116 protein-coding genes and 6 tRNA genes (2 of these 122 cut by a window edge) are annotated in these 115,343 nt (G+C 28.7%); 31 read left to right on the forward strand and 91 right to left on the reverse strand.

Annotated elements, in window-relative coordinates; genetic code table 11:
• From ACTT9U_RS04955 to ACTT9U_RS04980, 6 genes are all read right to left on the reverse strand, one after another.
• Window positions 1-219, reverse strand: the 5' portion of a protein-coding gene (locus ACTT9U_RS04955) for a substrate-binding domain-containing protein (RefSeq protein ID WP_440932071.1). Its footprint begins 801 nt before the window's first position; the window shows 219 of its 1,020 coding nt (coding positions 1-219); its start codon is at window positions 217-219; its stop codon lies beyond the left edge, outside the window.
• Between the two features lie 106 nt (window positions 220-325).
• Window positions 326-1,483 (reverse strand): ATP-binding protein, encoded by a 1,158-nt coding sequence (locus tag ACTT9U_RS04960; RefSeq protein WP_440932072.1) that lies wholly within the window; start codon window positions 1,481-1,483, stop codon window positions 326-328.
• Window positions 1,484-1,513: 30 nt separating this feature from the next.
• Window positions 1,514-1,846, reverse strand: a complete 333-nt coding sequence (locus ACTT9U_RS04965; RefSeq protein ID WP_440932073.1) for a diacylglycerol kinase — start codon at window positions 1,844-1,846, stop codon at window positions 1,514-1,516.
• Window positions 1,843-3,048 (reverse strand): sugar phosphate nucleotidyltransferase, encoded by a 1,206-nt coding sequence (locus ACTT9U_RS04970; RefSeq protein WP_440932074.1) that lies wholly within the window; start codon window positions 3,046-3,048, stop codon window positions 1,843-1,845. The genes ACTT9U_RS04965 and ACTT9U_RS04970 overlap by 4 nt, the downstream gene beginning before the upstream one ends.
• Window positions 3,048-4,766: a dihydroxy-acid dehydratase gene (gene ilvD / locus ACTT9U_RS04975; protein ID WP_440909481.1), complete on the reverse strand. Its 1,719-nt coding sequence runs from the start codon at window positions 4,764-4,766 to the stop codon at window positions 3,048-3,050. The genes ACTT9U_RS04970 and ilvD overlap by 1 nt, the downstream gene beginning before the upstream one ends.
• On the reverse strand, window positions 4,766-7,393 hold the full coding sequence (locus ACTT9U_RS04980) for a valine--tRNA ligase (RefSeq protein ID WP_440932075.1): 2,628 nt from the start codon (window positions 7,391-7,393) through the stop codon (window positions 4,766-4,768). The genes ilvD and ACTT9U_RS04980 overlap by 1 nt, the downstream gene beginning before the upstream one ends.
• Before the next feature lie 120 nt (window positions 7,394-7,513).
• Here ACTT9U_RS04980 and ACTT9U_RS04985 point away from each other — a divergent pair.
• Window positions 7,514-7,587, forward strand: a tRNA-Cys gene (locus ACTT9U_RS04985).
• A 53-nt stretch (window positions 7,588-7,640) separates the two neighbouring features.
• Window positions 7,641-7,716 (forward strand) — tRNA-Asn (locus tag ACTT9U_RS04990).
• Window positions 7,717-7,720: 4 nt separating this feature from the next.
• Here the strand turns inward: ACTT9U_RS04990 and ACTT9U_RS04995 are convergent.
• From ACTT9U_RS04995 to ACTT9U_RS05040, 10 genes are all read right to left on the reverse strand, one after another.
• Entirely contained in the window at window positions 7,721-8,092 is a 372-nt protein-coding gene (locus tag ACTT9U_RS04995) for a helix-turn-helix domain-containing protein (protein WP_440932076.1), read from the reverse strand.
• A gap of 165 nt (window positions 8,093-8,257) precedes the next feature.
• Complete coding sequence (locus ACTT9U_RS05000; RefSeq protein WP_440932077.1) at window positions 8,258-8,992, reverse strand: amino acid ABC transporter ATP-binding protein; 735 nt, start codon at window positions 8,990-8,992, stop codon at window positions 8,258-8,260.
• A gap of 3 nt (window positions 8,993-8,995) precedes the next feature.
• Window positions 8,996-10,438, reverse strand: a complete 1,443-nt coding sequence (locus ACTT9U_RS05005; protein ID WP_440932078.1) for an amino acid ABC transporter permease — start codon at window positions 10,436-10,438, stop codon at window positions 8,996-8,998.
• Window positions 10,439-10,441: 3 nt separating this feature from the next.
• Window positions 10,442-11,593: an amino acid ABC transporter permease gene (locus ACTT9U_RS05010; RefSeq protein WP_440932079.1), complete on the reverse strand. Its 1,152-nt coding sequence runs from the start codon at window positions 11,591-11,593 to the stop codon at window positions 10,442-10,444.
• Between the two features lie 64 nt (window positions 11,594-11,657).
• On the reverse strand, window positions 11,658-12,698 hold the full coding sequence (locus tag ACTT9U_RS05015) for an amino acid ABC transporter substrate-binding protein (protein ID WP_440909475.1): 1,041 nt from the start codon (window positions 12,696-12,698) through the stop codon (window positions 11,658-11,660).
• Between the two features lie 123 nt (window positions 12,699-12,821).
• A tRNA-Arg gene (locus ACTT9U_RS05020) sits at window positions 12,822-12,898 on the reverse strand.
• A 28-nt stretch (window positions 12,899-12,926) separates the two neighbouring features.
• Window positions 12,927-14,087: a TrkH family potassium uptake protein gene (locus ACTT9U_RS05025; RefSeq protein ID WP_440932080.1), complete on the reverse strand. Its 1,161-nt coding sequence runs from the start codon at window positions 14,085-14,087 to the stop codon at window positions 12,927-12,929.
• 249 nt (window positions 14,088-14,336) lie between these two features.
• The gene (trkA, locus tag ACTT9U_RS05030; protein WP_440932081.1) at window positions 14,337-15,728 is read right to left on the reverse strand and encodes a Trk system potassium transporter TrkA; all 1,392 of its coding nucleotides are present in this window, start codon (window positions 15,726-15,728) and stop codon (window positions 14,337-14,339) included.
• A gap of 1 nt (window position 15,729) precedes the next feature.
• Window positions 15,730-17,085: a sigma-54-dependent transcriptional regulator gene (locus tag ACTT9U_RS05035; protein ID WP_440932082.1), complete on the reverse strand. Its 1,356-nt coding sequence runs from the start codon at window positions 17,083-17,085 to the stop codon at window positions 15,730-15,732.
• A gap of 12 nt (window positions 17,086-17,097) precedes the next feature.
• Window positions 17,098-18,879, reverse strand: coding sequence for an ATP-binding protein (locus ACTT9U_RS05040; RefSeq protein WP_440932083.1), 1,782 nt, complete (start codon window positions 18,877-18,879; stop codon window positions 17,098-17,100).
• Between the two features lie 14 nt (window positions 18,880-18,893).
• On the opposite strand from ACTT9U_RS05040, the gene ispF reads away from it, so the two are divergent.
• The 3 genes from ispF to ACTT9U_RS05055 are packed head-to-tail and all read left to right on the forward strand — an operon-like array spanning window position 18,894 to window position 20,950.
• Window positions 18,894-19,997 (forward strand): 2-C-methyl-D-erythritol 2,4-cyclodiphosphate synthase, encoded by a 1,104-nt coding sequence (gene ispF, locus ACTT9U_RS05045; protein WP_440932084.1) that lies wholly within the window; start codon window positions 18,894-18,896, stop codon window positions 19,995-19,997.
• A complete protein-coding gene (locus ACTT9U_RS05050; protein ID WP_440932085.1) occupies window positions 19,990-20,490 on the forward strand; it encodes a phosphatidylglycerophosphatase A family protein in 501 nt (166 codons plus the stop codon). The genes ispF and ACTT9U_RS05050 overlap by 8 nt, the downstream gene beginning before the upstream one ends.
• 1 nt (window position 20,491) lies before the next feature.
• On the forward strand, window positions 20,492-20,950 hold the full coding sequence (locus ACTT9U_RS05055; protein ID WP_440932086.1) for a CinA family protein: 459 nt from the start codon (window positions 20,492-20,494) through the stop codon (window positions 20,948-20,950).
• Here ACTT9U_RS05055 and ACTT9U_RS05060 read toward each other — a convergent pair.
• From ACTT9U_RS05060 to tpiA, 8 genes are read right to left on the reverse strand one after another with little or no spacing between them, the layout of a single operon-like run.
• Complete coding sequence (locus ACTT9U_RS05060) at window positions 20,947-21,384, reverse strand: type II toxin-antitoxin system RatA family toxin (RefSeq protein WP_440932087.1); 438 nt, start codon at window positions 21,382-21,384, stop codon at window positions 20,947-20,949. The genes ACTT9U_RS05055 and ACTT9U_RS05060 overlap by 4 nt on opposite strands.
• Window positions 21,384-22,304, reverse strand: coding sequence for a lipoyl synthase (gene lipA / locus ACTT9U_RS05065; protein WP_440932088.1), 921 nt, complete (start codon window positions 22,302-22,304; stop codon window positions 21,384-21,386). The genes ACTT9U_RS05060 and lipA overlap by 1 nt, the downstream gene beginning before the upstream one ends.
• Window positions 22,294-22,593: an FtsB family cell division protein gene (locus tag ACTT9U_RS05070; protein WP_440932089.1), complete on the reverse strand. Its 300-nt coding sequence runs from the start codon at window positions 22,591-22,593 to the stop codon at window positions 22,294-22,296. The genes lipA and ACTT9U_RS05070 overlap by 11 nt, the downstream gene beginning before the upstream one ends.
• Window positions 22,593-23,849, reverse strand: coding sequence for a phosphopyruvate hydratase (gene eno / locus ACTT9U_RS05075; RefSeq protein ID WP_440932090.1), 1,257 nt, complete (start codon window positions 23,847-23,849; stop codon window positions 22,593-22,595). The genes ACTT9U_RS05070 and eno overlap by 1 nt, the downstream gene beginning before the upstream one ends.
• A complete protein-coding gene (gene kdsA, locus ACTT9U_RS05080; RefSeq protein ID WP_440932091.1) occupies window positions 23,850-24,674 on the reverse strand; it encodes a 3-deoxy-8-phosphooctulonate synthase in 825 nt (274 codons plus the stop codon). It abuts the gene before it with no gap.
• Window positions 24,671-26,287, reverse strand: a complete 1,617-nt coding sequence (locus tag ACTT9U_RS05085) for a CTP synthase (protein WP_440932092.1) — start codon at window positions 26,285-26,287, stop codon at window positions 24,671-24,673. Before ACTT9U_RS05085 ends, kdsA begins: the two co-directional genes overlap by 4 nt.
• A gap of 40 nt (window positions 26,288-26,327) precedes the next feature.
• A complete protein-coding gene (gene secG, locus ACTT9U_RS05090) occupies window positions 26,328-26,627 on the reverse strand; it encodes a preprotein translocase subunit SecG (RefSeq protein ID WP_014953182.1) in 300 nt (99 codons plus the stop codon).
• Window positions 26,628-26,633: 6 nt separating this feature from the next.
• The gene (gene tpiA, locus ACTT9U_RS05095; RefSeq protein ID WP_440932093.1) at window positions 26,634-27,371 is read right to left on the reverse strand and encodes a triose-phosphate isomerase; all 738 of its coding nucleotides are present in this window, start codon (window positions 27,369-27,371) and stop codon (window positions 26,634-26,636) included.
• Between the two features lie 56 nt (window positions 27,372-27,427).
• Between tpiA and ACTT9U_RS05100 the strand changes: the two genes are divergently transcribed.
• The 7 genes from ACTT9U_RS05100 (at window position 27,428) to gltX (ending at window position 34,838) form a co-directional block, all read left to right on the forward strand.
• Entirely contained in the window at window positions 27,428-28,846 is a 1,419-nt protein-coding gene (locus tag ACTT9U_RS05100) for a SurA N-terminal domain-containing protein (protein ID WP_440932094.1), read from the forward strand.
• Window positions 28,843-30,303, forward strand: a complete 1,461-nt coding sequence (trpE, locus tag ACTT9U_RS05105) for an anthranilate synthase component I (protein WP_440932095.1) — start codon at window positions 28,843-28,845, stop codon at window positions 30,301-30,303. The genes ACTT9U_RS05100 and trpE overlap by 4 nt, the downstream gene beginning before the upstream one ends.
• Entirely contained in the window at window positions 30,303-30,875 is a 573-nt protein-coding gene (locus ACTT9U_RS05110; protein ID WP_440932096.1) for an anthranilate synthase component II, read from the forward strand. The genes trpE and ACTT9U_RS05110 overlap by 1 nt, the downstream gene beginning before the upstream one ends.
• Window positions 30,875-31,867 (forward strand): anthranilate phosphoribosyltransferase, encoded by a 993-nt coding sequence (gene trpD, locus ACTT9U_RS05115; protein WP_440932097.1) that lies wholly within the window; start codon window positions 30,875-30,877, stop codon window positions 31,865-31,867. The genes ACTT9U_RS05110 and trpD overlap by 1 nt, the downstream gene beginning before the upstream one ends.
• On the forward strand, window positions 31,860-32,651 hold the full coding sequence (locus ACTT9U_RS05120; RefSeq protein ID WP_440932098.1) for an indole-3-glycerol phosphate synthase TrpC: 792 nt from the start codon (window positions 31,860-31,862) through the stop codon (window positions 32,649-32,651). The genes trpD and ACTT9U_RS05120 overlap by 8 nt, the downstream gene beginning before the upstream one ends.
• A gap of 89 nt (window positions 32,652-32,740) precedes the next feature.
• The gene (gene lexA, locus ACTT9U_RS05125; protein WP_440932099.1) at window positions 32,741-33,418 is read left to right on the forward strand and encodes a transcriptional repressor LexA; all 678 of its coding nucleotides are present in this window, start codon (window positions 32,741-32,743) and stop codon (window positions 33,416-33,418) included.
• A 22-nt stretch (window positions 33,419-33,440) separates the two neighbouring features.
• Window positions 33,441-34,838: a glutamate--tRNA ligase gene (gltX, locus tag ACTT9U_RS05130; RefSeq protein WP_440932100.1), complete on the forward strand. Its 1,398-nt coding sequence runs from the start codon at window positions 33,441-33,443 to the stop codon at window positions 34,836-34,838.
• Here gltX and lpxB read toward each other — a convergent pair.
• The 42 genes from lpxB to ACTT9U_RS05340 all read right to left on the reverse strand — a co-directional run bounded on the left by lpxB (window position 34,821) and on the right by ACTT9U_RS05340 (window position 76,594).
• The gene (gene lpxB / locus ACTT9U_RS05135) at window positions 34,821-35,954 is read right to left on the reverse strand and encodes a lipid-A-disaccharide synthase (protein ID WP_440932101.1); all 1,134 of its coding nucleotides are present in this window, start codon (window positions 35,952-35,954) and stop codon (window positions 34,821-34,823) included. The genes gltX and lpxB overlap by 18 nt on opposite strands.
• Window positions 35,951-36,742: a UDP-2,3-diacylglucosamine diphosphatase LpxI domain-containing protein gene (gene lpxI, locus ACTT9U_RS05140; RefSeq protein ID WP_440932102.1), complete on the reverse strand. Its 792-nt coding sequence runs from the start codon at window positions 36,740-36,742 to the stop codon at window positions 35,951-35,953. The genes lpxB and lpxI overlap by 4 nt, the downstream gene beginning before the upstream one ends.
• On the reverse strand, window positions 36,742-37,524 hold the full coding sequence (gene lpxA / locus ACTT9U_RS05145) for an acyl-ACP--UDP-N-acetylglucosamine O-acyltransferase (protein WP_440932103.1): 783 nt from the start codon (window positions 37,522-37,524) through the stop codon (window positions 36,742-36,744). Before lpxA ends, lpxI begins: the two co-directional genes overlap by 1 nt.
• Entirely contained in the window at window positions 37,521-38,498 is a 978-nt protein-coding gene (lpxD, locus tag ACTT9U_RS05150; RefSeq protein WP_440932104.1) for a UDP-3-O-(3-hydroxymyristoyl)glucosamine N-acyltransferase, read from the reverse strand. The genes lpxA and lpxD overlap by 4 nt, the downstream gene beginning before the upstream one ends.
• 53 nt (window positions 38,499-38,551) lie before the next feature.
• The gene (gene fabZ, locus ACTT9U_RS05155) at window positions 38,552-39,004 is read right to left on the reverse strand and encodes a 3-hydroxyacyl-ACP dehydratase FabZ (protein ID WP_440932105.1); all 453 of its coding nucleotides are present in this window, start codon (window positions 39,002-39,004) and stop codon (window positions 38,552-38,554) included.
• Window positions 39,005-39,008: 4 nt separating this feature from the next.
• The gene (locus ACTT9U_RS05160) at window positions 39,009-39,536 is read right to left on the reverse strand and encodes an OmpH family outer membrane protein (protein WP_440932106.1); all 528 of its coding nucleotides are present in this window, start codon (window positions 39,534-39,536) and stop codon (window positions 39,009-39,011) included.
• The gene (gene bamA / locus ACTT9U_RS05165) at window positions 39,536-41,728 is read right to left on the reverse strand and encodes an outer membrane protein assembly factor BamA (RefSeq protein ID WP_440932107.1); all 2,193 of its coding nucleotides are present in this window, start codon (window positions 41,726-41,728) and stop codon (window positions 39,536-39,538) included. Before bamA ends, ACTT9U_RS05160 begins: the two co-directional genes overlap by 1 nt.
• A 55-nt stretch (window positions 41,729-41,783) precedes the next feature.
• Entirely contained in the window at window positions 41,784-42,947 is a 1,164-nt protein-coding gene (locus ACTT9U_RS05170; protein ID WP_440932108.1) for a 1-deoxy-D-xylulose-5-phosphate reductoisomerase, read from the reverse strand.
• A complete protein-coding gene (locus ACTT9U_RS05175) occupies window positions 42,947-43,612 on the reverse strand; it encodes a phosphatidate cytidylyltransferase (RefSeq protein WP_440932109.1) in 666 nt (221 codons plus the stop codon). Before ACTT9U_RS05175 ends, ACTT9U_RS05170 begins: the two co-directional genes overlap by 1 nt.
• Complete coding sequence (uppS, locus tag ACTT9U_RS05180; RefSeq protein ID WP_440932110.1) at window positions 43,609-44,289, reverse strand: polyprenyl diphosphate synthase; 681 nt, start codon at window positions 44,287-44,289, stop codon at window positions 43,609-43,611. Before uppS ends, ACTT9U_RS05175 begins: the two co-directional genes overlap by 4 nt.
• The gene (gene frr / locus ACTT9U_RS05185; RefSeq protein WP_440932111.1) at window positions 44,286-44,837 is read right to left on the reverse strand and encodes a ribosome recycling factor; all 552 of its coding nucleotides are present in this window, start codon (window positions 44,835-44,837) and stop codon (window positions 44,286-44,288) included. Before frr ends, uppS begins: the two co-directional genes overlap by 4 nt.
• Window positions 44,837-45,688: a translation elongation factor Ts gene (gene tsf / locus ACTT9U_RS05190; RefSeq protein ID WP_440932112.1), complete on the reverse strand. Its 852-nt coding sequence runs from the start codon at window positions 45,686-45,688 to the stop codon at window positions 44,837-44,839. The genes frr and tsf overlap by 1 nt, the downstream gene beginning before the upstream one ends.
• Before the next feature lies 1 nt (window position 45,689).
• Window positions 45,690-46,493 (reverse strand): 30S ribosomal protein S2, encoded by an 804-nt coding sequence (gene rpsB / locus ACTT9U_RS05195; protein WP_440932113.1) that lies wholly within the window; start codon window positions 46,491-46,493, stop codon window positions 45,690-45,692.
• Window positions 46,494-46,618: 125 nt separating this feature from the next.
• Window positions 46,619-50,038, reverse strand: a complete 3,420-nt coding sequence (gene dnaE / locus ACTT9U_RS05200) for a DNA polymerase III subunit alpha (protein WP_440932114.1) — start codon at window positions 50,036-50,038, stop codon at window positions 46,619-46,621.
• A complete protein-coding gene (locus ACTT9U_RS05205) occupies window positions 50,025-50,708 on the reverse strand; it encodes an ABC transporter ATP-binding protein (protein ID WP_440932115.1) in 684 nt (227 codons plus the stop codon). The genes dnaE and ACTT9U_RS05205 overlap by 14 nt, the downstream gene beginning before the upstream one ends.
• The gene (locus tag ACTT9U_RS05210) at window positions 50,701-51,933 is read right to left on the reverse strand and encodes an FtsX-like permease family protein (RefSeq protein ID WP_440932116.1); all 1,233 of its coding nucleotides are present in this window, start codon (window positions 51,931-51,933) and stop codon (window positions 50,701-50,703) included. The genes ACTT9U_RS05205 and ACTT9U_RS05210 overlap by 8 nt, the downstream gene beginning before the upstream one ends.
• Window positions 51,930-53,264 carry a proline--tRNA ligase gene (proS, locus tag ACTT9U_RS05215; protein ID WP_440932117.1) on the reverse strand — a complete coding sequence of 445 codons (1,335 nt, stop codon included), beginning with the start codon at window positions 53,262-53,264 and terminating at the stop codon, window positions 51,930-51,932. The genes ACTT9U_RS05210 and proS overlap by 4 nt, the downstream gene beginning before the upstream one ends.
• Before the next feature lies 1 nt (window position 53,265).
• The gene (locus ACTT9U_RS05220; protein ID WP_440932118.1) at window positions 53,266-53,511 is read right to left on the reverse strand and encodes a DUF1467 family protein; all 246 of its coding nucleotides are present in this window, start codon (window positions 53,509-53,511) and stop codon (window positions 53,266-53,268) included.
• The gene (locus ACTT9U_RS05225; protein ID WP_440932119.1) at window positions 53,511-55,169 is read right to left on the reverse strand and encodes a ribonuclease J; all 1,659 of its coding nucleotides are present in this window, start codon (window positions 55,167-55,169) and stop codon (window positions 53,511-53,513) included. Before ACTT9U_RS05225 ends, ACTT9U_RS05220 begins: the two co-directional genes overlap by 1 nt.
• Window position 55,170: 1 nt before the next feature.
• A complete protein-coding gene (locus ACTT9U_RS05230) occupies window positions 55,171-55,911 on the reverse strand; it encodes a type III pantothenate kinase (RefSeq protein WP_440930191.1) in 741 nt (246 codons plus the stop codon).
• A gap of 1 nt (window position 55,912) precedes the next feature.
• Window positions 55,913-56,446 (reverse strand): biotin--[acetyl-CoA-carboxylase] ligase, encoded by a 534-nt coding sequence (locus ACTT9U_RS05235; RefSeq protein ID WP_440932120.1) that lies wholly within the window; start codon window positions 56,444-56,446, stop codon window positions 55,913-55,915.
• A complete protein-coding gene (gene nuoN, locus ACTT9U_RS05240) occupies window positions 56,446-57,864 on the reverse strand; it encodes an NADH-quinone oxidoreductase subunit NuoN (RefSeq protein WP_440932121.1) in 1,419 nt (472 codons plus the stop codon). The genes ACTT9U_RS05235 and nuoN overlap by 1 nt, the downstream gene beginning before the upstream one ends.
• Before the next feature lies 1 nt (window position 57,865).
• Window positions 57,866-59,341, reverse strand: a complete 1,476-nt coding sequence (locus ACTT9U_RS05245) for an NADH-quinone oxidoreductase subunit M (RefSeq protein WP_440932122.1) — start codon at window positions 59,339-59,341, stop codon at window positions 57,866-57,868.
• A gap of 3 nt (window positions 59,342-59,344) precedes the next feature.
• Window positions 59,345-61,255: an NADH-quinone oxidoreductase subunit L gene (nuoL, locus tag ACTT9U_RS05250; RefSeq protein WP_440932123.1), complete on the reverse strand. Its 1,911-nt coding sequence runs from the start codon at window positions 61,253-61,255 to the stop codon at window positions 59,345-59,347.
• Between the two features lie 4 nt (window positions 61,256-61,259).
• Window positions 61,260-61,571 carry an NADH-quinone oxidoreductase subunit NuoK gene (gene nuoK, locus ACTT9U_RS05255; protein WP_014953148.1) on the reverse strand — a complete coding sequence of 104 codons (312 nt, stop codon included), beginning with the start codon at window positions 61,569-61,571 and terminating at the stop codon, window positions 61,260-61,262.
• Window positions 61,564-62,196, reverse strand: a complete 633-nt coding sequence (locus ACTT9U_RS05260) for an NADH-quinone oxidoreductase subunit J (RefSeq protein WP_014953147.1) — start codon at window positions 62,194-62,196, stop codon at window positions 61,564-61,566. Before ACTT9U_RS05260 ends, nuoK begins: the two co-directional genes overlap by 8 nt.
• Window position 62,197: 1 nt before the next feature.
• On the reverse strand, window positions 62,198-62,683 hold the full coding sequence (nuoI, locus tag ACTT9U_RS05265) for an NADH-quinone oxidoreductase subunit NuoI (protein ID WP_440932124.1): 486 nt from the start codon (window positions 62,681-62,683) through the stop codon (window positions 62,198-62,200).
• A gap of 2 nt (window positions 62,684-62,685) precedes the next feature.
• Window positions 62,686-63,684: an NADH-quinone oxidoreductase subunit NuoH gene (gene nuoH, locus ACTT9U_RS05270; protein WP_440932125.1), complete on the reverse strand. Its 999-nt coding sequence runs from the start codon at window positions 63,682-63,684 to the stop codon at window positions 62,686-62,688.
• A 3-nt stretch (window positions 63,685-63,687) separates the two neighbouring features.
• Window positions 63,688-65,727, reverse strand: a complete 2,040-nt coding sequence (nuoG, locus tag ACTT9U_RS05275; protein WP_440932126.1) for an NADH-quinone oxidoreductase subunit NuoG — start codon at window positions 65,725-65,727, stop codon at window positions 63,688-63,690.
• Complete coding sequence (gene nuoF / locus ACTT9U_RS05280; RefSeq protein ID WP_440932127.1) at window positions 65,720-67,051, reverse strand: NADH-quinone oxidoreductase subunit NuoF; 1,332 nt, start codon at window positions 67,049-67,051, stop codon at window positions 65,720-65,722. Before nuoF ends, nuoG begins: the two co-directional genes overlap by 8 nt.
• The gene (nuoE, locus tag ACTT9U_RS05285) at window positions 67,044-67,652 is read right to left on the reverse strand and encodes an NADH-quinone oxidoreductase subunit NuoE (RefSeq protein WP_440932128.1); all 609 of its coding nucleotides are present in this window, start codon (window positions 67,650-67,652) and stop codon (window positions 67,044-67,046) included. Before nuoE ends, nuoF begins: the two co-directional genes overlap by 8 nt.
• On the reverse strand, window positions 67,649-68,824 hold the full coding sequence (locus tag ACTT9U_RS05290; protein ID WP_440932129.1) for an NADH-quinone oxidoreductase subunit D: 1,176 nt from the start codon (window positions 68,822-68,824) through the stop codon (window positions 67,649-67,651). The genes nuoE and ACTT9U_RS05290 overlap by 4 nt, the downstream gene beginning before the upstream one ends.
• A complete protein-coding gene (locus ACTT9U_RS05295) occupies window positions 68,808-69,413 on the reverse strand; it encodes an NADH-quinone oxidoreductase subunit C (RefSeq protein WP_440932130.1) in 606 nt (201 codons plus the stop codon). The genes ACTT9U_RS05290 and ACTT9U_RS05295 overlap by 17 nt, the downstream gene beginning before the upstream one ends.
• A complete protein-coding gene (locus ACTT9U_RS05300) occupies window positions 69,413-69,928 on the reverse strand; it encodes a NuoB/complex I 20 kDa subunit family protein (protein ID WP_440932131.1) in 516 nt (171 codons plus the stop codon). Before ACTT9U_RS05300 ends, ACTT9U_RS05295 begins: the two co-directional genes overlap by 1 nt.
• A 3-nt stretch (window positions 69,929-69,931) precedes the next feature.
• Window positions 69,932-70,300: an NADH-quinone oxidoreductase subunit A gene (locus ACTT9U_RS05305; protein WP_014953138.1), complete on the reverse strand. Its 369-nt coding sequence runs from the start codon at window positions 70,298-70,300 to the stop codon at window positions 69,932-69,934.
• Window positions 70,301-70,410: 110 nt separating this feature from the next.
• Window positions 70,411-70,487: transfer RNA gene (locus ACTT9U_RS05310), tRNA-Asp, on the reverse strand.
• A gap of 14 nt (window positions 70,488-70,501) precedes the next feature.
• Window positions 70,502-70,577, reverse strand: a tRNA-Val gene (locus tag ACTT9U_RS05315).
• A 48-nt stretch (window positions 70,578-70,625) separates the two neighbouring features.
• Window positions 70,626-73,004, reverse strand: a complete 2,379-nt coding sequence (gene lon / locus ACTT9U_RS05320) for an endopeptidase La (protein ID WP_440932132.1) — start codon at window positions 73,002-73,004, stop codon at window positions 70,626-70,628.
• A 57-nt stretch (window positions 73,005-73,061) separates the two neighbouring features.
• Window positions 73,062-74,330 (reverse strand): ATP-dependent Clp protease ATP-binding subunit ClpX, encoded by a 1,269-nt coding sequence (clpX, locus tag ACTT9U_RS05325; RefSeq protein ID WP_440932133.1) that lies wholly within the window; start codon window positions 74,328-74,330, stop codon window positions 73,062-73,064.
• 92 nt (window positions 74,331-74,422) lie between these two features.
• Window positions 74,423-75,034 carry an ATP-dependent Clp endopeptidase proteolytic subunit ClpP gene (gene clpP, locus ACTT9U_RS05330; protein WP_440932134.1) on the reverse strand — a complete coding sequence of 204 codons (612 nt, stop codon included), beginning with the start codon at window positions 75,032-75,034 and terminating at the stop codon, window positions 74,423-74,425.
• Window positions 75,035-75,066: 32 nt separating this feature from the next.
• A complete protein-coding gene (gene tig, locus ACTT9U_RS05335) occupies window positions 75,067-76,500 on the reverse strand; it encodes a trigger factor (RefSeq protein ID WP_440932135.1) in 1,434 nt (477 codons plus the stop codon).
• A 9-nt stretch (window positions 76,501-76,509) separates the two neighbouring features.
• Window positions 76,510-76,594 (reverse strand) — tRNA-Leu (locus ACTT9U_RS05340).
• A 103-nt stretch (window positions 76,595-76,697) separates the two neighbouring features.
• On the opposite strand from ACTT9U_RS05340, the gene ACTT9U_RS05345 reads away from it, so the two are divergent.
• From ACTT9U_RS05345 to ACTT9U_RS05355, 3 genes are read left to right on the forward strand one after another with little or no spacing between them, the layout of a single operon-like run.
• Window positions 76,698-76,949, forward strand: coding sequence for a DUF1289 domain-containing protein (locus tag ACTT9U_RS05345; RefSeq protein ID WP_440932136.1), 252 nt, complete (start codon window positions 76,698-76,700; stop codon window positions 76,947-76,949).
• On the forward strand, window positions 76,942-77,112 hold the full coding sequence (locus ACTT9U_RS05350; RefSeq protein WP_440932137.1) for a hypothetical protein: 171 nt from the start codon (window positions 76,942-76,944) through the stop codon (window positions 77,110-77,112). Before ACTT9U_RS05345 ends, ACTT9U_RS05350 begins: the two co-directional genes overlap by 8 nt.
• Window positions 77,099-77,530 (forward strand): hypothetical protein, encoded by a 432-nt coding sequence (locus ACTT9U_RS05355; RefSeq protein ID WP_440932138.1) that lies wholly within the window; start codon window positions 77,099-77,101, stop codon window positions 77,528-77,530. The genes ACTT9U_RS05350 and ACTT9U_RS05355 overlap by 14 nt, the downstream gene beginning before the upstream one ends.
• On the opposite strand, the gene ACTT9U_RS05360 is transcribed toward ACTT9U_RS05355, so the two are convergent.
• Window positions 77,527-77,652 carry a hypothetical protein gene (locus tag ACTT9U_RS05360; RefSeq protein ID WP_440932139.1) on the reverse strand — a complete coding sequence of 42 codons (126 nt, stop codon included), beginning with the start codon at window positions 77,650-77,652 and terminating at the stop codon, window positions 77,527-77,529. The two genes, ACTT9U_RS05355 and ACTT9U_RS05360, sit on opposite strands and share 4 nt — an antisense overlap.
• A 5-nt stretch (window positions 77,653-77,657) precedes the next feature.
• Window positions 77,658-78,215, reverse strand: a complete 558-nt coding sequence (locus ACTT9U_RS05365) for a histidine phosphatase family protein (RefSeq protein WP_440932140.1) — start codon at window positions 78,213-78,215, stop codon at window positions 77,658-77,660.
• Between the two features lie 2 nt (window positions 78,216-78,217).
• Between ACTT9U_RS05365 and ACTT9U_RS05370 the strand changes: the two genes are divergently transcribed.
• A complete protein-coding gene (locus tag ACTT9U_RS05370) occupies window positions 78,218-78,898 on the forward strand; it encodes a uracil-DNA glycosylase (protein ID WP_440932141.1) in 681 nt (226 codons plus the stop codon).
• Here ACTT9U_RS05370 and ACTT9U_RS05375 read toward each other — a convergent pair.
• Window positions 78,888-79,310 carry a YbgC/FadM family acyl-CoA thioesterase gene (locus tag ACTT9U_RS05375; RefSeq protein ID WP_440932142.1) on the reverse strand — a complete coding sequence of 141 codons (423 nt, stop codon included), beginning with the start codon at window positions 79,308-79,310 and terminating at the stop codon, window positions 78,888-78,890. The two genes, ACTT9U_RS05370 and ACTT9U_RS05375, sit on opposite strands and share 11 nt — an antisense overlap.
• A gap of 56 nt (window positions 79,311-79,366) precedes the next feature.
• Between ACTT9U_RS05375 and ACTT9U_RS05380 the strand changes: the two genes are divergently transcribed.
• On the forward strand, window positions 79,367-79,507 hold the full coding sequence (locus ACTT9U_RS05380) for a hypothetical protein (protein WP_440932143.1): 141 nt from the start codon (window positions 79,367-79,369) through the stop codon (window positions 79,505-79,507).
• Window position 79,508: 1 nt separating this feature from the next.
• Here ACTT9U_RS05380 and ACTT9U_RS05385 read toward each other — a convergent pair whose 3' ends face one another.
• The 6 genes from ACTT9U_RS05385 to ACTT9U_RS05410 form a co-directional block, all read right to left on the reverse strand.
• The gene (locus ACTT9U_RS05385) at window positions 79,509-80,159 is read right to left on the reverse strand and encodes a DUF3047 domain-containing protein (RefSeq protein ID WP_440932144.1); all 651 of its coding nucleotides are present in this window, start codon (window positions 80,157-80,159) and stop codon (window positions 79,509-79,511) included.
• 210 nt (window positions 80,160-80,369) lie between these two features.
• Window positions 80,370-81,374 (reverse strand): alcohol dehydrogenase catalytic domain-containing protein, encoded by a 1,005-nt coding sequence (locus ACTT9U_RS05390; protein ID WP_440932145.1) that lies wholly within the window; start codon window positions 81,372-81,374, stop codon window positions 80,370-80,372.
• 1 nt (window position 81,375) lies between these two features.
• The gene (locus ACTT9U_RS05395) at window positions 81,376-82,830 is read right to left on the reverse strand and encodes a cytosine permease (RefSeq protein WP_440932146.1); all 1,455 of its coding nucleotides are present in this window, start codon (window positions 82,828-82,830) and stop codon (window positions 81,376-81,378) included.
• Window positions 82,831-82,851: 21 nt separating this feature from the next.
• A complete protein-coding gene (locus tag ACTT9U_RS05400) occupies window positions 82,852-84,186 on the reverse strand; it encodes a TRAP transporter large permease (protein WP_440932147.1) in 1,335 nt (444 codons plus the stop codon).
• Window positions 84,187-84,801: a TRAP transporter small permease subunit gene (locus tag ACTT9U_RS05405; protein ID WP_440932148.1), complete on the reverse strand. Its 615-nt coding sequence runs from the start codon at window positions 84,799-84,801 to the stop codon at window positions 84,187-84,189. It abuts the gene before it with no gap.
• A gap of 69 nt (window positions 84,802-84,870) precedes the next feature.
• Window positions 84,871-85,968 (reverse strand): TRAP transporter substrate-binding protein, encoded by a 1,098-nt coding sequence (locus ACTT9U_RS05410; protein ID WP_440932149.1) that lies wholly within the window; start codon window positions 85,966-85,968, stop codon window positions 84,871-84,873.
• Window positions 85,969-86,118: 150 nt separating this feature from the next.
• Between ACTT9U_RS05410 and ACTT9U_RS05415 the strand changes: the two genes are divergently transcribed.
• The 7 genes from ACTT9U_RS05415 to grxD are packed head-to-tail and all read left to right on the forward strand — an operon-like array spanning window position 86,119 to window position 92,591.
• A complete protein-coding gene (locus ACTT9U_RS05415; RefSeq protein WP_440932150.1) occupies window positions 86,119-87,714 on the forward strand; it encodes a GMC family oxidoreductase in 1,596 nt (531 codons plus the stop codon).
• Complete coding sequence (locus ACTT9U_RS05420) at window positions 87,714-88,310, forward strand: TerC family protein (RefSeq protein ID WP_440930162.1); 597 nt, start codon at window positions 87,714-87,716, stop codon at window positions 88,308-88,310. Before ACTT9U_RS05415 ends, ACTT9U_RS05420 begins: the two co-directional genes overlap by 1 nt.
• The gene (locus ACTT9U_RS05425; RefSeq protein ID WP_440932151.1) at window positions 88,303-89,067 is read left to right on the forward strand and encodes an SDR family NAD(P)-dependent oxidoreductase; all 765 of its coding nucleotides are present in this window, start codon (window positions 88,303-88,305) and stop codon (window positions 89,065-89,067) included. Before ACTT9U_RS05420 ends, ACTT9U_RS05425 begins: the two co-directional genes overlap by 8 nt.
• Window positions 89,067-89,831, forward strand: coding sequence for an SDR family NAD(P)-dependent oxidoreductase (locus tag ACTT9U_RS05430; protein ID WP_440932152.1), 765 nt, complete (start codon window positions 89,067-89,069; stop codon window positions 89,829-89,831). The genes ACTT9U_RS05425 and ACTT9U_RS05430 overlap by 1 nt, the downstream gene beginning before the upstream one ends.
• Entirely contained in the window at window positions 89,831-92,023 is a 2,193-nt protein-coding gene (gene purL, locus ACTT9U_RS05435) for a phosphoribosylformylglycinamidine synthase subunit PurL (protein ID WP_440932153.1), read from the forward strand. Before ACTT9U_RS05430 ends, purL begins: the two co-directional genes overlap by 1 nt.
• A 1-nt stretch (window position 92,024) precedes the next feature.
• A complete protein-coding gene (locus tag ACTT9U_RS05440) occupies window positions 92,025-92,255 on the forward strand; it encodes a BolA/IbaG family iron-sulfur metabolism protein (RefSeq protein WP_440909656.1) in 231 nt (76 codons plus the stop codon).
• A gap of 3 nt (window positions 92,256-92,258) precedes the next feature.
• The gene (gene grxD, locus ACTT9U_RS05445; protein WP_440932154.1) at window positions 92,259-92,591 is read left to right on the forward strand and encodes a Grx4 family monothiol glutaredoxin; all 333 of its coding nucleotides are present in this window, start codon (window positions 92,259-92,261) and stop codon (window positions 92,589-92,591) included.
• Here the strand turns inward: grxD and rpsD are convergent, their stop codons facing one another.
• The 8 genes from rpsD to ACTT9U_RS05485 are packed head-to-tail and all read right to left on the reverse strand — an operon-like array spanning window position 92,592 to window position 101,608.
• Window positions 92,592-93,209 carry a 30S ribosomal protein S4 gene (gene rpsD, locus ACTT9U_RS05450; protein WP_440932155.1) on the reverse strand — a complete coding sequence of 206 codons (618 nt, stop codon included), beginning with the start codon at window positions 93,207-93,209 and terminating at the stop codon, window positions 92,592-92,594.
• A 39-nt stretch (window positions 93,210-93,248) separates the two neighbouring features.
• Entirely contained in the window at window positions 93,249-93,962 is a 714-nt protein-coding gene (locus ACTT9U_RS05455; protein ID WP_440932156.1) for an RNA methyltransferase, read from the reverse strand.
• A gap of 2 nt (window positions 93,963-93,964) precedes the next feature.
• Complete coding sequence (cimA, locus tag ACTT9U_RS05460) at window positions 93,965-95,566, reverse strand: citramalate synthase (protein ID WP_440932157.1); 1,602 nt, start codon at window positions 95,564-95,566, stop codon at window positions 93,965-93,967.
• Window positions 95,563-96,921 carry a cysteine--tRNA ligase gene (gene cysS / locus ACTT9U_RS05465; RefSeq protein ID WP_440932158.1) on the reverse strand — a complete coding sequence of 453 codons (1,359 nt, stop codon included), beginning with the start codon at window positions 96,919-96,921 and terminating at the stop codon, window positions 95,563-95,565. Before cysS ends, cimA begins: the two co-directional genes overlap by 4 nt.
• A gap of 45 nt (window positions 96,922-96,966) precedes the next feature.
• Entirely contained in the window at window positions 96,967-97,704 is a 738-nt protein-coding gene (gene nadE / locus ACTT9U_RS05470) for an NAD(+) synthase (RefSeq protein WP_440932159.1), read from the reverse strand.
• Between the two features lie 39 nt (window positions 97,705-97,743).
• Window positions 97,744-99,123, reverse strand: a complete 1,380-nt coding sequence (locus ACTT9U_RS05475; protein WP_440932160.1) for a class II 3-deoxy-7-phosphoheptulonate synthase — start codon at window positions 99,121-99,123, stop codon at window positions 97,744-97,746.
• Window positions 99,124-99,163: 40 nt separating this feature from the next.
• Window positions 99,164-100,984 (reverse strand): glutamine--fructose-6-phosphate transaminase (isomerizing), encoded by a 1,821-nt coding sequence (gene glmS, locus ACTT9U_RS05480; protein WP_440932161.1) that lies wholly within the window; start codon window positions 100,982-100,984, stop codon window positions 99,164-99,166.
• Window positions 100,985-101,608: a DapH/DapD/GlmU-related protein gene (locus tag ACTT9U_RS05485; RefSeq protein WP_440932162.1), complete on the reverse strand. Its 624-nt coding sequence runs from the start codon at window positions 101,606-101,608 to the stop codon at window positions 100,985-100,987. It abuts the gene before it with no gap.
• Between the two features lie 70 nt (window positions 101,609-101,678).
• Here ACTT9U_RS05485 and ACTT9U_RS05490 point away from each other — a divergent pair, with 70 nt between their 5' ends.
• The 3 genes from ACTT9U_RS05490 to ACTT9U_RS05500 are packed head-to-tail and all read left to right on the forward strand — an operon-like array spanning window position 101,679 to window position 104,419.
• The gene (locus ACTT9U_RS05490) at window positions 101,679-102,362 is read left to right on the forward strand and encodes an HAD-IA family hydrolase (protein WP_440932163.1); all 684 of its coding nucleotides are present in this window, start codon (window positions 101,679-101,681) and stop codon (window positions 102,360-102,362) included.
• Between the two features lie 36 nt (window positions 102,363-102,398).
• Window positions 102,399-103,295: a methylisocitrate lyase gene (gene prpB, locus ACTT9U_RS05495; protein ID WP_440932164.1), complete on the forward strand. Its 897-nt coding sequence runs from the start codon at window positions 102,399-102,401 to the stop codon at window positions 103,293-103,295.
• Window positions 103,295-104,419, forward strand: coding sequence for a bifunctional 2-methylcitrate synthase/citrate synthase (locus ACTT9U_RS05500; protein WP_440932165.1), 1,125 nt, complete (start codon window positions 103,295-103,297; stop codon window positions 104,417-104,419). The genes prpB and ACTT9U_RS05500 overlap by 1 nt, the downstream gene beginning before the upstream one ends.
• A gap of 1 nt (window position 104,420) precedes the next feature.
• Here ACTT9U_RS05500 and ACTT9U_RS05505 read toward each other — a convergent pair whose 3' ends face one another.
• The 3 genes from ACTT9U_RS05505 to ACTT9U_RS05515 are packed head-to-tail and all read right to left on the reverse strand — an operon-like array spanning window position 104,421 to window position 107,988.
• Window positions 104,421-105,050 (reverse strand): class I SAM-dependent methyltransferase, encoded by a 630-nt coding sequence (locus ACTT9U_RS05505; protein ID WP_440932166.1) that lies wholly within the window; start codon window positions 105,048-105,050, stop codon window positions 104,421-104,423.
• 5 nt (window positions 105,051-105,055) lie between these two features.
• Complete coding sequence (locus ACTT9U_RS05510; protein WP_440932167.1) at window positions 105,056-106,063, reverse strand: ribonucleotide-diphosphate reductase subunit beta; 1,008 nt, start codon at window positions 106,061-106,063, stop codon at window positions 105,056-105,058.
• Complete coding sequence (locus ACTT9U_RS05515; protein ID WP_440932168.1) at window positions 106,054-107,988, reverse strand: ribonucleoside-diphosphate reductase subunit alpha; 1,935 nt, start codon at window positions 107,986-107,988, stop codon at window positions 106,054-106,056. The genes ACTT9U_RS05510 and ACTT9U_RS05515 overlap by 10 nt, the downstream gene beginning before the upstream one ends.
• Window positions 107,989-108,144: 156 nt before the next feature.
• On the opposite strand from ACTT9U_RS05515, the gene ACTT9U_RS05520 reads away from it, so the two are divergent.
• Entirely contained in the window at window positions 108,145-109,599 is a 1,455-nt protein-coding gene (locus tag ACTT9U_RS05520; RefSeq protein WP_440932169.1) for a phosphomannomutase/phosphoglucomutase, read from the forward strand.
• Between the two features lie 106 nt (window positions 109,600-109,705).
• Here the strand turns inward: ACTT9U_RS05520 and ACTT9U_RS05525 are convergent, their stop codons facing one another.
• The 5 genes from ACTT9U_RS05525 to ACTT9U_RS05545 are packed head-to-tail and all read right to left on the reverse strand — an operon-like array spanning window position 109,706 to window position 113,749.
• The gene (locus ACTT9U_RS05525) at window positions 109,706-110,119 is read right to left on the reverse strand and encodes an HIT domain-containing protein (protein WP_440932170.1); all 414 of its coding nucleotides are present in this window, start codon (window positions 110,117-110,119) and stop codon (window positions 109,706-109,708) included.
• 1 nt (window position 110,120) lies between these two features.
• The gene (locus ACTT9U_RS05530; protein ID WP_440932171.1) at window positions 110,121-110,906 is read right to left on the reverse strand and encodes a sulfite exporter TauE/SafE family protein; all 786 of its coding nucleotides are present in this window, start codon (window positions 110,904-110,906) and stop codon (window positions 110,121-110,123) included.
• A 40-nt stretch (window positions 110,907-110,946) separates the two neighbouring features.
• The gene (dusA, locus tag ACTT9U_RS05535; protein WP_440932172.1) at window positions 110,947-111,939 is read right to left on the reverse strand and encodes a tRNA dihydrouridine(20/20a) synthase DusA; all 993 of its coding nucleotides are present in this window, start codon (window positions 111,937-111,939) and stop codon (window positions 110,947-110,949) included.
• Between the two features lie 23 nt (window positions 111,940-111,962).
• Window positions 111,963-112,496, reverse strand: a complete 534-nt coding sequence (rpoZ, locus tag ACTT9U_RS05540; RefSeq protein ID WP_440932173.1) for a DNA-directed RNA polymerase subunit omega — start codon at window positions 112,494-112,496, stop codon at window positions 111,963-111,965.
• A gap of 44 nt (window positions 112,497-112,540) precedes the next feature.
• On the reverse strand, window positions 112,541-113,749 hold the full coding sequence (locus ACTT9U_RS05545) for an MFS transporter (protein WP_440932174.1): 1,209 nt from the start codon (window positions 113,747-113,749) through the stop codon (window positions 112,541-112,543).
• A gap of 12 nt (window positions 113,750-113,761) precedes the next feature.
• Between ACTT9U_RS05545 and ACTT9U_RS05550 the strand changes: the two genes are divergently transcribed.
• The 3 genes in view from ACTT9U_RS05550 to ACTT9U_RS05560 are tightly spaced (at most 6 nt apart) and all read left to right on the forward strand, a layout consistent with a single transcriptional unit that may run on beyond the window.
• Window positions 113,762-114,631 (forward strand): NAD(P)-dependent oxidoreductase, encoded by an 870-nt coding sequence (locus ACTT9U_RS05550; RefSeq protein WP_440932175.1) that lies wholly within the window; start codon window positions 113,762-113,764, stop codon window positions 114,629-114,631.
• 6 nt (window positions 114,632-114,637) lie between these two features.
• Complete coding sequence (locus tag ACTT9U_RS05555) at window positions 114,638-115,261, forward strand: flavin-binding protein (protein ID WP_440932176.1); 624 nt, start codon at window positions 114,638-114,640, stop codon at window positions 115,259-115,261.
• Window positions 115,262-115,267: 6 nt separating this feature from the next.
• Window positions 115,268-115,343, forward strand: partial view of an ROK family protein gene (locus ACTT9U_RS05560; RefSeq protein ID WP_440932177.1) — the 5' portion only. 839 nt of this gene lie beyond the right edge of the window; only the first 76 of its 915 coding nucleotides appear in the window; its start codon is at window positions 115,268-115,270; its stop codon lies beyond the right edge, outside the window.

Genomic DNA, 115,343 nt, shown 5'->3' on the forward strand with positions numbered 1-115,343 from the left:
GACACCAGCGCAGAATAATTTCATTCCACCGCCAGTTCCTGTACTTTCAATAACAGGAGTTTTAAACTTTCCGCCTTTACCAAATTTTTCAGCTACAACTGTTGCATAAGGATATACAGTTGAAGAGCCAACAATTTTAATTTGGTCTCTTGAGTGACTAATTGATGTAAAACTTAGCACTAAAAGACAACTTAATATTATACTTGTTGATTTATTCATAATTCTCCTTTTAAGATTCATATACGAAGCTATTTAAATTCTAATTTTAAATAATTTATTAAAGGAAGGTTAAAGTTTTGTTACAATGACTAACTTTTTAGTTGAATTATAAAGCGTTAAATTTAATACTTATTGATGTACCTTCATTTTTCACACTATTTATATCCATTTCAGCTCTATGTTGAGAAACTAGATGTTTAACAATAGCCAAACCTAGTCCTGTACCTCCTACACTTCTACTTTTGCTAGGATCAACAGTAAAAAATCTTTCAGTGACTCTATGTATTAGTTCTTTAGGTATTCCTATGCCTTGATCTTCTACAGATACTATATTTGTTTCACCTTCTTTTTTAGTAGAAATTGTAATAGTTTTATTTTTATCGCTATATTTAATTGAATTATCAATAAGGTTCGTAAATATTTCAATTAGTTTATCTCTATCACCTATAATCTTAAAATTATCTGTTTTATTTAAAACAATACTAATATTATCTTTTTTGATAATCTTTTCGTAAGTCTTAATAACAAATTCTAATAATTCTATTAGATCAATTTCATGAGTGGGTCTTATATGTTCTTGTAATTCAATTTTGGATAAAGAAAGTAAATCTCTTATTAAATTTTCCATTCTTTCAGATTGAGATATCATTACAGGAAGGAAATTTTTTACCTCAGAATTATTTTTTAATTCTGAATTGTTTTCAAATGTTTCAAGTCCCATTTTGATTGATTGCAAAGGTGTTCTTAGTTCGTGAGAAACATTAGCAACAAAGTCAGATTTTAATTGTTGAAACTTATAAAACTCAGTTAGATCTCTGATAAATAAAACACATGTAGTTTCATCAAAGAAAAGGTCTCTTTTATCTAAATATATAGTGATATTAAGTCTTGATACTGATTGTGTTCGAATTTCTATCTCAAAATCTGATAAATTTTCGCCATTGAAGGCTTTATCTATAAAATTGAGCAAATCTGGGTTTCTTAAAAAACCACTTAAATTTTCGTTTAATTTTATCTGAAACCAATTTGTAGCTGAATTATTGCTAAACAAAATTTTTTTACTCTTGTCTACAACAATTACTCCTTCTGGAATATAATTTAATAAATCATAGATACTTCCTCTATATTCTTTGTTCTCAATTATCTTAATTTTTTCATTATTATTTTTTTCTTCTGTATTAATACCTAATACTTTCTCTTTTTTTAAAAGAAAAAAAATCAATAAAGCTATAATGATTAGTAAAATAAAATTTAGTAATTCCATCTGTCTAACTTAATAAGTAATAACAAAAAACTATAATGTAATAAAAAAAGTTACAACTAAAATTAATAAAGTCAGAAAAACAGCTGCACTTGATAAATCTTTAATATTTTTAATATCTAAATCATGTTCTTTAGTTATTTTATCACATAATTTTTCAATTGAAGTGTTCAAAATTTCAAAGGCTAATAATAAAAAATATAAAACAAATAAAATAATCTTATGTGTAAAATCTATGTTTGATAAAAAGATATAAGGTATTAAAAAAATACCTAGAATTAATTCTAAAATAAATGAATATTCTTTAAAAACTATTTTTAAACCATTTAATGAATTTAAAAAGTTGTTAAATAATTTCTTAATCATTTAACTCTGCCATAGACATCTTGATATCTGACAATATCTGTTTCCTTTAGAATAGATCCTACTTGGGCTTCAACTATCTTAACTGGTTTTTTTCCAGGATTTTGAATTCTATGTATCGCCTCTAATGGAATAAAAATATGTTCAAATGGTTTTTTAATAAAACTATCTTTATTTAAAGTTATCTTTGGATTTCCTTGGGTAACTAGCCAGTGTTCAGCTCTATGGTGATGTTTTTGAAGACTTAATATTCCTTTTGGTTTTACAAATAACTCTTTGATCAAGAATTCTTTGCCCTCAAATAAATTAGTATATCTGCCCCAAGGTCTATAAAATACATTTTTCTTCTTAATGTATTTATTTTTATTTTTGTCATACATCTTTAATATTTCTTTCCAACTTCCAAGATCTGACCATGGAATATCCAATTTTATCGCATTGATTTGTTTTGTTTTTTCTAAGATTGCATAATCAAATGATTTTGCAGTAGCTTTTATAAATGAAGCTTTATTGAGATAATAAGTATTAGATTTATATTTAGCTTTTTCTACAGCCTTAATACAATTTCTATAAATGGTAGGTTGATATTTCTTAAAGTTATTTATTATCGAGTCTTTTCTTAAAAAGAACATTCCTGAATTCCAATAACCTTTCTTTTTAATTACTTGTTTTGCTTTTGCTTCTTTTGGTTTTTCAATAAATTTTGTTACTTTATTGATATTTCCTTTAATTTTTTTTGTTAAAAAATAACCATATTCACTTGATGGTGAGGTTGGTTTAATTCCAAATATAAATATATTTTGATCGTTTAAATTAGATTTGTTCTTGTAAATTGATCTATTAAAAATACTTACTTTTTCAATTAAGTGATCTGCTGAAAAAAACATTAAAGCTTGTTCGTTTGGAATATCTTTTATTAAGGCAGTGCTTAAAATTGCTGGAGCTGTATTTCTTTTAGCTGGCTCTAAAACAATCCTATATTCTTTAATTTTATGTCTTTTTAAGTGTTGTTTAACTTGTTTAAGGTATTTTGCATTAGTGCTAATAATGGGAGCATCAAAAATTGATCCTTTAACTCTCTCTAAGGTTTTACCTAATAAAGTCCAATTACCAAAATCAATGAATTGTTTTGCCTGATGATTTTTAGAATTAGGCCAAAGTCTAGTTCCAGCTCCACCACACAAAATTACTGGACGAATTTTCATTAAATTTTTGAGTATTCTTTAACCTCTTTTTTCTTACCAGGATGTGTTGGAGCTCCTAAATAAGCAGGTCCAACAGTTTGTGCGTATTTCCATAAAGTTCCTGATCCAAAATCTGATTTTTTAGCTTTCCATTTTTTTCTTCTTGAAGCTAATTGTGCTTTAGTTAATCGAACATTAATCGTTCCTTTTTTAGCATCTATATCGATGATATCTCCATTTCTAAGCAATGCTATTGGTCCACCTAATGCTGCCTCTGGTCCAACGTGACCTACACAAAATCCTCTTGTTGCACCTGAAAATCGTCCATCAGTAATAAGAGCAACCTTTTCTCCTTTACCTTGACCATAAATTGCACCCGTTGTTGATAGCATCTCTCTCATACCAGGTCCACCAACTGGTCCTTCGTATCTAATAATAATTACATCACCATCTTTATATTTTCTTGTTTGAACTGCTTTCATTGCGCTTTCTTCATTATCAAAACATCTTGCTCTTCCAGTAAATTGTAATTTTTTCAATCCAGCGATTTTAACTATTCCACCTTCAGGAGCTAAATTACCTTTTAATCCAACTACACCTCCATCTGGTGATAATGGATTATTGTAAGCTCTTAAAACTTTTTGTTTTGGATTAAATTTAATATTTCTTAAATTCTCTTTCATAGTTTTGCCTGTAACTGTCATACAGTCACCATGAATATATCCGCCATCATAAAGAGTTTTTAATAACATTGGAACACCACCTGCTAACCACATATCTTTTGCAACATATTTTCCGCCTGGTTTTAAATCTGCAAGATAAGGAGTTCTTTTAAAAATTTTAGCAACATCCATTAAATCAAATTTAATTCCAGCTTCATTTGCAATTGCAGGTAAATGTAAAGCTGCATTAGTTGAACCACCAGTTGCAGCCACAATTGTTGCTGCATTTTCTAAAGCTTTTCTTGTTACAATATCTCTTGGCTTAATTCCTTTAGCCAACAAGTTCATTACTTGTTTTCCACTTTCTTTTGCGTATTTATCTCTTTCTTCGTAAGGAGCTGGAGTTCCTGCTGAATAAGGAAGAGCTAAACCAATGGCTTCTGAAACACATGCCATAGTGTTAGCAGTAAATTGCCCACCACAAGCACCAGCGCTTGGACAAGCAACAAGTTCTAATTTTCTAAGCTCTGCTGCTGACATTTGTCCTGAAGAATGTTTTCCAACAGCTTCAAATACATCAACTACAGTCACATCTTTTCCTTTGTATCTTCCTGGGAGAATTGATCCACCATAAATAAATACACTTGGCACATTAAGTCTAACCATCGACATCATTAAGCCTGGTAAAGATTTATCACAACCAGCAATTCCAACTAAAGCATCATAACAATGCCCTCTTACAGTTAATTCAGCAGAGTCAGCTATAACTTCTCTTGAGATTAATGAAGATTTCATTCCTTCATGTCCCATTGCAATACCATCTGTAACAGTAATTGTACAAAATTCTCTTGGAGTACCACCAGAAGCTCTAACACCTTTTTTAACAGATTGAGCTTGTCTCATTAAAGCAATATTGCAAGGTGCAGCCTCATTCCAAGTAGATACAACACCTACAAATGGTTTTGATACATCCTTTTCAGTTTCACCCATAGCATAATAGAATGATCTATGAGGGGCTCTATCTGGACCTATTGATGTATGTCTACTTGGTAGTTTCTTTTTATTAAATTTTTTCATTATAAGCTTTCAATGGTTAGTGATAATTTTTTTATATCATTTTCTAAATTATTATAATTAGATTTTTCTTGTTCAACAATATCTTTTGGGGCTCTATCAACGAAACCTTTATTGGACAATCTTTTTGATATTTTATCAGCTTCTTCTTTTAATTTGCTTTGTTTTTTTACTAAATTTTCTTTTATCAAAGTTAAGTTTACATTTTCATCGAAATAAACCTTATAAATTTCACCAGATATTACCATTGATCCAGATGACTTATTTTGATCATCTTCTAAAAATTCATTAACTCTTCCAAGTTTTTTCAAAACAGTACCATTATCATTTACAAATTTCTTAGTTTCTTTAGATAAATTACTAATTGATATTGTTGTAAAAGATCCAGGGCTTACATTTAATTCATTTTTAAATGATCTAAGTTCAGAAATTATATCAATAATTTTTTCTACATCTTTTTGAGATTTATCAATTTTTATCTCACCAGATGGCCAGTTATGATGCATTAAAAAATCTTTACCTGAATTATCAAATTTATTTTTTAACCATATTTCTTCTGTTACAAATGGAATAAATGGATGGAGTATCACTAAAATCTGTTTAAAAATATAAGAAGATACTTTCTTAACTTCATTAATATCTTCTGCTTTATCTGAAAATAGTATTGTTTTTGACAGTTCTAGGTACCAATCACAATATGAATTCCATGCAAATTTATATGCATTTTTTGCTGCCTCATCAAAACGATAATCTTTAAGGTTTTTTTCAATAGTATTTTTAGTTTGTATTAATTCTGAATAGATCCATTTATTAATATTTAAAGACAATTCAGGTACTTCATTTGTTGATGAAAAATCACACTTATTAGTTATTAAAAAGTTATTAGCATTCCATAATTTATTTAAAAAGTTTCTATAACCCTTAACTCTGTCTTCAGATAATTTTACATCTGTACCTGGTGATGCCATTGATAATAATGTAAATCTTAATGCATCAGCACTATATTGATTTATCAAATCTAAAGGATCAATAACATTTCCTTTTGACTTTGACATTTTTTGTCCTTTTTCATCTCTAACTAATGCATGAACATAAATATCTTTAAATGGTTCTTTATTTAAGAATTCCATTCCAAACATCATCATTCTAGCTACCCAGAAAAAGATAATATCAAAACCAGTTACAAGAACTGTTGTTGGATAAAATTTATTTAACTCTTCTGTTTTTTCAGGCCATCCTAAAGTTGCAAAAGGCCATAGACCTGATGAGAACCAAGTATCTAAAACATCAGGATCTCTATTCAATTCAACATCCTTTTTGTAAAATTCTTTGGCTTGTTTTTTTGCATCATCTTCATTTTCAGCAACAAAGATTTTTTCATCTGGACCATACCAAGCAGGTATTTGATGACCCCACCAAAGTTGTCTTGAAATACACCAAGGCTCAATATTATTCATCCATTGAAAATATGTCTTCGACCAATTTTCTGGAAAAAAATTTGTTTTTTTATTATTAACTATCTCTTTAGCTTTAATCGCTAATTTTTCTGCATCAACAAACCACTGATCAGTTAGATAAGGTTCAATAACAGAGTTAGATCTATCTCCGTATGGAACTTTATTTTTAATGTTTTCTTCTTTTACAAAAAAATCTTTTTCTTTTAATTCTTTTAAAATTTTCTTTCTTGCATCAAATCTATTCAGTCCAACATATTCTTGAGGGGCATTTTCATTAATTTTTCCCTCTTCAGTAAATACATTAATAATCTCTAAATTATTCCTAGAGCCTACATCATAGTCATTAAAGTCATGCGCAGGTGTAATTTTCAAAGCACCTGTTCCCTGTTCAGGATCAGCATAATCGTCTTCAATAATCTTAATTTTTCTTTCTACAATTGGAATTGTTACAGTTTTGCCAACAAATGATTTAAATCTTTTATCAGTTGGGTTTACTGCAATTGCGGTGTCTCCTAACATTGTTTCAGGTCTAGTTGTTGCAATAGTGATAAATTGATCAGAACTGTCTACTGGATATTTGATGTAATAAATCAAGGAATTCATTTCTCTTTGATCAACTTCTAAATCTGAAATTGCAGTTTTAAGGACTGTATCCCAATTTACCAATTTCTTGGCTTTATAAATTAATCCCTTTTTATGAAGATCAACAAAAACTTTGATTACTGATTTTGAGAGATTTTCATCCATTGTGAAAGCATTTCTACTCCAATCACATGAACAACCTAATTTTTTTAGTTGGTTTATTATAATGTCACCATATTGATTTTTCCATTCCCAAACTTTTTCAATAAATTTTTCTCTTCCAATATCATTTTTATTTATATTTTCTTTTTCTAATTTTCTCTCCACTAATGCTTGTGTGGCTATACCAGCATGGTCAGTACCTGGTTGCCATAAAGTTTCGTAGTTATTCATTCGGTAATATCTAACTAGTAAATCTTGAATAGAATTGTTTAAAGCGTGACCCATATGCAAACTTCCAGTTACATTGGGTGGTGGAATGACTATAGAATATTGTTGCGAATTCTGCTTAGGTTTAAATAAACCATTTTTTTCCCAATAAGAATAAATTCTATCTTCGACATCAGAATGTATATATTTATCACTACTCATGAGAGAATTAGTTTATAATTTAATAATTCAAATTAACAATAATCAAATTAAATCGTTATTTAATAGACTATTGATTTAATTTAATTATAAAGCCAATGTAACTTATTTTGAGTATCAAGTGGCAACGTGGCGGAATGGTTACGCAGAGGATTGCAAATCCTTGTACCCCGGTTCGATTCCGGGCGTTGCCTCCATTAAAAATGTTCTTGTTTTAATTAAAAAAAAAAGTAAGTTGGGGTTTTTACATTCCTCGGTAGCTCAGTTGGTAGAGCAGTTGACTGTTAATCAATTGGTCGCAGGTTCGAGTCCTGCCCGAGGAGCCAAAAACTAAACAGCCTTTAAAATTCCTGGATTATTAACCTGAAGAGTTTTATTAAACTTATTCTTTTGATCAGGCGTCAATTCTGAATATACTTTTGCTAAAAAATTGTAATTAACATTCATATGACCTTCTTGTGATTTTTCTAAATTCACAAGATATTCTGAAAAATCTTCAAAAAAATAATTTATTGGCACTTTTAAGTAGTTGGATAGCTGAAGTAGTCTTATAGAGCTAACTCCATTTGTACCTTTTTCATATTTTTGTATTTGTTGGAAAGTTACGTTTATAGCTTTTGCAACTTTTGTTTGAGTTAGACCTAGAGCTAATCTTCTAAGTTTTAATTTGTTACCTAAATGCTTGTTAAAATTATCTTCCATTAAGACCCCTCTTAATTTTTTTTATAATATTAATTCAATCTGTTTTTTCAATCTAGTGCAACAATTAAATTTTTTTTTTTATATAGAAAAAATGAATAGAAGGGTTTTTTGTCAAGTTTAAGTTGTATAAAATTTAAAAAAAAAGACTGTATATTTTGACGCTTATTAAAGTATCTGACTTAAGAAAAGCTTAGTTCTATCACTCTTAGGGTTAGCAAAAAATTCTTTTGTTTCCGCTTTTTCGACTACCATACCTTCATCCATAAATATCATTTGATCTGCAACTTCTTTAGCAAAACCCATTTCATGAGTAACTACTATCATAGTCATTCCTTCATTAGCTAAGTCAACCATTACATCCAAAACTTCCTTAATCATTTCTGGATCTAATGCAGATGTAGGTTCATCAAATAACATGATTTTAGGTTTCATGCATAATGCTCTTGCTATAGCTACCCTTTGTTGTTGACCTCCAGATAATTGGCCAGGATATTTCTGTGCTTGATCCAAAATTTGCACTCTTTCCAGGTGTTTTAAAGCTATTTCTTCTGCTTCTTTTTTTGGTAATTTTTTTACCCAAATTGGAGCTAATGTGCAGTTATCTAAAATTGATAAGTGTGGAAATAAATTAAATTGTTGAAATACCATTCCGACTTCAGCTCTTATTTGTTCAATATTTTTCGTATCTTCAGTTAAAGTTGTGCCATCAACTATAATATCGCCCTCTTGGTGTTCTTCTAATCTATTAATACATCTAATTAATGTTGATTTACCTGATCCAGATGGTCCACAAACTACAATCTTTTGTTTTGGTTTAACTTCTAAATTTATGTCTTTTAATACTTGAAAGTCTCCAAACCATTTATTTACATTTTTAATTTGAATTATACTATCTGACATAAATTATCTCTCTGTTTTATATTTTTTCTCTAAATTGTAACTATATTTACTCATTGCATAACAAATAATCCAGAAAATTATTGCAGCAAATACATAGCCTTCCATTGCAAAACCTAACCATTCTGGATTAGTTTTTGCTAAATTAAGCATTCCAACAATTTCTAAAAGACCAACTACAAAAATTAAAGGTGTGTCTTTGACTAATGCTAAGAAAGTGTTGGCTATTCCTGGAATAACTAATTTTAATGCTTGTGGCAAAATCACAAAAATATGCATTTTCCAATATCCCATACCCAATGATTTAGCAGCTTCGTATTGACCTCTTGGTAAAGCTTGCAAACCTCCTCTAATTACTTCTGCTACATAAGCAGCTTCAAATAAAGAGATAGCAATAATTGCTCTAACTAATTTATCAATAAAGAAATCCTCTGGTAAAAACATAGGAAACATTACTGCTGACATAAACAAAACAGTAATTAACGGAACACCTCTCCAGAATTCAATAAACCCCACAGAAATATATCTAATAATTGGAAAACTCGATCTTCTACCTAAAGCAAAAGCCATTCCAATTGGAAAACAGAAAATTAGACAGAAAAATGATATAATAAAAGTCAAAGACAAACCTCCCCACGCACCTGTCTCAACCCAATTTAAACCATCTAGTTTTCCAAGTTCAATTAATTCTTCGTAAAATATGAAATATTTTAAAAGTATATAAAGCGATATTGGAACTAATAAGAAATAATAGAATTTATATTTACTTGGAATAAAGAAACCAACTATTATTGAAATTATTGCAGCAATTATTCCATAAGAAAAATCAAAAAATACAGGCCCACCAGAAATAAAGAAAAAGATAAATAAAAAAGCAATAAATGGATAAATTACAACATAATATAACGTTAGATATTTCTTAAATTTTTCTGTTGCAAAATATCCAACAGAACCAAGTAAAGCTAAAGCTATAAATGATAAATTTATTCTCCATTGTTCAGCATTTGGATACATTCCATACAAAAATCTTCTAAACCAGACTTTAATATAAGTCCAACAAGCACCTGTTCCTGAGCAAACATCTTTACTATCTCCAGCAAAACTTGCATCTGCTATAAACCAACTAAAAATAGGTGGAGTTGATTTAATAATTATAAAAATAATTAATAAAGATAAAATTGCATTGAAATTTGAAGTGTTAATATTCTTATTTATTAAATCCAAATATTTAATTCCACTATTTTCAATTCTAATAAAATACAAACCAACAAAACCAATAACAAGTGGGAATAAAAAACTTAATGTTGTAGGTAAAAATCCAGTTATATTTGAAGCAAAAAATGCGTTTAAAAAAACATCTAAAACACTAATACAAAATAATGCCGACCCTAAATACAAAAATGTATTCAAGTTTTCTTTATCAGGTCTCATAAAGTTTATTTTTGACATTAATTATTTTTCCTTAATAGCAATTTTTTTATTGTACCAATTCATTAATATTGAGATTGAAATACTTAAACTTAAATAAGTTAACATTGTAATTGAAACTATCTCAATCGCTTTACCTGTTTGCATCAATGCAGTTCCTGCAAATACCAAAACTAAATCAGGATATGCTATTGCTGCTGCTAAAGATGAATTTTTAGTTAAATTTAAATATTGATTTGTTGTCGGTGGAATTATAATTCTTAATGCTTGTGGCATTACAACTAATTTTAAAACTTGATTAGGTGTTAAACCAATAGATGCTGCAGCTTCTTTTTGGCCTTTTCCTACACCTTGAATACCTGCTCTTACACATTCAGCGATAAATGTAGCTGTGTAAAGAGATAATGACAATGTTAGAGCAATTAATTCTGGAGGTAAACTTACACCACCTTCGTAAATAAATGAAGTTGTAGCTAGTTGTTTTAGTTTTGGAATTTCAAAAGAAAGACTTACTCCTCCAATTAAAAAACTTAATAATGGTAAGATTAAAATTAAACCAATTGATATCCACAATACTGGTAATTGTCTGCCTTGTGTTTCTTGAATTTTTTTAGCATGAGTTTTAATAACAATAATTGCAACTATTGCTGCAACTATTGAATAAAAAAATACATTAAAATTCTCCCATAAAAAAGCAGGTACATATAATCCTTTTATTGTAAGAAAGAAAACTCCAAATATTGCTTCTGCATCTTGAGGTAAAGGTAAGGCTCTTAATGCTGCAAAATACCAGAAAAATATTTGTAGTAATAAAGGGATGTTTCTGAAAAATTCTACATAGAAAGCTGCAAAGTTATTAATTAAATAATTTGGAGATAATCTTGCTACACCAACTATCACACCCAAAATAGTTGCAAAAATAATCCCTATAACTGAAACTAATATTGTATTTAGTAGTCCAACTAAATAAGCTCTAAAATATGAGTGAGATCCATCGTATTCAATTAATGAGAATTGAACATCAAAAGAAGATTCTTGAGACAAAAAACCATAACCAAAATCGATACCTCTATTCTCCATATTGACTTGAGCGTTGTAAGAAAAGAAGCCAAAAATTGCGATTACAAATAGAAGTGTAATTATCTGGGGGATTAAGTTTTTTATCTTAAAATTCATTACGTGATTTATAAAAAAAAGGGCTAGAAAAATCTAGCCCTTTTTAAACTAATTTAATGTGCAATTATCTTGCAGGTGGTACATAAAGAATTCCACCTTTAGTCCATAATTGGTTAGGACCTCTGTCAGGTAAAATTCCTGTGTCAGCTATATTTCTTTTGTAGCTTTCACCATAGTTACCAACTTGCTTAATAATTCTTAAGCTCCACTCGTTGTCTAGACCAAAAGCAGCACCTAATTCACCTTCAGCACCAACTAATCTTTTGATTGCTGGGTTTTCTGAAGTTTTCATAGAGTCTGCATTTGCTGAAGTAATTCCGTATTCCTCAGCTTCGATCATTGTGTTTAAAGACCATCTTACAATGTCTTCCCACACAGCGTCACCTTGTCTTACAACTGGACCTAATGGCTCTTTAGAAATTGTTTCTGGTAATACAATGTGTTCATCTGGGTTACTCATTTTAGTTCTTTGAGCAGCTAATCCAGATTTATCAGTAGTGTAAGTATCACATCTACCTGCATCATATGCAGCAACAACTTCATCAGCTTTTTCAAAAGCTACTGGCTCATAAGAAATTCCTTTTGAATTAAAGAAGTCTCTCATGTTTAGCTCTGTAGTAGTACCAATGTTTGTACAAGCAGAGATACCATTTTTGAATTGGCTTGTTGAAGTAATTCCTGAGCTTTTTCTAACCATGAAACCTTGACCGTCGTAGAAGTTTACACCTACGAAAGTAAGACCAATGTCAGCGTCTCTAGAAAGTGTCCAAGTAGTGTTTCTTGATAAGATATCAATCTCACCAGAAGTTAGAGCTGTAAATCTTTCTTTAGCACTTAATGGTGTGAATTTAACTTTATTCGCATCACCTAATACTGCTGCAGCTACTGCTCTACATACATCAACGTCAACACCAGTCCAATTTCCTGATGCATCAGCATTAGAAAATCCTGGAAGACCTTGAGATACTCCACATCTTACAAAACCTTTCTTTTGAGTGTTTTTAAGAGTTTTAGATTTTTTAGCAGCCATAGACTCTGTTGTAAAAGTAAACAACACAGCAACCATTGCTACTAAAGAAGTCAATTGTTTTAAGTATTTAAACATTATTCTTCCTTTTTAGTTATTTGTTAACAAATAATTCAAACCTAATTTGAATTGGCGCGAATTTAATCATGTTACAATAATTTGCGCAAGGTCAAAATAGACACAATATATGGTGTTTTTTGCTGGCGCGCCCTGAAGGATTCGAACCTACGACCCTCGGTTTAGAAAACCGATGCTCTATCCAGCTGAGCTAAGGGCGCAAAATATATAAGTATTTATATTACAAAATTAATTTTTAAAAAGATATTTTTTCAATATTAAGAAAATTGTTAATAATTCTATTCTGCCAATTACCATAAAGAAAATAAAGCTATATTTAATAAATACATGAAGTTCATTAAAATTAAACTCATCTAAACCAAAAGAAGTTGAATTAACCGTATTCATTAAAGTTAATATTGCTAATTTTAAGCTCTTTTCAAAATCAATATTAAAGAAACTAAGTAAAATAGTTAATGAAAAAAAAGATATAATAAAAATTAAAATTGATAAAAAATATTTATTTATTACTTCAAAATCAAAATTAATTTTAGAAAATGCCAACTTACTCATAAAAATATTTCTGGGTTTGCTAAATGAGAGCATTTGATTTAAAGAAAATTTTAACAACGTGTAAATTCTTATAAACCTCAAGCCAGAACTTGTAGAAAAAAATGAACCACCAACAACAACTAATATTAAAAAAATAAAACTTAAATGAGTTTGATATGAACTAGTTGAAATACCAATATTAGATATACTGCTAGATACAGAAAAGAAAATATCAACAAAATTATTATTAAAACTAAAAAATATGAAAAAAATCGAAAGGATTATTATTAAATAAAATCCTAAGTGATAATCTTCATAAAAAAAATCTTTATTTCTATTTTTAAAAAAAACCAAATTATAAATGAAAAAAATACTAAAATAGGAAATTAGCATTAATAAAGAAAATACAAATTTTTGAATATCTGAATTAACTATATTTGAAATATCATTTACAGGTAAAAAGCCTCCTGAAGAAATAATGGTCATTGAAAGATTAAAAGAATTAAATGTTCTTACATCTAATAAATTTAATACTATAAATATAAAGATAGTTAAAAAAGTATATAATATAAATATTTTACTTGTTTGTTTTATAATTTCAGAACTATTAAATGTAAAAAAATTTGTTAAAGATTTTTTTAAACTCTCGTCATAAATATCAATTAAAAATATAATAGAAAACAAAAAATATAATCCACCGATCCATTGAATAGAAGAGCGCCATAAAATTAAACTTTGGTCAATATGTTTAATGTTTTCGAATATGGAAAATCCAGTTGAGGTAAAACCTGATGTACTTTCGAATAATGAATTTATAAAAGTGATATTATAAATACTAAAATAAAATGGAATTGCCATTACTAGAGGAATTAAAAAATATCCTAATAAAATAGTTAAAATTTTTTCAAATATATTTGGTTTTAAATCCGATGATTTTATCTTAAAAAAAATGATTGAAATAAAGGCAGATAATAAAAGTGAATATATATATGTGTCGAGATTTAAATATAGATTAAAGTAGTAAGAATAAACGACATTAAAAAAAGACAAAATAGAAATTAAAGCGAAAAAAACACTTAAATATTTAAGTCTTAATTTTAACATTAATTAGATTGAGCTAATTCTAAACAAATTTTCCACTAAAGAAATAATTTCTTTTTGTGCAAGAAACACAACAGTATCATCTTTTTGAAAAATAAAATCTGATCTTGGAATTATAATTTTTTCACCTCTTAAAATTGCACCTATACGAATTTCTTCGGGCAAATCAGAATCTTTTAAAGATTTATTTATAAGTTCTGAAGTTTCAATAATATCAGCTTCTATAACTTCATATTCTCCGTTTAGTATTGTATATGCAGTTTCTATTGTACCTTTGTGCACGTGTTTTAAGATACTTGAGACCGTATTCATCCTTGGATCAATAAAATCATCGATCTTTAAAGATGACTGTAATAATGAATAGTTTGGTTTATTTATTAAAGCCATTGTTCTTTTATCATCAATACCATCATTATCTTTTGCAAATTTCTCAACTAGCACACTTACCATTAAATTATCTTCATCATCATTGGTTAAGGCTAAAACAGTTTCTGCTTCCTCTAAATTTGCCTCTGATAATACTTCTTCATCTAATCCATTTCCATTAATTACTATTGAGTCATTTAATTCATTAGCCAAATATTCAGATCTTTCTCTACTCTTTTCAATGATCTTAATTCTAGCTGCATCATAAGTTTCTTCTAAATTTTTAGCTAAATTAAAGCCAATGTTACCTCCACCTATAATTAGAATTTTTTTTGAGATTTTTTCATTATGGCCAAAAGCATCTAGAGTTTCAGGTAATTGATTGGAGTTTATAATCACATAAATTTTATCATTGTTTTTTATTGTTGCAGTTTTTTTAGGAATTAAAAATTTGTCATTTCTAATTATTCCAACAATGTTAGCCTCTAATTTAGGAAATTTTTTCGTCATGTCATTTAATTTGACATCAATTAGAGGACAATCTTCTTTAATTAGTATTTCTAATAATCTAATTTTATTGTCAGCAAAAGGTACACTATCTAATGCACCTGGTGCCTCTAATTTTCTTTGAATAGATTTTGCAATTTCAAGTTCAGGTGAAATTATTACATCTATTGGTAAATTTTCTTTGTTATAAACTCTAGTGAATTTTGGATTTAAATAGTCTTGAGATCTTATTCTAGCAATTTTTTTTGGTATTTTATAAATAGAGAAAGCTATTTGACAAATTAACATGTTAATTTCATCATTTCTAGTAACAGCTATAATCATATCTGCTTCGGAAGCATTAGCTTTTTCAAGAATTGATGGGTATGTTGCTTTACCTACAATGACCTTAACATCCAGAGTGTCATTTATTTTTTGAATATCTTCACTAGAAAGATCAATTACTGTAATCGAATGACCTTGTTCACTTAAAAGTTTGGCTATAGTGTAGCCAACTCTACCGGCACCACAAATAATAATGTTCATCTTAGTTAAATTCTTTTATTCCCAGACCTTTTAATTTTCTATGTAAGGCGCTTCTCTCCATACCAACAAAGCTCGCAGTTTTAGATATGTTTCCATTAAATTTTTTAAGTTGAATAGATAAATACTCTTTTTCAAACTTTTCTCTAGCTTCTTTTAATGGCACAGATAGGCTGTTTTCTGTAATTTTTTCACTTAAATTGTCTGTTTTTAAAGACTCTTTAATTATATTTGAAATTTTATCTTTTGTATCAGGTTGTAAGATTGCAATTCTTTCAATCAAATTTCTTAACTCTCTTACATTTCCTGGCCATGTATGGTTTAACAAGTAAGTATTATTCTCATCAATATCTAATTCTTTTAAATTATAATTTTCTGCTATCTTTCTAGAAAAATACTTAATCAATAAAGGAATATCAGAAATTCTTTGATTTAAAGGCTCTATATTAATCTCAAATACATTTAACCTGTGATAAAGATCCTCTCTAAAATTACCTATTTCAATTTCATTTTTTAAATTTTTATTTGATGCACAAATAAGTCTTACATCCACATTGATGTCTGTATTTCCATTAATACGTTTAAATTTTTGATCGATTAAAACTCTTAGTATTTTTGATTGAATATCTAATGGTATTTCAGAAACTTGATCAATTAATAAAGTGCCTTTATTTGCTTTTTCTAAAGCACCATAAGAAATAATACCATTATCTTTTTCTTCCCCAAACAACTCTAATTCATATTTTTCAGAGTCTAATAGTGCTCCATTTAAAATTACAAAAGCCTTTTTATTTCTTTTTGATTGTTTATGAATTTTACGAGCAATTAATTCTTTACCTGATCCTGAAGGGCCATTTATAAATACCCTGCTTTCAGTAATAGAAATTTTTTGAATTTGATCTTTTATTGATGAAATATTTTTACTATCACCAATTAAATCATAAGATGAAAACAGTTTAGTCTCATATTCACGATTTTGTCTTTTAAGATTATAATTTTCAACAGCTCTATTTACAAAATTTAATAATCTTTCTTGATCAAATGGTTTTTCAATAAATTCGAAAGCACCATGTTTTAAAGATTTTACTGCCATTTCAATATTAGCATGACCTGAAATAACAATTACTGGTACATCTTTATTTTTAGTTTTGATGTGTGATAATAGCTCAATACCATCATTGTCACCCTTATCTAGTTTTACATCAAGTATTGCTACATCTGGTAATTTTTTATCTATTTCGCTTAAGGCTTGATTAAAGTTTGCTGCAACTCTAGTTTTATAACCATGATCTAATATTAGATCGTTTAGAATATTTCTAATATCTGCATTGTCATCTACTATTAAAATTTCAGCACTCATTAAATTTAATCTTTATCTTGAAAAAATAATTTCTACTTTTGCACCATCATCAATAGGAATAAAATTAATATTTCCATTATGATCATTTACTATTTTATTAACAATTGACAAACCAAGTCCTGTTCCATTTTTTTTTGTTGTAAAATATGGGTTTAAAATATCTTTGATATTTGCCGCAAAAATTCCAAATCCAATACCATTATCAACTATTGTTATCTTTATATGATCATTATTATCTATCATATCAATAGCTATCTTTTTATTGAAATTACTTGAATTTTCCGCTTTTTGTTGAATACTTTCTATAGAGTTCTTTATTAAATTAAAGAATACTCTACTTAGTTGTTCGTTATCACAATTTAATATTACTTTTTCCTTATCTTTTTTAAACTGTATTTCTATAGAATTGTCTAATTCTTGAAGGAGTTTAATATTATCACTAAATAGTGTTACTAAATCATTTTCCATTAGAATTGGTTTTGGCATCCTTGCAAAATCAGAAAATTGATTAACTAATTTTTCAATTTGTTTTATTTGATTGTTTATAATCTTAAGATTTTCTTTAAAACCATCTTGGTCATTAGATTTAATTTGATCTGTAAACTTTGTTTTTATTCTATCAATAGTTAATTGAATTGGTGTTAAAGGGTTTTTAATTTCGTGGGCCAATTTTCTGGCTAAATTTCCCCAAGCTTCATGTCGTTCATTTATAATTAATTTATCTTGTTGAGATTTAAGTTTATCAATCATAGAGTTGAAATTTTTATTCAACATTTCAAGATCTTTATCTGTTTTAATGTTTGGCACTTTAGTACTTAGATCACCTTGTCCAATTGATGCTGAAGCTTGAATTAAATTATTAATGGATCTAAAAAATCGCGATGAAAAATGAATTGCAATAGTAATTGATATAAAAAGAAGAAGTGTAACTACAATTAAGTAAATAATTGCAAAAGAAATTTTTATACCAGTGCTTTTTTCCTCAACAGTATAATAAAAGTTTATTGCCTCTTGTGACTCTGTTAAATAATTAGATATGTCTTTACCTAAAAATTTTACTACATATAAAAAACGATCATCATAATTTTGTAGTCTCATAATTGCAGCTGAAGTATTCTCAAATGCATTAATTATTTTTAAAGGTCTATCATCATCTAAAACTAAATTTAAAGCTTTATCCATAGGTGGAATGTAATTATTTTTAATATCTAAAGTTGATAATATTAAATTTTTATTTTGATCAATTAAATGAATCTCATCAACACCTCTGATCAATCTCTGAGTTTTTAAAAATCTTATAAATTCATTTTCATTATTATTTAAAAAATTTTTACTTTTATTAGTATCAAACGCTATTAATATAATGTCAGACTCAATCTTATTTCTAACTTCTTGAACGTAACTTTTTGCTAATTCATAAGAGTTATTCACTACAGTAGTAACCCTTTTGTCAAAATATTTTTCTAAAGCAAAAGAAAATAGGAATAATGAAAATATTGAAATTAAAACTGACGGAGCAAGTGTGAATAATGAAAAATAAGCAATATATTTCTTATTAGAATTTGAACTGCCAATATCAATATCTTTTTTTATTGTCTTTTTAATTTCTAAGAAAATAAATATGAATAAAACAACTAGTAAAACTATATTTGAAATTAATAAAATTTGTAAATTTCTCTCATTCAATTGAACAAAGCTTTTATCTATAAAAGTTAAAAAAGTAAGAAAGCCTATAAATAATGTGATTGTAAAAAGAGTTATAATGATTATGTTTTTTTTAATAAAATTGGTCATAAAGATTTAAAATAATGAATAATATTTTTATAATATTAGCTTCTGGAAAAAGCAAAAGATTTAATTCAAATATTCCGAAACAGTTTAACGTTTATAAAAATATACCAATTTATGCTCATTCAATTGAAAAGGCTCTAAAATCAAAATTATTTAGCAAGATAATATTGGTCACAAATGATTTAAAAAGAATCAAAATCAAGAATGAAAATTTGATAATAATAAAAGGAGGTAAAGAAAGATCAGACTCTTCTTTGAATGCCTTAAAATATATTAAAAAATTTAAACCTAATAACGTTTTAATTCACGATGCAGCAAGACCTGACTTTTCTATAAAATTATTAAATGAATTAATCAAAAATCTAAAAAATGATATTGCGGTAATTCCAGCATTACCAGCGAGTGACTCTTTAAAATATAAGATTAAAAATGAAATATTCAATTTAAATAGAGACAGCTCTTATCTTACACAAACACCACAAGCATTTAGATATAAAAACTTATATGAGCTTGCTATAAAACAAAAAAATAAAATTACAGATGAAGCAACATTATTCATTGATACAGATCAAAAAGTTAAATTTATTAAGGGAGAAAAAGAAAATCAAAAGATTACTTTTAAAGAAGATATCAAAATAAATAAAACTTATGTTGGTATTGGATTTGATATTCATCGATTAATTCAAGATAAAACTTTATATTTAGGAGGCATTAAAATTCCATTCCATTCTGGACTTCAGGGTCATTCAGATGGTGATGTTATTTTACATTCAATAATAGATGCAATTTTAGGTGCTCTTAGACAAAAAGATATTGGTACTTATTTTCCTAGTAACAAAAATAAATTTAAGAATATTAGATCACCCAAAATGTTAAAACCGGTAATTGATAAATTAAATAAAGCTAATTTTTATTTTAATAACATTGATATTAATTTAATTTGTGAAAGACCTAAGATATCTATTCATAGAAATAAGATAATTAAATCTTTATCTAAACTTATTGGTATTGATGAAAGCTTAATTAATCTAAAAGGAAAAACTGTAGAAAAACTTGGGTTGATAGGTAAAGAAAAAGCAATTGCCTGTGAAGTTATAGTTTCTATTTCAAAATATGATTAAACAATTTAATTTTCTTTTTGTAACAATGTTGGGTCTTGGAAGAATTGGGTTTATTCCTGGAACATTTGGATCTTTAGCCACTGTTATATTATTATTTATTTGTTTTCATATTTTAAATATTTCATCCAATATAATACTTTTAGTTTTATTAATAATTTTCGCTTATTCATTTATTGCTATTAAAAATCATACAAAAGATAGTAAAAATAAAGATCCAGGTGAAATAATAATTGATGAGTTTATTGGTCAGGCTATTCCTATTTATTTATATGAAATATCTCATGGAACTGAAAAAACAACAGATCAAGCTATTATCATTTATGCAATTTGTTTTGTTCTCTTCAGATTTTTTGATATCAAAAAACCCTTTCCGGTAAGTTACTTTGATAAGAAACAGAAAAATAGCTTTGGTGTTGTAATGGATGATGTTTGTGCGGGCTTCTATGTTGTTTTATCATTGATATGTTTTATGGTAGTTAAAAGCTATATCTGATATGAAAAATATTGTTAAAAAACTTCAACAAAAAAAACTAAAAATTTCTTTCGCTGAGTCTTGTACAGGTGGGATGTTAGCGTCAACCATTACATCAATTAGTGGCGCTTCTAAAGTTTTTAATCTTGGTTTAGTAACCTACTCTAATGATGCAAAAATCAATGTTTTAAAAGTAAATAAAAAGATAATCCAAAAACATGGAGCTGTGAGTGCTGAATGCTGTGAGGCAATGGTAAAATGTTTAACAAAACTCTCCAAAGCTCATATAAATGTATCTATAACGGGAATAGCCGGACCTAAAGGTGGCACCAAAACAAAGCCTGTAGGACTAGTTTATATAGGAGTTAAAAGATCAAACAAATTACTAATAACTAAAAATATATTTAAGGAAAAAACAAGAAATTCTATTCAAAAAGCAACGGTAAATAGAGCATTAATGTTGGTTAATTCTTTAATCTAAATTGTTTCTGCTCTTTTTTGGAAAGCATCTGCAATTCTATTTAATCCATATTCAAAAGATTTTTCCATTAACATATTTAAAAACTTATTTTTAATTTCAAAATCAACATCAAAATAAACTTCAGTCATGTCGTTTTTTTCAACAAACTTCCAATTATTTTCCAAATGGGTTAATGGGCCTTCAATATTAGTAACATGAATGGTATCAGTTTTTTTATCAAACCTTACATCACTTTTATAGGTATCGTTAAATGGACCTTTTCCAATCGTAAGATCTGCAATAATAAAAGTTTTGCCCCCATCCTCTTTTCTTTCATAAACCTTAGAGCCTAAACAAAAAGGAATAAACTCAGGGTATTTTTCTATATCAAGAACAAATTCAATAAGTTTGTCTTTTTTTTTATCTATTATTCTTTTAACTGATGCCTTAGGCATTAATGACTATTAATTCTATTTTCTTTCAATTGAGCAAAGTCTTCATCTGCATGATAAGAAGATCTTGTTAAAGGAGATGATGATACTAATAAAAAACCTTTTGCTTTAGCAATGGTACCCAGATCATCAAACTCTTTTGGATCGTAATATCTATCTAATGGAAAATGTTTTGTTGAAGGTTGTAAATATTGACCAATTGTTAAAAAATCAACATCTGCAGCTCTTAGATCATCCATTACTTGTAAAATCTCATCTCTAGTTTCACCAAGACCGACCATAATTCCAGATTTAGTAAAAATATTTTTATCATGAAGTTTTGCATTTTTTAAAAGTTCTAAAGATGCAAAATATCTAGAGCCTGGTCTTACTTTTAAATATAAACTTGGTACTGTTTCAATATTGTGATTAAAAACATCAGGTTTTGCTTCTAAAACTTTTTTATATGCATCACCTTTTCTTAAAAAATCAGGTGTTAATACCTCAATGGTTGTATTTGGGTTCGTTTTTCTTGTTTGGTTAATTACTTCATAAAAATGATTAGATCCCCCATCTTCTAAATCATCACGATCAACAGATGTAATAACAACATGTCTTAAGTTTAATTTTTTAACTGCTTCAGCAATTTTAACAGGCTCTAATTGATCTAATTTTCCAGGTACTCCTGTTTTAACATCACAAAAGGCACATGCTCTTGTACAAGTATCTCCCATAATCATAAATGTTGCATGTCTTTTACTCCAACACTCTGTAATATTTGGGCAGTTTGCTTCCTGGCAAACAGTTACTAAATTATTATTGTTTACAATTGTTTTTGTTAAAAAAAATTCTTTGCTATTCGATAATTTAGATCTAATCCACTCAGGCTTCTTCTTAATTGGATTAACTGGTTTATTTACTTTTTCTGGATGTCTAGTTTTCATCTTTAATTATATAAATTTTTTCGCCTTTTTTTCCAAAAAGAAATTTTTCTCTAATTAGTATTTCAATAAAATCTAAATCAAGATTGTCGCTTAAAAGCGAATTTTTAAAAGTCAAATCTTCAATTTTTTTTGTCAGTAATATTTCTTTTTTTTCAAGTTTACTTAATTGATCTTTTTTTTCATAGTATGAAAAAAGACCTCTATCTCCAGATAATAAATTAGTAAAAAAATACAAGATCAAAAAAAATGATATAATTGTGAAGTAATTTTTTTTTAATTTATTAAGCATTAATGAATTTTATTCATTCTTGCTTTTTTTCCAAGTTCTTCTTCAATCCTCAATAATTGGTTATATTTAGCCACTCTTTCAGACCTTGCTAGAGAACCTGTTTTAATTTGATTGGAATTTGTCCCAACTGCCAAATCAGCAATAAATGTATCTTCACTTTCTCCAGATCTATGTGAAATTATTGTTTTAAATCCAATTGTTTGCGCAAATTTTATAACATCTAAAGTTTCAGAAACTGTTCCTATTTGATTCAGTTTAATCAATATTGAATTAGAAGATAAATTTAAAAATCCTTTTTTTAATCTTTCTAAATTTGTGACATACAAATCATCACCTACTATTTGTACTTTGTTGATTGCTTTCATTAATTTGTTCCATGCCATCCAATCATTTTCTGCAAATGGATCTTCGATAGATTTAATTTTGTATTTATTAATCATTTTTTTGTATTCCAAAATCGATTTTTCAACTGAAACATATTTTTTTGAATGAATGGAATATTTTCCTTTTTTAAATAATTCATTTGCAGCAACGTCTAAACAAATTGAAACATCTTTACCGTTTTTAAAACCTGATTTATTGATAGCTAAAACAATTAAATCTAATGCTTGATTATTGCTATCAATCATTGGTGCAAATCCACCTTCATCTCCTACAGATGTAGACAAACCCTTTGCTTTAATCAATTTACTTAAGTTTTTAATTACTAGATAACAAATTCTCATTGCCTCTGAAAAAGACTTTGCTTTATCGGGTCTGATCATAAACTCTTGAACTCTAAGACTGTTATTGGCATGTGCTCCTCCATTAATTATATTCATTAATGGATATGGAAGTTGAAAATTTTTTGTCACATAAAACGATTTATAAAGAGGAATTTTTTTAACTTTAGCAGAAAGTTTTTTTGCAGCCATCGATACTGCTAAAATTGCATTAGCGCCTAATTTCGTTTTTTGTCTTGTTCCATCTAAATTTATTAAAACTTCATCTATTCTTTCTTGGTCATGAATATTCTTATTTCTTAAAGCTTTTGATATTTTAGTGTTAACTAAATTAACTGCTGAAAATACACTTTTACCTAAATATCTTTTATTATTGGTATCTCTTTTTTCATATGCTTCATATGTTCCAGTTGAAGCTCCAGACGGACATATTGCTTTTGCACTTTTGTTTTTGACATAAACTTCTGCTTCAACAGTTGGATTTCCTCTACTGTCAAAAACTTGTCTTGCTTTAACTTTAAGAATTTTACTCACTTAATTTTTTATAAGATTATCAATATCACTTAATTGTTTTAGAAGATCTTCTAATTTATCTATTGGAACCATATTAGGTCCATCTGATGGAGCATTATCTGGGTCTTGATGTGTTTCAATAAAAACACCTGCAACACCAACAGCTACTGCTGCTCTTGCTAAATATTCTACAAACTCTCTTTGACCACCACTTTTTTCACCTTGTCCACCTGGTTGCTGCACTGAGTGAGTTGCATCAAAAATAACTGGATAACCATTTTTAGCCATAATAGGTAAAGATCTCATATCTGATACTAAAGTATTATAACCAAAGCTTGCTCCTCTTTCGGTTACCAATATTTTATCATTTCCAGACTCTGAAATTTTTTTTGTTACATTCACCATATCCCACGGTGCTAAGAACTGACCTTTTTTTACATTAATAATTTTATTTGTTTTAGCTGCAGCAATTAACAAATCTGTTTGCCTACATAGAAAAGCTGGAATTTGTAAAACATCAACATATTTTGAAACAATTTCACATTGTTCAGCATTATGAATGTCTGTTAAAATAGGAACATTCAATTCTTTTTTTATTTTATCAAACACTGGAAGTGATGCATCTAATCCAGCTCCCCTTTTTCCTTTCAAACTTGTTCTATTCGCTTTATCAAATGAAGTTTTATAAATAAATCCAAGACCAAATTTTGAAGTAATTTCTTTAATTTTTCCTGCCATGTCCATTGCATGTTGTTCTGTCTCTAACTGACAAGGACCCGCAATGATACAAATCTTATTGTTGTTTGAAATCTCTATATTTTCACAATTTACTTTAATCGCACTCATCTATGATTTTTTGCTGCTTTGATAAAAGAAGAGAATAAAGGATGTGGGCTCAAAGGTCTAGATTTAAATTCAGGATGAAACTGAACTCCTATAAACCAAGGATGATTTTTAAGTTCAATTATCTCTGGAAGCTTCTGATCTGGGGATAAACCTGAAAATATTAATCCTTTGCTCTCAAATTTTTCTTTATAGGAAATATCTACTTCGTACCTATGCCTATGTCTTTCTTTAATTAATCTAGATTTATAAATATCTCTAATTTTAGATTTATCTTTTAAAATTGCATCATAAGAACCAAGTCTCATAGTACCCCCTAAATCTTTATCTGTTCCTTTAACTTTTTTGCCACTTTTCTCCCATTCATTCATCAAACCAATAATGTGAACACCTCCCTTATCAAACTCAGAAGAAGTTGCTTTCTTAATCTTTAGTTGATTTCTAGCAAACTCTATAATTGCCATTTGCATTCCATAACAAATACCAAGGAATGGGATTTTATTTATTCTGGCATATCTTATAGCTTCAATTTTACCTTCTGTTCCTCGTTTACCAAATCCACCTGGAATTAAAATTCCTGAAACATTTTTAAGCTTACTTTTTATTTCAGAAACTTTTAATTTTTCAGAGTCTATTCTAACTAAATTTACTTTAAGATTATTAGATATTCCTCCATGAGTAAGTGCTTCATCTAAAGATTTATACGCATCTTTTAATTCGACGTACTTACCAATAATTGCAATATTAACATGTCTTTTTGTATTAAGAGTAATTTTAGTAATTTTCTTCCAAGGTATTAAATTATTTGATCTTTTAGATTTTATTTTAAAATAATCTAAAACTTGAACATCTAATTTTTCTTTTGCAAAACTTATTGGTGCTTCATAGATTGTTTTAACATCAACAGTTTCTATTACATTCTTGATATCAACATTACAAAACAAAGATATTTTTTTTCTATGTTCTAGGGGTATTGGTCTTTCCGATCTACAAATTATAATATCAGGTTGAATACCAATACTTCTTAATTCTTTAACAGAATGTTGAGTTGGTTTTGTTTTTATTTCATCAGATGCTTTTAAATATGGAACTAAAGTTAGATGAATAAATAAAGCATTTCTTTTTCCAATATCATTTGAAAATTGTCTTATTGCTTCTACGAAAGGAAGGCTTTCTATATCTCCTACTATTCCACCTATTTCACAAATAACAAAATCTTCTTTAGATGAATCATGTTTTATAAATTCTTTAATTCTATCTGTGATGTGAGGAATGACTTGAACTGTCTTTCCAAGATATTCTCCTTTTCTTTCTTTTCTTAGAACATCACTATAAATTTTTCCTGTTGTGATGTTGTCTGTTTTCTTTGCTGTTACACCTGAAAATCTTTCGTAATGACCCAAATCTAAGTCCGTTTCTGCACCATCATCAGTTACAAAAACTTCTCCATGTTGAAATGGACTCATGGTTCCTGGATCCACATTCAAATAAGGATCTAATTTTCTTAAACGAACTTTGTAACCTCTTGATTGTAATAAATATGCTAGGGATGCTGAAGAGAGACCTTTACCAAGGGAAGAAACCACGCCGCCAGTGACAAAGATATATCGCGCCATGGAATTATCTTATAGACCTTAAAAATGAAAATGAAAAGGATTAATTATTCTCAGGAATTGCTGGAGTATCTTCACTTTGTTCTTCAACAGTATCTAAAACTGAACCTGTAGGCGTTAATTCTCCTCTAGAAACTATTGTAAGTGCAAGACTGCAAATAATAAATAAAGTAGCAACAACTGCTGTTGCTTTTGTCATGAAATTACCAGCTGATCTTGAAAACATAAAATTTTCTTGAGAAACACCAATACCTAGAGCTCCACCTTCAGATTTTTGAATTAAAACTAGTAAAACTAGAATTAAAGCAAAGATGATATTTAATACTAATAATATGTTTTCCATGTGGGGTTAATTATATGTTTTTTTTATTATATCAATAAATTTTTTTGAATTTTGAGAAGCACCGCCCACTAAAAAACCATCAATATTATGAATAGTTTTTAATTCATTAATATTTTTATCATTTACAGATCCACCATATAGAATTTTTAGATTTTGTTTGAATCTACTTTTAATGAAATCTATTGCATTAAATAATTCATTTGATTTAGGTATCATGCCACTTCCAATTGCCCATACTGGTTCGTAAGCAATTATAATATTATTATTTAATTTAACTCCCTTAAGACCAAGTTTAATTTGTTTAGATAAAACTGATTTAGTTTTTTTATTTCTTTTATCTTTAATTTTTTCTCCAATACAAAAAATTACTTTTAATTTGTTTTTTAATGCTGTTTTAATTTTTTGATTAATAAGTTTGTCGCTTTCTCCATTTTCACGGTTCTCTGAGTGACCTAAGATTACATACTTTGCACCTACACCTCTTACCATCTTGGCATTTACCGAACCTGTCTCAGCTCCATAATTATCTTGATGATGACAGTTTTGCGCACCTACTTCAATTTTGGTATTTTTTACCATCTGAGCCATTGGGCAGATTAGAGTTGTAGGTGGTAGATAAATTATCTTAAATTTTGAGGATTTAAATTTTTTACTAAAACTAATAACTTTGTTTACTAGTTTTAGAGATTTAAAATCACCAAACATTTTCCAATTAGCTACAAAATACATATATTTATTTGTCATTATGAAAAATTTAATCTATAGCTTTGTTTTTTATAGATCAATAAATATATAAAGACATGATTGGAAGTTTAAGAAATTTTGCCAAAACTAAATTAGCTGGAGTATTAGTTTTTATTATTATCATTCCATTTGTATTTTGGGGAATGGGCAGCATGTTTAATAGTGGTAACACTAATAATATTGCAAAGATTAATAAAACAAATGTTTCAACACAGGATTTTATTGATTATTTAAACTCATCAGGAGTATCTAGAAAAACTCTTCAAGAGAGAATGAACCAAGGAGTAATTGAAGAATTACTATCTACATTGGTATCAACAACTTTATTAGATCTTGAAATTAAAGATTTTGACATAATCGTTTCAGAAAAAACACTTACAAAAAAAATTAAAAATAACAAAACTTTTCTAGATGAAAATGGTTCTTTTCAAAGAACAGAGTATGAAAAGTTTTTATTAACTAACAACATGACTGCTCCAGGTTTTGAGATTGCATTAAGAGATAGAGAAAAACAAAAACACTTATTTGACTACATTGGTGCTGGTACAATCACCCCGAAGTTTTTGATAGATAAAAATTTTAAAGAACAAAATAACAAATTAACAGTTAAGTTTTTTCCATTAAAAACACTTTATAAAACTGAGGCTGAAGTCACAAAAGAAGAGATCGAAAATTTTGTTGAAGAAAATAAAGATCAATTAAAAAAAGAACATATTGATTTTAGTTATGTACTAATCAATCCTAAAAATTTAGTTGGAGTTGATGAATTTAATCAAGCTTTTTTTGACAAGATTGACTTAATTGAAAATGAAATATCAAAAAATGTATCTTTCAGTTCTATAATTGCAGATTTAGAGTTGCAAACTACTTCTGTAAAAGATTTTTCACTTACTGAAAATAGAAAAGAAATTGAAGACAAAATTTTTAACGCAAAATCTGATGCAACTGGCTTAATAGAAAACAATAACGACTATATTTTTTACAATATAGAAAATATCACTTCAAAATCACCTGATTTAAATAATGAGCAATCTTATTCGGAAATGCAGAAGCTAGTATTTGAAAAAAATAAGTTTGATTTCAATAGAAAAATTTTAGAAGAAATAAATGATAAATCATTTGATCAAGCTAAATTTGATGAGTTAGGTAATAGTTTAATAGAGAGTGTTACTCTTAATTCATTTAAAGATAATAAAAAATTTAATATTAATTCAGTAAGAGTTTTATACTCCCTTCCAATTGGATCTTTTACTTTAGTAAATGATGATAAGAATAATATTTATCTATCTAAAAATGAAAGCCTTTCAGATGAAATGATAGATTATGAAAGTCCTGAATATAAATCTTTTGTAACTACTCAATTATCTAATGATAGAAAAAATATCTTACAATCTTATGATACTTTCTTGAACAATAAATACACTGTAGATATTAATCAAAAGACTTTGGAAAGAGTTAAAAATTATTTCAAATGATAATTAACCGAAGCTTCAAGGATTTTAAGTTTCGACACAGAAGCAAAAAAAATCAAGTAATCTTTACCTCTAAAAATGTCAAAGATGACAAAGTTATTTTAAATCTAATTAATAGTTTTCTTAAAGAAAAAAATAGTTTTATTTTCGAGTCTGTTGAAAAAGGTAAAATAAGAGGCCGGTACACAATCTTTGGAAAAAATCCTGATAAAATTTGGGAGTTCAATGGCAATCATTCTTACCTGATAAAAGATAATAAAAAAACAAAACTTAAAGGTAAACCAAACAAGATATTAGAAAATGTTATTGAGGAATTTAAATTTGAAACACCTAAAAACCTTCCTCCAATATGTTCATTAATATCTGGATATTTTTCATACGACTCAATCAGATACATTGAACGTATTCCAGATAAATGTAAGAACGATTTAAACTTACCAGATGTAAGATTGCTAAGACCTAGAACATTAATCATTCATGATAACCTTAAAAAAAAAATTCATTATATTATTAATGTTTTTAAAGATGAAAAAATTTCAAATTATCAAAAAAAATTTGATGAAATTAAATCTCAATTAGATCAAATTATTTATCAATCTTCTATTTCTATTGAACAAGACTCAAATATTAAATCAAATCAAGTTGTTAAAGTAAAATCCAATACTCCTAAAAAACGTTTTTTAAGCATGGTTAATAAAGCAAAAGAATACATTAAAATTGGTGACATTTTTCAAGTAGTCTTAAGCCAAAGATTTGAAGCAAACCTTACAAAAAAACCATTAGAAATTTATAAGAAATTAAGAATAACAAACCCTTCTCCATTTATGTTTTATTTTAATTTTAGTGACTTTCAAATTATTGGAGCAAGTCCTGAAATCTTAGTTAGATTAAGAGATGGAAATATAACAGTCAGACCTATAGCGGGAACTAGACCAAGAGGTAAAACTGTTAAAGAGGATAAGTTTTTTGAAAAAGATCTATTAAAAGATAAAAAAGAATTATCTGAACATTTAATGTTATTAGATTTAGGTAGAAATGATGCGGGTAAAGTTTCAAAAATAAACACAGTTAAAGTTACAGAAAGCTTTATAATAGAGAGATACTCTCATGTAATGCACATAGTATCTAATGTAATTGGTAAATATGATAAAAAATTCTCAAAATTTAAATCTCTTCTAGCTGGTTTTCCTGCTGGAACTGTTTCTGGGGCACCAAAAATAAGAGCTATGGAGATAATAGACGAATTAGAAACTACTAAAAGAAAAGTATACGCTGGTGGTATAGGATACTTTTCTGCTAATGGTGAATTTGATACTTGTATCGCATTAAGAACAGCTGTTGCTAAAAAGAATAAATTTTATGTTCAAGCAGGCGCTGGAATAGTTGCTGATAGTAAACCAATTAAAGAATATGAAGAAACAGTAAATAAAGCTAAAGCTTTAATAAACGCATTAAGATAATGAAAATATTATTAATAGATAATTACGATAGTTTTACATTTAATCTCTATCATTATCTTTCATCGCTTAAGACTAAGGTGGATGTAATTAGAAATGATGAAATTACATCTAAAGAAATATTAAAAAATCGATATCAAAAAATTGTAATATCTCCGGGTCCAGGTAATCCTAACCAGGCAGGAAATTGTTTAAGAATAGTGAAAGATCTAAAAGAAAAATTACCAATATTTGGTGTTTGTCTAGGCCACCAAACTATAGGACAAGCTTTTGGAAGTAAGATTGTTCAGGCTAAAAAATTGATGCATGGAAAAACAAGTAAAATCATATCAAAAAAGATAGGTATTTTTAAAAATATTCCTAATAAGTTTGAAGCTACTAGGTATCATAGTTTAATAGTTGATAAAAAAAATATAAGCAAAGATTTAGTAATTACAGCTGAAACAGACGATGGAATAATCATGGGAATTCAACACAAAAAGTACAATATTCACGGTGTACAATTCCATCCTGAAAGTATTAAAACTAACGTTGGAATGAAAATATTAAAAAACTTTATAAATTATAAAAACTAATGAAAGAATTTTTAGAAAAAATTAAACAGAAACAAAATCTTACTTTTGAAGAAAGTAAATCAGTATTTAACATATTGATGTCAGGTAATGCAAAAGATGATGAAATTTATGATTTTTTAACACTATTATCTGAGAAAGGTGAAACTGCAGATGAAATAGCTGGAGGTGTATTTGTTTTAAGAGAAAAATCTAAAAGAGTGAATGTTGAAGATTGTGTAGATACATGTGGAACAGGTGGAGATGGAATGAATACTTTAAATATCTCAACTGCATCAGCTTTATTATTAGCAAGTATGGATATCAAAGTTGCAAAACATGGTAACAAAGCTGTTTCTTCTAAATGTGGATCTGGTGATGTACTTGAAGAACTGAAAATTAGAATTGATTTAGAGCCTAATGAAATAGAAAATTCAATCAATAACAATAACTTTGGTTTTATGTTTGCACCAAACTATCATAGCGCAATGAAATATGTTGGGCCAACGAGAAAAAAAATAGGAAAAAGGACTATCTTTAATATGATTGGACCTTTAAGTAGCCCTGCTCTTGTTCAAAGACAAGTAGTTGGGGTATTTGATAAAAAACTTTTAGAAATATTTGCAAATGGTTTAAAAAATTTAGGAATTAAATTTGCTTGGATTGTAAACAGTGAAGATGGATTAGATGAAATATCCCCATATGCTATAACAAATGTTGCGCAACTTAAAAATGGTGAAATAACAAAAATTACAATTGATCCAAAAAAAATTGGTGTCAATGCAGGTAAATTTGAAAACTTAGTTGGTGATGATGCTAAATTTAATTCAAAAAAAATAATAGATATACTTCAAGGTGAAGATAATGACTTTTCAAAAGCAGTATGTTTAAATGCAGCTGCTGGATTGATGGTGAGTGAAAAATTTTCTAATTTTAATGACGCTTATAAGAGTGCTCGAGAACATATCCTATCTAAAAAAGCTTTTGATCATTTAAAAAAGATACAAAATGTCTGAAAACATACTGGAAAAAATAATCTCTAAAAAAATTAAGAGAGTTGATGAAATAAAGAAAACTACAAAAATTGAAGACCTTGCAAAACTTATTGAACAAAATAAAAGTTATATTGATTTTAAAGGAAAAATAAAATCAAATATCCAAGAAAATAAAACATCACTTATTGCTGAAATTAAAAAAGCAAGTCCATCAGCTGGTGTAATTATTGACAATTACAATCCTGTTGATATTGCTAAAATCTATTATGAAAAGAAAGCAACTTGTTTATCTGTTTTAACTGAGGAAGAATTTTTTTTAGGAAATTTAATTCATATCAGTAAAATTAAAGATAAGTTTAATTTACCAATTCTTTGTAAAGATTTTTTCATTGATAAATTTCAAATACCACTAGCAAAAAGCTATGGCGCTGATGCTATTTTAATCATACTTGCTGGTGTTAGTGATGATTTAGCTTATGACTTATATGAAGAAGCTTTAAGATATAACATGTCTGTTATTGTTGAAGTTCATACAGTTGAAGAAGCAAAAAAAGCATTACATTTTAAAGAAGCTTTAATTGGAATTAATAATAGAAACTTAAAAACTTTAAAAACAGATATAAATACAACCTATGCTATTCATGATGTGCTTAAGGACCATAAAGAACCTTTGATTTCAGAGAGCGGAATTAAAACAAAAGATGAAGTTTTAGATCTTGAAAATAAAACAAAGATTAAAACTTTTTTAATTGGTGAATCACTTTTGAAAGATTTGGAAAAAAATTCAATTTTTTCAATTTTGTAGTTAAATAAATCCCTATTTTACTCACTTTTTTTACTATTGAGAATTATAAAGAACTTTTATAGAACATTGTTTGTACGATATTTGTTCTTATGCTAACAAAAAAACAAAAAAACTTACTATTATTTATCAACAAGAAGTTGAGAAGTTCAGGTGTTTCGCCTTCTTACGAAGAAATGAAACAATCTCTCAACCTGAAGTCGAAATCTGGCATACATAGATTAATTAGCGCTTTAGAAGAAAGAGGATTTATTAAAAGACTTGCTCATAAAGCAAGAGCATTAGAAGTTGTGAAACTTCCGGAAACTGCATCTGCAAACGATATTTATAACAGCTTTTCACCTAGTGTAATTAAAGGTGGATTAGATGAAGAAGTGGTTAAATCTGATGATGTGGAAGTTCCAGTATTAGGTAAAATTGCAGCGGGTACTCCAGTAGAAGCTATTCAAAATGAAGTTTCAAGAATTCCATTACCAAATAATTTGCAAAAAAATGGTGATTATTTTGGACTTAAAGTTCAAGGTGACTCGATGATTGAAGCTGGTATCAATGAAGGTGATACGGTAATTATTAGAAGAACAGACACTGCTGATAATGGTAAAATAGTTGTTGCTTTAATAGATGATCATGAAGCAATGTTAAAAAGAATTAGAAGAAAAGGCAAAGTTGTTGCTTTAGAGAGTGCAAATAGAAATTACGAAACAAAGATTTTTGGTCCAGACAGAGTAAAAGTCCAAGGTGTGCTGGTATCTTTATATAGAAACTTCTAAAAAAATAGTCTAAACACATTTAATGTCAAAAGTAGCAACAAGATTTGCTCCATCCCCTACTGGGCCTTTGCATATTGGTGGTGTGAGAACAGCTTTATTTAATTGGTTATATTCAAAAAACCAAGGTGGAAAATTTTATTTAAGAATTGAAGATACAGATAAAGAAAGATCAAAAGAAGAATTTAAAAATCAAATTATAAGTTCTCTTAAATGGATAGGTGTAGAACATGATGGTGATGAATATATTCAATCTAAACAGATTAATAATCACATTGAAATAGCTAATGAACTTTTAAAAAAAGGTTTTGCATATAAATGCTATTGTTCTAATGAAGAAATAGAAGAACAAAAAGAAAGAGCAAGACAAAAAAAAATTCCTTATATTTATAATAGAAAATGGAGAGATATAGATGAGAAAGATGCTCCTAAAGATATAAAACCAGTTATAAGATTTAAAAGCAAAATTGAAGGTACATCAATTCTGAAAGATTTAGTTCAAGGGGATGTTGAAATAGAAAATAATACAATTGAAGATTTTGTTATTTTAAGAAATGATGGCACACCAACTTATAATCTTTCTGCTACGGTGGATGATCATAATATGAACATGACACATATTATTAGAGGTGATGATCATAAGATAAATACATTTAAACAAATACAAATATATCTAGCAATGGATTGGAAGGTTCCTCAATTTGCACATATACCATTGATACACACTATTGATGGAAAAAAACTATCAAAAAGAGATAATGCTTCAACGTTAGATGATTATTCTAAAATCGGAATTATTCCAGATGCTTTAAGAAATTACTTACTTAGATTAGGCTGGTCTTATAAAGATAAGGAAATATTTACGAAAGAAGAAAGTATTAAATATTTTAATTTTGAAGGAATAGGTAAATCACCATCAAAACTTGATATGAGTAGAATTTTGTCGATGAATGAACACTATATTAAAACACTTGATGAAAATTTCTTATATGAAAATTTAATTAACTATTGTGAAGAATATAAAGAAAAAATTCCTGAAGAAAAAAAAGACAATATTAAATCATCTCTATCTTTTTTGAAAAATAAAGCCAAAACGTTAGAAGATATATTCAATAATTTAAAATATATAATTATTAATAAAGTTTCGATAGCTCAAGAAGATCTAAAAATTTTAGACGAAACAGCAAAAAAAATAATTAAAGAATTTAGCAATAAAATTGAAAATTTAAGTGAATTTGAAAGAGATAAACTTGAACCAATAGTGAATGACTTAATAGCTAATCACAACACTAATTTTAAAGGTGTGGGTCAGCCACTTAGACTTATTCTTACGGGTTCAAAATTTGGTCCTGGTATATATGATATATTAATATCACTTGGAAAAGCTGAGGTTTTAAATAGATTATCAAACAAGATAACTTAAGACTACTTTAGTAGCCTCGTCAGCACTGGAAGTTTTAGATTTTATTTCATCCAAAGTTTTTTGACATTGTTCGATTTGTTTTTTCATCAAATCAGGATTTTTTAAAAGATAAGTAACTGATTTATAAATTTCATCAGGATTACACTCTTTTTGAATTAGTTCAGGAATAATTTCTCTATCATTGATAATGTTAATGATATTTGCAAATCTGATTTTCACTAAAAATTTTACAATCATAAAATTTATAAAGTTCATTTTATAAATTATGATAGATGGAATTTTATGACTACAAATTTCTAATGATATAGTTCCAGATTTACTTATTGCAAAAATTGATTTAGATAAAATTTGATCTTTTATTTTATCATCAGAGATAATATCAATATTTTCAATATTATATTTAGAAATAAAATTTTTAATAAAATCTTTTTTTTCTAAAGTTGAATGAAATATAAATTGTAAATTTTTAAATCTATTTGATATTAATTTTATAGATTTGATTAATATAGGTAATAATAGCTTTAATTCTGACAATCTACTGCCAGGAAAAACTGATATAATTTTTTTACTAGTATCAATTAAATTTGAAATATCTGTTTTTTGAAAATTTTGTTTTTCAACTAATGGGTGACCAACAAAAGTATTATTAATATTTTCTTTATCAAAATATTTTTTTTCAAAGTTAAATAATAGCAATATATGATCTAAAAAGTTTTTAAATTTCTTTATTCTACCTTCTCTCCATACCCAAACTTGTGGAGCCACATAATGTATTGTTTTAATTTTAGGATTAATCTTTTTAATTCTTTCTGCAACCCGTAATGTAAAATCAGGACTATCAACACTAAATAAGATGTCAGGATTAAATTTTATTATTTCATCTACTGTATAATCAATTTTTTTTTTAATTTTAAATAAGTTTAAAATTACACTAGTAAAACCAATGTAAGTTATTTCTTTAAGATTAAAAATAGATCTTATGCCAAGTGAGTTTAAATAGCTTCCCCCTACTGAAAGATATTCTATATCATTATATTTTTCTTTAATTTTTGAAATAACCTTTGAGGCTAATTTGTCTCCTGAAGTTTCCCCGGTTAGTATAAATATTTTTTTCATATAACTTTTATAAAAATTTTATTTTTATTTGCAAAATTAATACTTTTTTTTTTATCTATAAAAATATTAGCATTAGATTTTAAGATAATTCCTTTTATAAAAATTTTCTTACAATCTTTTAGTGTATCAATTCCAATAGTTGGTAGATCAATTCTTAAATCTTGTTTTTTTTTGGGAAACTTTATTAAAATATTTTCTAAATCTTTGTGTTTTTTAATAGAGTATATTAACTTTTTAGTCCCACCTCGTCCCTCTTTATAAAATTTGTTATTTTTATCAATTATTAAACCTTGAATGTGATCAAAGGAATTTTGTTTATTCAAAATTTTAACTCCATGTTTAATGGAGTTTAAATTTTCTTTTGTAGGTTTTATTTTGGTATAAATACCTTTTTTTAAAGTAAGTTCAGGGTTGTAATAGTTTGATTTTAAAACTTTAATTTTTTCTTTAGACAATATTTGAATAATTTCTTTTAATATTGCTGCATCACCTTTTTTTGCTGCTTTAATTATTTTTGGAATGTAATAAACCCCTTTTAAATCTAATTTTAATGAGGAAAAATTAGGTTTTTTTACTTTTCCAGCAAAGATTATTCTTTTACACCTATAAGATTTGATGATTTCTATTATTTTTCCGAATTGACCAAGAGAAACATAATTTACATTCTTTTCTTTTTTAAAAATTCTATTTGTGGAAAGATCAATTATAAAAAAATTAATCTTTAGTTTTTTTATTTTTTTTAGAATTTCTTTTGGAAATTGAGTCTCTCCAAATATTAAGCCTAACATTATTTACTAAATGGTGAACAAATTGGTCTTTTTTTATCCTTATTTATAAAATTAACTACATCCTTAACTAATTCATTTTTTTGAAATGATACATTAAGATTTGATAAATTTTCTGTAAGTTTATCAGTTTTAAATATTTCCTTATAAGCCTCACTTAATTCCAAAATATCTTTATTAGCTATATTTTTTCTTCTCAAGCCAATCAAATTTAAACCTTGTAGATAATTTCTATTGCCAATAGACAAACCATATGGAATTACATCATTTAAAACACCAGTCATTCCTCCAATCATTGCCATTTTTCCAATTCTTGTAAATTGTTGTACAGCAGAATTACCTCCAATAACTACATGATCGCCTATCTCTGCATGTCCTCCTATTGGAACATTGTTTGCCAAAATTACGTTATTTCCAATAATACAGTCATGTGCAATGTGTGAAGAAATCATAAATAGACAACTATTACCTATAATTGTTTTACCTCCTCCACCAACTGTGCCTGGATGTATTGTGACATACTCTCTTATCTTATTGTTGTTTCCAATAATTAATTCTGTTTTCTCACCATTATATTTTAGATCTTGAGGATTATTTCCTATTGAACAAAATGGATAAAAAACATTTCCTTCACCAATTTTCGTATTTCCAGAAATATTTACATGAGAATATAATTTATTATTATTGCCTAAATGAACTCCTGAACCAATTACACAATAAGGTCCAATCTCAACATTATTTCCTATTTTTGCATTTGAATCTATTATTGCTGTGTCATGTATCATTTTTTTCCTTTTAAAAAATTTCTCAAACTTGTTGCAGGATAACCCATTATTTTTGAATTATCCGGAATATCATTGATTACACCACTACCACCGCCAATTTGGACATTGTTTCCAATCTTTAAATGTCCAGACACTCCTGCTTGGCCTCCTATCATAACATTATCACCTAGAGAAGAACTTCCTGCAAAACCAACTTGACCAGCAATAATACAATTATTTCCAATTTTGTTATTATGTGCGATATGAACTTGATTATCTATATATGTGTTTTTACCAATAATAGTATTAGACATTGATCCTCTATCAATAGTTGCTCCACAACCGATTTCGCAATTATCTTCAATTATAACAATTCCAATATGAGGATATTTTAAATTATTTTCTTTATTTGGAAAAAAACCAAACCCTTTTTTTCCAATAATAGCTCCATCTAAGATACTGACATTATTTTTAACAAATGTATTTCTTAAAATAACATTTGATCCAATAGAGCAATCATCACCAATTATTACATTGCTTTCTATTATTGAATTATGACCAATTTTACAATTATTTCCTATTGTTATATTTTTACCTACTAAAACATTTTTACCAAATTTAACATTATGTTTGTGCTCTGTATTTTCTATACTTAAGACATTTTCATCAAAATCATCTGTTACTGAAGTTGGATAAAATTTTTTTGTAATTTCTGCCATACTAAACAAGACGTTTTGAACAACAATTGGGTTACATGAAGTAGGAAGAGATGAAACTAAGTTTTGTAATGTTACACAATAAGTTGCTTTTGTTTGAGATGCTAATTTTGAATAATTTTTATTGTGGAAAAAAGTTAAATCATTTTCTTTGGCAGAAGTTAAATCTTTTACATCATTGACCTGATTATCTTTGATTTCATCTAAATTTAATTTATTAACATCAAATATTTCATTAATCTTTAGTGGTCCATGATTTTTAAAAAAAGGATTAGACATTAGAAACTTATTATCAAATAAAAAGTTTAAGTCTTATCAAGAAATGTTACTAATTATTTTCGATCAACAATGGTGGCAGACCATTGGGCATCAGCCATTTTTTTTCCAGAAACAAATGCTTCACCTTTATATTTCCAAACTCTACCATGAGATCTTATTGCCTCTATATTTAATTCTAATTTACAATTAGGTATAACAGGATTTCTAAATCGGGCCTTTTCTACACTCATTAGAAAAACTAATTTATTTTCATATTCTTTTTTATCAATACCAGCAGCTGTAAGTGCTGCTGCTGCCTGACCAAATGCTTCTACTATTAAAACTCCTGGCATAACTGGATTGCCAGGAAAATGACCTTGAACATAAAAACCATCCTTTTTCACATTCATAATGGCAGTTGCGGAATGAAGTTTTTTTATATTAATTAATTCATCAATTAATAACATTGGTTCACGATGTGGGAGTAATTCAATTATATCTTGTTTATTTAATCTTACTTTATCCATAAAATTATAAATTAAGTTTTACATTTTTAATTTTGTTATTTAATTCATCCAAAATTAAATTTGTTATTTCAAATTTTTTATTTCCAATTATAACATTTTTCTTATCTACAATCATTGAAATATCATTCTTTGATGAATATTCAGCTAATAATTGTTTTAAAATATCATAGATTTTTAATTTAGCCTCTTTGTTTGCTTTATCTAAATTTTGTAAAGTTTTCTTTTTTTTATTTATATATTCGTTATATTCTTTTTTGAATGAATTAATTTTTACTTTGAATTCTTCTTCCTTTAACAAATTCTTTTGAGATATTAATTTTTGTTCTTTTTCAATAAGTTTTGTTTCTTGCTCTTTGAAAATCTTGTTTTTTTCATTAACAACTTTTTGCATTTGAGTATTAACATCTTTTCCAGCTTTTGATGTATTAATAATTAAATCAATATCAATGAAAACTATTTTTTCGTTAGAAAAAGCAATTTCTGATAAAAAGAAATTAACAAATAAAAAAAAAATAAAAAAACTTTTTTTCATTAAAAAGTGGTTCCAATATTAAATCTAAATGATTCAGTTTGGTCAGATTTATGTTTTGTAATTGGTTTTGCAAATGAAAAACTTAATGGTCCAATAGGTGTAAGCATGTCCATCGCTAATCCTGTTGAGGTTCTAATTTTACTTTTATCATCAAATGAGCTGTTATAATCCATACCCCAAACATTTGCGGCATCAACAAAGTATGTAAAGTCTAATGATTCTAAAGTTGGGAATAATTGAGGTAAAGCAGTTGCAAAGTTTGCTGTTGTAATATAATTTCCACCTACATAATCATTACCATCTTTAGGACCAACTTTCTTATACTCAAAACCTCTTAACCGTGATGATGGTATATAAAGTCTCTTTGAAACTCTGACATCTTCATTATTCAAACTATGTGCTGATTTTAGATATAAACTAAATTTAGTATTCATCTCAGGTAAAGGTTCATAGTATTTACTTGATTCTAATGTATTAATAATTTCCATATTGTCAGACAACATGGGAAGTTCTTGTGCAAATACAGTTCTATGACCTTCAGAAGCTCTGTATCTTCTATTTCTTAAATCATAATCAACGTTATAGTTGAAGTATGCATCAGTATAACTGCCTTCTTGTTTTTTTAAGTTTGCAGAAGCTTTACTTGTAGTTTCAAGTTTCTCTTGAGATATTGAAAATGCTGGAGAAAAATAAAAATTTTCATATTGCTCAAATTTAGTTCCCACAGATGTTCCAAGGTTGCTAGTTTTGTAACCAAAATTTTTCAAATTATCAGTGGTCGTAGCTGTTACAGATGTAAATAAAGTATTGTCAGAATACATGAAATTAGGCCTTGAATAAATGAATTGACCTTTGACTGAAGTGTCGCTTAATGTAAGGCTTGAGTCTAATGAAATACCTTTACCTAAAAAATTATTTTCTTTTAAACCACCACCAATACTTGAGCCTGAGGTACCAGTTCCTGCACCCAAAGAAATTTCACCTGTGGGTTTTTCTTCAACAACAATATCTATAATTTTTTGGTCTGGTGAAGAGCCATCTTTTATATCTTTATCAACAGTTTTAAATAAGTTTCTTGCTTTTAAATTATTTATAGATTTGTTGAATAAAATTTCATTAAATGGATCACCTTCATCTACTAGCAAGGAATTTCTCAGCACTTCTTCATAAGTAAAATTATTTCCTAAAATATTTATTTTCTCTACATAAAGTTTTTTACTGTTTTTAAATGAGAAGATCATATCAAGTTTATTACCAATAATATTTTCTTCAACTTCAGCATTGATAAATTCATATCTTCTGGATAATGCAACTTTATCAATTTCATCTAAAATTTTTTCAACCTTGTCTAAAGAATATGTTTTTCCTTTAAGATTTGATAATTTTAGTTTTATTTCTTCAAAATCATCTGGATTATAATCAGATGGAATATCAATATTAATATTATTGAAAGTAAATCTTTGACCAGATTCTACGTTAAAAATTAATTTAAAATAATTATTATCATCAAATTCAACAAAAGAATTTATAACTTCAACATCATAGTAACCTCTATTTTTATAAAAATTTACCAATAATCTTTTGTCTAGATTTATTCTTTCTTCATTAAGAAATTTATTATTAGATAAAAATTTCCAAAACTTTGCTTCTTCAGATATAATTGCTTCTCTTAGTTTTTTATCTTTAAACTTTTTATTACCAATAAACTCTATTTTACCAATTAATGCTCTTTCACCTAATTCAATATCATAAATTAATTGAACAGAGTTTTGTTCGTCATTTTTTTGGATCGATGTTTTTATTTTTGAAAAATAAAAACCGTTTGATTTAAGAATATTGTTTACTAGGTCTATATCAGATTTGAATATTTCATCATTATAAGAAGATCTATTTTTTAAAGTCATGTTTTCTAGAAGATTTTCTCTAAATTCTTCATTTCTAACTCCATTAATCTCAATGTTTTCAATTATTGCATTTTCAATAACCGAGATTTTAAGGATAGCATTATCAAAAGAAATTTTTACATTTTCAAAAAAACCGGTTTCATATAAATTATTTAAAATAACATTAAGAGTTGAGTTATCGTAATCTTTATAATTATTGATTTTGCCGTAAATTTTTATTGTTTCATCTGAAAGTCTTTTGTTGCCATCTATAACAATTTTTTCTAATGCCATAGAGTATGATGACATCACCAGAAAAAATACTGAGCATACAATACTTAAAAATTTCATGTTAAAAGAATTCTTATATACCTTTACTTTGAATTTTAAAACTTACTAATTCTCTTAATTTCAAAATATCGTTAATATTTCTAGGGTTTTTTTTCTTATATTTTGAAAATTCTTTCAAATTAATTATTCTAAAAAAAAATTTATGTATTTGCTGAAAACTAATCTCATTTTTAAGAAATTTTTCTACTAATTGATCATTTGCTGTAATAATTATTGTGTCAAATAAAGAAGTTTTATTTCCAATTAAAGATAAAGTTTTCGATATAGGATATCTTTTGATATCTATTTTTTTTAATTTTAAATTATTTAGAGTTTCTAAATTAATGTTAGCATTTGTTTGAATATAATTATGATTGTCAAAAGTGTTAGCAATTGGAATTTTCATATCTGGTTCATGTGCAAGAAATTTTATAAGACCATTTTTAAATTTTATAAATGCATGTATATAAGACTTTTCATGTAATAAGATTTTAATTCTTGTTAAATCAAGATCAAAAATATTTCTAGCTTCCATAACTTCAAAAACCTTGTTCATCATTGTAGCTGAGTCTATTGTTATTTTGGAACCCATTGACCAGTTAGGATGTTTTAAAGCATCTCTTTTTTTAATTAATTTGAATTTACTTAAAGGTAAATTTCTAAATGGACCACCTGATGCAGTAATATAAATTTTATCAATAATTGTATTTTTTTTATTTGTTTTATTTAACAATGACCAGATTGAAAAATGTTCAGAGTCAACTGGCACAAATTCAGTTTTAAATTTTTTTAAATTTTTTTTTATTATTGGCCAAGCACAAATAATTGACTCCTTATTTGCTATAGCAATTTTTTTTGTTTTTTTAATTGATAAAACTGTAGGAATTAATCCATCAATACCTGTAATTGCACTCATAATGTAGTCGATTTTATTTTTTATGATTAAATCTAAAGAACTAAAATTATTATAAATTTTAATATTTTTGTTTTTATTTTTCTTAGAAATTTCTTCGAAAGCTTTTTTATTAGTAACAATTAAATTTTTAACATTAAATAATTTTCTTTGTTTTAATAATTCATTAATATTTTTATTAGTTGAAAGAAAAGTTATTTTATATTTTTTTTTATGGGTTTTTAATAAATCAATTAATGATTTACCTATTGATCCAGTAGATCCCAAAATTCCAACACTTATCATTAATAAAAATAATTGATTAAAATAATTCCTGATGGAACAGCAAACAGTATGCCATCTATTCTATCTAAAATTCCACCATGTCCAGGTAATATGTCCCCTGTATCCTTTAGTTTTGCTTTTCTTTTAAGATAAGAAATAAACAAATCTCCAATTTGTGAGATTAAAGAAATTAAAATTGATATAAAAATGATAACTTTTAAATCTGTTAAGCTAAGTGAAAAGCTATAAATAATTGAAAAAACTAATGTCAAAAACAAAGATCCAATTGCACCAGCATATGTTTTGTTGGGACTTATTTTTGTAAGTTTTTTACCTTTAAATATTTTTCCAAAAATAAATCCACCAATATCAGTTAAGATACAAATAATAATAACAAACAATAACGACCAGCTAATATTTGGTAAGTTTTCTATATGTTCATCAATTATAATTTTTGAGAAAAAAATTAAATGAATAAAAATTAAAGATTGAAATATATTTTTTTTAATTGAGAAATTTTTATCTTTTATAATTTTATCTATCATGCCATTAAATTCAATCCAGGTAAAAACAAAAATCAATATCAGCGAACCAACTAAAACGAAAGAATAATTTAGCATTAATACTAATAAAGCAATTAAAATTGATGATGTCAAAATTCTCTTTGATAGTTCTTTATTTTTCATATTTGTCCAAAATTTCTTTTTAACTTTCTAAATTTATTTAACACTTTTGTGTAATCATTTTCATTAAAATCAGGCCATAATTTTTTAACAAAGAAAATATCGGTATATGCAATCTGCCACAATAAAAAATTGCTCAATCTATTCGTATTTCCAGTCCTAATCAGTAAATCAGGATCTGGTATTTTGTTGGTATAAAGGTATTTTTCTAAATTCTTATGATTAATATTTAATTTACTTTTACTCAAATTTTTAATTGCATTAATTAATTCATCTTTAGATCCATAATTTAGTGCTAAATTAATTTGTAAAACATTATCTTTCATAAATGTTTTTTTTTCTGCAACATCTAAAAGTTTTTTGGTTTTTTTGGTAAATGCTTTTTTGTTGCCAATAATTTTTAATCTGATTTTATTTTTTATTAGTAAATTTATTTTTTTTGTTAAAAAGTTCTCTAGTAATTGGAATAAATAATTAATCTCATAAACTGGTCTTTTCCAATTTTCTGTTGAGAATGTGTATAAAGTTAAAAACTTAATTTTTTGCTTTACTGTTTCTTTAATTACTTTTTCAACTGTTAATAAACCAGCTTTATGACCTGAGTTTCTATTATTCTTATATTTAAGACCCCACCTGCCATTTCCATCCATAATAATGGCAACATGTGTAATGGGATTCATATTGTCATTATTTCTTTTTCTTTAGATGAAACTTTTTCATCAACGATTTTTATATGGTCGTCAGTAATTGTTTGGATATTTTTTTCATTTGATTTTTCTTCGTCTTCGGAAATATCTTTTGACTTTAAAAGTTTTTTTAATTCTTCATTAGCTTCTCTTCGGATATTTCTGACAGATACCTTGCATTTTTCACCCATAGATTTGATCATTTTCTTTAATTCAGTTCTTCTCTCTTCATTAAGTTCTGGGACAGGCAATCTTATTAATTGACCGTCTATTTGGGGATTTAAACCTAACTCTGATTTTTTAATTGCTGAATCAATTAGTGGCAAATTATTAGTATCCCATACTTGAATGTTTATCATTCTAGGTTCTGGTGTTGTAATACTAGCAAGTTGATTTATTGGCATTTGCTGTCCATAGACATCTACTTTAACTAGGTCAAGCATAGATGCGTTAGCTCTACCAGTTCTTAAAGATCCTAACTCTTTAACAAAAATATCAATAGTTTTATCCATCTTTAAACTATATGATTTTTCGTCAAACATTATTCACCTATTTTTATTCTTGAAAATTCTTTAATTCTCAAATCAGAGATACCTAATTCTTTAATGATGTCTTGAACTTTTTTCTTAGGTTCCATTACCCATGCTTGAGTTAATAGAGAGTTCTCTTCTTTAAATTTATTCATTTTTCCAATACTAATTTTTTTAGCAATATCTTCTGGTTTTCCAGAATTTTTTAATTCCTCTGTAACAAGTTCTTGCTCTTTATCAATGATCGATTGATCTAAAGAATTTGAATCTAAAGCTAAAGGATTGGAAGCTGCTATATGCATTGATAATTGTTTTCCAAATGTTTTTAATGTGTCTGATTTATCTGAGGTCTCTAAAGAAACTAAAACCGCTAGTTTAGATAGATTGTCTTTAACAACAGTATGTAAATAATGAAAGTTAATTGCCCCATCATTCTGCATTGTCTTTACTTTACCTACAGTAATTTTTTCTCCAATTTTTGCAACTAAAGCAACTAAATTGTCAGATACAGTTTGACCATTTTTCATAGTTGAAGAATTTAGTTCATCAATGTTTGAATTTATTCCATTATTGATTTCACTTAATTCTTTTACAAAATTTATAAAATCGTCATTTTTAGCAACAAAATCTGTTTCGCAATTAACTTCAATTGCAGAAATTTTATTTTCATCACCAGAAACGGCAACAACACCTTCTTTTGCATCTCTAGACATTTTTTTTGAAGCTTTAGAAATACCTTTTACACGTAAGATTTCTATTGCTTTATCTAGATCACCAGCAGACTCTTTGATTGCTAAATTACAATCTTTAAAACCAGCTCCAGTCGCTTCTCTTAGTTTTTTTACCTTTTCTATATCACTCATATTAATTTAACTTTTCCTTTTTTTCTTTCACAAACTTTTCATTAAGCTTTTCTCTATCTAGCTCGGCTAAAGTTTTTTCATTTTTTTTAATTTCAGTGGTTGTTTTTTCTTGTACATGTATTGATGATTTCGCATTATTAATTGTTTCTTTTATTAGATTGCAGTAAAGATCTATTGATCTTCTAGCATCATCATTACCAGGAATAGGAAAATCAATACCGTCTGGATTTGAATTACTATCTAAAATAGCAATAATAGGTATTCCTAATTTTACGGACTCTTGAATTGCTAAAGACTCATAATTTGTATCAATAATAAAAACTAGATCTGGAACTTTCTTCATTTCTGCAATTCCACCTAAAGATCTTTGTAATTTATCTTTTTTAACACTCATTTTTAGAAGTTCTTTTTTTGTGAAACCTCTATTTTCAGATACAAGATCAGTCTCTAATTTTTTTAATTTTTTAATAGAGTTTGAAATTGTGCCCCAGTTAGTTAACATTCCACCTAGCCATCTGTAATTCACAAAATATTGATCTGTATCTTTTGCAACCTCTGCAATTGCTTCTGATGCTTGTTTTTTTGTAGAAACAAACAAAATCTTTCCATTATTTGCAATTGTTGAATAAACTTTTTCAAGTGCAACTTTTGTTAATTCTAATGTTTGTGTAAGATCAATAATGTGTATTGAATCTCTTTTTCCAAAAATATATTTTTTCATTTTGGGGTTCCATCTTAAAGTCTTATGACCTAAGTGAACTCCAGCTTCTAATAATTGTTGTATAGATAAGTTAGGTATTTTCATATTTATTCCCGGTTAAGCCACCACAGTAATTTCCATTTAAGGACCGGAGGTATAAAACCAAATACTGTGTGCGTATTGTTAATTTAGGCTTTAATACAATAAATTATTCAATAAACAAGAGAATTTTAGGTAATTTCTGCTTGAATTTGCTGATTTTTAATCAAATTTAAAGTTTTACGATCGAGGTTTCTTGGATTTTCAAGTTTGAAGAGCATTTTATTTTCACCATTGTCTAATTCTATATTAATGTTTGTTTTTCCGTTATCAGATAATAAATTTGAAATTTTTTCAAGTTGATTTGTTGAAGTGATTTTAAATAAAACTTCCGAAATCGGTTTATTAATTAAATCTTTTAGTGAAGCAATTTTTTGTACATTAATTCGTTTTGTCTTATTTTCATCATTTGAAATCGTTTTTACTAAAGTAATCAATAAAGAACTTCCTTCTTTTAGGATTTCTCTATTTAATTGTAAAGTATCTGAAAAAATGAATAATTCGAATACACTATTTAAATCAGTTAATTTAATAACTCCATAAGGAGTGCCTTTGGCTGTCTTTCTTTCAGTAAGTTTTAATAGGGTTGCTGAAATATTTGTTTCTTTTAATAAATCATCATTTGAAAATTCTTGGTAATCAGTGATGTTGTAATCATCAAATGTATCTTTAAATTGATTTAAAGGATGATCAGAAATAAAAAAGCCAACAGCTTCAAATTCTTTTGAAAGTCTTTCTTCAAACTTCCAATCATCAGTCTTTGAAATTAACTCTTCATCATTTTTAGATAATTCATCTCCAAATAAATCAATTTGGTTGGCAATCTTATTTTCGTATAAATTTTTTGATTTAAGTATTAAATTTGGTATAGAATTAAATAAAGCTTGTCTATTATTATCTAAACTATCAAAAGCACCTGCTTTAACAAGTCCCTCTAATTGTAATTTATTTATGTCTTTTGGATCTACTCTATTTATGAAATCACTAATTGAAATAAATTTACCATTTAGTTCTCTTTCTTTAACAATGTTAGATACTGCCTCATATCCAACTGCTTTAATCGCTCCTAATGCATAAAAGAATTTATCATCAATAGTTCTAAAATCAGCAAAACATTCATTTATGTCTGGACGAATAATTTCAACTTTCAGTCTTCTTAATTCCTCATAGAATTCACTTAATTTATTTTGATTAGATAAATCCATTGTCATTGATGCAGCAATAAATTCTTTAGGAAAATATGTTTTTAAAAATGCTGTTTGATAAGAAATAATTGCATAGGCAGCTGCATGACTTTTATTAAATCCATATTCAGCAAATGGTTCAATTTTTAAAAATATACCAGCCGCAACATCTTTGCTTATCCCATTATTAACAGCTCCATTAATAAAATTCTGTTTTTGTTTTTCTAATTCTGCTCTTTTCTTTTTTCCCATTGCTCTTCTCAAAATATCTGCTTGTCCAGCAGTAAATCCTGATAATTTTTGAGCTATTTGCATTACTTGTTCTTGATAGATGATAACACCATTAGTTGGTTTCAAAATATCTTCTAATAATGGATGTAAATAATCTGGAGTTTGTCTTCCATGCTTACAATCATTATATGTTGGTATGTTACTCATTGGACCAGGTCTATATAGAGCTACTAGTGCAATGATATCTTCAATATGATTTGGTTTCATTTGTAAAAGAGCTTCACGCATACCAGCACTTTCAATCTGAAATAACCCAACAGTTTTACCTGAAGATAATAAATCAAATACTTTTTGGTCATCATATTTAATTTGATCAATACTAAAATTCTTATCAATTTTTTTAATAAGTTTTTGTGTATTGTTTATTACTGTGAGTGTCTTTAAACCTAAGAAATCAAACTTTACTAAACCAGCATTTTCTGCGGAATACATATCAAATTGTGTTGATGGCAAAAGTAAATCTGCAGAACTATCTTTATACAATGGAACTACATCAGTAAGTTTTCTATCAGCTATTACAACACCAGCTGCATGTGTTGCTACATTTCTATTTAATCCTTCAATTTGCAAAGAAATTTCTGCTAATTTTTTTACTCTTGGGTCCTCTTTAATCATTTTTTGCAATCTTGGTTCTCCAGCTATACATTCAGATAAAGTTTGTGGTCTAGATGGATCAAATGGTATCATTTTTGAGATGCTATCAACAAAACCATAAGGTAAACCAAGAACACGACCAACGTCTCTAATTGCCATTCTTGCCTTAAGTTTACCGAATGTGATTATATGTGCTACGCTGTTTTGATATTTTTCAGTAAGATATTTGAACACTAAGTCTCTTTTTTCCTCACAAAAGTCTATATCAAAATCAGGCATTGATATTCTATCCGGGTTTAAAAATCTCTCAAAAATTAAATTAAACTTAATAGGATCAACATCAGTAATTGAGAGACACCAGGCTACTAGTGAACCAGCACCAGAGCCTCTACCTGGACCTACTGGTATGTCATTTTTTTTTGCCCATTTAATATAATCAGAGACAATTAAAAAATAACTAGAGTATTTCATTTCAATGATAATGCTTAATTCATGATCTAGTCTATCTTTATAATTTAAATATTTTTCATCTTTATCAAACTCATTTTCATTTTTCAAAAAAACTTCTTTAAATTTACTATTTAAACCTTCAATAGAGTCTTTTTTTAATATTTCATCAGCACTACCATCTTTTTTAGAACTAATATCAGGCAATATTGGTTTTGATGAGGAAGGTTTAAAATTACATCTTAAAGGAAAATTATAATTATTTTCTAGAGCTTCTGGAAGATCAGAAAATAATTCAGACATTTCATTGTCATTTTTTAAATAATGTTGATTAGAAAATTTAATTCGATTTTTTTCATTAACATAAGTTTTATTTCCAATACAAATTAAAGCATCATGTGCTTCATGCATATTTTTATCAATATAAAAAACTTCATGAGTGGCAATAATCGCAATTTCTTCTTTTAATGATTGATTAAGATTAAATTTTTCAAATCCTTTTTCATTTTCATCACCATGTCTTTGTATTTCAATATAAAATCTATCTTTAAAATTTTTTTTTAGTAATTTATATAAATTCGAGATTTCAGAAAATTTTCCTTTATCAAAAAGTTTGCCAAATAATCCATTTATTGAACCAGAGAATATCGCTACACCCTCATTATTTTCTAATAAATCATCGAAATTAATATGAGGTTCAGACAAGTTATCATTTTCAAGAAATGATTTAGATGAAAGATAAATAATTCTTTTGTAACCTTCTTCGTTCATAGCAAATAGAGGAAGCAATCCGAAAGTATCACCATATTTTATAAAAATTTGTGTACTTAGAATTGGTTGCGTCCCAACTTTAGAAACTTTTTCAGAAAATTCTAAAGCTCCACATAAATTTGAAGTATCACTTAAACCTAAGGATTTAATTTTGTTATCTTTACAAATCTTATCAATGTCATCAATCTTTACTGCACCTTCGCAAATTGAATATTGAGAATGTATTTTTAAATGATTAAAATTTTGTAATTTAATTTCTGACATTAATGGTTCTTATATTACCATTAACCATTTCTAATATGCAATCTGACTTATTAGCAAAATATCTATTGTGAGTTGCAAAAATAATAATTCTATCTTTTGTTATTTGTTTAGTTAGCAGTGAAAAAATTTCTTTAGCAGTGTTTAAATCCAAACTTCCAGTAGGTTCATCTGCTAAAATAATCTTTGGTTTGTTGATTAAAGCTCTAGCTATAGCCACTCTTTGCATCTCACCACCTGATAATTCTGATGGATAATGGTTCATTCTATTAGATAGACCAACATCATTAATTATTTTTTTTGCTTTATTTTTAGCATCAAATTTATTTTCACCGCTTGCTAAATTTGCAAGATATACATTTTCTAATGTGGTAAAATCACTTAAGAGATTATTTTGTTGATAAATAATACCTATATTTTCAGCTCTAAATATATCATTTGTATTTTTATCGTTATACCCGATGATTAAGTTATCAAACTTAAGTACTCCTTTATTAGGTCTATCAATCATAGATATAATATTTAGCAATGTTGATTTTCCTGATCCAGAAGGACCCATAAGAGAATAAATTTTACCTGTTTTAAATTTATAAGATAAATTTTTTAAAACTGAAATTTTTCTACTTGTTGAAAAACTTTTTGAGATATTTTTTAATTCAACAATATTACTCATACTTTAAAGATTTAATTGGATCTAATTTTGCAGCTTTCATAGCTGGAAAAATAGATACGATTATAGTTATAAATATCGAACATAGTGCAATAAGAGTAATTGATGAAATATTTATTTCTGATGGCATTTTACTTAAGAAATAAATTTCTTCTGGAAAAAGACTGATATTGAATGTGTTACTTAAGAATTGTCTTAAATTTTCAACATATAAAGAAAAAGTTACACCAAGAAAAATTCCAAATATTGTAGCTGATGTACCTATTAATATCCCAACTAGGAAAAAAATTTTAACAATTGATTTATTTTGAACGCCTATTGATTTTAAAATACCAATATCTTTTGTTTTATTTTTAACAAGAATTGTTAAACCAGAAATTATATTAAAAGCAGCAACAATAATAATTAATGATAGAATAATAAACATTACATTCCTTTCAACTTTAAGTGCTGAAAATAAAGAACTATTCATATCAGCCCAACTAAAGACAAACTCATCTTCAAAGATTTTTTGTATAATTTCTTTTTGATTTTCAATATTTTGAGGATCTTTTAAAAATAATTCTAAATTTCTATCATCAGAAGAATAATTAAAAAATTCTTCTAAACTATTCAAATTTATAAATGCAACATTATTATCAAAATCTGCTAGACCACTATCAAAAATTGAAGTTACAATAAAACTTTTTTGTCTAGGCAAACTTCCAATGATTGTGTGTAAAGAAGATGGAGACATCAGCACTATATTATCTCCAATTTCAAGATTTAATGAAAAACTCAATTCTTTTCCTATTGAGATAGAATCTTTTTGTAAACTATTTTTAATACCATTAAAATTTTCATTATTAATTATTTCAAGTTTTTCAAAATCTAATTTTAAATAACCCCTTAGTAAAATTCCTTTTGTAGTTTCATTTTTTAAAATGACAGCTTCACCAGAATTGCTCTCTAGATAATATTTTAAATTATTTAAAATCTTTTCATTTTGTAACTTATTTGCCTCAATTTTTTTTGAGTACGGTTTAATTGTTAAATGAGAGTTAAATCCAATAATTTTATTAACTAATTCTGTTCTAAATCCATTCATAACAGACATCACAATTATGAGAACTGCTACACCAAGACCAATACCAATAAATGAAAAAATAGAAATTACATTTAAGAAACCATCTTTTTTTCTGGATCTTAAAAACCTTAAAGTTACTTCTTTTTCTAATTGAGAAATCAATTTTTATTTTTTTCTTCTGATATAATTTTAATAATATCTGATACAGATATATTTTGTGTTTCTTTTCCAATTTCCTTAAATTCAAAAAGATTTCCGTCAGATTTCTTACCAATTATTATTTGATAAGGAGATCCAATTAAATTCATCTTTTTAATTTTAGAAGATAGATTTTCATCAGTATCATCAATAATTACATCAATATTTTGTTTTTTTAATTCAGCCATTAAATTGTTAGCTTTTTCTAAACTTGATGAGTCATTTTTATTCATCATTGGAATTATTGCTACATCATATGGGGCTACTGATAATGGCCATTTCATAACCTCATTTTTATCATCGAATTTTGCTTCGATTATGGCACCTACAAGTCTTGAAACACCTATTCCATATGAACCCATTTTTACAAAATCTTTTTTTCCACCAGGCAAATCAACTGAAGCATCCATAGGTTTTGAATATTTATCACCAAAATAAAATATATGACCAACCTCAATACCTTTGGTAATTAACCTGTTTTCCTCTGTAACTTTCTTTTCAAATTCTTCTTTATTAAATTTCTCATCAGTAACAGCATAAAATTGTTCATATTTTTTTCTTAGTTCGATTAATGAGTTTTTATTTATTGGAGTGCCCTCTCCACTTAGTTCAAAAATTCTTTTATCTGTAAAAATTTTACTTTCTCCCGTGTCAGCTAAAATAATAAATTCATGTGAAAGATTACCACCAATTGGCCCTGTATCAGCTGCCATTGGAATAGCTGTTAAATCAAGTCTTTTAAAAGTTTTTAGATAAGATAGGAAAAATTTATTGTATGAAAAAAATGCTTCGTCATCATTTATGTCAAAAGAATAGGCATCTTTCATATAAAATTCACGACCTCTCATAATACCAAACCTTGGTCGTATCTCATCTCTAAATTTCCATTGTATATGATAAAGTAATTGAGGCAGTGATTTATAAGATTTTACTGAAGCTCGAAATATTTCTGTAACTAATTCTTCATTAGTTGGACCATACAACATTTCTCTTCCTTGTCTGTCCTTTATTCTTAACATTTCTTCACCATAGTCTTCATAACGTCCACTTTCTTTCCATATCTCACTAGATTGAATTGTAGGCATTAATATTTCTTGAACACCAATTCTATTTTGTTCTTCTCTTACTATTTGTTCAATTTTTTTCATTACTTTAAAGCCTAAAGGCAACCAAGAATAAATACCTGCTGAAGATTGTTTGATCATTCCAACTCTTAACATTAGTTGATGTGATTTAATTTTAGCTTCTGATGGATTATTTTTTAAAATTGGAATGAATGATTTTGAAATGTACATTTTAGCTTATCATATTCCTTAAATTTAAATATTCAAACCTCATTAACACATAAAGAATTCCAAAAATTACTGATGTAATTAATGTGCAAAGAAAAAATTTTTTTAACATCTTTGGATTTTGAGGTGATCCAGGGTCTTCACCTTCCACTTCGATAGGTTTATTTCTCTCTACATCAATTGGTAATATTGAAAAAAAAACGATCCACCAAATAATTACATATAAAATAGCAAGACCAGTTACACTCATTAAATTTTAACTATATTAATATTTGTATATGGTTTTTTACCTGTTTTCTCTTTCGAAAATTTTCTACAAGCAATTTTAAGAGCATCAATCAAATTGTGTTCTTGTTGTTTGCTTCCTAATTTGAAAGTTCTGGTAGTTCTTTCTATTTCATCTTCCATACCATATACAAATTCCTCTTTTTCAAAAATTGGAAGACCCTTAAAAGATACTATAGGATTGTTATGTATATTTCCTTTTGGAGTAACCATAATTGTAATTTCTAAATATCCATTAGCACTTAAATTTTTTCTTTCTTTAATTGATTGACTGTCTTCTTCAACACTTATAGATCCATCAAGATATAGTCTTCCACTTGGTGCTTTATCGTAAACTTCTGGTTTATCTCCTGGAGCTAATTTTACTATATCGCCATTCTCGACCTGAACGGGATATGGGACCTGCATTTCTTTTGCAAAATTAATATGTTCAATCATATGTCTATGTTCTCCATGTACAGGAATAACGCACTTTGGTTTCACCCAATCATACATATCCTTTAAGTCTTCTCGATTAGGATGACCTGATACATGTATAAATTCACTTTCCTCCGAAATAACTTCAATACCATCTTTAACCAATTGATTATGAAGTTTATAAAGTTTCTTTTCGTTTCCAGGAATAATTTTTGATGAAAATATCACAGCATCTCCTTTTTCAATAAAAACGTCAGGATGAGTGTAACTTGAGATTCTCATCATAGCACCCATAGGCTCTCCTTGGCTACCTGTGCAAAGATAAACCATTTTTTCTCTAGAAATATTTTTTGCTTCTCTTGGATCAATTGGTTCAATTGTATTTTTCAAATATCCACATTGTCTTGCCGCTTTATAAATTCTATGCATTGATCTTCCAACTAAAGAAATTTGTCTTCCAGTTTTTTCTGCACAATAAAAAGCTGTTTCCATTCTAGCAACGTTAGAAGCAAAAGATGTTATGATTATTCTTTTTTTTAGTCTGCTCATTATATTCAACATATTTTTTCTAACATCTGCTTCAGATCCTGATCTTCCAGCGCTAAAAACATTTGTTGAATCACAAATCATTGCAAGAACACCCTCATCACCTATTTCTTTCAATCTTTTGGAATTAATATTGTCACCAATTAAAGGATTAGGATCAACTTTCCAATCTCCTGTATGTAAAACTACACCAGCTGGTGTTTTTATCTTAAGTCCATTAGGCTCTAAAATTGAATGAGTTAAAGTAATATACTCAACTTCAAAAGGGTTTAAATCAACTTTCCCATTTAATTCTACAATCTGTAAGTCGTTTGTAATATCAATATGTTTTTCTCTAAATTTTTCTCTTATTAAAACAGCTGTAAATGGTGTTGCGTAAATTTTACATTTTAATTTTGGCCATAGATGTGAAATTGCTCCAATATGATCTTCGTGAGCATGAGTTAAAACTATTCCTAATAAATTATCTTTTCTTTCCTGAATAAAACCGGGGTCAGGATAAATAAGATCTACACCTGGTATAGTATCATCAGCAAATGTTACTCCAATATCTACCATGATCCATTTATGATTACCTGGTTGACCATAACCAAATAAGTTCATGTTCATACCAATCTCACCAGAGCCGCCTAATGGGCAAAATAAAAATTCGTCCTTCATCCTATTTAATTAACCTTGAAGATCTAATAAGGCCATTAATTGTTATATTAATATCTTGTTTTACTTTTGTTTTAATTGAATTTTTAAACAATTCAGAAAATCCACCTGTTAAAATAACTTGAAAAGATTTTCTAGTTTCCTTCTTAATTAAATTTATCACATTGTCAATTAATCCAGCATATCCCCAAAAAAAACCTGATCTTACAGCTGAAATAGTGTCTTTACCTATAACTTTGGATATTTTTGTTAAATTTATTTTTGGAATTAGAGATGCTTTATCAGAAAGAGTTTTAAGCGATAATTCAATACCAGGTGAAATGATTCCACCTTTATAATTATTACCAATTAATACATCAAATGTAGTTGCTGTGCCAAAATCTAAAATAATAAAATTCTTTCTTTTATCAACAAGACTAATTGCATTAGCTAATCTATCTGATCCTACTTGTTTATAATTGACATCAATTTTTAAGAAAGATTTTAAATTTAATTCCTTTAATTCATAGCATCTAGTTTGAGTTTTTTTTGAAATAAATTTCTTTATTTCTTTATATGTTTTAGGCACAACACTACAAAAAAGAATTTTTTTAATTTGATTGAAATCAATATGCTTAAAAAAAGAGTTCAATTCTCCTCTTTTAAATTTTTTACTCGATATAATAACTCTTTTAACAATCTTTAAGTTATCATTTATTAAGCAAATTTTTGTATCTGTATTTCCTATATCACCTAGTAATAACATTTTAAGACTTATAGTACTTTGATAAAAATTTCTCAAAAGTTATTTTTAATTGGTTTTGAAACATTTTTTTATCAATTTTATGTTTGGTTAACTCTAATAAATTAGTTGTGGGATAATTTTTAATTTTTGGGCTTTTAATTAAATTCAATCCTATTCCTACAATCAAATAGTTTTGATCTAATTTTTCAATTTTTTCTTGTAAAATTCCACATATCTTTTTTTTTTCGATCAATAAATCATTTGGTGATTTAAATGATATTTTTTTCTTGTAGTACTTAGATATGACTTTCTTCACTAATAAACAATTTGTTTTAGTTAATTTGTTTATTGTAAAATTGATCTTCTCAAGTTTGTAAAATATAGTTAAAAAAATATTTCCCTTATATGAAATCCAATTTCTTCCATATTGTCCTTTTCCTTTTTTTTGTGTTTCTGTAATGATTATACCAAAATCAGTATTAGATTTTTTTAATATCCTTATTGCCGTTTGATTAGTGCTGTTAACTTTAACATAATTAAATTGTTTTAGTTTCATTAAATAATATTAATTCTTGAAACTACATCAATTATTTGACTTGGGAAGATGAAGTAAATCAAAATTAATATTGTTGAAACTGTAAGAGAAAATTTTAACCAAAAGCTATGGTCTGAGTCATATTTTTCTTTTTCTTGATCAAAGTAAATTATTTTTATTATTCTCAAATAATAAAATGCTGCAATTACTGTTGATAGTAAACCTATTATAGCTAAAAAATACATTGATTGCTCAATTACTGCCATGAAGACATAGAACTTAGCAAAGAATCCTGCTAATGGTGGTATGCCTGCTAGTGAAAATAGTATCACCAACAGTGATAGAGATAATAATGGATGATTTTTAGACAAGCCTGACAGATCATCTAATGTCTCATAATATTGATCATTTCTTTTTAACATTAAAAGACAAGAGAAAAGTCCCAAGTTCATTACAAAATAAATTGTTATATATATTACTGAACTTTGTATTCCTTCATTGGTTCCAGTTGTTAATCCAGCTAATGCATAACCAATATGACTAATTGAACTATAAGCTATTAGTCGTTTGATATTTTTTTGTCCAATAGCTGCTACTGCCCCAAAAACCATTGAAGCAATTGAAAGAAAGATTAATATCATTTGCCATTGATCGATCAGATTAATAAATGGTACATAAAGAAATCTTATAAATACAGTCAATGCTGCAATTTTAGGAACAATTGTAAAAAATAAAGTTACTGATGTTGGAGAACCCTCATAAACATCTGGTGCCCACATATGAAATGGTACTGCTGAAATTTTAAATGCAAGTCCAACTAAAATAAACACAATACCAAAGGTGAGAACATATTGGTCTGAGTCTAAATTGTTAGCAATTATTTCAAAATTTGTTGATCCAGAAAAACCATAAATTAATGAACAGCCATACAATAAAAGACCTGAAGATAATGCGCTTAAAACAAAATATTTCAAACCTGCTTCAGAAGATTTTACTTCATCTCTGTTAAATGATGAAAGGACATATAATGATAATGATTGAAGCTCTAAACCAATATAAAATAAAATTAAATCGTTCGAACTAATCATAACCATCATTCCTAAAACGGCACAAATTACTAATATTGGGTATTCAATCTTTAATATTTTAAAAGTTTTCAAATAATTTGAGGAAACAATTAGAGCCATCAAAGCAGCAATAATAGTTATAAACTTCATAAATGATGCTAAATAATCAATTACAACACTTCCATTGAACAACAATGTATTTTCAACAGTTAAGGTTTCGTTAAAAATGATACCACCAGTAATTAGTAATATTATTAAAGAAAAGTTATGAATAAGTTTTGAACTATCTTTTTTAAATACCCCTAAAATCAATAAAAACATTATAGCTAAGGATATAAATATTTCAGGTAATACTAAATTTAAGTTTTCCATATTAATTTATATTTAAGTTATACATATCTATTAAATTTTTAACAGAAACCTCAATAGTGTTCATTAAAGGTTCTGGATAAAATCCAAAAAATAAAGTTGGTATTGCTAAAGATATTAAAATTACAATTTCTGATTTATTCAAATCTGTTAGTTTTTTTAATTCTTCATTAATTAATTTTCCAAAAACTACTCTTTTATATAACCAAAGCATGTAAGCAGCTCCTAAGATTACACCTAAGCTTGCTAAAACTGCTACTAAGAAATTATCTTTAAACGCACCCATCAAAATCAAAAATTCTCCGATGAATCCACTTGTGCCTGGTAAACCTAAAGCAGCTAGAGTGAAAATCATAAATAATACTGCATATTTAGGAACTATAGTTACAATACCTCCATAAGTGCTTATTAATCTTGAGTGCATTCTGTCATAAACAACACCCACACATAAAAAGAGTGCAGCAGAAACTAATCCATGACTTATCATTTGAATGATACTTCCTTCAATTCCTTGCTGTTGTATTGTGAATATTCCTAAAGTTACAAAACCCATATGAGCGACTGAGGAATATGCTATAAGTTTTTTCATATCTTCTTGCATTAGTGCAATTAATGATGTGAATATGATTGCTATAACACTTAGAGTATAGATTAATGGTGTAAATGTTTCTGAAGCTTCAGGAAATAAACCTAGAGAAAATCTAATAAAGCCATATCCAGCCATTTTCAAAAGAATAGCTGCTAGTAAAACAGAGCCAGCGGTTGGAGCTTCAACATGAGCATCTGGAAGCCATGTGTGAACTGGCCACATTGGAGTTTTAACAGCAAATGAACTGAAAAATGCTAACCATAATAAGTTTTGATATTTGGTATCTATTCCTAGTTCATACAGTTTAACTACATCTGTTGTTCCATTTATCCAATAAATTGAAATTATTGCAACTAACATCAAGACAGAGCCTAAAAGTGTGTACAAGAAAAACTTAAATGCTGAATACACTCTTCTCGGCCCACCCCATATTCCAATGATTAAAAACATAGGAATTAATCCTGCCTCAAAGAATAGATAAAAAATAACTAAATCTAATGCGCAAAATACACCTATCATAAAACTTTCCATGATGAGAATTGCTATAAGAAAATCTCTAAGTCTATTTTTGACTGTATTATTTACTGAAAGAATACAAAGTGGAGTGATAAAAGTTGTTAAAACAATGAATAATATTGAAATTCCATCAATACCTACTTTATAATTAATAAAACCTTTAATCCATTGTCTATCTTCTACAAATTGAAAATCAGATGTTGTTGGATCAAATTGATACCATAGATAAATTGAAATTAAAAAATTAACTATTGATGTAAATAAAGCTACATATTTTATTGTTTGATTGCTGCTCGGTTTATCTTTTGAAAAAAATAAAAATAGTGAACCAATTGTTGGTAATAAAATTAATGATGAAAGGATAGGAAAATTCATTTTTTATTTTACAATCAATAAAGTTAATAAAGCAGAAAAACCTAATAACATTACAAATGCATACTGATATATAAATCCACTTTGAAATTTATTGGCTTTTTGTGAAAATCTTTTAATTAATGAAGAAATGCCATCAGGACCAAAGCCATCAATTATTTTAACATCACAGAATTTCCAAAGAAAAGATCCTATTTTTTTTGAAGATTTGATAAACAGAAGTTCATATAATTCATCAAAATACCATTTGTTCTTTAAAAATTTATATAATGGCTGATTAACTCTTACTATACCATCAACTATCTCTTTATTCTTAACAAATAAATAATACGAGATAGGTATTGATAAAGTTACTAAAATTGGTGTTAATAATAAAAACCATGTTGGTGGATGTTCTGAACTTAAAGGTTCTAAAAAAAATACAGAATTTTTCCAAAAACTATCAATACCATTACCAACAAATAAATCTTTAAATAATATACCTGCAAAAATTGCCCCTAGAGATAAAAGAACTAAAGGTATCAACATCACTAAAGGAGACTCGTGTGTCTCTGAAATTTTCATTTTCTTATTATTGTATTCACCATGAAAGGTCTTAAAAATTAATCTCCATGAATAAATTGCAGTTAAAAACGCAGTAAAAATTCCTATACCTGCAGCATAATATCCAACAGTATTATCCCTCAGATAAGCAAATTCAATGATCGCATCTTTTGAATAAAAACCAGATAAGAAAGGAAAACCCGTTAACGCAAGAGTACCAATGATCATCATTGCATAAGTGTAAGGCAAGTGTTTCCATACACCACCCATTTCATTTATGTCTTGTTCATTTTTAAATGCATGAATTACTGAGCCAGATCCTAAAAATAATAATGCTTTAAAAAAAGCATGAGTAAATAAATGAAACATTGCAATATTATAAGCTCCAACACCAGTTGCAAAAAACATATATCCAAGTTGGCTACAAGTTGAATAAGCAATAATTTTTTTTATATCAGTTTGAACAATAGCCACTGATGCTGCAAAAAGAGCTGTTGTCATTCCTACTATGGTAATCAAATTTAATGCTAATTCAGAATATTCATAAATAGGTGAGCATCTTACTACTAAAAAAACTCCTGCAGTAACCATGGTTGCAGCATGAATTAATGCTGACACGGGTGTTGGCCCTTCCATTGCATCTGGTAACCAAGTATGTAATAATATTTGTGCAGACTTACCCATCGCACCAATAAATAAAAGTAAACAAATTAAATCGATTGCATTGATATCAAATCCAAGGAAGTTTAAATTTTTTTCTGTAATTGTGGGGATTTGTTCAAAAACTTCTGAATAATTAACAGTTCCAAATAGATAGAAAACTAAAAATATTCCTAAAGCAAATCCAAAATCACCTACTCTATTTACAACAAACGCTTTAATTGCTGCAGCGTTTGCTGACTCTTTTTTGAACCAAAAACCAATTAAAAAATAAGAGCATAATCCAACCCCTTCCCAACCAAAAAATAATTGAATAAAGTTATCTGAAGTTACAAGCATCAACATAGCAAATGTAAATAAAGATAAGTAAGCCATAAATCTTGGTTTATGTGGATCATGAGACATGTATCCAATTGAGTAAATATGAACCAAGGCTGATACTGAAGTTACAACAACTAGCATTACTGCAGAAAGTGGGTCTATATTCATTGACCAATTAACATTTAAATCCCCAGAGTTAATCCATGTAGCAATTACAATATTTTCTTGGAAACCATCAACGATTACTTGATAAAACACATAAATAGAGAACAATGCTGAAATTGATACCAATAAACTTGTTACAATTTCTGAATTTCTATCGCCTATAAATCTTCCAAAAAATCCTGAAATAATTGATGCAATTAAAGGAAGAAATATTATTGCTAATTCCATTTTATTATCCTTTTAATTTATCAATTTCTTCAACTCTAATTGTTCCAGAGTTTCTATAGTAAACAACAATAATCGCTAAACCAATTGCAGCCTCTGCAGCAGCAACTGTTAAAATAAAAAGTGTAAAGACTTGACCAGCAATATCATTTAAAAAAATTGAAAAAGACACTAAATTTATATTTACTGCTAAAAGAATTAGCTCAATACTCATTAGTATTACGATAATGTTTTTTCTGTTTAGAAAAATTCCAATTACACCAATTGAAAAAATTACAGCTCCAAGAGTTAAATAATGTCCTAGACCTATCTCAGCCATCTATTTTAACTCCTTTGTTAGATTCTACTTCAACAACATCAACACCTTCAGATCTTTCTCTTGATATTTGTTTAAAATAACTTTGTTTTTTTACACCTGATCTTTGTCTAAATGTAAGAACAATGGCCCCGACCATTGCAACAAGCAGTATCATTCCACTTAATTGAAATATGTGAATATAATCTGTATACAAAACTGCTCCTAATGAATGAGTGTTACTTACATCTTGAGAAACTGAAATATTGCTTATTTCTAATAGGTCAGGTTTATATTTCCATCCACCAATAACTATAATTAATTCAAAAAATATAACTGTGCTTATAATTAAACCGATAGGTATATGACCTGAGTTTTCTTGAGAGGCAAACCATTGATTTTTCTGTTGTGCAACATTAAGCATCATCACAACAAACAAAAATAGTACAGCTACAGCTCCTACGTAAACAATAAGCATTATCATGCCTAAAAATTCAGCACCAATCATAATAAATAGACAAGAAATACTAATAAAATCTAAAATTAAAAAAAAAACTGAGTGAACTGTATTTTTAGACACAGTCACCATTATTGCTGAAACAACTGCAATTATTGAAAATATATAAAAAAATATCGTGTGAGCTAACATTTTATCTGTATGGATTATCTGCTTTAATATTTGCGGCTAAAACATTCTCCCATCTGTCTCCATTTTCTAAAAGTTTTTCTTTAGTGTAATAGAGTTCCTCTCTAGTTTCTGTTGAAAATTCAAAATTTGGACCCTGAACAATAGCATCAACAGGACATGCTTCTTCACATAAACCACAGTAAATACATTTCATCATATCAATGTCATACCTTGTAGTTTTTCTACTTCCATCTTCTCTTTGAGCAGATTCAATTGTAATTGCTTGTGCAGGACATGCTGCTTCACATAATTTGCAAGCAATACATCTTTCTTCTCCGTTGGGATATCTTCTTAAAGCATGCTCACCTCTAAATCTTGGACTAATTTTTCCTTTTTCAAATGGATAGTTAATAGTTTTTTTGGAAGAAAATAATTCTTTAATAGCAATTAGTAATCCAGATATAAAATCAATCATGAATATCGTTTTAAAAAATCTAGATAACTTCATAATTAGTTTGTTGGTAAAAGGTTAAAATAAAATAAAAAACTAGCTGTTAATACAACATATATTAAGGACAGTGGTAAAAATATTTTCCATCCTAATCTCATTAATTGATCATATCTATATCTGGGAACTATTGCTTTTACCAAAGCAAACAACACAAACAACAATAGAATTTTCAATATTAACCAAATTGCACCTGGAACTAAATTAAATGGGTAAATTTCAATAGGAGAAAGCCAACCACCTAAAAATAAAATTGAACCTAATGCACACATTAACAATATGTTTGCGTACTCACCCAACCAAAACATTGCATACATCATTCCTGAATACTCTGTTTGATAACCAGCAACTAATTCTGCCTCAGCCTCAGGTAAATCAAATGGAGGTCTATTGGTTTCTGCAAGTGCTGATATAAAAAATATCACAAACATTGGAAATAATGGAACAACAAACCACATATTTTTTTGCGCAATAACAATATCATTCAAATTTAATGATCCAACACAAAGCAATACATTTATAATAATTACTCCGATAGAAACCTCATAAGAAACCATTTGAGCCGCAGATCTAATCGAACCTAAAAAAGGATATTTTGAATTTGAAGCCCAGCCACCCATAATTATTCCATAAACACCTAATGAAGAAACTGCAAATATATAAAGAATACCAACATTGATATCTGCTAAGACTTGGCTTTCGCTAAAAGGGATAACTGCCCAAGCAATTAAAGCCAATGTCATGGTTACAATTGGAGCCAAAATAAAGATAACTTTATTTGAGCTAGCAGGAATTATAATTTCTTTAAAAATATATTTAAGCGCATCAGCTAAAGATTGAAGTAAGCCAAACGGTCCTACAACATTTGGTCCTCTTCGCTTTTGAACAAAGGCCCATACTCTCCTATCAAGCCAAACAATCATTGCAACTGAAACTAATACTGGAACTAATAAAAATAGAATTTTATAAACTTCGTTAAATAAAACATTAAAATATTCCATTTATTATCCTTCAGTCCCTGTTTTTTTAATTTCTATTTTAGAATTATTACATTCAACCATAGTCTTTGATGATCTAGCAATTACATTTGAGAAGTAATAATCTTTTACTTTTATATTAATTGTTTCATCAACAAAATTGCTTACTGAAATTTCAGAAGTTTTATTTTTTTCCTTTTTAAGTTTTAAATAGTTAAGCATACTGCTTTCTAATTCATCTTTATCATTAAAAAGTTTACGATTGTTCATATGCTCAGCTAAATTATTTATAATTTCCCAATCTTCTTTTGACTGATTGGGTGGATATGAGGCTTTATATGCTTTTTGTAATCTACCTTCTAAATTTGTAAAATAACCTGATTGTTCTGTGTAAGCTGAACCTGGTAAAATTACATCTGCAATCTCCGCACCTTTATCTCCATGACTTCCAATATAAATAACAAACTCGTTTGTTTTATTAAAACTTAAATTATCTTGGCCAACAAGAAATACAATTTCATACTTATTATTTTTTAAATTATCTAAAATATTATTTTTAAAATTACCTTGTTCTAAATTAATTAAATCTAGATCAAGATTACCAACAGTGGAAGCATCACAAGTTAAAATATTAAATGAATTCCAATTATCATTAATCTTTTTATTGTCTAACAAAAATTTTTGTAATGAAGTTACTATATATTCAGAAGACTTAGATTTTAATAACGACTCTCCAATTATAACTAATGGATTTTGTGCATCTTTAATTAATTTTGAAACATCATGATTGTCCTCAACAATTTTTTTTATTGTTGAAGTTTTTCCATCTAATTGCATGTAAGGGTAAGTCAAATCCCCTACTTCATTTAAAGATATAATCTTAGTATTATTATTTAAAAATGCTTTTCTAATTCTTGCATTAACTATTGTAGCTTCAAATCTTGGATTTGCTCCAACTAAAAATATTAAATCTGACTCCTCTATTCCATTAATTGTCGAGTTAAATAAATAGTTTTTTCTATCAGAATTGTTGATGTATTTGTCCTCTGATCTAGTTTCGTAAGCTTTTGTTTCTAAAACTCTGTCAAAGAATTCTTTAAATATAAATGATGTTTCCATGTTTGTTAGATCACCTACAAAACCACAAACATTTTCTTTTGAAGTATTTTTGAGTTTATTGACAACTATTTCATTTACCTCATTCCAATTACTCTCCTCAAATTTTCCATTTCTTTTTACATATGGTTTGTCTAATCTTTGGTTTAATAAACCATCACAAGCATATCTTGTTTTGTCTGAAATCCATTCTTCGTTAATATCTTCATTAATTATCGGTAAAACTCTTTTGACTTCCCATCCATAAGTATCTACCCTAATATTACTTCCTACAGCATCCATAACATCTATAGTTTCAGTTTTTTTAAGTTCCCAAGGTCTTGCTTCGAATACATATGGTTTGGAAGTAAGTGCTCCAACAGGACATAAATCTACAACATTGGCTGAAAGTTCTGATTGCATTGATTGCTCAAGATATGTTGTAATTTGCATATCTTCTCCTCTTCCTATTGCTCCTATTTCTGGAACACCAGCAATTTCAGTTGCAAATCTTACACATCTTGTGCAATGAATACATCTTGTCATTTGAGTTTTAATTAGAGGACCCATATTTTTATCTGGTACTGATCTTTTATTTTCCTTAAATCTAGATTTATCAACACCGTAAAACATTGATTGATCTTGAAGATCGCATTCACCACCTTGATCACATACTGGACAGTCTAAAGGATGATTAACTAACAAAAACTCCATTACTCCTTTTCTTGCTTTTTCAACTTTAGGAGTATTAGTTTTTATATTCATTCCTTCTGCTGCAGGCATTGCACATGAAGCAATAGGTTTAGGAGATTTTTCCATTTCTACTAAACACATTCTACAATTTCCAGCTATAGAAAGTTTTTCGTGATAACAAAATCTTGGAATTTCAACGCCTGCTTTTTCACAGGCTTGAAGAACCGTCAAACCCTCTTCTACTTCAACTTCAATATCATTGACTTTTAATTTAGGCATTTTTTTTGTCCAATAAATGTTGATCCACTAAATAAGGAATATTTCGGTTTTTTTCTACAACGGGATTAAACTTGTTTCGTTTTTCAACTTCTTTTTTAAAATGTCTTAACAAACCTTGAACTGGCCACGAAGAACCTTCACCAAAAGCACAAATTGTATGTCCTTCAATTTGTTTTGTTACATCCATTAACATATCAACTTCTTCTCTAGAAGCTTCCCCTTTGGCCATTCTTTCAAGCATCCTCCACATCCATCCAGATCCTTCTCTACAAGGAGTACACTGACCACAGCTTTCATGTTTATAAAATCTTGCAATTCTCGCCATACATTTGATTATGTCCTGATCATTATTAATAACGACAATACCTGCTGTACCTAATCCACTTTTTTCAGCCATTAGTGAATCAAAATCCATTGTTATTGTGTCACAAATATTTTTTGGCAATAAAGGCATTGATGAACCTCCAGGAATTACAGCTTGTAAATTATCCCACCCACCAATAACACCACCTGCATGAGTTTCTATTAACTCTTTTAATGAAATACCCATTTCTTCTTCAACGTTACATGGATTATTTACATTTCCTGATATACAAAAAATTTTTGTACCAGTATTTTTAGGTTTTCCAATATTAGCAAACCATTTACCGCCTCTTCTTAAAATAGTTGGCACTACTGATATAGTTTCCACATTATTGATAATTGTTGGGCATCCATACAATCCAATTAAAGCTGGGAATGGTGGTTTCAATCTTGGTTGACCTTTTTTACCTTCTAAACTTTCTAGTAAGGCTGTTTCCTCTCCACAGATATAAGCGCCCGCGCCATAATGAATATAAATATCAAAATCCCATCCTGTTCCACTTGCATTTTTTCCAATAACTTTATTTTCATAAGCTTCATCAATTGCTTTTTGTAATTTTTGTCCTTCATTGTAATATTCACCTCTTATGTAGACATAACAAGCATGAGCATTAACTGCAAAAGATGCAATTAAACAACCTTCAATTAATTTATGAGGTTCGAATCTTAATATATCTCTATCTTTACAAGTCCCTGGTTCAGACTCATCAGCATTAATCACTAAATAATGTGGTCTTGAACCAACTTCTTTTGGTGCAAAAGACCATTTTAACCCAGTAGGAAATCCAGCCCCACCTCTTCCTCTTAGTTCTGAAGATTTAATTTCTTCTATTATCCATTCTCTACCTTTAGCACAAATTTCTTTAGTATTTGACCAATCACCTCTTTTTAAAGCTGATTGAAAATCAGTCCCATTATCATTATACAAATTTTTAAATATTCTATCTTCGTCTTTAAGCATTTTTTACATCCAATAAAGTTTTTCTGTTATTTTCAGGTTCAGAGTTTAATCTTCCTCTAAAAGATCCATGTTTAGGTGTTTTGCCAGCTATTACGTCATCTAAAATTTTTAAAGCTTTTTCTTTATCTAAATCTTCATAATAATTTTCATTTATTTGCATCATCGGAGCATTAATGCAGGCTCCCAAACATTCCACTTCCATCCATGAGCAATTTTTTTCTTTAACAAATTCATTTTCATTTTCTGATATTTTTTCTTTACACGCTTCTACAATTTTATAAGCACCCCTAATCATACAAGGTGTTGTAGTACATACTTGAACAAAATGTTTACCAACAGGAGAAAGATTATACATAGTGTAAAAAGTTGCTACCTCATAAACTTTTACATAAGGCATATCTAAAAGCTTACCAATGTATTTCATTGCTGATAGAGGTATCCAATTATCATGTTGTTTTTGAGCAATATATAATAATGCCATAACAGCACTCTGTTGTTTTCCATTTGGATATTTAGCAATTATTTTATTTGCTTCAGCCAGACTATCATTTGTAAATTCAAATTTTTCTGGCTGTTCTTTTGATATCCTTCTTAATGTCATCTATCTACCTCTCCAAACACAATATCAAGTGAACCAAGAATAGCAGGGACATCAGCCAACATATGACCTCTAATTAAATAATCCATTGATTGAAGATGAGAAAAACCTGGTGCCCTGATTTTGCATTTATATGGTTTGTTTGATCCATCAGAAATTAAATAAACACCAAATTCACCTTTTGGAGCTTCAACAGCGGTATAAATTTCATCTTTTGGAACACGATAACCTTCGGTGAATAATTTAAAATGATGGATCAAAGCTTCCATCGATTGTTTCAAATCTTTTTTTGATGGAGGGCTAATTTTTCCATCTAGAGATTTTATGGGGCCCTTTTCCATTTTTGCTAAACACTGTTTTATGATTGATATACTCTCTTTCATTTCTTCAATTCTGCATAAATATCTATCGTAGCAATCACCATTTTTACCTACTGGTATTTTAAATTCTAATTGGTCATAGCAATCATAAGGTTGAGATTTTCTTAAATCCCATGGAATACCAGAACCTCTTATCATAACTCCAGTAAATGAATGATCTAAAGCATCTTCTTTTGTAACAGTACCTATATCCACATTTCTTTGTTTAAAAATCCTATTATCAGTTAATAAATTTTCAAGATCGTTAATTACTTTTGGAAAAGTTTCACAAAATTTTGCAATATCATCTTCTAATCCCATTGGTAAATCTTGGTGAACTCCACCAGCTCTAAAATAGTTTGCATGCAATCTTGAACCTGATGCTCTTTCATAAAAAGTCATTAATGTTTCTCTTTCTTCAAATCCCCATAATGAAGGTGTTAATGCTCCAACATCTAAAGCTTGAGTAGTAACATTTAAAATGTGACTTAATATTCTGCCGATTTCACAAAAGATAACCCTTATAAACTGAGCTCTGATAGGAACTTCTATGTCTAAAATTTTTTCAATTGCTAATGCAAAAGCATGTTCTTGATTCATTGGAGCAACGTAATCAAGACGATCAAAATATGGAACTGCCTGCATATAAGTTTTGTTTTCAATTAATTTCTCAGTACCTCTGTGTAATAACCCAATATGTGGATCAGCTTTTTCCACAACTTCACCGTCTAATTCTAAAATCAATCTTAATACGCCATGTGCAGCTGGGTGTTGTGGACCAAAATTTAAATTTAAATTCTTAATTTTTTTTGTCATTTTTTTCAGCTATTTCTTTAATATATTTTGTTCCCTCCCAAGGACTTTCATAATCAAAATTTCTAAAATTTTGTTCTAATTTAACTGGTTCTGTAACTACTTTTTTTTCATCCTCGCTATATCTTACCTCTGTGTGACCAGTTAATGGGAAATCTTTTCTTAAAGGATGACCTTCAAAACCATAATCTGTTAGTATTCTTCTTAGATCTGGATGATCTTTAAAATCAACACCATACATATCAAAAACCTCTCTCTCCATCCAATTAGCTGATGGAAAAACTGAAGTTAAAGAAGGAATAACTTCATTATCATTTATTAGATAACTTAAAACTATTCTTTGATTAAATTCATGACTTAAGAATAAATAAACAACTTTAAATCTTTTAGAGCTTTCGGGATAATCAACAACAGTTATATCAATTAGTTGTCTGAATTTTGTATCTTTATTTGTTTTAAGAAATAAAACTACGTCTAAAAGATCTTCTTTATCAATTTCAATATAAACTTGATTATGTTTAATGTGAGTTGAACTAATTTTTGTAGTTAATTCTGAATTGATTTTTTTTTCTAAGTCTATTGTATTAATCATTATCTAGTTAATGAACCTTTGTTTCTAATCTTTTTTTGTAATTGCATCACACCGTACAATAAAGCTTCAGCTGATGGAGGGCATCCAGGCACATATACATCTACAGGAACAATTCTATCACATCCTCTTACAACAGAATAAGAGTAATGATAATAACCACCACCATTTGCACAGCTTCCCATTGATATAACATAACGAGGTTCAGGCATTTGATCGTAAACTTTTCTTAAAGCTGGTGCCATTTTGTTTGTAAGAGTACCAGCTACTATCATAACATCTGATTGTCTTGGTGAACCTCTTGGAGCTGCTCCAAACCTTTCAAGATCATATCTAGGCATTGCGGTTTGCATCATTTCAACAGCACAACATGCAAGACCAAATGTCATCCAATGAAGTGATCCTGATCTAGACCAATTTATTAGATTGTCTAAGGAAGTTGTAATAAATCCATTTTTACCAAAATCTTCAGCTAATTGCTTAAATTCCTCTGGTACTTGATCTAGTTTATTATTCATATTCTATTCCCAATCTAAAGCGCCTTTTTTCCATTCATAAATGAAACCAATTGTTAGAATAAATAAAAAAATCATCATTGAAGTAAATCCTAAAATACCAATGCTTCCAAGAGAAACAGCCCAAGGAAATAAAAAAGCAATCTCTAAATCAAATATAATAAAAAGTATTGCCACTAGATAAAATCTTACATCAAACTCCATTCTAGAATCTTCAAACGGCTCAAATCCACATTCATATGCAGATAATTTTTCAGGATCTGGATTTTTTGGCGAGAGTACAAAATTGACCAAAACAAAAGCACAGCTCAATCCAAGTGCAATAATTAAAAATAATATTATTGGTAAATAATCTTTTAAAAATTCGGATAACATTGAAATCTATATATCATTTTTTTTTAGTTGATGAAGTGTAGATAGGTCACATTATTGGTAATAGAGAATAACAATTTGATGTTGTTTTGTATGCTTTTATTGGAATAAAGTGGCGGGAGTGAAGGGACTCGAACCCTCGACCTATCGCGTGACAGGCGATCGCTCTAACCAACTGAGCTACACCCCCACTTATGGAGTTTTTGGTGGGCAGTAAAGGACTCGAACCTTTGACCCCCTCGGTGTAAACGAGATGCTCTACCAACTGAGCTAACCGCCCAAAAACCAGCTACTATTACATCAAGGATTAGAAAATGTAAATTAATTATTATTGAATACTTGCTTGTGATTTATCATCTTTTTTAGATAAATCTACTTCTACCCACTCTGTTTTTTTCAATTCTTTTGTAAGTGCTATTTTCAATACTTCATCAGCATATTCAACAGGTGTTATTTTGATTTCATCAATTATTTTTTTTGGAATATCAACTAAATCCTTTTCATTTTCTTTTGGAATTAAAACTTGTTTGATACCGGCTCTGTGAGCTGCAAGTAATTTTTCTTTTAATCCTCCAATTGCTAATACTTGTCCTGTTAAAGTTACCTCACCAGTCATTGCTATGTCTCTTCTTACAGGAATATTTGTAATTGAAGAAACAATTGAAGTTACCATTCCAATACCTGCTGAAGGGCCATCTTTTGGTGTTGCTCCCTCTGGAACATGGATGTGAAAATCTTTCTTTTCAAATAAAGGAGGTATTATCCCATATTGCAAACACTTAGATCTAACAAATGATTTTGCAGCTTTCACTGATTCTTGCATTACGTCACCAAGCTTTCCTGTAATTTGCATTCTGCCTTTACCTGGCATTGTGACTGTTTCAATTTTTAAGATTTCTCCACCATATTCTGTCCAAGCAAGACCAGTAACAATACCAACTTTGTCTTTAGACTCTAGTTCTCCAAATTTATATTTTGCAACTCCAAGAAAGTCAGATAAATTTTTAGTATTGATTGCAACTTCCTTTTCTTCACCTGCAACTACTTTTTTTACAACTTTTCTAGCTAGCTTAGATATTTCTCTTTCTAAGTTTCTAACTCCAGATTCTTTTGTGTAACTTCTAATTACTTCTTTGATTAAATCATCCTCTAATTTCATCTCATTTTCTTTGACACCATTATCTTTAATCTGTTTTGGTAATAGGTATTTGTTTGCAATATTTATTTTTTCATCTTCTGTGTATCCTGCTAATCTGATTACTTCCATTCTGTCTAACAATGGTGGAAGTATATTTAGAGTATTAGCTGTGGTTACAAACATCACATCTGATAGATCATAATCTACTTCTAAATAATGATCATTAAAAGTAACATTCTGTTCAGGATCTAATGCTTCTAGTAAAGCAGATGAAGGGTCTCCTCTATAATCGTTTCCAATTTTATCAATCTCATCTAATAAAATTAATGGATTTTTAGTTCCAGCTTTTTTCATCATTTGAATAATCTTGCCTGGCAATGAACCAATATAAGTTCTTCTATGACCTCTTATCTCTGCTTCATCTCTCATACCACCAACTGATATTCTTACAAATTCTCTATTTGTGGCTTTTGCAATAGATTTTCCTAAAGAAGTTTTACCAACTCCTGGTGGGCCAACTAAACATAAAATTGGACCTTTAATTTTTTCCATTCTCTTTTGAACTGCAAGAAATTCGATAATTCTCTCTTTAATTTTTTCCAAGCCATAATGATCTTTGTCTAAAATATTTAAAGCTTTAGCTAGATCAATTTCTACCTCACTTTTCTTGTGCCAAGGAAGTTCTGTCATCCAGTCTAAATAATTTCTTACAACTGTTGCCTCAGCTGACATTGGGCTCATATTTTTTAATTTTTTCAATTCTTGAAGACATTTTTTTTCAACGTCTTTAGGCATTTTTGCTTTTAAGATAGCTTTGTTTAAGCTTGTGCTTTCATCTTTACCATCTTCAATTTCGCCTAATTCTTTCTGTATGGCTTTAAGTTGCTCATTTAAATAATATTCTCTTTGAGTTTTTTCCATTTGAGTTTTAACTCTTCCTCTAATTCTTTTTTCAACTCCAATGATTGAAGTTTCATTTTCCATAATTTTAATAATGGCATTAAGTCTTTTCTTAATATCTACAGTTTCAAAAATCTGCTGTTTCTCAGATATTGTTGCTGTTAAATGAGAGGCAATATTGTCAGCAATCTGTGAAGGGTCTTTTAATTGTTTTATTGTATTTATTGTTTCATTTGAAATTTTCTTATTTATAGATGTAAGTTTCTCTAATCTTCTTACAGCCGTAACTGCAAGTGGGTACAAGTCCTCATTTTTTTCATTTACATCATTAAAGTGTGAATAATCGCAAGTTATAAATTTTTCGTTATCCTTAAAATCTAGAATCTTTACTCTTTTAATTCCCTCAACTAAAACTTTTACCGTGCCATCAGGAAGTTTGAGTAATTGAAGGATATTACCTTCACAACCATACATAAAAACATCGGTTTTTTTTGGATCATCAATTTCTGAATTTTTTTGTGTTACTAAAATTATCTTTTTTTCTTTTTTCATTACTTCATTAAGAGCTGAAATAGATTTATCTCGTCCAACAAATAATGGAATAACCATACTTGGAAAGACAACTATGTCTCTTAAAGGTAATAACGGTAATGAATGCTTAACTTCCATACCATGAATATGGATATTATATTAAAATTTGCAATAGGTTTTTGTTAGTTATTAAGATTAAGCAGCTGAAGTTTTTCCTGATTTTGACTTGGAATCTCCTTTTGCATGAACAATTATAGGCTGTGACTGTCCTTTTGCAGCACCGGCATCAACAATTACTTCTTCTACATTATCCATACTTGGTAAGTCGTACATAGTCTTTAAAAGAATGTTTTCTAAAATTGAACGCAATCCTCTTGCTCCAGTTTTTTTTCTAATTGCTTTAAGAGCAATTTCTTTTAATGCATTATCTTTAAATACAAGTTTAGCACCATCTAATTTAAATAATTCTTGATATTGTTTTGTAAGAGAATTTTTTGGCTCTTGTAGAATTTTAATCAATGATTTTTCATCCAAATCTTCTAAAGTTGCAATCATAGGTAGTCTTCCTATAAATTCTGGAATTAAACCATATTTTAATAAATCTTCAGGTTCTAAAGTTTTCATCCATTCACCAGTTTTTTTATCTTGAGTATTTTTTACATCTGCACCAAATCCAATAGAGGTACCTTTGTCTCTTTGAGAAATAATCTTATCCAAACCAGCAAATGCTCCACCACAAATAAATAATATATTTGTTGTGTCTACTTGAAGAAACTCTTGTTGAGGATGTTTTCTACCACCTTGAGGAGGAACACTCGCTACAGTTCCTTCCATAATTTTTAATAAAGCTTGCTGAACACCTTCACCAGATACATCTCTTGTAATTGATGGGTTTTCCGATTTTCTACTTATCTTATCTACCTCATCAATATATACAATTCCTCTCTGAGCTTTTTCAACATTGTAATCTGCAGCTTGTAAAAGTTTTAAAATTATATTTTCAACATCTTCACCAACGTAACCTGCTTCAGTTAAAGTTGTTGCATCTGCCATTGTAAAAGGCACATCTAAAATTCTTGCAAGAGTTTGAGCTAATAAAGTTTTACCACATCCAGTAGGACCAACTAAAAGGATATTAGATTTTGATAATTCAACATTTTTACTTGTCTTAGTTTCATAATTTAATCTTTTATAGTGATTATGAACAGCAACTGATAAAACTTTTTTTGCGTGAGCTTGTCCAATTACATAATCATCCAATACAGTACAAATTTCTTTTGGCGAAGGTAATCCATCTTGATGTTTTACAAATGTGTCTTTACTTTCTTCTTTGATTATATCCATGCATAACTCAACACATTCATCACAAATAAAAACAGTTGGACCTGCAATTAACTTTCTTACTTCGTGTTGACTCTTCCCGCAGAAAGAACAGTAAAGAATATTTTTGTTGTTAGTGTTCATATTAAATTTTGAAACGAATCAATATTAATATCTTATTATAGAAGACTCTCTTAGATCAAGTTCTATTAATAATTGTGTCAATATATTGTGTATTATGATCTTTTTTCAACAACTTCGTCTATTAAACCAAATTGTTTAGCGACTTCTGCGGTCATAAAATTATCTCGCTCCAAAGCGCTTTTGATTTCATCAACAGTTTTACCAGTATGTTTTGAATAAATTTCATTCAACCTTTTTTTTAAAGAAAGTACTTCATTTGCATGTATTTCTATGTCGGTTGCTTGACCTTGAAAACCTGCTGAAGGTTGGTGAACCATTACTCTTGAATTAGGAAGTGAAAATCTTTTTCCTTTACTTCCTGCTGCCAGAAGAAACGACCCCATAGAAGCTGCTTGACCGATACATAAAGTAGAAATTTCTGGTTTTATATATTGCATGGTATCATAGATACCCAAACCAGCAGTGACCAAACCACCTGGGCTATTTATATAAAGATAAATTTCTTTTTTTGGATCTTCAGCCTCCAAAAATAATAATTGAGCTGTTACTAACGATGCAACATTATCATTAATTTGACCTGTCAAAAAAATAATTCTTTCTTTAAGTAATCTTGAATATATATCGTAGGCTCTTTCACCTTTGCTAGACTGTTCCACTACCATTGGAACTAATGTATTCATATGTTCTGATAATTTTGTTGTCATAAATTGATTCTCTCTATTTATACAACTTGTGCTTACTTTTTGCTAACTTTTTTTGTTTTTGGCTTTGCTTTAGTAGTTTTTGGTGAAGCTTTTTTAGCTGGAGCCTTTTTAGCTGGAGCTTTTTTATCAGATGATGTTTTAGTTTTTTCTTCTTTTGCAGCACTTGTTGCTTCAACCTTCTGACTTTCTTTTAATATTTTTTCAGCTTCTTCTTTACTAACTTCTTTTTTATTTGCTTTAGCTTTTTCTTTAATCAAAGAAATAATTTTTTCCTCATAAACAGTTCCTCTTAAGCTTGAAATTGCTGATGGGTTTTTTTGATAAAAATCCATTACCATTTTTTCTTGACCTGGCATCATTCTAACTTGTTTTTGAACTTCAGCTTGCAACTCTTGTTCAGTAACTTTCACCTGATTTTGCTCACCAAACTCATTTAAGATTAAACCAACTTTAATTCTCTTTTTTGCGATATCTTCAAAATTCTTTCTACTTTTTTTGGCATCTTCTTCAGACATTCCTTGTGATAAAATTTTAACCTCTTCCTCAATTAAATTTTCAGGAATTTCATCAACTTTGAATTTTTCAATTTCTTTTAAAATTTGATTTTTAGATAATCTTTCTAATGAATTTTTGTACTCATCATTAATTTGTTTTGTAATTAATGTTTTCAAATCTTTTAAGTCTTTAGCTCCTAAATTTTTTGCAAATTCATCATTGATTTCTACTGGCTCAGGTTTTTTAACTGCAGTAATTTTGCATACGAATTTAGCTGTTTTATTAATTAAATCTTTTTCTGGGAAATTTTCAGGCAAAACAGCTTCAACTGTTTTTTCATCATCCTTCTTAACTCCAGTTAACTGTTTATCAAACCCTTTTAAAAATAAATCTTTACCAAGAGTTAATTGTGTATTTTTACCTTCACTTCCTTTGAATTCTTTTCCATCAACTGTTGCATTGTAATCAAACACAACAAGATCACCATCTTTTGACTTAACTTCTTTTTCTACGTCTTTAAAATTTGGTTGATTTTTTGCAATCTCTTGAATTCTTTTATCAGTTTCCTTTTCATCAATTTTGACAGTGTATTCATCAAATTTAATAGTTTCTATATTTTTAACTTCAACCTTTGGTAGCTCTGTTACGGATATAATATACTCTAATTCTTTATCTTCACCGTAAGTTTTCAAATCTAATTTTGGTTGACCAGCAGGCTTAATTTTATTTTCTTCTAGAGCTTTTGTGGATGTGTCTTTTAAAACTTTGTCTAGAACTTCACCAAATATAGCCTTACCAAATTGTCTTTTTAAAATTTCTTTGGGAACTTTACCTGGTCTAAAACCTTTTAAATTTACTGTACCCTTTATTTCCTCATACTTTTCATCCATGTATCCATCCATTGTCTTTTTATCGACGAATACTTTTATGTCTTTGTTTAAGCCTTTTTTATTTTCTACAGTAACTTTCATAATTTTTTTTGGTAGGGCGAAAAGGACTCGAACCTTCACATGTTGCCATATTGGTTCCTAAGACCAACGCGTCTACCAATTCCGCCATCGCCCCACAAATTTATGGGCTTTATATATTATTGAAACTATTTGTCCAATGACAATTCTGATGAAAAACCTAATTTTTATTATATAAATATGAATTATATTTATTAATTATGATTATCTCACCTTGCATAAGCATTTGCCGAACTGATCCACAAACAGGTTATTGTTATGGTTGTGGAAGAAGTAATGATGAAAAAAAGGCTTGGAAAGCTGAAGAAACGAGTGATGAGTGGAAAGATAATAATATTAAACAAATAAGATCAAGATTAACGGGCTGGCAACTAGAAAGTTTTAACGAGTCATATGAATATAAAATTCAAAATGGTATATCCCTATTTAAAAAAAAATTACTAAATGAATAAATCAACAATTTTAATTATTATCTATATAGCAGGATTAGTTTTTGGTGCTTTGGTACTGGATTTATGGAGTGCTAATACCAGTCCTAAGGCTTTAATTGGAATTATTTGGACAGCTTTTCTATTAGTTGGTTTATTTTTGGTTGAAAAAGATGAGAGACAGTAAGTTTTTCATCTACATTTCATTTATAACACTCCTGATATCTAAAGTAAGTATAGCGCATTCTGAAATAATTGAATTAAGTGCATGTGATAACTTCAAAGATGGGTTTTTAAAAAATGAATATATTCTTGATTTAGAAAAACTCACTATGACAAGAAATTATGTATTTAATGAAAAAACTTTTCAAAAATACAGGATAACAGATTTGAGCACAAAAAAGAAAAATACTATTGAAAGTTTTATTTATCTTGAGGGAGAAAATATTTTGACTGATAGAATGGGATACCCTCAATTTTTTACTCAATTATTATTTAAGAAAGATAGCAAAGATATATTTATTAAAACTGTAATAAATAATGAAGAAGGTATTACAAAAATTTCTTCGTGTAAAAACTTAGAGAGATACAAAAAAGAAAGTTAACTCTTTTTTTTATTTTTTGAAAATTTTGATTTTTTAGAGTTAAATCTATTGCTAGTTATATTGCTTCTATGTTTTGCGAATGCTTGTTTTTGTGCTTGTTTCATGGCTCTCTTTGAGGACATAATATTTAATACTCTATTTCAATACTACCAATCTTATTAAAATTTTTGTCAGATACAACAATTTCTCCTGAAGATGGTGCATAACCTAAGGCTTCGGTTATCACTACATAATGGGTTACTAAAACTAGATTTTTATTTCCATCCCAATTTTTTACATAATTTTTCAGATCTTTCATTTGCTGTTTGCGGTTATGAGCAAATTTAGCACTAAAAAAAGAATTTAAAAAATTTATAGTTTTATAATTTTTAAATGCGAGTTTAGCTGTGTCTTTACATCTACACCAATTGCTAGAAAGCACCTCATCAATCGGTATCTCATTAGATAAAAATAACTTTCCAATTTTTACTGATTGTTTTTTACCATCATAATTTAGATTTCTTTGTGTGTTACAATTATTGATATTAAAATTTTCTGGATCCCCTCCACCTGGAGCATAAGCATGTCTAATAAAAATTAGATTTCCACCTCTTTTTAAAATATCTATAGTTTGATCTTTTTCATTTGCTTTTATTGAAGTTGTAAAGGATATAATAATTAATAAAGTTAAATATAAAATTCTCATTAATGAGTATTAAATTTAAAAATCTTAATAAAACAATAATTAAATGTAAAAAATGCTCACGACTTAATAAATTTATTAAAAAAATTGCTAAAGAAAAAAGACCTCAAAATATTAATGAGAAATATTGGGGTAAGCCTGTAACTGGTTTTGGTAATAATAATTCAAAACTAATGATTTTAGGTTTAGCACCTGCTGCTCATGGCGGAACAAGAACAGGAAGGGCATTTACAGGAGATAAATCGGGAGATGTATTATTTGAATGTCTTTACAAAGCTAAAATTTCAAATCAAAATTATTCAAAAAATTTAAATGATGGATTAAAATTAAAATATACTTATGTGACAAATGTTTTGAAATGTGTGCCACCTGAAGATAAACCTAAAATTACTGAACTCGCAAATTGCTCCAAATACTTCAATTCAGAAATTGAAAATCTTAAAGAATTAAAAGTGATTGTAGCACTAGGGAAAGTTGCTTTTGATAATTGCATTAAAATTTACAAAAAAAAGTTTGATCAAATAGAAAAATTTAAGTTTAAACACGGCAAAAAATATTTACTTCCAGATGATAGAATTATTATTGCTTGTTATCACCCAAGTCCAAGAAATATAAATACAAAAGTAGTCACAAGAAAAATGATTTCTGATTTATTTATTGAAGCTAAAAAAATTGCTAAGTTTTGATGCTGTCACAAAAATAAGGTTTAAATTGTGAATAAATTTCATCTGGAATTTTTACTGGTTTGCCATTTTCATTTACAAACACCAAGTGTATTTGTGCCTCAACAATTGTTTCGTCGTCTCTTGAAATAATCTGGTTCATAAAAAAAGAAGTTTTTGTAATTGATTTAACAAAAGATCTAATCTTTAACTCATCTTCAAGATTTGCAGATTTTTTATAATCAATATTGCATGATTTAACGATTATTAAGGAATTGAATTTTTCTTTAATTTTTTTATTACTATAACCTATAGAAAATAAAGCTTCTGTTCTAGCTCGTTCTAAAAATTTTAAATAATTTGCATAATAAACTACACCACCCGAGTCTGTGTCTTCATAATAAACTTTTATGTTATGAAAAAAATTTTCGTGCATAATTAATTATATCAAAAAATTAAACAAATTATACAAAGTAAGATATAGTCTCTTACATGAATGTATTTGTAGTTTGGTTAATTTTGGTTATTGGATGGAATTTTGGATATCCAGATGCTACACCTTTGGAGGATGTAATAATCGCTGTATTATTATCTCTCTTCTCAATTATATTAAAAAAAAAATTTAAGATGTAGCTTATTCTGCTGAGAAAAAAATATTCTGATAATAAGCTACAGAGTTTAATTTGGAATTATCCGTATCTGCCATTAAAGCTACACCATCTAAATTTCTAAGATCTAAATCATGTAATTGTTTAAATAACTCTTTAACATTTGCTTTCGCACTAACCCACTCATTTGAATTCTCTTTTGTTGATGACAAAACATAGTCAATTGACTTACTGAAATATGGGCCTGGCCAGAATTGACCAATATCTTCGTTACTGGAAAACACAAAATTTATAGCTCTGTTTGACAGTGGTGTGGCACCAGTTTTTTTTACAACAAACATTCTGGCTGCAAAATCATGACCTTTTTTACTTCTTTCATCTATTCCAGATAAACCTTGTTCTACTTTCCAAGTTATATTTAAAAATGGGGTTTTTTCTAAATCTATATTTATTTCCTTCCCAATACCTGAGCCACCATTTGAAGATACTGCCTTAAGGTAATTTCCATTTTCATTAGTCCCGATTGAAAAAATAGTTTTATTTTTTGCTCCTCTAACCTTTTTTTCTTCAAGATTAGACAGTTCACTCTCATTAAATTCAAAAACTTTTATAACCTCTCCATAAGATTGAGAAGACAAAGTTAATAAACTAAGGACTAATAATATTTTTTTTAACATGAAATGCTTATATTAAAAATTTATTTTATTTCAACATTTAGACATAATTTAAACAATCAATCTTCAATATTTTTTTCTATGTATAAATTGTGAAGACAATCTCAATTTTTATACTTTTAATTTACTGGTCAGTAATTCTTTTTGCACCTGTGATGTCTAAAGATTTTAAATTAAGCAGAGCCAAATATAGTAAAAATGAAACTTATTTTTCTAAGGTAACAGAATAATTTTAGGTGCAACACATGTGCCATCGTGGATCTGTTTAAACGCATCTCCACCATTTTTTAAGTCTCTAAATTCAATCCAATTTAATGGTCCAATCTCTTTTTTTGATAAAATTGATAGTGTTTGCTCAAAATCTCTGTTTGTATAACAATAAGTACCAATAACAGTTATTTCTTGGAGTGTCATTTTTCTAAAATTAAAAGTACCAGCTGGTTGAGTGAGTCCTATATGAATAATTGAGCCACCTGGCTTCACCACTTCAATTGCTTGTTGTCTTGATATTTCAAGGCCTACCGTATCGAATACTATATCGAAACTATTGCTTTGAATTTCTTTATGATTAGGAGCAACAAATTTTGCATCTAAATACTTTGAGCACTCATCTAATCTTAGTTTGTTAGGATCGGATAAAGTAATATTTGTATTTCCTTTTATTTTTGAGAGTATTAGTCCACAAAGTAATCCAATAGCACCTCCGCCTTGGATTAAAGTACGGCAATCAGACAATGGTTTTTTTAATGATTGTTCACCAATTAAAACAGCATGTAATGAAACGGCTGTGGGTTCAGCTATTGGCGCATCATTTTTATCTAAACCATCAGGTATTTCATAAATATTCTTATTAGGTGTTGAAACATATTCAGCAAACACGCCTTGTCTTTCTATAGGTTTACTCATACCCAAAATCATTCTCTCTGAACACAAATGTTCTCTCCCTGATGTACAGTATTCACATTTTCCACAAGTAATTAGAGGATTTAATACAACATCTTTGCCTTTGTATTTTCCATTTTGAACTTCACCACTTACTTCATGGCCAAGTATTAGTGGTGGAATTCTTCTTTCATCGTGACCGTGATAAGCATGCATATCAGATCCACAAATACCCGAAGCATGTACTTTTAAAATACTCTCCCCATCAACCTCAATTGGATTTTGTTCATCACGGTAAACCAGTTCTTGAGTTCCTGTGTAAACTAATGCTTTCATATTATTTTTTCGCCAACAAATAATAGGTTAAAGAAGTTATAAATGCACCAATTATCCATGAAAAAGATTGAAGATACATTAAGTTATAATTCCAAATAGTCGATGCAGCAAATATAAAACCTAAAATTAAACAATAAATTGCTTTAAGATGCCATCCGTTAGAGTAATAATAAGTTGAATTTTTTTCTATTGAATAAATATCTTTGCTTACAAGTTCCTTATTTTTAACAAGATAATAATCAGTGATCATTAAGCCAAATAATGGACCAAAAAAAGATCCAAATGTATCAACAAAAGCCAAAATTCCTATTTGACTAAAAAGAGGTAGCCACAATATACCAATTAATAAACCTATAACTGAAATTACATAACTAGAACTTTGTAAATTTAATTTTTTTGGTAAAAAATTAATTAATGTAAATTGGCAAGGTATAAAATTAGCTACTAGATTAGTGGATGCAGAAGCTAATATTATAAATAATAAAGCTATTACAGTTAATTGAATATTGTTGAATTTACCAATTATATCTGTTGGATTAGTAAGTATCTTTACAATACTATTCGCATCATCTTTGAGAAAAATATCTGATCCAATAGTGATAAAAACAGCAAAAAAAGAAAATATAACTAAATTAATTAAAATTGATAAATTTCCTTTAATCAATTCTTTCTCAGTTTGGACATATTTTGAAAAATCTCCAAAACTTAATATTACAATTGAAAAGTATGCAAATACTGTACCTGCAACTGTAAATAAAGGAATAATATTTTGACTAGATAAAAAACCTTTAAAATTCAAACTTTCTAAAAAAACATTCAAAGTAAGTTTTACATCACTTAAAAAAACAATAAAAAAAAATAATATTAAACCAGAGTAAACTATTAATGCCGAAAGCTTTATAATTTTTTTACTATATATAACTCCATATCTAAAAAAATATGTTTGTAAAATAATTGCTATTAAAATTGAAAACCAATCAATTATATTTAAACCTGATAAAAAAATTAAGAATATGTCTTTATTCAAAAGTTCATCGTTAATAGAAAAAAATAAAATTCTAATTAGATAACTAAAAGCTTTAGATAAGAAATAGGTTTGAATACCAAACATGAAAATTCCAACAAGAAATCTTAATGCTCCAAAATATTTAGCACCTTTGTATCCAAGAGAAGCTCTTAGAAGTACAATAAACGGAACTCCATGAACTTGAGATGGTTTTCCAATTAAATTGCAAAAGAACCACACTAACAATGATCCAAGAACAGATCCTAGAAATACAACAGTGGTGTTAAGCTGATAGATTAAATAAAGTGAAGCAATTAGTGAAAAACCTATAATACTTTGAATGTTTACACCCCAGTAGCAAAAAAGATCTTTCCAGTCCCATGTCTTGTCACTTGGATTGGTTGCAACTAGTTCCCAATTAATTAATTCATTTTTATCTGATTTAGCCACAATTATTTTTTATTATAAAATTTATGAAGCGTAAAGGACACTTGGGAGCCAAAGTGCAATTTTTGGAAACATTATGATTAAAATTAATCCGATTACTTGAATTACCATAAATTGCATCATTCCATAATAAATATCTTTTAAATCCCATTCAGGAACCACCCCTTTTAAGAAATATGCAGACAAAGCAACTGGAGGTGAGAGCCAGGCGGTCTGTAAGTTGACAGCAACTAATATAGCAAACCACGTTAGATTAAACCCTAAGGCTTCAATCAAAGGTAAAATAATTGGGACTATAATCATCACAATTGGAACCCATTCTAAGGGCCAACCTAATAAAAAGATTACAGCCATAACTATTGCTAAAATTAAATACTTATTCATTTCAAGACTTAATAAAAAGTCAGTAAGCAACATTGGAGTACCTAATCTTGAAAAAACTGCTCCAAAAAAGTTTGAGGCCGCAACTAAAACCATAATTAAAGCTGAAATTTCTAAAGTTTTAACCAATGAGTCTTGAAGTTTTTTTAAAGTTAATTTTCTGTAAGCTATTGCTAATAATAATGATCCCATAGCACCACAACCAGCCGCCTCCGTTGGTGTAGCAAAACCAAATAAAATACTTCCAAGAGCAGCAAATACTAGAGCAGCAGGCGGTACCAAACCTAAAAAAAACTCTATCCAAACATGTTTCATGCTAGTTGCTCTTAACTCTGGTGGTAACACTGGGCCTAACTTTGGATTAATAATACATCTAACTGTTGTGTAGCCTGCATAAAGCACTGCAAGTAATACTCCTGGTAAAATTGCAGCTGCAAATAAATCAGTAACTGGAATTTCCATTATTGGTCCCATTACTACAAGCATAATACTTGGTGGAATTAAAATTCCTAACGTGCCCCCTGCAGTAATAGTACCCGCAGCGAGTCTAACATCATACCCAGATCTGTTCATAGATTTTGCAGCCATAATTCCTAGAATTGTTACTGATGCTCCTACTATTCCAGTAGCAGCTGCGAAAATTACAGATACAAATAAAACTGCGTAATAAAGAGAGCCTCTAACTTTTGCTAAAATTAATTGAAATGCTGAAAACAATCTTTCCATTAATCCACATTGCTCCATCATGATACCCATAAAAACAAAGAGCGGGACGGCGGCCAAAGTTTGTTCTGTCATGACCATAGAAAATTGTAAGGTCATTAAATAAAATACTAATTTACCAAAACCTAGATATCCAAATATAAATCCTAAAAATATAAGCGTAAATGAAATTGGAAATCCAACAAATATAGAAAATAACATTACTCCAATTAGTATAAAACCAAGTATTGCTGGATCTATAAACTCTGCTAACATTTATTCCTCATCTCCTGGCCATCTACCCTTTGTGGAAGCCCAATAACTTTTTAAAATTTCTGAAACACCTTGAACTAATAAAAATAAAATTCCAAACCATAGGCAAGCTTTTATAGGCCACATTAATGGCATCCAAGCAGTATCCATACCTCTTTCACTTCTCATGATAGACTCTTGAACAAACCCAGTTGTCATATAAAGAAAAACAATTAATCCTGGAAAATAAAATAATAGATATAACCAAAAATCTATCATACCTTGTGTTTTTGTTTTAAAATTTCTATATAAAAAATCTGCTCTTATGTGAACTCCTTTTGAAAGAGCATAACCTGCTCCTAACATGAATAAAGCTCCATACATAAATCTACTCATGTCATAAGCCCACATAGTTGGAGCATTAAAAAGTTTTCTTGCTAGAACTTCATAAACCATTGCAAAAATTAATGGTATTGTTATCCAACAAACGACGTTTCCAATAATTTTGTTTATTTTATCTATATTTACGATTGTTGATGCCATCCAACCTGGCATATCACTTGGCATTTTTCCTGAACCACCTCGCCTTTCGGCGATCATTTCATCAGTTATATCTAATTTGTTTGGTTCTTCAGCCATAAAAATTTTATAAAAAAAACCAGAGCGGATTTTAAACCCGCTCTAGTTATTAATTGTTTTATCTAAATACTACTTAAGAGTAGCAGCGTGAGCCATTCCAAGCTTCGCGTTAGACATTTGAGATCCAGACCAGAAAGGTACTGCTATATCAGCAAATGCTTTTTGAGAGTCCCATACTTTTTTGAAGAAAGGATTCTTTGCAGCATTTGTTTCTAAACTTTTCTTAGCAGCAGCCATATATGCTGGGAAATAGTCAGCTGGAGTGTCTTGTAAAATTACACCATGCTTAGTTGTTAACTCAGCAAGAGCTTTTCCATTTTCATATATTCTGTAACTCATTGATTTTGATAAAGAAGCGTTTGCAGCAACTTCTAAAGCTTTCTTCTCAATAGCAGACATTTTTTTATATTTGCTACCATTTAAATAGAAGTCAGCATTTACTACTACTTGGTGAAGACCTTGTAAGTAGTAATTTTTTAGAACTTTGTGTAAACCGAAAACCATGTCAGGCTTTGGACAACACCATTCAGCTGCATCAATTGTTCCTGCTTCAAGAGCTGGTAGAATATCTCCACCACCCATTGCAACAGATGCTACACCGATATCTTTATAAGTTTGACCAGGAATTCCAGGAGGAGTTCTGAACTTATATTTTCTAAAGTCAGCCATACTATCGATTGGCTCTTTGAACCAACCTAAAGCTTCTGGACCAACTGGTTGCAACATGAAACCTTTAATGTCTCTTCCCATTTCGCTCCATAATTGGTCGTAAAGCTCTTTACCACCACCATATTGGAACCAAGATAAGAACGCGATGTTATCGATACCAACACCTGCACCTGCTACTGGCGAACCAAATAACATAGCAGCTGGGTGATCACCTGACCAATAGTGAGTCCAAGCGAAACCACAATCGATCAAACCTTTGTCAACAGCGTCTAGAGTTTCTTTTACACCAACAACTGCTCCCGCTGGCATAATTTCAAACTTAAGTGAACCTTGAGTTAGTTCAGTTACTGTGTCAGTAAAATCTTTTAACATTTTTACTTCATCAGCTTTTGCACTAATTACAGTTTGGCACTTAAGAGTTTGTGCAGAATTTGCCCCTGTAACTGTCATAACAGTTAAAAGAAGAGTTCCTACAACTAATGATATGATTTTTTTCATATTTATTTTTCCCCTTTAAGTTTTTATATATATAAAGTCGTTAACCTCTCAAAAATAAAATAAGACTACAAGTGTTAAATTAGCACAATTAAAGATTAAAAAGATTCTAATGTAGAAATTTGGATATTTATCACTATAAGTGTCAAATCAATGGACACATTTGACTATATCATTCTTGGAGCAGGTTCTGCGGGTTGTGTTCTTGCAAATAGGTTATCTGAAAATCCTAATAATAAAGTCTTATTAATTGAAGCTGGTGGAAAAGATACATATCCATGGATCCATATTCCAGTTGGGTATTACAAAACTATGCACAATCCAAAAACAGATTGGTGTTATAAAACTGAACCAGATGAAACTATGGAAGGAGTTTCCATTCCCTATCCTAGAGGCAAAACATTGGGAGGTAGTTCATCAATAAATGGATTACTTTATATAAGAGGACAAGAAGAAGACTATAATGTTTGGAGACAATTAGGGAACACTGGCTGGGGTTGGAATAATGTTCTTCCATATTTTATTAAGGCAGAAAATCAAGAACGTGGTGAAAATGAATTTCATGGTGTTGGTGGACCTTTATCAGTCTCTGATATTAGAGTTAAACTTCCTATTTTAGATGTATTCAGAAATGCGGCAAAAGAAGCTGGTATCCCAAGTGTTAACGATTTTAATACTGGGGACAATTTTGGTTGTGGATATTTTCAGGTTACTGAAAAAAATGGATTAAGATGTAGCACAGCAGTTGGGTATTTAAATCCAGTAAAGCATAGAAAAAATTTGAAAATTGAAACTAACTGTCATGTTGAAAAAATTAATTTTGAAGGAAAAAAGGCTGTAAGTGTTTCATTTTGGAAAAAAGATAAATCATTTACTGTAAAATCTAATAAAGAAATAATCCTAAGTGCTGGATCTATTGGTTCAACTCAATTATTGCAAGTTTCAGGAATTGGTGAGGCATCAAAATTAAAACAACTTGGTATTGATGTTATTAATGATTTGGTAGGTGTAGGTAAAAATCTTCAAGACCATTTAATGTTTAGGCCTGTATATAGAGTAAAAAATATCAAAACTCTTAATAAAAAGATTAATAGTATTTTTGGAAAACTAATGATTGGGATGGAATATGTTTTTTTAAGAAAAGGGCCAATGACAATGGGCGCAAGTCAATTATGTGCTTTTGCAAAAAGTGACAGCTCAAGAGCAACTCCAAATTTACAGTTCCATGTGCAACCAATTAGTCTTGATAAACTTGGTGCTTCAGACCTTCATGATTTTGATGCGTTTACTCCTACCGTTGCCAACATAAGACCAACTAGTAAAGGTGAAATAAATATCACAAGTAAAGATAGTAGAGAATATCCAAAAATCAAAATGAACTATCTATCCACTCAAGATGATAGAAAAGTTGCAGCTGATGGTCTTAGACTTGCAAGAAAAATTGTTATGGAAACAGAAGAGTTTAAAAAATATGAGCCAGAAGAACATAGGCCTGGGATACATTTACAAGATGACGAAGAGCTTGTTAAAGCGTCAAGTCATTTTGCTCAAACCATTTTTCATCCAGTTGGTACATGTAAAATGGGTAATGATGAAAACTCTGTAGTTAATGATCAACTTAAAGTTCATGGAATTGAAAATTTAAGAGTAATTGATGCATCTATAATGCCAAATATCACATCTGGAAATACAAACGCACCAACTATAATGATTGCAGAAAAAGGTGCTGATATGATACTAGGTAAATAATGTTAGCTGAATTTTTTTCACCAGAGCAAATTGCAATTTTAAGTCAAATTATCTTTATTGATTTAGTATTAGCTGGAGATAATGCAATTATTATTGGAATGGTTGCATCTAAATTTCCACCAGATCAAAGAAAGAAAGTAATTTTTTGGGGTATAGGTGGTGCTGTAATTTTAAGAATTATCTTAACTCTTTTGACTGCATACTTGCTACAAATAACAGGATTAAGATTAATCGGAGGATTACTTTTACTTTATATAGTTTACAAACTTTATGTTGATGTAATCAAAGGCGCAGAACAGGAAGAAGATATTAAAGTAGATAACTCAAGTTTTTTAAAAGCTATTTGGACTGTTTTGCTAGCAGATTTTACAATGAGTTTAGATAATGTTTTAGGTGTTGCTGGAGCTGCAGGTGATCATTACGGTTTACTTATTTTTGGTTTGGCACTGTCGATAGTTTTAATGGCGACGGCTGCAAACTTGATATCTGGTTGGATTAAAAAATATAAATGGATTGCTTGGGCTGGTTTATTTGCAATCTTAATTGTTGCAGTTCAGCTAATCTATACAGATATAAGAATTATATTTAATGTTTAAGAAAATAAATCTTAAAGGAAAAACAGCAATGGTTACTGGTGCTGGAAAAGGTATTGGTAAAGCTTGCGCAATAGCATTAGCTGAGGCTGGAGCAAAAGTAGTAATTATCAGTAGAACTCTTTCAGATTTAATCAAAGTTGAAAAAGAAATAAAAAGAACTAAGGGATCATGCTTAAAGTTTGAGTGCGATGTAACTGATTTAGATAAATTTAAAAATATTTTAAATGAAATAAATAAATTAGATATTTTAGTAAACAATGCTGGAAATAATAGACCAGAGCATTTCACTAAGATTAAAAAAGAAAATATGGAGTATTTAGTTGAACTAAATATGAAAGCTGCATTTAATGTTGCTCAACTTTGTTCAAAAAAAATGGTTCAATTAAAGAGTAGAAAAAAAGTTGGAGGATCAATAATCAACATGTCATCTCAACTTGGTAGAGTTGGAGCGCCTATACGAAGTGTATATAACATGACTAAATTTGGTCTAGAGGGGTTAACTAGAGGAATGGCTTTAGAGCTTGGAAAATTTAACATCAGAGTAAATAGTGTTTGCCCTACTTTTGTAGAAACACCTATGGTTAAAGCTTTCTTTAAAGACAAAAAATTTAAAACACAAATGATCAGAAATATTCCTTTGGGTAGAGTGGCTCAAGAAAGTGATGTATCGACTGCTGTTGCATTTTTAGCAGCAGATAGTTCTAATTCAATTACGGGCACTTCGTTGATGGTAGATGGAGGTTGGACTGCACAATAATGGGTAAATTTCTTAAAGACATCAATCTTAAAAATAAAGTCGCTGTTGTAACTGGAGCCACAAAAGGAATAGGAAGAGCAACAGCAATTGCATTACATCAGGTGGGTGCTAACATTATTGCAATTGGAAGAAATCAGAGTGAATTAAATTCCTTAAGAAAAAAATTAAAAACAAAAATAAAAATATTTCTTTGTGATGTTAACGATTATGAAAAGATCAAAAAAATTATCTATGGACTAAACAGAGTTGATATTTTGGTCAATAATGCAGGAACAAATCTTCCAGAACCTTTCTTAAATGTAAAAAAAACATCATTAGAAACATTATTAAATGTGAATACTAAATCAGCATTTAATATGGCAAAACTCTGTACAGATAAAATGCTCAAACTTAGAAATAGAAAAAAAATTGGGGGGAGTATAATACACACATCTTCAATGTTTGGACTAGTCGGTGGACCCAATAGAACAGTTTATAGTATGACAAAATTTGGTTTGGAGGGTTTGACAAAAGGTATGTCTATAGACTTAGCTTCGTCTAACATTAGAGTGAACAGTGTATGTCCTACTTTTGTGGCAACACCTCGAGCAAAGAAATATCTAGCAAATAAACCTTTTAAAAAATATGCATTATCAAATATCCCTCTTGGAAGAATTGCAACTGAAAGTGATGTTGCAACAGCTATTACCTTTTTAGCTTCTGATGCTGCCTCAATGATTACAGGAACATCAGTTATTATTGATGGAGGTTGGACAGCAAAATAATGATGGTTAATGAGCAAGTTGCAATTGATCATGGTCTTAAAAAGGATGAGTACGCTAAAATTTGTGAATTATTAGAAAGAACTCCAAATATAACAGAATTAGGAATTTTTTCTGCAATGTGGAATGAGCATTGCTCATACAAATCATCAAGATTACATTTAAAAAAACTACCTACTAAAGGAAAAAAGATTATTCAAGGACCTGGCGAAAATGCAGGTGTAATTGATATAGAAGATGATGATGCTATAGTTTTTAAAATAGAAAGTCATAATCATCCATCTTTTATTGAACCCTATCAAGGAGCAGCAACTGGTGTGGGAGGAATAATGAGAGATGTATTTACAATGGGTGCAAGACCTATTGCAAATCTTAACTCTATACATTTTGGTTCAACGCATCACAAAAAAACCAAAAATTTGCTCAGAGGAGTTGTTCATGGGATTGGTGGCTATGGTAATTGCATGGGAGTTCCAACTATTGCTGGTCAAACAAATTTTGATAGCTCTTATAATGGAAATATTCTTGTAAATGCTATGACGCTTGGATTGGTCAAAAAAAATAAGATTTTTTATTCTAAAGCTGCTGGGCTTGGTAAACCAGTTATCTATGTTGGTTCAAAAACAGGTCGAGACGGAATTCATGGTGCCAGTATGGCCTCAGCTAGTTTTGATGAAAAAATTGAGGAAAAAAAACCTACAGTACAAGTTGGAGATCCATTTACAGAAAAACTTTTATTAGAGGCTTGTCTTGAGCTAATGGCAGGTGACTCAATTATTGCAATACAGGATATGGGAGCGGCCGGCTTAACTTCATCAAGTATAGAGATGGCATCGAAAGGAAATTTAGGAATAGAAATAAATTTAAATAAAGTGCCTTGCCGAGAAACGAAAATGACACCATACGAAATTATGCTTTCTGAGAGCCAAGAGAGGATGTTAATTGTTTTAGAAAATGGCAAAGAAGATTTAGCAAAAAAAATTTTTGATAAATGGAATTTAGACTTTTCAGTGATTGGTAAAACAACAGACACAAAAAGAATAGAATTATTTTTTGATGAAGAGAAAGTAGCAAATATACCAATAAATATTCTTGTTGAAAATTCACCAATGTATGACCGTAAATGGAAAAAAGCAAAACTACCTAAAAAAAATAAAATACCAAAAAAAGATTTAACTAATCTTAAATTTAAAGATGTATTAAAAAAAATCTTATCAAATCCAAATATAACTAGCAAACAATGGATATGGGAACAATATGACCATACAGTCATGGGAGATACAATTCAAAAGCCAGGTGGAGATGCAGGAGTTGTTAGAGTTCATGGAACAAATAAAGCAGTTGCAGCTTCTGTGGATTCTTCTGCAGTTTATTGTTGGGCCCATCCATTAACTGGTGGTAAACAAATTGTTTGTGAAAGTTGGAGAAATTTAATTTCTGTAGGCGCAAAACCAATTGCTATAACTAATTGCCTGAACTTTGGTAGTCCAGAAAATGAAGAAAATATGGGAGAGTTTGTTGAGTGTGTAGAAGGCATAGGTGAAGCAAGTAAGTATTTAAATTTTCCAGTGGTTTCAGGCAATGTATCTTTTTATAACCAAACAAAAGAAATTGGTATAAAGCCTACACCTTCAATTGGTGGCGTTGGTTTGATTAAAGATTATTCAAAAATGATAACTATGGATTTTAAAGATAACGGAAATATTGTTTTAGTAATAGGTAAAACTGAAGGGCATATTGATCAAAGTGTGTTTGCGAGAAATATTCTTGATGAAAAAAATGGCCCTCCGCCAGAAATAAACTTATTCAATGAAAAAAATAATGGTGAAACTTTGCTAAAGCTAATTGATGGTAGTTTGATTAGAAGCGCACATGATGTTTCATTAGGTGGAATTATTACGGCTATTTCTAAAATGTGTATCAAAGGTAATAAAGGAATAAATATTAAAAAACCTAAATCGCTTATGAATGAGTTAGAATATTTCTTTAGCGAAGATCAGGGTAGATATATTATCGAAGTTAGTAATGAAAATTTAGATAAAGTTTTAAGTTTACTAAACAAGAATTCAGTTCATTTTGATCAAATAGGTGAAATAAAAGAAAAATCTCTTACAATTGATAAAAAAATAGATCTTACAGTTGACGAATTAAAAACATACAATACAACTTGGCTTAAAGATTATATGAGTAAATAATATGGCAATGGATTTAAAAGAAATTGAAAATTATATAAAAGAAGCATTACCTAATGCTATTGTAGAAATTCAAGATTTAGCAGGAGATGGAAATCACTACTCAGCCACTGTTACTGCACCTGAATTTTCTGGTAAGTCTAAAATTGAACAACACAAAATGGTTTATAATTCTCTTAAAGGTAAAATGGGAAATGAACTACATGCGCTAGCAATTAAAACAAAGGAAAAATAGATTATGAATGATGATATAAAAAATATGATACAAAATGAGATTGACAATAATGAAGTGTGTTTATTTATGAAAGGAACACCTGATGCTCCACAATGTGGATTTTCAATGGCTGTATCAAATATGTTAAAAATTCTTGAAGTAAAATTTAAAGGTATAAATGTATTAGAAAACCAAGAACTAAGAGAAGGTATTAAAGTTTTTAGTGACTGGCCTACTATTCCACAACTTTATATCAAAAAAGAATTTGTAGGTGGTTGTGATATCGTTAAAGAAATGTACGAAAACGGTGAATTGAAACAAACACTCGAAGATAAAGGGATAAATTTTAAAAAGTAATTATCTAGAATAATATTCAATTACTAGGTTTGGTTCCATTACAATTGGATATGGAACTTCTTCAAATTTAGGAACTCTTACAAATTTAAGTTTCTTATTTTTTTCATCCATCTGGATGTATTCAGGAATTTCTCTTTCTTTATTTGCAAGTGCAATGTCAATAATTGCTAATTGTTTTGACTTGTCTCTAATTTCAATTGCGTCCTCTTCTTTAACTAAGTAGCTAGCGATATTTACTTTCTTGCCATTTACCTTAACATGACCATGATTGATTAGTTGTCTTGCTGAGAAAATTGTAGTTGCAAACTTTGCTCTGTAAATTACTGCGTCTAATCTTCTTTCTAATAAACCAATTAGATTTTCACTTGTATCCCCTTTAAGCATTGTCGCTTTTTGATACATGTTTCTAAATTGTCTCTCATTCATGTTTCCATAATAAGATTTTAGTTTTTGTTTAGCTTGTAGCTGAATTCCATAATCTGAAGGTTTAGATGTTTTAGTTTGACCATGTTGCCCAGGTCCGTATGCTCTAGTATTAAAAGGGCTTTTTGGTCTTCCCCATAAGTTTACTTTTAATCTTCTGTCTACTTTGTGTTTAGAGTTTAATCTTTTTGTCATGTGATGACGGCTTTATAAACTTAGTTTTTAGTTTGTCAATCAACGTTTTTTCCCCAAACTAGCGAATACGCTCGATAAAATACGAGTTTCTTTATCTGATAATTCCATTTTGTAGAAAATATTCCTCAAATTTTCCAACATGATAGGTTTTTTTTCTTTAGGTTTGAAAAAGTTAATTGAATCAAGGTTTTGTATACAAAGATTTGCCATAGCTAGTATCTCTTTTCTAGATGCAGATTTTACTTTTTTCGATTTTTTGTAATCAAAAGACTTGGATTTCAAAATACCAGAAACATACTGTGCAATAATGATTAGGCTATGCGATAAATTTAAAGATTTAAATTGAGGATTGGTTGGAATTTGGAGAGTATAATTTGCATAACTAATCTCATTATTAGATAATCCTGATGCCTCAGATCCAAATAAAAAACCAACTTTCTTATTAAAATCAATCTTTTTTAAATCCTCTAAAGAAATATGTTTAATATTTTTGTTTCTAAACCTTGCTGATGTGGCTATTAAATAATCTAATTTTTCTACAGCAGAACCCAACTCATCAAATACTTTTGATTTATTAATAATATTTCTGGCCCCAACTGATGTTGCTAGTATCTTATCATTTGGATAGATGGGTTTTGGATCAACAACAGATAAGTTACTAAAATTAAAATTCTTTAGTGCTCTTGCACAAGCACCTATGTTTTCAGATAATTGCGGCTTGTGTAGAATAAAAGTAATATTATTTATTTTCACAATTATTTACTAGCTGGAGCATTATCTTTAAATAATTTGTAATCCAAACTATCTATTAACGCCTTAAAAGATGCATCAATTATGTTAGGAGATACACCTATAGTGAACCAATTTTTACCCTTCGAGTCTGTACTTTCAATTGAAACTCTTGTTACAGCCTCTGTTCCTGTATTCAAAATTCTAACTTTATAGTCTACTAATTTTAAATCTTTTAAATATTTTGAATATTTTGAAATTTTATCAATATTATTTCTTATAGCATTATCAAGTGCATTAACTGGGCCATTACCCTCGCCTTCACAAACAATTGTTTCACCATCCACTTCTAATTGTGCTTTTGCAGAAGAAATAATTTCGCCAGATTTATTTTTCTTAACCCCAACATCATACTCGTTAATTGAAATATATCTTGGTATCTCACCCATTATTCTTCTTGCTAGTAATTCAAATGATGCATCGGCTCCATCATAACTATAACCGATAAACTCTCTATCTTTTACTTCGTCTAAAAGTTTCTTTATTTTTGGATTGTCTTCTTCAAAATCAACATTTAAACTTTTCAACCTTGAAACAATGTTGGATTTTCCTGATTGATCTGACACAACTATATTTCTTGAATTTCCGACTTCTTCAGGATCAATATGTTCGTAAGTTTTTGGATCTTTTTGTACAGCCGAAACATGCAATCCTCCTTTATGAGAAAAAGCTGCTGCACCAACATAAGGCAAATGTTTATTTGGTTTTCTATTTAAAATTTCATCTAACAATCTTGAGCATTGTGTTAAATTTTTAATATGATCTGATTTGATGTTCATTTCAAATTTATCAGAAAAATCTTTCTTCAAATAAAAAGTTGGTATCAATGACATTAAATTTGCATTACCACATCTTTCACCCAAGCCATTTATGGTACCTTGAACTTGTCTTACACCAGCCATAACAGCTGCTAAAGAATTTGATACAGCATTTCCTGTATCATTATGTGCATGAATACCCAAATTTTTTCCTGGAATAAATTTTGTTACTTCTAAGACAATGTCTGAAACTTCATGAGGTAAAGTTCCACCATTAGTATCACAAAGCACAATCCATCTTGCGCCTTTTTCATAAGCAGCCTTTAAACAAGAAATTGCATAATCTTTATTAGCTTTAAAACCATCAAAAAAATGTTCTGCATCAAACATAAATTCTTTTTTTTGTTCAACAAAATGTGATGCACTCTCACTTATGTTAGATAAGTTTTCATCATTAGTAATTCCTAATGCAACATCAACATGAAAATCCCAAGATTTTCCAACCAAACAAACTGCATTAGTATTTGAATTCATTAAAGCAGATAAACCTGGATCATTTTCTGCACTTCTTCCAGATCTCTTGGTCATACCAAAACAAGTTAGAACTGCATTTTTAAAGCTATGTTTTTTTTGAAAAAATTCTGTGTCTGTTGGATTTGCACCTGGCCATCCACCTTCAATATAATCAACACCAAGATTATCTAAAGAAGATGCAATTTTTTCTTTGTCATCTACTGAAAAATCTACACCTTGTGTTTGTGCACCATCTCTAAGTGTTGTATCAAAAATGTATAGTCTCTCTTTACTCATTTAAATTTCCAGATGGTTTTACCATCTTTGTCTTCTATTAAAACACCTTTGTCTAAAAGGTCATTTCTTATTTCATCAGCTTTTTGATAGTTTTTTTCAGCTCTTGCTTTATTTCTTTCATCAATTTTTTCCTCAATTTCTTTTTCAGATAAGGAAACATTTTTTTTCTTATAACTAACCCATTCCTCTTCTGTTTCAGTTAAAAAGCCTACAAATTTACAAGCAGAGATAAAAATTTTTTTATCATTATTTGTTCCATTTGCTGCTTTATCATAAAGTTTGTGAAGATTAGCAATATAACCTGGAGTATTTAGATCTTCATATAAAGGTGAAATTAATTCGTCTGCTAAATTAACTGTTTCAAATTTTTTATCATAAATTTTATACCATTTATCAAGTGTGTTTTGACAATCTTTTAAAAGTTTATCATTCCAATCCAAAGGTTGTTTGTAATGAGCGCTCATCAAGGCAAATCTAATTACCTGGCCACTGATGTTACCTTCTCTAAAATCTTTTATCTTTATAATGTTGCCTTGAGACTTTGCCATTTTTTCATTCGACATTGTAAGGAAAGCATTATGAACCCAATAATTTGCAAATGTTTTGGTACTATTAGCACATCTTGATTGTGCTATTTCATTTTCATGGTGAGGGAAAATTAAATCTATGCCTCCTCCATGAATATCAAATTCATCACCTAAAAATTTTTTTGACATTGCAGAACATTCTAAATGCCAACCAGGTCTTCCTCTTCCCCATGGAGAATCCCATCCTGGTTCATCATCATTTGAAGGTTTCCACAAAACAAAATCTTCAGAATTTTTCTTATTATCACTTACTTCAATTCTAGAACCTGCAATTAATTCATCTAATTTTTTATTTGAAAGTTTTCCATAATCTTCAAATTTTTTGACTTCAAAATATACATGATTTTCATTTTCATAAGCAAAACCTTTTGAGATTAATGTTTTTGTCATCTCAATCATTAAATCAATGTGTTCAGTTGCTTTTGGTTGATGATTAGGCTCTTCACATTTTAGAAAACTGCAATCTTTAGCAAAGCTCTTAATAATTTTATCTGTAAGTTCTTTTATTGAAACATTGTTTTCTTTTGCAAAATTAATAATTTTGTCATCTACATCAGTAATATTTCTTACATAATTTACTGATTTAAATTTATTTTTTAAAATTTTGTAAAGAATATCAAATATAACCAGTGGGCGAGCGTTACCTATATGAGGATCATTGTATACAGTGGGTCCACACACATACATTTTAACATTATTCTCATCCATTGGAACAAACTGTTCACGTTTATTGGATAAATTATTTGTTAAATAAATTTCTGCAGCCATAAAAATATGAATATACTTAAAATTATGATTTGTGAATCAAATTGATTAGTTTGGAATTTTACACACTGGTATTGGCTCCATTTTGTGTAAATTTTGACTACGAATTTTTTCGTATTTTTCTCTGTGAGGAGAATTTGGATTTACCATAGCATCCTCAAGCTCAGGATATTTAAAGCCTAATTGTCCTTCATCAGTTCTACCATCATCCCATAATCCATCAGTCGGATCAGCTTCTATAATCTCATTAAGTATACCTAGCTCTTTACCTAATTCCCAAACTTCTGTTTTGTTACAATCAGCAATTGGAGAAATATCAACTCCACCATCACCGTATTTTGTATAAAAACCCACTCCAAAATCCTCAACTTTATTTCCAGTTCCAACCACAATACCTTTATTTGCAGCAGCTACCTGATAAAGAGTTGTCATCCTTAATCTTGCTCTTGAATTTGCAAATCCATGTTCGTTATCAAAATTACTCAAACTTTTTGTAAAACTTTCAAATAAATTATCTAAATTAATTGTATGAGCTTCAACATTTGTAAACTTTTCTAATAACCATTTTTGATGTTTTAAACTTAAATCATGTTGGTTTGATTTTTGTTTAATTGGCATAGTAAGCACAATTGTTTTTAATCCTGTCAAAGCACTTAGAGTGCTTGAAACAGATGAGTCGATACCACCAGAAATTCCTATAACTAAAGATTCAGCTTTGGATGGCATATTTAGTGCATAATCTTTAATCCAATTAGAAATATATTTGGCTTTTTCTGCAACTTTCATAATTATTAGATAAACAGTCTATTGATTAAATTCAATATTCTAAGATGCCGCTTGGACTGCGTTTTTAGAATAACTGCTATTCTTTTTAATCTCATCTGAAATTAAAAAGGCTAATTCTAATGCTTGATTGCCATTTAATCTTGGATCACAGTGTGTGTGATATCTAGATGACAAATCTTCATCTGAAATTTTTTGTGCACCACCAGTACATTCAGTAACATTTTGACCAGTTAACTCAATGTGTAGACCGCCAGCATAGCTACCTTCACTTTGATGACATTCAAAAACATTTTTAACTTCTTTTAATACATCATTAAAAGGTCTAGTTTTGTATCCTGATGTTGCTTTAATTGTATTTCCATGACAAGGATCACAAGACCAAATTACATTTAAACCCTCTTTTTTAATTGCTCTAATTAATTTTGGTAAAAACTTAGAAACTTTATCATGACCAAATCTGGATATTAAAGTAATCTTACCTTTTTCATTTTGTGGATTAATTTTATTACATAAATTTATTAAATCCTGAGGTTCCAGAGTTGGACCACATTTTATTCCAATAGGGTTTTCAATTCCTCTACAAAATTCAACGTGCCCACCATCTAACTGTCTTGTTCTGTCCCCAATCCATACAAAGTGTGCAGAAGTGTCATGGTTTTCACCACTAGTAGAATCTGTTCTTGTCATTGCCTCTTCATAAGGTAAATGCAAACCTTCATGTGAAGTCCAAAAGTTAACTGTTTTTAATCTTCTATTAAAATCAGAATTAATTCCGCATGCATCCATAAAAGCTAATGCTTTTTCAATGCTATCTTCTAATTCTTTAAATTTTTTTGCTTCAGGAGTATTTTTTATAAATCCTAAATTCCAAGTGTGAACTTTTTTCAAATCAGCAAATCCGCCGTGTGAAAATGCTCTAATTAAATTTAAAGTTGCTGCAGCTTGTGAGTAAGCTTTAAATAATCTTTTTGGATCTGGTATTCTTGCTTTTTCATTAAACTCAATACCATTAATATTATCACCAAGGTAACTTGGTAATTCAACACCATCTTTTACTTCAACAGGCGAACTTCTTGGTTTGGAAAATTGTCCAGCAATTCTTCCAACTTTAACAACCGGTAAAGAAGCTGAATAAGTTAACACTAATGACATTTGTAAAATTAACTTAAATGTATCTCTTATGTTATCTGGATTAAATTCCGCAAAGCTCTCTGCGCAATCTCCACCTTGAAGAAGAAATGCTTTGCCATCAACTACGTCAGCTAATTGTGATTTTAAATGTCTAGTCTCACCCGCAAAAACTAAAGGAGGAAAAGATCTAATCTTATTTAGAACTTGATCCAACTCTGCCTGATCAGGATAATCAGGAATGTGTTTTACAGGGTAGTTTCTCCAGCTGTTTATTTTCCAATTGCTCATAATTTATACAACTAGAGAGTGTTGTAGCAGAGATTAGAATTTATTCAACTGTGACTGATTTTGCTAAATTTCTTGGTTTATCTATGTCGTAACCATTATTTAAAGCAGAATAATAAGCCAATTTTTGCAAAGGTATTGTTAATAAGAAAGGGAGTAGATCATCATCAGCACTTTCTACTTCAATTGTCTCCCAAATATTTTCGGGAATAACTTCATCTTTACTTTTGTTTGTAATCAATAAAACTTTAGCACCCCTTGCAATTACTTCCTGCATATTAGAAATCGTTTTTCTATAATAGTTATCTCTTGGAGCAAGTACAACAACTGGCATTCCCTCTTCAATTAAAGCTAAAGGACCATGTTTCATTTCACCTGCGGGATAACCTTCTGCATGAACATAGGATAATTCTTTTAACTTTAATGCACCTTCCAATGCTATTGGAAAAGAAAAACCTCTTCCAAGAAACATTGATCCTTTTGCTTCATTGAATGTTTTTGAAATAATTTGGATTTTGTTATCAAAATTTAAGGTTTCATTAATTAATTTTGGAAGTTTTTGAATACTATCAATTTTATCCTTATATATTTTTAAACTTAAAGTTTTATCTAAATATCCAATTTTTAAGGCAAATAAATAAAGAACCATTAATTGACCTAAGAAAGCTTTTGTTGAAGCAACACCAATTTCAAGGCCACAATGAATTGGTAAAACAAAATTTGAATCTCTAGCTATTGAGCTTTCTACAACATTAACAACTGAGCAAGTTTTTAAATCATTTTTGTTACATAATTCTAAAGCAGCATAAGTGTCTGCTGTTTCACCTGATTGAGATACAAAAATATATAATCCATCTTTTTTAAATCTATTTTTTCTATATCTAAACTCAGATGCAATATCTATATTCACGTCTAGAGATGTTAATTCTTCAAACCAGTATTTTGCCATTAAACAAGAATGGTAAGCGGTACCACAACCAATAAGAGTAACAGATGATATATCTTTTATATCCCAAGGAAAATTATAAATATTTATCTCTTTATTTGTTTTGTCGATGTATTCATTAATGCAATTTTTAATTGTTGTTGGTTGTTCTTCAATTTCTTTAGCCATGAAATGTTTGTAATCTCCTTTTACATAATTTTCTTCATTAGAAGAAAGTTCTAAAACTTTTTTATTAACTTTAATTCCTTTTTCATTAAAAAATTCTGTTTGATCTTTTTTAATTATACAAAACTCACCATCATCTAAATAAGTAATTTTATTTGTCATTGATTTTAAAGCATAAGAATCTGAGCCTAAGTAATTTTCATTTGGACCATATCCAACAGCTAATGGTGAGCCTCTTCTAGCTCCTACAATCAAATCAGGCTCATCTTTAAATATTATACCAAGAGCAAAACTACCAATAAGTTGTTTTAAAGTTTTAGTAATTGCATCAACAAGATTTAATTCTTTTAGGTTTTCTGAAATTAAATGAACTATTACTTCTGTATCAGTTTGAGATTTAAATTTATAACCTTTGTTTAATAAGTATTTTTTTAATAATGTTGAATTTTCAATAATTCCATTATGAACTACAGATACATTTTCTGATGAATGTGGGTGAGCATTAACAGTATTTGGAATTCCATGCGTTGCCCATCTAACATGACCAATCCCTACAACACCCTCTAAGTTTTTAAGAGAAACATTTTTTTCTAACTTATCAACTCTACCCTCAGTTTTAACTTCGTTAATAAATCCATTGGATAAAGTTGCAATTCCAGCAGAGTCGTAGCCTCTATACTCCAATTTTTTTAAAGAATTAATAATTGATGCTGAAACAGGTTTGTGACTAGTTATTCCAATAATTCCACACATTTATTTTTTCTTTCTTTTATAATTTTTTATTTCCAACTGATTTGCTCTTGTTAGTGCTAAAGAATTTTTATTTACTTTTTTAGTAATAACTGAACCAGCTCCAACAGTACTATTTTTTTCTATAGTAACTGGTGCTACTAAAGAAGAGTTAGAACCAATAAACACATTATCTTTAATTTTTGTTTTATTTTTGTTTACGCCATCATAATTACAAGTGATGGTTCCCGCACCTATATTTACTAATTTTCCAATATCACTATCACCGACATAAGATAAATGATTTATTTTCGAATTTTTACCAACGACACTTTTTTTAACTTCAACAAAGTTTCCTATTTTAGAACCTTCTTTTAATATTGTTTTGGGTCTTATTCTTGCATAGGGGCCTATTTCAACTTTATTCATAATATTGCAACCTTCTAAATGTGAAAAAGATTTAATGACTACATTGCTTCCAATTTTTACTTTAGATCCAAAAACTACATAAGGTTCAATAGTTACATTTTTTCCAATTTTGGTATCTTTTGAAAAAAAAACTGTCTCAGGTCCAATCATTTTTACTCCCTGATTTAAAAATTTTTTACGAATTTGATCTTGAATTTTTTGTAAATTTGATTGTTTCATGTTTCAAAATCTTTATATTCAGGTATTAATTATACTTAACTCACAAATTATTTCTTAAAATAACCTTTTTATGACTAAAAATTTTACAATTTTGTTTGATTTAGATGGGACATTGGTCGATACGGCACCAGATTTAATGTTAGCACACAATCATGTAATGAAAAAATTTGGCTATCCTACAAAATCAACTGAAGATATTAGAAATTTAGTTGGCAAAGGTGCTGGTGCATTAATTGGTAGATCTATTTGGGGTCAGGCAAAAAAAGAGTTTGGAAAAGTTCAGGATGATGAAATTAAAAAACAGATGGTTAAAGAATTTATTGATTTTTACGGAAAAAATATAATCAATCAAAGTACTTTAATTAATGGAGTTTTAGTTTTTTTAAAATGGTGCAAAGATAGAAATATATCAATGGCCGTTTGCACAAATAAGCAGGAACATTTAGCAATTGATCTTTTAAAAAAAATTAAAATTTATGATTTCTTTGAATATGTAGCAGGATCAAATACTTTTGATTATTGTAAGCCTGATCCAAGACATCTTACAAACATAATAGAAATTCTAGATGGAGATATTAAAAAATCTTTAATGATTGGTGATAGTGAAACAGATGCTAATGCAGCAAAGGCTGCTGACATGCCTGTAATTTTACTTGAAAATGGATACACGGAAAAAAACTCTGAAGAAATATATCATAATCACTTAATAAAAGACTTTATTGGTGTTGAAAAAATTGTCTCTAGATATCTTTGATATTGATAAATAATAAATTAGGTCTAAAAAACACTCATGCATTTTGTTGAAAAAGAGCCAAGTCAAAAAAGAAAAGATTTTTCAGATAAACTAAAAACAAATAAAATTTTACGAGTACCTGGAGCTTATAATCCACTTACTGCAAAATTAATTGAGGAAATTGGGTATGATGCAGTTTATGTATCGGGAGGAGTGATGGCTAATGATCTTGGTTTTCCAGACATAGGTTTAACAACATTGCAAGATGTAAGTACAAGATCTTACTTGATTTCAAGAGTTACTAATCTTCCAACCATTGTCGATATTGATACTGGCTTTAAGTCTTGTAAAGAGACAATAGAAACTTTTGAGGAATTTGGAATAACAGCTGTTCATCTAGAAGATCAAATTGAAAGGAAAAGATGCGGGCACCTTGATAATAAAGAACTGATCTCAACTGAGGCAATGGTTAAAAAAATTAAAGAATGTGTTGATGCTAAAAAAGATGATAATTTTAAGATTATTGCAAGATCAGATGCAAAAGGAGTTGAGGGTATCGATAAAATGATTGAAAGATGTAAAGCATATATTGATGCTGGAGCTGAAATTGTTTTTCCTGAAGCTTTACATGATGAGAAAGATTTTGAAAAAGTTAGAAAAGAACTTTCTTGTTATTTATTAGCAAATATGACCGAATTTGGTAAATCAAAATTATTTAATTACAAAGAGTTAGAAAATTTTGGTTATAATATTGTTATATATCCTGTCACAACCCAGCGTTTAGCAATGAAAAATGTGGAAGATGGTTTAAGAGACATTTATGCTAATGGACATCAAAATAATATTATTGATAAAATGCAAACTAGGAAAAGACTATACGAACTTGTTGAGTACGAAAAATATAACAGTTTAGACGAAAAAATTTATAACTTTAGTACGGAAGGACATGAATAATGACTGATGATATAAAAAAAGGACTATTAGGTATAGTTGTTGATGAAACAGAAGTTTCTAAAGTTATGCCTGAAATTAACTCTCTTACTTATAGAGGTTATGCGGCTCAAGATTTATGTCAATATTGCAGATTTGAAGAAGTAGCTTATTTAATTCTTAACAAAGACCTTCCAAATACTATTCAACTAAGAAAATTTGAAAAAGAAGAAAGAGGAAATAGAGATTTATCAAAAGATTTATATGAAATCATAAAACGTATGCCAAAAAAATCTCATCCTATGGATGTTGCAAGAACTGCTGTAAGTGTAATGGGTTTAGAAGATAAAGAAACTTCAGACTCTTCATCTGAAGCAAATATGAGAAAAGCATTAAGAATCTTTGCTAAAACACCGACCGCTTTAGCTGCTTTTTACAGAATAAGAAAAGGTAAAAAAATCATAAAACCTAAAAAAGATTTAACTTTTGCAGAAAACTTTTTCTACATGTGTTTTGGGAAAGTTCCTCAAAAAGAAATAGTAAAAGCATTTGATGTTTCTTTAATATTATATGCAGAACATAGCTTCAATGTTTCAACTTTTACTGCAAGAACAATTACATCAAGTTTATCTGATATTCATGGTGCAATCACAGGTGCGATCGCAAGTTTAAAAGGTCCTCTGCACGGTGGTGCTAATGAAGAAGTAATGCACATGATGAATAAAATTAAAAAACCTGAAAATGCATTAAAATGGATTAATAATGCACTAGCTAATAAAGATGTAGTAATGGGTTTTGGTCATAGAGTTTATAAAAGTGGAGATTCAAGAGTTCCAACGATGAGAGAATATTTCGGTAAAGTTGCTAAAATTAAAAAAGATAAAAAATTTGAAAAGATCTATGACATTGTAGAAAAAGTGATGATTGAAAAGAAAAATATTTATCCTAATGTAGATTACCCTACTGGACCTACATATCATTTAATGGGATTTGATACAGACTTCTTTACACCTATCTTTGTAATTTCAAGAATTACAGGTTGGTCTGCTCATATTATGGAACAACATGCAGCAAATAAACTAATTAGACCACTTGCAAGCTATAAAGGTAGTAAACATAGAAAAGTATTAGAACTTAATCAAAGATAGATTATTTTTTTTCAATCAAAGCAAATCGATGATTAAAAAGTGATTTGCAGCTTAGATTGTTATTGCTAACAAAATCATCAATTGCTTTTTTAACCCCAGGTGCATATGATAAATTATAATCATCACACAAAATACTTCCATTATTATCAATAACTTCTTTTGAATAATTTAAATCGTTTGTGACAGTGTTGTATTCATGTCCGCCATCTAAAAATACATAATCAACTTTTTTCATATCTATTTTTTTTAATATTTTATTCGAGTTACCTTGAATTAAATGAATATTTTCATTAAATTTTTTTAATAAATCTTCTACAGCTTCTTTGCTGTATGGATTAGTTCTTTTTATATATTTAAAATAAAAATACTTAAGAGGATTTGAAAATTGAGTTTTTGGAATTATTTCATTTTCGTTTTCTAGACTTTCTTCAAATAAATCAATACCAATATATTTAAAATCATCTCCGTGAATGTTACTTAGTAGTTCACATATATTTCTAGCTGTAACGCCATGAAATACTCCAATTTCTAAAAAAACTTTTGGTTTTTTTTTAGCGACTTCGTCTAAAAAAAATTCTCCAACGCCTTTTTGTTTAAGACTAGTTTTTCTGAAGTACTTCTTGTATTTCAAGTTAATTAACTAAATGCTTCAGCCCAAGTACCCTGTGTAGACGCTTTAGAATATTCAGTTGCACGACCTTCGAAGAAATTCATATGTTCTACTGCGTTCAACATAGTATCTAACCAACCTAAAGGATTTTTCTCAACTTTATAAATCGCCTCTAATCCAAGCTGATCAAGTCTTCTATTTGCAATAAATCTAATGTAATTTTTAACATCCTGTGCAGTTAATCCTTCCATTGGACCCATTTGAAAAGCTAAATCAATAAAAGCATCTTCATGATGAACAATAGTTCTGCATGCTTCATAAATCTCTTTTTTTAATTGGGGAGTCCACGTTTCAGGATTTTCCTTTATAAAATCTTTAAACAATCTAATCATTGAATTACAGTGAAGAGTTTCATCTCTCACCGACCAAGTAACAATCTGACCCATTCCTTTCATCTTGTTATGTCTCGGAAAATTTAAAAGAATAGCAAAACTTGCAAATAACTGAAGACCTTCAGTAAAAGCACTAAACACAGCTATTGTTTTTGCAATGTCATGATTTGATTTAACATCAAAACCTTGCATGTAATCATATTTATCTTTCATTTCTTTATATTTCATGAAAGCTGAATATTCAGATTCTGGCATACCAATTGTATCTAACAAGTGAGAGTAAGCAGCAATATGAACTGTTTCCATTGATGCAAAAGCTGACATCATCATTAAAACCTCAGTTGGTTTGAATACATTCATGTAATGTCTGATATAACAATTGCTTACTTCAACATCTGCTTGAGTAAAAAATCTGAAAATTTGTGTAAGAAGATTTTTTTCTGAAGCACTTAAATTTTTCTGCCAATCTCTCACATCATCACCCAGTGGCACTTCTTCAGGCAACCAGTGAATTCTTTGTTGTGTTAACCATGCGTCATAGCACCATGGATATCTAAAAGGTTTGTAAACTGGGTTTCCCACCAATAACCCATTATTATTTTTAGTTGTTTCTGTATTCTTAATATTTTCTGCTACTGACATGATAAACACTCCTCGTATTCCGGTTCATTATTTGTTGGTTTACTTTTATAAACGTTAGCAACAACATCTGTTGATTTTGTATCGTTAACGTTTTCTGCTCTTTGAATTGATTTTGATCTACAATAATAAAGGCTTTTTAAACCTTTCTTCCAGGCATCAAAATGTATTTTGTGAAGTTCTTTCTTATGTACATCGGCTGGTAAAAATAAATTTACTGATTGTGCCTGAGATATATAAGGAGTTCTGTCTCCACTTAATTCGATAATCCATTTTTGGTTTAACTCAAAAGCTGTTTTGAAAACATCTTTTTCTAAATCAGTTAAAAAATCTAAATGAGAAACAGATCCTTGATTGGTTGTTATACTTGACCAAGTTTCTTCATCATTTTTTCCATGACTTTCTAAAATTTCTTCTAGATATCTGTTTCTAACGTTAAATGATCCCGATAAAGTTTTATGAGTATAACTATTTGCAGCTATTGGTTCTACTCCAGGAGAAGCACCTCCACAAATAATGGAAATAGACGCTGTTGGGGCGATTGCTGTTTTATTTGAAAATCTTTCTTTAAAACCATACTCTGCAGCATCAGGACAAGCTCCTCTTTCTTCAGCTAAATCTTTTGAAGCTTGATTAACTTGGTCACTAATATTTTTAAATATTTTTTTATTCCAAGATTTTGCCATTACAGATTCTAGTGGAATTCTTTTTTGTTGTAAAAATGAATGAAAGCCCATTACACCTAATCCAACACTTCTCTCTCTTTCAGCAGAGTATTTTGCATCTTTAAATTGATCAGGTGCTTTTTCAATAAAGTCGCTTAAAACATTATCTAAAAATCTCATCACATCTGAAATCATATCTTTATCATCTTTCCATTCATCATATTTTTCTAAATTTAATGATGATAAACAACATACAGCAGTTCTATCATTTCCATCTTTGTCAATTCCAGTTGGTAAAGTAATCTCGCTACACAAGTTTGAAGTTTTAACTGTCAAGTTTGCTAACTTATGATGTTGTGGAATTTGCCTGTTAACTGTATCAATATAAATAATGTAAGGTTCCCCTGTTTCTATTCTTGCAGTTAATAATCTAATCCAAAGATTTCTTGCCGATATAGTTTGTTGTATTGTTCCATCAGCAGGACTTTTCAGTGCCCATTGGTCATCTGTTTCAACAGCTCTCATAAAAGCATCTGAAACAAGAACGCCGTGATGTAAGTTTAAAGCTTTTCTATTTGGATCACCACCTGTTGGTCTTCTCATTTCTATAAATTCTTCTATTTCTGGATGATCTATCGGTAAATAACATGCAGCCGAACCTCTTCTAAGAGAGCCCTGACTGATAGCCATTGTTAATGAGTCCATTACTTTAATAAAAGGGATAATTCCTGAAGTCTTTCCTACTCTTCCAATTTTTTCTCCAATGGATCTGAGGTTTCCCCAATAACTTCCGATACCACCACCCTTAGCAGCTAACCAAACGTTCTCACTCCATAAATCTAAAATTCCACCTAAACTATCTGAAGCTTCATTTAGAAAACATGAAATTGGTAAACCTCTTTTCGTACCACCGTTTGATAAAACAGGTGTCGCTGGCATAAACCAAAGATTACTAATGTAGTTATAAATTCTTTGAGCATGTAGATTATCATCTGCATATGTACTTGCTACTCTTGCAAATAAATCTTGAAAAGATTCATTGTGACCTAAATATCTATCCAATAAAGTTGCTTTACCAAAATCAGTTAAATTACTATCTCTTGAACGATCAATTTTAATAATAATTCCCTTATCATTCTGAAATAATTCAGTTTGATTGTTTAATGAGAAGAGATCAGGTCTTTTGGTTTCAGATGATTCCTTAATCTCTGGGGTATATTCAGAGACAGCTTTCTTGATTGCTAAAGACAATATTTTGTTCATAAATTCTTACTTTTTTTATTATTTTGGTTAAAACAACTATATGTTGTATGCACAAATCAGTAATACACTATATGCCTTTTAATACAACAGAACATATATAGAACAATGAAAAAAAAGATCAATAAAATTATTGAAAAAAATGTAAGTAATTAACAGATGAATCGCAATATAAAAATCGACCCTTATGGTTTCAGAGAATATGACGCACGATGGCTTTATGAAAAAGACATCAATAAAGAAGGAATCGTAAATCTAGGTAAAGGTTTAGGGACGCAAATTAAACAACACACAAAAAAAGAAAGTCCAAGAATTATTGTTGGGCATGATTATAGATCTTATAGCGAAGAAATTAAAACCGCTTTAAAGAAAGGTTTGTTATCTACTGGATGTAATGTTGAAGATGTAGGTTTGTCTTTATCACCAATGGTCTACTTTGCTCAATTTAATTTAAATTCAGATGCAGTTGCAATGGTGACTGCAAGTCATAATGAAAATGGATGGACAGGTGTAAAAATGGGAATTCAAAAAGGATTAACACATGCACCAGATGAAATGAAAGAATTGAAAGAAATTACTCTGAATGAAAAATTTCTAAATGGAAATGGAAATGAGAAACAAATTAAAGATTTTGATAAAATTTATAAACAAGATTTAATTGAAAAAAATAAAATAGAAAAAAAAATTAAAGCTGTTGTTGCATGTGGAAACGGTACGGCTGGAGTTTTTGCTCCTGATATTTTAAGAGGAATTGGCTGTGAAGTAATTGAGCTTGATTGTGAATTAGACTGGACATTTCCAAAATATAATCCAAACCCTGAAGATTTAGAAATGTTACATGCTATAGCAAAAGCGGTTAAAGATAATAATGCTGATATTGGATTTGGTTTTGATGGAGATGGAGACAGAGTTGGAGTAATTGATGATAAGGGTAATGAAATTTTTTCAGATAAAATAGGATTGCTGATTGCAAGAAATTTAGCTTTTAATCATAAAAATTCTAAATTTGTAGTTGATGTAAAATCAACTGGTCTTTATTCAACAGACAAGGTTTTAAAAGATAATAATTGTGAGACATTATATTGGAAAACGGGACATTCACATATCAAAAGAAAGGTTAACCACGAAAAAGCACTAGCTGGATTTGAAAAAAGTGGTCACTTCTTTTTTAATCAACCATTAGGATATGGATATGATGATGGTATCAATTCTGCAATTCAAGTTTGTCATTTATTAAACAATCAAGATAAAAAGATGAGTGAAATTATAAATGAATTACCTAAGACTTACCAAACACCTACTATGGCCCCTTTCTGCAAAGATGAGGAAAAATATAGTGTAGTTGAAGAATTGGTTAAAGAAGTTCAAAAAATAAAAGAAGACAAAAAACTTATTGATGGCCAGAACATAAGTGAAGTATTAACAGTTAATGGAGTTAGATTTTCTTTTTCAGATGGATCTTGGGGTTTAATAAGAGCATCATCAAATAAACCCTCGTTAGTTGTGGTAACTGAAAGCCCAACCTCTGATGAAAGAAAGAAAAAAATATTTGATTTTATTGATGCGTTGCTTCAAAAGACTGGCAAAATAGGTGAATACGATCAGAAAATTTAAAATCATAATTGTTGTTTATAATTATTAGATTCAACTAACAAGTGTTCACAAAACTGTAAAGAATCGTTTAAAAGATATCTTGTGAGGTGATGGAGGGAGACTGAAGTCACCTCTTTTTTTTTAAGAAAGCTTCTTTTATATTGTTTATATTAAGGTCTAATTCTCTTTTTTTATAATTTTTTGTTTTAGTAACCCAAACAGGTAGTGGCCAAGTTGTATCTGTTTTTTTTCTAGCAATTATGTGGATATGTAATTGAGGCACAATATTACCAATTTTTTCAACATTTAATCGAGATGTCTTAAAAACTTTTTTCATAATATTACTACAATAAACAATCTCTTCCATTAGTTGATTACGATCATTTTTTTTAAGATCTGTAATATCAGTTACACCTTTTCGTTTTGGAATTAAGATAATCCAAGGAAAATTAGAATTATCAATCATTCTGATTGAACAAAGTTTTAAATCGAAAATATAATGTGAAGATTTAATAAAATTTATATTTACTTTGTTCACCATTTTATAATTTAAAATATTCGTATAAAAATTTTGATGCAATCAGTAGTAAAAAAATGCCAAAAAATTTACTGATTTTATTTTTATCAATTTTATGAACAGTTTTGGCCCCTATTCTTGCCATTAAAGTTGTAATTGGAATAAAGATTAAAAAAGCTGGTATATTCAGAAATCCAATGCTTAATGGTAGTTTGGTATTTAAATAACTTCCAGAAATTAAATATCCTCCTGCCCCAAATAAAGCTATCAAGAATCCTATTGCTGCAGCACTACCAATTGCTTTGTTTATTGGATATCCAAAAAATTTTAGAACTGGTACATTCATAATTGCACCTCCTATTCCCATTGTTGCTGAAATGAAGCCAATTATAAAACCAAATACAATTTTTATACTTAACTGAATTTCTTTGATTACACTGTGTTCTTTTTCTTTAAGAAGAAGTAAATAAAAACTTAAAAAAAATATGATTAGCGAAAATAATAACACTAAACCTTTCGTTTTGAGAGATGCAGCAAATATGGCTCCACCTATAACACCTAATACAACAAAAAGGCCATAACTTTTAACTAAAACAAAATCCACTGCATTAAATTTGTGATGAGTCATTATGGAAACTAGGGATGTTGGAATAATAATTGCAAAAGAAGTGCCAATAGCTAAGTGCATAACATATTGTTGATCAACACCTAATTCATTAAAAATATAATAAAGGAAAGGAACTGTGATTAATCCTCCACCTATTCCAAATAAGCCTGCCACAAAGCCAACGGGTACTGCAGTCAAAGCCATTAATAAAATTACATAAATATATTCGTATGAAATTATAGAGCTAAACAGAAGAACCTACACTTCGATCAAAATTATTATATTTTACTTTATCCATTATGTGATCAATTTTTTTAACATCAGCATCACGAACACACATATTTTCACTCAAATATCTTTTCCAATAACTAGCTCCTGACTGACCATGGAATAATCCTAAAGTATGTCTCATTATTTGATTCAATCTAGTTCCTTTTTTTAGTTCTGACTTAACATAAGGGATAAGTTGTTCAATTACATCTTGTCTACTTGGTATCTCATCATTATTAAAAATTTCTTTTTCTATTTCAGCTAAAATATATGGGGTATGATAAGCTGCTCTTCCAATCATAACTCCATCTGTTTTTTCTAAATGAGGCTTAATTTCATCAACAGATGTTATGCCGCCATTAATTATAATCTCATCATTTGGAAAATCTTCTTTTAATTTATAAACATATTCATATTTAAGAGGTGGAATATTTAAATTTTGTTTTGGTGTAAATTTTCCTAACATTGCTTTTCTTGCATGAATTATAAAAGTTTTTATACCAACATTTTTTAATGTAGAGATAAAATTGTAAAAGTTTTCATAATCCTCAACATTATCGTAACCAATTCTTGTTTTAATAGTAACTGGAAGTTTTGTGGCTGCCTTCATTTCTGCTAGACAATCTGCAACTAAATTTGGTTCTTTCATCAAGCATGCACCAAATTTATTTTTTTCTACTTTTTTACTTGGGCAACCTAAATTTAAATTGATCTCATCATAACCAAAATCTTCACCTATTTTGGTTGCTGACGCTAATAGTTTTGGAGATGATCCACCTAATTGTAATGCAACAGGTTTCTCCTCAATATTAAATTCTAAAAGTTTTTTTTTATCTCCTCTATTGATAGCTTCATCAACGACCATTTCAGTATACAGAAGTGTATTTTTTGAGATTAATCTTAAAAAATATCGTTCGTGACGATCTGTACAATCCATCATAGGAGCAACTGAAACTTTCCTATTCATGTCTATGATTTTATATTATTTTATTAAGAGTTTGAAGTATCAGTATCTTCAGTAATTTCTTCAGCATCTTGTTCTTCGCTTGCTGACACATCGTCTAATGAAACGTCTGTTTGATCTTCAGTTTCTTCTGAGACTGGAGTTTCAACTTCTGGAGTAGCTGTTTGTGATAGTTCTGCTAGATCTTCTTTTGATACTTGAATTTTTTCAGGAGTTTTCCTTGCTCTTTTAGACGGTAAAATTGGAGCTCCGCTTTTAGAAATTTCACCTTTGTACAAACTCTCAAAATCATCACCTATTTCTTCATCATCCTCTGAAGTGTCATCAACTTGCTCAACGTGTCTTCTTAATTTTAAGACAGCACTGTCTGTAAGCTCGCTAACTTTAATCTTTTCTTCTGCAATTTCTCTTAGAGCAATTACAGTATTTTTATCATTATCTCTGTCTAAGGTAGGTTCAATACCTGAATTAAGTTGTGTAGCTCTTTCTTTAGCTACCAATACTAATTCATAGGGACTTTCAACTTTATCGATACAATCTTCAACTGTTACTCTTGCCATGCGCAGTATCTACACAGTGAATTAAAAAAAAGCAAGGAGAAATTCTATAAATATTGAGGATTTAGTTTGTTTTTTATCAAAAATAATAGAACAAACATCAATAAAATATACAATCCAGAAAAAGTTGCTATTTGCTCAATAGTAAAACCTTTATCAATAAGAAAACCAAATAAAGCTGTACCAAATGCAGTTGAGAACACCATTAGTGCTGAGGTCATTGCTTTAATCCCACCTATAAATTTAACCCCATATAGTTCAGCCCAAGTTGATGAACCTAAAACATTAGCAAAACCATTTGTTACACCCATTAAACCCAAAAAGACAAAAGAAGACAGATGATTGTCAAAAAAAATTAATACTAAAGTAGCAAGCATTAATGGAATATTAGTGAATATTAATAATTTTCTACTTGTAAACTTATCGATTAAGAATCCGCTTATAAATAAAGTAATTACGGATAGAATTGAATAAGCCATAAAAGATTGAGCGATCACATAAGGACCCCATTCTTTAGAGGACTGCACAAAAGATTGAAAAACTGCAAAACCAGTAAAAATCCAAGGCATAGCCAATAAGTTTCCACAAATAATATAAAATTTATAATCTTTTAAAACCTCAGATCTTTTCCACTGTTTAATTTTATTCTCATTATAATTTTGTTTATTTTCAGTTTCTCTAGAGTCTATATATAATTTTCTTATCAAGAGTGTAGATGACAAGGGAAGAAATATTATTATTAATAAAGAAAAACTTACCCAAAGATTTCTCCAATCTAAAAAAGTTAATAGATATACTATTATTACTGGTAATAAAAATTCTGCTGATGACAAACCTAACCAAGCAGTGCTTAAAGCCTTTCCTCTAGATTTATCAAAGTATCTTGAAACTGTTGTTGTTGCCGTATGAGACATCAGTCCTTGACCAAACAATCTCATTAAAAAAATTGCCAAAAATAGAAAAATGATTGAATCTATTTTTGAAAATAAAAATGAAGAAATACTTAATGAGATAATAACAAAAAAAGCAAATTTAATTGTATTAACATCATCAATTTTTTTTCCTAACCATATTAATACAAAACTACTTAATAAAGTTGCAGTTGCGTATACAGAACCAAATTGACCATGAGATATAGAAAGTGCATCTCTAATACTTGAATTAAACAAACCTAAAAAAAAACTCTGTCCAAAGCTTGAAAAAAATGTAAAAATAAATCCAAATATAATTACTTTTAAACTTAAACTTTTAAACATAGAAAAAAAATTATGACTTGTAATGTTGCTTTCATAGGTCTTGGGGTTATGGGCTACCCAATGGCTGGTTATATATCAAAAGCCGGACACAATGTAACTGTTTTTAACAGAACAACTGCAAAAGCTGAAAAATGGGTTAATGAATATAAAGGTAAAATGGCAGAAACACCTGCTGAAGCTGCTAAAGATGCTGAATATATTTTTACATGTGTTGGGAACGATAATGATTTAAGAGAAGTTACATTTGGTGAAAAAGGCGCATTCAAAACAATTCAAAAAGGATCTGTATATATAGACAACACTACAGCATCAGCAACAATTGCAAGAGAAATTTACGACCACGCAAAAAAAAGTGGTTTTGGTTCTTTAGATGCGCCAGTGTCAGGTGGCCAAGCTGGAGCTGAAAACGGTGCGTTAACAGTAATGATTGGTGGAGATCAAGCTGACTTTGATAAAGCGAAAGATAAAATTGATTGTTACAGTAAAAAAATGAAATTACTCGGAAATGCTGGAAGCGGACAACTTGCAAAAATGGTAAATCAAATTTGTATAGCTGGACTTGTTCAGGGTTTATCTGAAGGAATTAATTTTGGAATGAAAGCAGGTCTTAATATGGAAGATGTAATTGAGGTTATTTCAAAAGGTGCTGCTCAATCTTGGCAGATGGAAAATAGATATAAAACTATGATTGATGATAAATTTGATTTTGGTTTTGCGGTAGATTGGATGAGAAAAGATTTAAAAATTGCTATGGAAGAAGCTAAAAATAATGGCTCATCACTACCTATTACAGAAATAGTAGACAAATACTACGGTGAAGTTCAGGAACTTGGTGGTAATAGATGGGATACATCAAGTTTAATTAAAAGATTTAGAAAGTAAAACTGTATGCAACCAGCATACTACGAAGACTTTGATGAAATAATCAAAAAAATTTGGATTATGTTGGATGATGCAGTAAAAAATAGAAGTTCTCAATTTAGAATACCTACTTTCATTTGTGGAAATAAAAATGATTTGGATGGACGTATTGTTGTGCTTAGAAAATCAAACCAACAAGAAAGATTATTACAATTTCATAGTGATATACGATCTGATAAAATTTTAAAATTAAAATCTAACAATAAGGCTGCTATGTTATTTTATGATAAAGACGAAAAAATCCAATTGAGAGCTAAAGTTGAATGTATAGTTAATCATAAAAATAATATCACAAAAGATTCTTGGTCAAAAACAGGTCACATTAGTAGAAAATGTTATCTTGTGGATAATGGACCTGGAACTGAGTCTGAAAATCCCACATCTGGCTTAACACCAAAATTAGATAATTTTGATTATACTCTTGAAGAGAGTGAAAAAGGTTATGAGAATTTTACAGTAATACAATGTAGAATAAATTCTTTAGAATGGTTGTATTTAGCAGCCAAGGGTCATAGAAGAGCTAAATTTGAATATGGAGATAATTTAGGATCAGAAACTACATTCATAAAAAAAACTTGGCTTATACCTTAACAAAACATGGATAAAAAATTTAAAATTGGAATAGATTATGGAGGAACCAAAATTGAAGCTATTCTGATAGATGAGAATGGAA

It is taken from the genome of Candidatus Pelagibacter sp. (genome assembly GCF_052049975.1).
Classification (GTDB): Bacteria; Pseudomonadota; Alphaproteobacteria; order Pelagibacterales; family Pelagibacteraceae; genus Pelagibacter.

What these genes read in the sequence shown, in the direction of transcription:
- ACTT9U_RS04960 (WP_440932072.1), bottom strand. Translation starts at nt 1,483, where the DNA reads ATGGAATTACTAAATTTTATTTTACTAATCATTATAGCTTTATTGATT.
- ACTT9U_RS04965 (WP_440932073.1), bottom strand. Translation starts at nt 1,846, where the DNA reads ATGATTAAGAAATTATTTAACAACTTTTTAAATTCATTAAATGGTTTA.
- ACTT9U_RS04970 (WP_440932074.1), bottom strand. Translation starts at nt 3,048, where the DNA reads ATGAAAATTCGTCCAGTAATTTTGTGTGGTGGAGCTGGAACTAGACTT.
- ilvD (WP_440909481.1), bottom strand. Translation starts at nt 4,766, where the DNA reads ATGAAAAAATTTAATAAAAAGAAACTACCAAGTAGACATACATCAATA.
- ACTT9U_RS04980 (WP_440932075.1), bottom strand. Translation starts at nt 7,393, where the DNA reads ATGAGTAGTGATAAATATATACATTCTGATGTCGAAGATAGAATTTAT.
- ACTT9U_RS04995 (WP_440932076.1), bottom strand. Translation starts at nt 8,092, where the DNA reads ATGGAAGATAATTTTAACAAGCATTTAGGTAACAAATTAAAACTTAGA.
- ACTT9U_RS05000 (WP_440932077.1), bottom strand. Translation starts at nt 8,992, where the DNA reads ATGTCAGATAGTATAATTCAAATTAAAAATGTAAATAAATGGTTTGGA.
- ACTT9U_RS05005 (WP_440932078.1), bottom strand. Translation starts at nt 10,438, where the DNA reads ATGTCAAAAATAAACTTTATGAGACCTGATAAAGAAAACTTGAATACA.
- ACTT9U_RS05010 (WP_440932079.1), bottom strand. Translation starts at nt 11,593, where the DNA reads ATGAATTTTAAGATAAAAAACTTAATCCCCCAGATAATTACACTTCTA.
- ACTT9U_RS05015 (WP_440909475.1), bottom strand. Translation starts at nt 12,698, where the DNA reads ATGTTTAAATACTTAAAACAATTGACTTCTTTAGTAGCAATGGTTGCT.
- ACTT9U_RS05025 (WP_440932080.1), bottom strand. Translation starts at nt 14,087, where the DNA reads ATGGCAATTCCATTTTATTTTAGTATTTATAATATCACTTTTATAAAT.
- trkA (WP_440932081.1), bottom strand. Translation starts at nt 15,728, where the DNA reads ATGAACATTATTATTTGTGGTGCCGGTAGAGTTGGCTACACTATAGCC.
- ACTT9U_RS05035 (WP_440932082.1), bottom strand. Translation starts at nt 17,085, where the DNA reads ATGAGTGCTGAAATTTTAATAGTAGATGACAATGCAGATATTAGAAAT.
- ACTT9U_RS05040 (WP_440932083.1), bottom strand. Translation starts at nt 18,879, where the DNA reads ATGACCAATTTTATTAAAAAAAACATAATCATTATAACTCTTTTTACA.
- ispF (WP_440932084.1), top strand. Translation starts at nt 18,894, where the DNA reads ATGAATAATATTTTTATAATATTAGCTTCTGGAAAAAGCAAAAGATTT.
- ACTT9U_RS05050 (WP_440932085.1), top strand. Translation starts at nt 19,990, where the DNA reads ATGATTAAACAATTTAATTTTCTTTTTGTAACAATGTTGGGTCTTGGA.
- ACTT9U_RS05055 (WP_440932086.1), top strand. Translation starts at nt 20,492, where the DNA reads ATGAAAAATATTGTTAAAAAACTTCAACAAAAAAAACTAAAAATTTCT.
- ACTT9U_RS05060 (WP_440932087.1), bottom strand. Translation starts at nt 21,384, where the DNA reads ATGCCTAAGGCATCAGTTAAAAGAATAATAGATAAAAAAAAAGACAAA.
- lipA (WP_440932088.1), bottom strand. Translation starts at nt 22,304, where the DNA reads ATGAAAACTAGACATCCAGAAAAAGTAAATAAACCAGTTAATCCAATT.
- ACTT9U_RS05070 (WP_440932089.1), bottom strand. Translation starts at nt 22,593, where the DNA reads ATGCTTAATAAATTAAAAAAAAATTACTTCACAATTATATCATTTTTT.
- kdsA (WP_440932091.1), bottom strand. Translation starts at nt 24,674, where the DNA reads ATGAGTGCGATTAAAGTAAATTGTGAAAATATAGAGATTTCAAACAAC.
- ACTT9U_RS05085 (WP_440932092.1), bottom strand. Translation starts at nt 26,287, where the DNA reads ATGGCGCGATATATCTTTGTCACTGGCGGCGTGGTTTCTTCCCTTGGT.
- secG (WP_014953182.1), bottom strand. Translation starts at nt 26,627, where the DNA reads ATGGAAAACATATTATTAGTATTAAATATCATCTTTGCTTTAATTCTA.
- tpiA (WP_440932093.1), bottom strand. Translation starts at nt 27,371, where the DNA reads ATGACAAATAAATATATGTATTTTGTAGCTAATTGGAAAATGTTTGGT.
- ACTT9U_RS05100 (WP_440932094.1), top strand. Translation starts at nt 27,428, where the DNA reads ATGATTGGAAGTTTAAGAAATTTTGCCAAAACTAAATTAGCTGGAGTA.
- trpE (WP_440932095.1), top strand. Translation starts at nt 28,843, where the DNA reads ATGATAATTAACCGAAGCTTCAAGGATTTTAAGTTTCGACACAGAAGC.
- ACTT9U_RS05110 (WP_440932096.1), top strand. Translation starts at nt 30,303, where the DNA reads ATGAAAATATTATTAATAGATAATTACGATAGTTTTACATTTAATCTC.
- trpD (WP_440932097.1), top strand. Translation starts at nt 30,875, where the DNA reads ATGAAAGAATTTTTAGAAAAAATTAAACAGAAACAAAATCTTACTTTT.
- ACTT9U_RS05120 (WP_440932098.1), top strand. Translation starts at nt 31,860, where the DNA reads ATGTCTGAAAACATACTGGAAAAAATAATCTCTAAAAAAATTAAGAGA.
- lexA (WP_440932099.1), top strand. Translation starts at nt 32,741, where the DNA reads ATGCTAACAAAAAAACAAAAAAACTTACTATTATTTATCAACAAGAAG.
- gltX (WP_440932100.1), top strand. Translation starts at nt 33,441, where the DNA reads ATGTCAAAAGTAGCAACAAGATTTGCTCCATCCCCTACTGGGCCTTTG.
- lpxB (WP_440932101.1), bottom strand. Translation starts at nt 35,954, where the DNA reads ATGAAAAAAATATTTATACTAACCGGGGAAACTTCAGGAGACAAATTA.
- lpxI (WP_440932102.1), bottom strand. Translation starts at nt 36,742, where the DNA reads ATGTTAGGCTTAATATTTGGAGAGACTCAATTTCCAAAAGAAATTCTA.
- lpxA (WP_440932103.1), bottom strand. Translation starts at nt 37,524, where the DNA reads ATGATACATGACACAGCAATAATAGATTCAAATGCAAAAATAGGAAAT.
- lpxD (WP_440932104.1), bottom strand. Translation starts at nt 38,498, where the DNA reads ATGTCTAATCCTTTTTTTAAAAATCATGGACCACTAAAGATTAATGAA.
- fabZ (WP_440932105.1), bottom strand. Translation starts at nt 39,004, where the DNA reads ATGGATAAAGTAAGATTAAATAAACAAGATATAATTGAATTACTCCCA.
- ACTT9U_RS05160 (WP_440932106.1), bottom strand. Translation starts at nt 39,536, where the DNA reads ATGAAAAAAAGTTTTTTTATTTTTTTTTTATTTGTTAATTTCTTTTTA.
- bamA (WP_440932107.1), bottom strand. Translation starts at nt 41,728, where the DNA reads ATGTCATCATACTCTATGGCATTAGAAAAAATTGTTATAGATGGCAAC.
- ACTT9U_RS05170 (WP_440932108.1), bottom strand. Translation starts at nt 42,947, where the DNA reads ATGATAAGTGTTGGAATTTTGGGATCTACTGGATCAATAGGTAAATCA.
- ACTT9U_RS05175 (WP_440932109.1), bottom strand. Translation starts at nt 43,612, where the DNA reads ATGAAAAATAAAGAACTATCAAAGAGAATTTTGACATCATCAATTTTA.
- uppS (WP_440932110.1), bottom strand. Translation starts at nt 44,289, where the DNA reads ATGAATCCCATTACACATGTTGCCATTATTATGGATGGAAATGGCAGG.
- frr (WP_440932111.1), bottom strand. Translation starts at nt 44,837, where the DNA reads ATGTTTGACGAAAAATCATATAGTTTAAAGATGGATAAAACTATTGAT.
- tsf (WP_440932112.1), bottom strand. Translation starts at nt 45,688, where the DNA reads ATGAGTGATATAGAAAAGGTAAAAAAACTAAGAGAAGCGACTGGAGCT.
- rpsB (WP_440932113.1), bottom strand. Translation starts at nt 46,493, where the DNA reads ATGAAAATACCTAACTTATCTATACAACAATTATTAGAAGCTGGAGTT.
- dnaE (WP_440932114.1), bottom strand. Translation starts at nt 50,038, where the DNA reads ATGTCAGAAATTAAATTACAAAATTTTAATCATTTAAAAATACATTCT.
- ACTT9U_RS05205 (WP_440932115.1), bottom strand. Translation starts at nt 50,708, where the DNA reads ATGAGTAATATTGTTGAATTAAAAAATATCTCAAAAAGTTTTTCAACA.
- proS (WP_440932117.1), bottom strand. Translation starts at nt 53,264, where the DNA reads ATGTACATTTCAAAATCATTCATTCCAATTTTAAAAAATAATCCATCA.
- ACTT9U_RS05220 (WP_440932118.1), bottom strand. Translation starts at nt 53,511, where the DNA reads ATGAGTGTAACTGGTCTTGCTATTTTATATGTAATTATTTGGTGGATC.
- ACTT9U_RS05225 (WP_440932119.1), bottom strand. Translation starts at nt 55,169, where the DNA reads ATGAAGGACGAATTTTTATTTTGCCCATTAGGCGGCTCTGGTGAGATT.
- ACTT9U_RS05230 (WP_440930191.1), bottom strand. Translation starts at nt 55,911, where the DNA reads ATGTTATTACTAGGTGATATAGGAAATACAGATACAAAAATTTGCTTA.
- ACTT9U_RS05235 (WP_440932120.1), bottom strand. Translation starts at nt 56,446, where the DNA reads ATGAAACTAAAACAATTTAATTATGTTAAAGTTAACAGCACTAATCAA.
- nuoN (WP_440932121.1), bottom strand. Translation starts at nt 57,864, where the DNA reads ATGGAAAACTTAAATTTAGTATTACCTGAAATATTTATATCCTTAGCT.
- ACTT9U_RS05245 (WP_440932122.1), bottom strand. Translation starts at nt 59,341, where the DNA reads ATGAATTTTCCTATCCTTTCATCATTAATTTTATTACCAACAATTGGT.
- nuoL (WP_440932123.1), bottom strand. Translation starts at nt 61,255, where the DNA reads ATGGAATTAGCAATAATATTTCTTCCTTTAATTGCATCAATTATTTCA.
- nuoK (WP_014953148.1), bottom strand. Translation starts at nt 61,571, where the DNA reads ATGGCTGAGATAGGTCTAGGACATTATTTAACTCTTGGAGCTGTAATT.
- ACTT9U_RS05260 (WP_014953147.1), bottom strand. Translation starts at nt 62,196, where the DNA reads ATGTTAGCTCACACGATATTTTTTTATATATTTTCAATAATTGCAGTT.
- nuoI (WP_440932124.1), bottom strand. Translation starts at nt 62,683, where the DNA reads ATGAAGTTATCTAGATTTTTTAAAACGATATTCATGATTGATTTTATA.
- nuoH (WP_440932125.1), bottom strand. Translation starts at nt 63,684, where the DNA reads ATGGAATATTTTAATGTTTTATTTAACGAAGTTTATAAAATTCTATTT.
- nuoG (WP_440932126.1), bottom strand. Translation starts at nt 65,727, where the DNA reads ATGCCTAAATTAAAAGTCAATGATATTGAAGTTGAAGTAGAAGAGGGT.
- nuoF (WP_440932127.1), bottom strand. Translation starts at nt 67,051, where the DNA reads ATGCTTAAAGACGAAGATAGAATATTTAAAAATTTGTATAATGATAAT.
- nuoE (WP_440932128.1), bottom strand. Translation starts at nt 67,652, where the DNA reads ATGACATTAAGAAGGATATCAAAAGAACAGCCAGAAAAATTTGAATTT.
- ACTT9U_RS05290 (WP_440932129.1), bottom strand. Translation starts at nt 68,824, where the DNA reads ATGACAAAAAAAATTAAGAATTTAAATTTAAATTTTGGTCCACAACAC.
- ACTT9U_RS05295 (WP_440932130.1), bottom strand. Translation starts at nt 69,413, where the DNA reads ATGATTAATACAATAGACTTAGAAAAAAAAATCAATTCAGAATTAACT.
- ACTT9U_RS05300 (WP_440932131.1), bottom strand. Translation starts at nt 69,928, where the DNA reads ATGAATAATAAACTAGATCAAGTACCAGAGGAATTTAAGCAATTAGCT.
- ACTT9U_RS05305 (WP_014953138.1), bottom strand. Translation starts at nt 70,300, where the DNA reads ATGTTATCCGAATTTTTAAAAGATTATTTACCAATAATATTATTTTTA.
- lon (WP_440932132.1), bottom strand. Translation starts at nt 73,004, where the DNA reads ATGGAAGTTAAGCATTCATTACCGTTATTACCTTTAAGAGACATAGTT.
- clpX (WP_440932133.1), bottom strand. Translation starts at nt 74,330, where the DNA reads ATGAACACTAACAACAAAAATATTCTTTACTGTTCTTTCTGCGGGAAG.
- clpP (WP_440932134.1), bottom strand. Translation starts at nt 75,034, where the DNA reads ATGACAACAAAATTATCAGAACATATGAATACATTAGTTCCAATGGTA.
- tig (WP_440932135.1), bottom strand. Translation starts at nt 76,500, where the DNA reads ATGAAAGTTACTGTAGAAAATAAAAAAGGCTTAAACAAAGACATAAAA.
- ACTT9U_RS05345 (WP_440932136.1), top strand. Translation starts at nt 76,698, where the DNA reads ATGATTATCTCACCTTGCATAAGCATTTGCCGAACTGATCCACAAACA.
- ACTT9U_RS05350 (WP_440932137.1), top strand. Translation starts at nt 76,942, where the DNA reads ATGAATAAATCAACAATTTTAATTATTATCTATATAGCAGGATTAGTT.
- ACTT9U_RS05355 (WP_440932138.1), top strand. Translation starts at nt 77,099, where the DNA reads ATGAGAGACAGTAAGTTTTTCATCTACATTTCATTTATAACACTCCTG.
- ACTT9U_RS05360 (WP_440932139.1), bottom strand. Translation starts at nt 77,652, where the DNA reads ATGTCCTCAAAGAGAGCCATGAAACAAGCACAAAAACAAGCATTCGCA.
- ACTT9U_RS05365 (WP_440932140.1), bottom strand. Translation starts at nt 78,215, where the DNA reads ATGAGAATTTTATATTTAACTTTATTAATTATTATATCCTTTACAACT.
- ACTT9U_RS05370 (WP_440932141.1), top strand. Translation starts at nt 78,218, where the DNA reads ATGAGTATTAAATTTAAAAATCTTAATAAAACAATAATTAAATGTAAA.
- ACTT9U_RS05375 (WP_440932142.1), bottom strand. Translation starts at nt 79,310, where the DNA reads ATGCACGAAAATTTTTTTCATAACATAAAAGTTTATTATGAAGACACA.
- ACTT9U_RS05380 (WP_440932143.1), top strand. Translation starts at nt 79,367, where the DNA reads ATGAATGTATTTGTAGTTTGGTTAATTTTGGTTATTGGATGGAATTTT.
- ACTT9U_RS05385 (WP_440932144.1), bottom strand. Translation starts at nt 80,159, where the DNA reads ATGTTAAAAAAAATATTATTAGTCCTTAGTTTATTAACTTTGTCTTCT.
- ACTT9U_RS05390 (WP_440932145.1), bottom strand. Translation starts at nt 81,374, where the DNA reads ATGAAAGCATTAGTTTACACAGGAACTCAAGAACTGGTTTACCGTGAT.
- ACTT9U_RS05400 (WP_440932147.1), bottom strand. Translation starts at nt 84,186, where the DNA reads ATGTTAGCAGAGTTTATAGATCCAGCAATACTTGGTTTTATACTAATT.
- ACTT9U_RS05405 (WP_440932148.1), bottom strand. Translation starts at nt 84,801, where the DNA reads ATGGCTGAAGAACCAAACAAATTAGATATAACTGATGAAATGATCGCC.
- ACTT9U_RS05410 (WP_440932149.1), bottom strand. Translation starts at nt 85,968, where the DNA reads ATGAAAAAAATCATATCATTAGTTGTAGGAACTCTTCTTTTAACTGTT.
- ACTT9U_RS05415 (WP_440932150.1), top strand. Translation starts at nt 86,119, where the DNA reads ATGGACACATTTGACTATATCATTCTTGGAGCAGGTTCTGCGGGTTGT.
- ACTT9U_RS05420 (WP_440930162.1), top strand. Translation starts at nt 87,714, where the DNA reads ATGTTAGCTGAATTTTTTTCACCAGAGCAAATTGCAATTTTAAGTCAA.
- ACTT9U_RS05425 (WP_440932151.1), top strand. Translation starts at nt 88,303, where the DNA reads ATGTTTAAGAAAATAAATCTTAAAGGAAAAACAGCAATGGTTACTGGT.
- ACTT9U_RS05430 (WP_440932152.1), top strand. Translation starts at nt 89,067, where the DNA reads ATGGGTAAATTTCTTAAAGACATCAATCTTAAAAATAAAGTCGCTGTT.
- purL (WP_440932153.1), top strand. Translation starts at nt 89,831, where the DNA reads ATGATGGTTAATGAGCAAGTTGCAATTGATCATGGTCTTAAAAAGGAT.
- ACTT9U_RS05440 (WP_440909656.1), top strand. Translation starts at nt 92,025, where the DNA reads ATGGCAATGGATTTAAAAGAAATTGAAAATTATATAAAAGAAGCATTA.
- grxD (WP_440932154.1), top strand. Translation starts at nt 92,259, where the DNA reads ATGAATGATGATATAAAAAATATGATACAAAATGAGATTGACAATAAT.
- rpsD (WP_440932155.1), bottom strand. Translation starts at nt 93,209, where the DNA reads ATGACAAAAAGATTAAACTCTAAACACAAAGTAGACAGAAGATTAAAA.
- cimA (WP_440932157.1), bottom strand. Translation starts at nt 95,566, where the DNA reads ATGAGTAAAGAGAGACTATACATTTTTGATACAACACTTAGAGATGGT.
- cysS (WP_440932158.1), bottom strand. Translation starts at nt 96,921, where the DNA reads ATGGCTGCAGAAATTTATTTAACAAATAATTTATCCAATAAACGTGAA.
- nadE (WP_440932159.1), bottom strand. Translation starts at nt 97,704, where the DNA reads ATGAAAGTTGCAGAAAAAGCCAAATATATTTCTAATTGGATTAAAGAT.
- ACTT9U_RS05475 (WP_440932160.1), bottom strand. Translation starts at nt 99,123, where the DNA reads ATGAGCAATTGGAAAATAAACAGCTGGAGAAACTACCCTGTAAAACAC.
- glmS (WP_440932161.1), bottom strand. Translation starts at nt 100,984, where the DNA reads ATGTGTGGAATTATTGGAATAACTAGTCACAAACCTGTTTCAGCATCA.
- ACTT9U_RS05485 (WP_440932162.1), bottom strand. Translation starts at nt 101,608, where the DNA reads ATGAAACAATCAAATTTACAAAAAATTCAAGATCAAATTCGTAAAAAA.
- ACTT9U_RS05490 (WP_440932163.1), top strand. Translation starts at nt 101,679, where the DNA reads ATGACTAAAAATTTTACAATTTTGTTTGATTTAGATGGGACATTGGTC.
- prpB (WP_440932164.1), top strand. Translation starts at nt 102,399, where the DNA reads ATGCATTTTGTTGAAAAAGAGCCAAGTCAAAAAAGAAAAGATTTTTCA.
- ACTT9U_RS05500 (WP_440932165.1), top strand. Translation starts at nt 103,295, where the DNA reads ATGACTGATGATATAAAAAAAGGACTATTAGGTATAGTTGTTGATGAA.
- ACTT9U_RS05510 (WP_440932167.1), bottom strand. Translation starts at nt 106,063, where the DNA reads ATGTCAGTAGCAGAAAATATTAAGAATACAGAAACAACTAAAAATAAT.
- ACTT9U_RS05515 (WP_440932168.1), bottom strand. Translation starts at nt 107,988, where the DNA reads ATGAACAAAATATTGTCTTTAGCAATCAAGAAAGCTGTCTCTGAATAT.
- ACTT9U_RS05520 (WP_440932169.1), top strand. Translation starts at nt 108,145, where the DNA reads ATGAATCGCAATATAAAAATCGACCCTTATGGTTTCAGAGAATATGAC.
- ACTT9U_RS05525 (WP_440932170.1), bottom strand. Translation starts at nt 110,119, where the DNA reads ATGGTGAACAAAGTAAATATAAATTTTATTAAATCTTCACATTATATT.
- ACTT9U_RS05530 (WP_440932171.1), bottom strand. Translation starts at nt 110,906, where the DNA reads ATGGCTTTGACTGCAGTACCCGTTGGCTTTGTGGCAGGCTTATTTGGA.
- dusA (WP_440932172.1), bottom strand. Translation starts at nt 111,939, where the DNA reads ATGAATAGGAAAGTTTCAGTTGCTCCTATGATGGATTGTACAGATCGT.
- rpoZ (WP_440932173.1), bottom strand. Translation starts at nt 112,496, where the DNA reads ATGGCAAGAGTAACAGTTGAAGATTGTATCGATAAAGTTGAAAGTCCC.
- ACTT9U_RS05545 (WP_440932174.1), bottom strand. Translation starts at nt 113,749, where the DNA reads ATGTTTAAAAGTTTAAGTTTAAAAGTAATTATATTTGGATTTATTTTT.
- ACTT9U_RS05550 (WP_440932175.1), top strand. Translation starts at nt 113,762, where the DNA reads ATGACTTGTAATGTTGCTTTCATAGGTCTTGGGGTTATGGGCTACCCA.
- ACTT9U_RS05555 (WP_440932176.1), top strand. Translation starts at nt 114,638, where the DNA reads ATGCAACCAGCATACTACGAAGACTTTGATGAAATAATCAAAAAAATT.